Raw genomic sequence first — 112863 nt, forward strand, 5'->3', positions numbered from 1 at the left:
TTTTCATGGCCTGTGGGGTGGCGCTTTGCCTGGTCGCTTGCGCCAGCGTGTCCACCGGCCGGCTCGACAACACACCGCGTATGGCTGTCATGACGGCCTTTGAGCCCGAACTGGCCTTGCTGCTCGGCAAGCTGCAGGGGCCGGTGCAACACCAGCTGAACGGCGTGCGATTCACCACCGGCACCCTGGAAGGCCAGGCGGTGGTGTTGTTCCTGTCCGGGATCAGCATGACGAATGCCACCATGAACACGCAACTGGTGCTGGACCGTTTCAACATCAAAAGCATTGTCTTCAGCGGCATCGCCGGCGGCGTCAACCCCGGCCTGAACATCGGTGACGTGAGTGTGCCCGCGCAGTGGGGCCAGTACCTGGAAGTGGCGATGGCGCGCGAAACCTCGCCCGGCCAATTCACCCCGCCGCCGCCCATGGAGCGCCCGATGTTCCCCGCCTTCGGCATGTTGCAGCCGCGTACGGTTGAAACCCGCACGGCGGCCCAACCGGCCCTGGTGCGCAAGTTCTGGTTTGGAGCCGACGCGAGAATGCTGGACGTCGCGCGCAGGCTGCGCCAGGTTGAATTGGTCCGTTGCAAGGCCAGCCAATGCCTCACGCGCCAGCCCGTGCTGGTGGTGGGCGGCAACGGCGTGTCCGGCCAGGCCTTTGTCGATAACGCCGCCTTTCGCGAATACGCTTTCAAAACCTTCCAGGCCAATGTGCTGGACATGGAAACCGCCGCCGTCGGCATGGTCGCCTATAGCAACGGAGTACCGTATATCGCGTTTCGCTCGCTCAGCGACCTGGCGGGTGGCGGCGAAGGCCAAAACGAGATGAACACTTTTCTCAGCATCGCTGCCGACAACTCGGCGCGGGTGCTGCTGGCGTTTCTGGCGGCCTGGAAGCCCTGAGGGAAAGCACCGTCATGCTCGACTTGCTGATCAGGAACGCCACCCTGCCCGACGGACGCACCGGCATGTCGATTGCCGTACAGAACGGCAAAATCACCGCCGTCGCGCCCGGTCTGGACGCCCCGGCCCAGGAAAAAATCGATGCTGGCGGCTACCTGCTGAGCCCGCCTTTTGTGGACCCGCATTTCCACATGGACGCCACACTCAGCTACGGCCTGCCGCGTGTCAATGAAAGTGGCACCTTGCTGGAAGGCATCGCCATTTGGGGCGAGCTCAAACCCACGCTGAAGGCCGACGCCATCATCGAACGCGCCCTCACCTATTGCGACTGGGCCGTGGCCAAAGGCCTGCTGGCCATTCGCAGCCATGTGGACACCAGCGACCCCCGCCTGCTGGCCGTGGACGCCTTGCTGGAGGTCAAGAAACAGGTCGCGCCCTACATCGACCTGCAACTGGTGGCCTTCCCGCAAGACGGCGTGCTGCGTAGCCCGGGTGCTGTGGACAGCCTCAAACGCGCACTCGACAAGGGGGTGGACGTGGTCGGCGGCATCCCCCATTTCGAACGTACCATGGCTGAGGGCGCGTCCAGCGTGAAGCTGCTCTGCGAAATCGCCGCCCAGCGCGGCCTGCTGGTCGACATGCATTGCGACGAATCCGACGACCCGCAGTCGCGCCACATCGAAACGCTGGCGTTTGAGGCCCAACGCCTGGGACTGCAAGGCCGGGTTAACGGTTCGCACTGCACCTCCATGCACAGCATGGACAACTACTACGTCAGCAAGCTGCTGCCGCTGATCGCCGAGAGCGGCGTCAGTATCATCGCCAACCCGCTGATCAACATCACCTTGCAGGGCCGGCACGACAACTACCCCAAGCGCCGCGGCATGACGCGCGTGCCCGAACTGATGGCCGCCGGTATCAACGTCGCCTTCGGCCACGACTGCGTGATGGACCCCTGGTACGGCATGGGCAGCGCCGACATGCTGGAGGTAGCGCACATGGGCCTGCATGTGGCGCACATGACCAGCCAGAAAGGCATTCGCCAATGTTTTGATGCGGTGACCATCAACGCGGCCAAGGTAATGCACCTGCAGGGTTACGGCGTGGATGTGGGCTGCGATGCGAGTTTTGTGTTGCTGCAGGCGCGGGACGCTGTAGAGGCCATCCGCTTGCGGGCAAACCGCTTGAAGGTGTGGAAAAAAGGCAGGCTGCTGGCAGAGACTCCCCAGGTCGTGGCCTTGTTGAAAACGGCCGGCCGGCCAGATCGGGTCAATTTCCAGATCGCTGCGGCGGGCCCCTAGAGACAGCGATGGGTGCCCCCTGCGCCCAGGCGTTTGTGGCAAGCAACAGGAGACAGGCATGCTGACGGTCGACGGGAGAAGCATCGATTGTGTTGAATCTGGCGCAGGCCCGGCGCTTCTGTTTTTGCCTGGTTCCTATAGCACGACGGCGGCCTGGCGCCAGGTGCAGCGCCTCCTGCGCCCGGGCTACCGCGTGGTAACCAGCAGCTTGTGTGGCTACGGCGGCACGACCGACACGCGCACACAACAAGATTTCGGAATTCAGCATGAAGTTCACGTGGTGCAGGCGCTGGTCCGCCACATCGGCCAATCGGTGCATCTGGTCGGTCACTCTTTTGGCGGCACGGTAGCGCTGGCGGCGGCGCTTTCTCACACGGTCGACATTGCCAGCCTGACATTGTTTGAAGCGAACCCGATGCCCCTGATCCAGGCACACGGCGGCGGCCGGCTGTATGAAGAAACCTTGGACATGAGCCAGGCCTTCGAGGCCGCAGTCAACACTGGCGAGCATGACGCACCCGGTCGCATCATTGACTTCTGGAGCCGCCCCGGTGTTTTTGCGAGCATGCCTGAAGCCGTCAAAACCTACTGCCGTGAGACCGCCGCGGTGAATGTGCTGGACTGGCGTACAGGCTTCGCCTTCAAAGTGAACGCGTCTGATTGCTCAAGCGTGAACATCCCCGTGCTGCTGGTGCGCGGCGGCGAGGCGAACCCGGCCATGATCGCCATCACAGATAGCTTGCAGCGTAGCCTGCCCAAGGTCCGCCACGTTGCCGTAGAGGGCGCGGGCCATTTCCTCATCACCAGCCATGCGGCCCGGTGTGCTGAACTGCTTTCTTCTTTTTTGCTTGAAGTGGCTTAGGTTAACGCCGGCTTTTGGCCCGACCCCTTCAGTTCTGGACGCAGACGACGTGCGCCTGGATCTTTCCTTCAACCGGGCCGGTGCCGAATCGCTCGGCGATGGCAGCGGTGCAGGCCGACGTCGCCTGCGCCAGATTGGCGCCAGAGCGGGCCTCAATCTCATTGCGCAAGAGCGTTCCCTGGCAATAAGCCATGGCCGGTACGCGCGCCGACACCGCCCGACTACGCGCCGTCATCGTCTCGATACGTGGCGCGGAGTCAAACCCCGCAGCTGCGAGGTCGCGTGAAATCGCGTCCCGGTCGAAGTAGCCGTGTGGCGTGCGCGCCATGAACAGCGGCGGGTCCGCGGGGAATAAACCGGCAAGCACGGTTGTGACGGTATGGGCAAACTCGTTTTCCTCGATGCGATCCCAGACGTTAAACAGCAGCACGCCGCCGCGACGGAGCACGCGCCGTGCTTCGGCAAACGCGCGCGCTTTGTCCGGGAAAAACATGGCGCCGAATTGACAAACGACGATGTCGAAAATCGCGTCCTCGAAGGGTAGGCGGGCCGCGTCCGCCGCTTGCCACGTCACCGGCCTATGCGTGCCGACTGCCATGGCACGATCAAGCATAGGCTGATTCAGATCTGTCGCCACCAGGCCAACATGGCCGGGCAAGACCAGCGCCATCGCGCGGGTGACGACACCCGTGCCCGCAGCGGTCTCAAGCACACGAGACGGATCAAGAACGGCCACACGCTGCGCCAGATCGGCGGCATAAGGTTCGAAAATCAGTGGGACAAGGTGACTGTCGTAGAGCTCGGGAATCGAGCCGGCGAAGATCGCGTCAGCTGCAGGCCTATCCATGAGATGACTCCTTACGGATTTACTGCGATCTTAGGCGCGGCGGAGCAAATTGAACAGCGATCTTACGAAGGACTGCTGCGTTTAACCTCAAGTGTCCGCTAGGGGGCAGGATAGCGCCTGTAACCGGTGGTCATCATCTGAAACCATGGTTTTGAAGTAGCCCATGACAGTTTTCTGGCTAGCTCGCTCTACCGGCCATTCCGGGCTGCGCCGATTTCAATGATGACTGCCCCGCACGCGACCACAAGTGGCCTACCGGCCTCATGCGGCGCGGCTATTCAGCGTTTGACTTGAGCGGACCGCCGAAAGGCAGGCCCGCTTGAATGAACGATGGTCAGGCCTCGGCGCGTCTGGGACGAAAGATGGCGTAGTTTCCGTTCGCTTGTGCCACGAGGACTTGCGCCACGTAGAGCCGTGACTCCAGATTTGCAACGGTCTTGCCGCGGTTGACGAGTTCGGTCTTGCAGACGACCTGTCCTTGAAACACAGGTTTGAAATAGTTGATCTTGATTTCTATGGTGGCGCAAATCTCACCCTTGTCGAGCGTTGGATAAAGCGCCGCACCCATCCCTGTATCAGCCAATGCGTACAAAACGGCACCGTGCACCACTTCATGCGGATTCAAGTGTTGAGGTGCAACCACCAAGGTCAGCGTGCTTGCGCCGGCCTTGGTTTCATCGGCGTGCAAATCGATCAGTTCAGCGAAAGGATGTTTCATGGTGTTAGTTCTATTTCCAGACCAGACTATGCAATGGCGCGTGTCTGCCCTTGCCAGTAGGGCTCGCGCAAGATGCGCTTGAGTAGCTTGCCACTCGGGTTGCGTGGCAACACGTCGAGAAAGTCCACGCTTTTCGGACATTTGTAGTGCGCCAGGTTCGCGCGCATGAAGTCGATGATCTCGCGCTCACTGCTCTGCGCACCTGCACGCAGAACGACACAGGCTTTCACGGCTTCGCCCCAGCTTGTGTCTGGCACGCCAATCACGGCACCATCCGCGATATCCGGGTGGCGCATCAGCACGTTTTCAACTTCGGCTGGATAGATGTTTTCGCCCCCGGACAGGACCATGTCCTTGATACGGTCGGTGATGTAGAGATAGCCGTTCTTCAAATAACCGCCGTCGCCAGAACGGAACCAACCGCCATTGGCATTGCGGCCTTCTGGGAAAGCCATCGCCGTGGCCTCGGGATTGCGCCAGTATTCTTTCAGGTTGCGAATAGTCTCTATCCATATCTCCCCCACCTCGCCGTCAGGCAGATCCTTCAAGCTCGTCGGATCGACGATGCGCAGACAGGCGCCGCCAACCGGGCGTCCGGCCGAGCGCAACAAGCCGGGTTCCCCGGCTTCATGGTCGGCCGAGGACAGAAAAGTCGCCACGCCTGACACTTCGGTCAGCCCATAGGCCTGAACGAGCTTGCATCTGAAGACTTCGGCCGCTTCCTTCAACACCACTTCGCTGATGGGCGAGCCGGCATACGCCATCAAGCGGAGATTTTGGTAGTCGGCAAGCCGCGCGCCGGGATGTTGCAGCATGAATTGAATCATGGCGGGAACCAGCAAGGTGTGGGTAATGCCTTGAGCCGCGAAGCTTTGCAGATAGGCTGCCGGATCGAATTCCGAGTACGCCTCGGTTCGCGCCCCGGTATAAAGGGTTGCCGCCAGCACGCAGATGCCGGCCACATGAAACACCGGCAAGGGATTCCCCATCACGTGGTGGTGCTCGAACGCCCAGTCTTTTTCGATGGCCTTGGCCACAGACAACAGGCCTTCATGCGACAGCACGACGCCCTTGGGCAATCCCGTGGTACCCGAAGAATAGAGCTGCAGCGCCGCATCACTTGTATGGGCCTTCGCGGGCGTGAACCCCGTGCTGAAGCCGCTGTACCAGGCCTCAAAATCGGGTAGGCCTTCGAACGCTTGTTCGGTGCAAACCAGGGTCTTGATCCTGGGCAGGCGGGCCCTCATTGCGTTCGGAGCGAGTGCTGCGTCGACCAACAGGAAAGACGCTTCCCCGTTGTCCACGATGTATTCGAGTTCGGGAACCGTCAGTCGCCAATTCACGGGCATGCAGACTGCACCGAGCTTGCAGGCAGCCAGCAGCAGCAACATGCAATCCAGGTGATGCTTGGTCAGCGCTGCCACCCGGCTCCCCTGCCCGACGCCCATGGCGGCCAGCGCATTGGCAATCTGGTTGCTCGCGCGCTCGACATCCTTGTACGTCAGGCGTCTATCGCCTTCTGCGTAGGCAACGGCATCGGGACGAGCTTCAAGCTGCCGTCTCAGGGTATCTATCAGGGTTTGGTCTTGCACAGGTGTCTCCTTTTGTTTTATGGGCAAATGCTCGAACGCCAAGCTCACTCAGCCATCGACTTCCTTGATGGCCGGGATGGCGGCGAGTTGCTGGTTCAGTTGTTCATGAAAGCGTGGCGCGCTGAACTCAAAGGTGCCGAAGGTCAAAGCCGCATTGGCACCAGAGGACAAGCCTGCCTGGATGGACTCGGACAGTTCGTAGTCCTCTGCCAGGGCGCGGCGATAAAGATCGACGTTGGCATTCCAATAACTTTGCGCCTTGGGCCCGTCCGGCGCGACGGGCAACAAGGTGATCTCATGAACTTTCGCGACACCCGGCGAAACCAGTTCCAGCGTGCTGAGCTGGGCATGATCAGGCTGCACCAAAATTATGGTGCTTGGAAAGAAGAAATAGATCAGGTTTCCGTGCTGACGTGGCTGGAAGCCTTCAACATTTGGAGGACTGTTGCCGTCGAAACTTGACTTGACGAGATAGAGGCGCCGATTGAGACCAAACTCGTCAACGATCTGCACATTTTCGGCAAACATGTGGGCAATAGTCTTTCGATGCGCCACCTTGAAGTGGTAGGCCTCAAAAGAGCCATCCACGAGCAACTTCCAGTTTGCCGCCACCTCGTACGATCTAGGCGCGAAGGCCACCGGTGTACTCAAATCCAGCGTTTCCAGCTCGCCCATGAGCGGCCCCAGACATGCATCCACGTCGGTGTCGATCAGCTCCGGATCAGGGATGACCCATATCAGGCCCGCGCGTTCACTCGCGGCCAGCCGACGCAAGCCGGAAGATGCATGGTCGAGACATGGAAAGCCAAAGGCCTGAGGCAGACCGCGCAACGCACCGTCTGGCTTGTAGGTCCAGGCGTGATACGGGCAAACAAATGCTCTGGCCTGCTCGCCGCCGCCCAAGGGCGCAACACGCGCGCCCCGATGACGACAGACGTTGAGAAACGCATGGACCTCTCCATTGTCTTGTCGTACGAGCAAGAAGGGTGTGCCCGCGCGGTCACGTGCAAGCCAGGAGCCAGGAGCGGACAGCTCGGAACTGGCGGCGACAGGCTGTGGGAAACGTTTAAAAAGCTGCGCTTCCTGCGCGAAATTACGAGGACTCAGGTAGCGATCAACGGCCACCTCTCCAACACTCGCCTCAGGCTCCGGTCTTTCCCCGCGAACCGCGGTTAGTGCACGCTGGTACAAATCGCGAATAACTTCCTGCTTCATAAATCGTCTCGAATCAAAGTCTGAAAAAGTGTTTCTGTAATCTTCTGAATCCAGGGTTCGTCCTCTGCTAACAAAGGCTCATCCAGCTGCATTCGGTTGAAGGTCGGTCTGACAACAAGTGCATAGGCCAATGTGCCCAGCGCCTGGGTTAAAAATGCCAGGGGTGGACCGACCGGCAACAGCCCCTTGTTTTGCGCCGCCGAGAATTCCCAAATCAGTATCTTCACGAGATGGGTCAGCGGAAGCGTTTCCGCAGCGTCGACTCGCCCTACGTTGTCGATCAACTCTCTCAGGATCAATCTGACGGCTTGCGGACGGTGAATCGTCCATGTCGCCAGTGCCGCCATCAAGGCACGCAAGCGTTCCTTGGGCCCGGCGACGTCAACCAGCGCAGCCGTCACGCGCTCGACGAGCTCGCCGCCAACCCGATCAAGCACTTCAAGGTACAAAGCCGCTTTCGTCGGGTAGTGGTGAATCAAGCCAGGGTTACTTAAACCTGCAGCTCGCGCAATTGCGCTCAAGGACGCACCATGAAAGCCCTGGGCAGCGAACGCATCTTCGGCGGCGGCCAAAGCGCGCCGTCGCGATTCGGCAGAGAGGTCGTGTTTTTTAACAGAAGAAGTTGAACCGGTCATTCATCAAATAATACAGACCGATCAGTCGGTCTGTCAATATGGAATCTACGAAGAGAAAGTTTTGCGCAAAACCCTGGGTAGCGGGTCTCCGATTTTTTGTGTGCCGGGGCGGACTTGAATTTGCGAAGAGGCGACCTCCGAATTGAATGACGAAAGGCGCCAGAGAGGCCTTGCCCCAAATGCGTCACAGCAAGTCCATGCTCGGGATCAGCGGGTACATTGGGACAAATCACTCACGGGCATCTCATGGACACCACCCATCTGCATCGAATCGCCGTCGAAGCCATGCGCGCCCGAGGCTTGCTGCCAGCCTTCGAACCGCGGGCCTTGCAAGAGGCCGAGGCTGCAAGGCAGGCCGCACCAGAACGCAACGACAGCATCCGCGACCTGCGCCATCTGACCTGGTTTTCCATCGACAACGACGACACGCGCGACCTGGACCAACTGAGTGTGGCCGAGCCGCTGGCCGCTGGCAGCACGCGCCTGCTGGTGGCCGTGGCCGATGTCGATGCGAAGGTAGCGCCCGGCGGCGCGGTGGATGGCCATGCGGCCGTCAACACCACCTCCGTGTACACGGCTGCCGGCGTGTTCCCGATGCTGCCTGAGGTCTTATCGACCGACCTCACCTCGCTGCACGAAGGCCAGGAACGCCTGGCGGTGGTGGTCGACATGCAGGTCGCCGCCGACGGCACGGTGTCCGAGTCAAGCATCTACCGGGCAACGGTGTTCAACCGCGCCAAGCTCACCTACGACGCTGTCTCGGCCTGGTTGGACGGTTCGGGGCCGCCACCGCCGCAGATAGCCAGCGTGCCGGGACTGGAGGATCAGGTTCGCTTGCACGACACCTTGGCCGGCCAACTGCGGAAGTGGCGTCAGACGCGCGGCGCGCTGAACCTCAACACGGTTTCCGCCCGTCCAGTGTTTGAAGACGGGCAACTGGTGGACCTGCGCCCCGACGAGAAAAACCGGGCCAAGGACCTGATCGCCGACCTGATGATCGCGACCAATGGCGCGACGGCTCGCTTTCTGGCGGGCAAGGGCTTCCCTTCGCTGCGCCGCTTGTTGCGGGCGCCGCGCCGTTGGGACCGCCTGGTCGCACTGGCCTCTGGCCACGGCGTGCAACTGCCTGAAGCACCCGATGCGTTGGCGCTGGACCACTTCCTGAACGCGCGGCGTCTGGCCGACCCGGCCGGTTTTGCCGATCTGTCGCTGGCGGTGGTGAAGATGCTGGGCTCGGGCGAATACGCGGCCGCACCGGCTACAGCGACGGGTACCACGGGTACATTGGAATTAGGGCACTTCGGGCTCGCGGTGAACGACTATGCGCATTCCACCGCGCCCAACCGGCGCTTTCCCGACCTGGTGACGCAGCGTCTCCTGAAGGCCTCTCTTGCAGGTGCGGCACCGCCCTACTCCGCCGAACAGCTGAGCGAGATTGCCCGTCACTGCACGCTGCAGGAAGACAATGCCAGCAAGGTCGAGCGCCAGGTGCTGAAGGCCGCCGGGGCCTGGCTGTTGCAGGGGCGCATAGGCGAAGTCTTCGACGCCATCGTCACCGGTGCCGCAGCCAAAGGCACTTTCGTGCGCATCAGCAGCCCCTTGCTGGAAGGCCGGGTGGTGCGCGGTTTTGAAGGGCTGGACGTGGGCGACACGGTGCGCGTCAAGCTGGTGGCGGTGGATGCCGAAAAATGCTTCATCGACTTTGAACAGGCCTGATCGCTGCACACAGTTTTTTGGGCGGAATGTAACGCCCGGTGAACAAGCCCTTGCAGCAGGCGCTGCTGGCGCCATGTGAGCTGAACGCGGTCCGTTGGGGCCAGTCACCAAGGAGCTACCATGTTGAAACGCCTGACCCTGCTGTGGGCGGTGTTGCGCGGCGACGCGCGGCAGTTGTGGTTTGCGCTGCGCCACCCCAAGGCACCGGGCTGGCTGAAGCTGGGCACCGCGCTGCTCGTGCTGTACGTCCTCTCGCCGATTGACCTCATCCCGGATGTACTGCCGGTGATTGGCGTGGTTGATGACCTGATATTGGTGCCGCTGGCGATCCGCTGGCTGCTCAAGCGCCTGCCGCCGGATATTGCCGAGGCAGCGGCAAGTCGCCGTACCGGTTGAGGCTAAGCAACTGGCGGGTGAAACGCCCCCGCTGCTTGCGCGAAGATGGTGTACGGCCTACGCCGTGCACTGATGCGTACGGGTGTCTCCCTAATTCGTGCAGACGGTGAAGCCTTGACACACCATCAAACCAGGCACTCGACGGGTCGGTCCATCAGCGTCTGCAGCAAAGCGGCGCAATCCCGCAAGGCGATACATTGAGATGTCATGGCCAGCTGTAAAAAGCGGATGGCATACGGTGGGTCTCTATGCATGCGGGTCGAGTCAATCCACCAGCCCTGTCCAGCCATTAGCCATTTGAAGTCGACCTCTGCCAGCAGCGACATACGTTCATCGACGCAGGGTGGCGCCTCCTGGGCTTCTGTCACTCGGTTTTTTTGACCTTGCATGGTGATGGCTTCTTCATAGTTGGTCGGCATAGCCCTATAACGGCCGAGTCCCGATATGCGCAGACAACAGCAAGCGCAACAACTGTGAAATTAAGGTAAACATGACGTCTTCCCGGATGAGGGGAAGTCACTGGACTGGTTAAAAACAACCTAGGAAAAACGTTACACGTATGGGGGGACGGACTTCCGCAGTAACCCTAGGCCCGCTTCCCTTCCAGCAACTTCACCAGCGCCCACAAGACCCGGTTCGCCGGCGTCGCAATCCCCAGCGCCTCGCCGCGCTTCACGATCAGGCCATTGAGGTAGTCAATCTCGCTGCGTTTGCCACGCGCCAGGTCTTGCGCGGTCGATGAAAACTGGCTGGGCATGCTGCCGGCGAGTTTGTCCACGGCGGCATGGGCATCACCCACCACCTGCACGCCTTCGGCCTGGGCCACGGCCAGACATTCGTTGACGACGTCGCGCATCAGGTCTGTCACGCCCTCGCCTTGCACCGTTTTGCCATAAGGCAGCTGGGTGATGGCCGACACGGCGTTGTAGGCGCAATTGAGAATCAGCTTGGCCCAGAGTGCGCCGCGCACGTTGCTGGACACCTCGGTGGGCACACCGGCGGCGATCAAGGCCTGCGCGACGGCATCGCTGGTGCGGGCCGGCTCCATCACCAGTTCCCCCCGGCCGTGGTGCTTGACATGGCCGGGATCGGCCATCTCGGTGGCGACGTAGACCACGGCAGCGGCGACCGCGTGTTGCGGCAACACGCTGCGCAGGCGGTCGGCGTTGTCCACGCCGTTTTGCAGGCACACCACCAGGGCATCGGGCGCCAGGTGTGGCCGGATCAGGGCACCGGCCGCTTCGGTGTCGGTGGATTTGACGCAAAACAACACAAGCTGGGCGCCCTGCACATCGTCGGGCGCGCTGCTGGCGGCCAGGCGTACGTGTTCGTCAAAGGTGGTGGTTTCCATGTGCAGGCCGTCGCGCGCTATGGCTTGCACATGTTGGGGCCTGGCGATCAACACCACCTCGTGCCCGGCGCGGGCCAACATGCCGCCGTAATATGAACCGACGGCACCTGCGCCCATCACGGCGACTTTGAGGGGCTTGGGGAGATGGTTGGAGGTTGTCATGGGTCAACTTCAAAAGTGGCGCCTTGGGAGAGGCAAACGGCAAACGCTGAGGTCATTTTAAGAAGGCTTCTGCCGGTGTGCCCGACGGCTAGTCGGCCTTGCACCATAGCCCGGTCTCCGGGCACACCCTGGCCGGCGCACCCTTCCACCAGACTTGCTCTTCATCCAGTTGCGAGGCGGTCGCAGGGGCGATGTCGAAGGCGACGCCAAGTGCGCGCCCCACATGGGCATCTTCAATGGGCAGCTCCCAGGTCAGGAAGACCTGGGAGCAATCCAGGTCGGCCGGGAAATCGGCCCGGTCAAAGCCATTGCTGCGACGTTGAATGACGGCGTGGGGCTGGCCCGTATCGAAAATCAGCGCCGTACCCCTGGTGAGGGGGATTCGATGACCTGTCGCGGGGAAATGCACGTCCAGGCCTTTGTCCTCGCTCAGAAAGAGATTACAAAAGGCCGCACCGCCATATTGCGCACCGTCATGGTGGTAGCGCGCGCCGCGACAGGCCATGAGGGCTACGTCGCAGGCGGCCAGCACCTCGGACAAGCCCAGCGTACGTGTCCAGACGGACACCGCCTGCACGCAGTGTTTGTAATCCGGCCAGCGCACGCGCGCTCGCGCCAAAGGCAAGGCCTCGACATCCCCGGGCTCCAGGCCCAGGCGCAAGGCGATCTCCCTGTCCCAATCGGCCAGCAGCCTTGCAGGCGGCGCAGGTATGTCGACGACGCCAGATAACACCACATCACTCACGCTTCGGCTGCGGATGGCATCGCCACTCCAGAAATAGGAGGCCAGCAGCTTGTGCTCACGATGCAGTTGAGGGGCTGTGCTCATCTGGACGAGTGTAGCCAGGCGGCGCGACCCGGCTTGACATGGGGGCTGTCGCAGCGCGGTTCGAGGCGGCAGACTGCCGTGGAGCGTCGCGGGGGCGAGCCGCCCTGCTCCTGATCGCCAGCCTGTTGTGGGGCCTCTATACCCACGGGCTGCGCAAGTCTGGCGTCGCCCCCGCTGGGCTGCGTGATGCTTGTTAGCTATCCATCGCTCATTGCTCTCGTACCGCTGCTGCTGACAGACGTGCTGGACAGTCACCTCGGCCAGATCGCGCCCAAGGAGGCGCTGCTCTTCGTGTTGGTGCAAGGGCTCGGTGTGGGCGTGGCGTCCACGCTGGCTTACACGCTGGTCACCCGGCTGCTGGGCGAGCAGCCTACTTTCCTGGCGCTTTGCGGTGTGTTCCTTGTCGCGGCAGGCGTGCTTTTGTCCAGCCGGCCTGTTCGGGGATGAACGCAAGATGCAAGCACTGACTGGCCCAGTCAAACCTTAAAATTCAACCTCCAGAAAGTTGCCGATGGCAAGTGCGATCAAACGCTGCTCAGCGGGCATTCAAGGACGGCCATGAAAAAGAGCGCAACAACCCAGGGCGAACCCCCTTCCCGGCTGATCGACGCAAGGATCCAGGAGTTGAACGACTGGCGGGGCAAGACGCTTGCCCATGTCCGAGCCTTGATCAAACAAGCCAACCCTGAGGTGGTCGAGGAGTGGAAGTGGCGCGTTCCGGTCTGGTCCCATCACGGCGTCATTTGCACCGGCGAGGCCTACAAAAGCGCCGTGAAGCTGACTTTCGCCAAGGGCGCTGCGCTCAAGGACCCTGCAGGACTGTTCAACGCCAGCCTGGAAGGTAACACCAGGCGCGCCATCGATCTCCATGAAGGTGATGCAATAGATGAGGATGCCTTCAAGACCCTCATACGCGCTGCTGCAGCCCTGAACAGCGCATCGGCCCGGTAGTCGAATCCGGCGCCTCATGCGTTGACGCTTATGAAAAATGATCCCCTTCGATGCCGCGCTGGGCCACTTCAGTCCGCAACAACCGTTGAGGGCCTTGGCGAGGATTGTTCGTCACGGCAAAACGCGCAGACGACCACCAGGGAGAATGAGCGATGACCATCAAGCTCGCAGGCGACTTTGTGCTGTGGTGCGCCGTCATCAACTACGTCGTGTTGCTCGCGTGGTTTGTGGCATTCAGGTCTGCGCATGCCTGGATGTATGGACTTCACAGTCGGTGGTTTCAGATGTCGGAGGAACGCTTCGACCGCGTTCACTACGGGTGCATGGCGCTGTACAAGGTTGGCATTCTTCTTTTCAATGTTGCACCCTACCTTGCGTTGCGCATGCTGGGGAGCCATGGCAGCTAGCGGGGCGCCCCCGCCAGGTGGTGTTGTTCGTGAACGGTTCGCGATTTTTCTTTGACCGCGAGAAGGCTGAAGCGGCCATTCGTGCGACACCATTCAAGCGTCTGCTGCAGCCTGCAAGGCGTCGTTCAGCGCTGGATTAGCAAGGGCGGCAGTCGATTCAAAGCAGCCTGTCCGTTGTGAGAGAAGCGGACAGCGCGCGTCGCCCGATTCATTGCTCCTGCCAAGTCCCATTCACCAGGCCGGGCGTGTTTGCCCAAAGTGCTCAGCAAGGAAGTCGATCAGCGCCCGCACCTTGGGTGAAACATGCTTGCGAGTCGGATAGATGGCATAGATTCCCAATTCGATGGAGCGAAACTCAGGCATCAATTCAACCAGTGTGCCGGCCGCAAGGTCCTCCCCGACGAGGAATGTGGGCTGCAGGATCACACCCTGGTGCGCCAGTGCCGCAGCACGGCAAGTGTCACCGCTGTTGGTGTGCATACAAGGCTGGGTCTTCACGCTGACAGGGCCTTGCGGCCCGTCAAAATGCCACTCATCCTTGGTGGACCAGTAGCTGTAGGAGATCACTGCGTGCGCGGCCAGTTCGACCGGGTGCTGGGGTGCACCGCTTGCCTTGAGGTAGTCGGGTGACGCGCACAGCACCATGCGGGTAGTCGCCAGGCGTTTGCTGATCAGTGTTGAACTCGGCAGGGTGGCGATTCGGATGGCGACGTCGTAGCCCTCTTCGATCAGATCAACCACGCGGTCGGCCAGCGTCACATCCAGCGTGACCTTCGGATAACGCGCGCGGAACAAGCCCCACAGCGGCGCCAGATGGCGGATGCCGAAGGTCACGGGCGCGTTCACCCGCAGCAGACCACTGGCAGCGCCGCTGCGCGAAGTGATCTCCGCCTCGGCCTCGTCAACACCTGCCAGCAACTCCTTGCTGCGGGCGTAGAACACCTGGCCTTCCCCGGTCAGCGACAAGCGCCGTGTCGTGCGGTGCAGCAGCCGCACCCCGAGACGCGTTTCCAGATCGCCCACATAGCGCGATACCGCGGCTTTCGATATACCGAGCGCATCGGCCGCCTTGACGAAACTACCAGCGTCAACGACGGCGCCAAAGGTTTGCATTTCCAGGAATCTATCCATTGTGCTTATTTTAGGAACAATAAATCTAATTTATTGCAGTTTATCTCTTAAGCAATAACTTATAAAGTTCGTTTTTGCCGCTACTGATACATCACCCAAGCCAACCCAAACACTGGAGTACATCATCATGAAATTGAACACCATCGACTACGCCGCCCTGGTATTGCGCCTTGCCCTGGGCGCCATGTTCCTCAGCCATGGCCTGCTCAAACTTTTTGTTTTCACCCTGCCTGGAACGGCCGGCTTCTTCGAGTCGGTCGGATTCCCCGGCTGGACCGCCTACATCGTTGCACCTGCAGAATTGCTTGCCGGCGTGGCGCTCATCGCCGGCTTTCAGACCCGCTGGGTGGCGCTGGCCGGTGTACCCATCCTGCTGGGTTCGCTGGCGGTGCATGCCGGCAACGGCTGGGTCTTTTCCAACCCCAAAGGGGGCTGGGAATTCCCGCTCTACCTGCTTGTCACGGCGGCCGTGGTGGCGCTGCTTGGCGGTGGCCGGATCGCCGTCAGCAAACCAGCCGAGTGAGGCCGCCTGGCCAGCAGTGGCTAGGGTCTTGCGGCCACCCCTGCGGCGCCAGTTTTCCTGAATCAACCTGAAGACAGCCATGACCACAGCCCCAACCCTTTTCATCTCGCACGGTGCGCCGACCTTTGCCATCGAACCTGGGCTGCTCGGCCCCCGCTTGACAGCCCTTGGCGAGCAGTTGTCTGGTGTGACGGCCGTGCTGGTGGTGTCACCCCATTGGCAGACCCGTGACGTGCGCGTCATGACCTCGGCAGCACCTGAGACTATTCACGACTTCGGCGGTTTTCCGTCGGCGCTCTACGACTTGCAATACCCGGCAGTCGGCCACCCCCTGTACGCTGCAGAAGCGGGTCGCCTGCTGGCAGAGGCCGGATTCGTCGGCGGCATGGATGAGCGGCGCGGCCTGGATCACGGTGCCTGGGTTCCGATGCGTCACTTGCTGCCCGGCGCCGATGTGCCGATTTTTCAGGTGTCCATGCCCCACGCCCTGGATACGGCCAGTGCCTTGCAGTTCGGCCGGGCCCTGGCACCACTGCGTGAACAAGGCGTGATGATCGTGGGCTCTGGCAGCATGACGCACAACCTGTACGAGTTCCGGCAGTCCGGATCGGTTGCGGCCGACTATGCGATTGAGTTCACGCAGTGGATTCGCCAGGCAGTCACCCGCAAGGACATTGACCGGCTGATCAACTATCGACAACTCGCACCGCATGCCCAGCGCGCACATCCGACCGAGGAGCATTTCCTGCCCCTGCTGGTCGCCCTGGGAGCCCGCACCGACAGGGAGGCCATGCAAATCCTCGACGGTGGGATCAGCAACGGCGTTTTGGCCATGGAGTCCTATGCCTGGGGCCTGGCGGACGAGCGCAGCAACACGATCACACATTGACAAAGAATGTCTTCATGAACAATTCGCAAAGCACCCTCAGCCCGCTGCAGCAGAACGCAGCCTTTGAATTCGCTTTTCGTCTGCGGCAAGCCCAGCCGGCCAAACCCATGCGTTGCGTGGTGTTGCTGCATGGTGTGGGTGGCTCCGAAACCAATCTGGCTGACCTGGCCGCAGCGATCGAACCCGACACGCTGGTCGTGCTGCCGCGTGGCCCGCTGCAGTTTGCGCCTGGGCAATTTGGCTGGTTCCGGGTCAATTTCACCGCCAGCGGGCCCAGCATCGTGGCCGCCGAGGCCGAACAAAGCCGCCAGGCCTTGATCCGTTTCGTGGGGCAATTGCAGTCGGCTTACGGCATTGACCCGCAGCAGACGGTGATTGCCGGCTTCAGCCAGGGCGGCATTCTCAGCGCCAGCGTGGCACTGAGCGCCCCCGAGTGCGTGGCTGGTTTTGGCGTTCTGTCCGGCCGCATCCTGCCCGAGCTCGAACCACATCTGGCGGGCAAAGAGCGACTGGCGAAGCTGCGCGGCTTCATCGCCCATGGCGAGCACGACAGCAAGCTGCCGGTGATGTGGGCGCAACGCTCGGATCGACTGCTCGATGAATTGAGGGTGGCTCACCTGACGCGGCTCTACCCCATCGATCACGAGATCAGCGCGACCATGCAAGCCGACTTCCTGGAATGGCTCACGGGCGTTACAAAAGCGTATTGATATGGAAAACGACATCCGCCTGCGGTATGGCAAAGCAAGAACGGCTGTTCCTGATGGCACAGCCATCACGGTGCTGCATATCGGCGAAGAACAAACCGCTGCGGCCACTGGAAGCGCCTTCGAACCGGATGTGGTGCTGCTGCTTGCCATCGGGTCCAAAAAAACCGCCTCTGATTTTTTCAAACACGCGCCGCCCACGCCTGGCGAACTGGAAAACGCCATCATGGTGGTAGAGGATGAGGTGACCCGCTTGCGTTCGATAACGGCCACTGCGTCAAAGCTTGTAACGTCAGACGCAGCAATCCGGGAGATCGCGCTTGTCGCGGGTGTTCCCGGCCAGCCAGAGCTGATTCTTAGGCTTGACGCTGTGGAACGGACCTTTGACCTGCTGGCGGCGCTCACGCTCGGAAGGCCGGCTTCCAGCGCGGGAATTCCGGTCAACGCCGCATTCGCTGCAACACTTTTAATACTTCGCGAGTTCATGCATCACCTGCAGTTTGCGTCGGTCACCGTTACAAGCTGACTCGCCGGCAGAAGTTTGCTCTTTTCCAAAGCCGACACTCGATACGCAAGACCACCGAAGTAATCAGTTTCTACAGGCGTCGTGATCCATGATGGCCCCCATACGCAGTTATCCTTGGGGCATGACTTTTGAATGTTCGAGCGGATCAAAAAACACCGCAAGCAGCGCACATCGCGCGGCTATCCACCTGGCCAACGCCCCCGGTAAAACCAACACCTCGCAGTCAGGCGTCGCGGCATGACGATTTGGCAGATCGCGCTTTTTTTGGTCTGTGTGGCCCTGGCATCCTGCGCCCAGAGTCTGAGCGGTTTCGCTTTTTCACTGATCCTGCTGGGCCTGGCCGGCTTGTTTGAACTGGCGCCGCTGGCGGATCTGGCCAACGTGGCCACCGTGCTGGCCCTGGCCAATGCCCTGGTTGCCTTGCGCCGAACGGGCAAAACGTTAGACGTGCCGGCCTTTCGTGATATTTCCATAGGCAGCCTGGTCGGCATTGTGGCCGGCCTGTTGCTGCTGGGCTGGTTCAGCAGCAACGTGATCCTGGGCCTGCGCCTGCTGCTGGGCCTGACGGTGATCGCCTGCGCCATCGTGGTGCTGCTGGACACCGCGGCCTTGCGCGAGCGCTCGTCGGCCACCTCGTTTCGTCTTTATGGCGCCTTGTCGGGCCTGCTGACTGGCCTGTTTTCGACCGGCGGACCGCCCCTGGTCTACCACCTCTACCGCCAGCCGATGGCGCAAAAAAATGTGCGCGACACTCTGGTGGCCACGCTGGCGACCGGCTCCCTGCTGCGGCTGCTCATCGTGTTGCCCAGCGGCCAGTTCAGCCTCAACGCGCTGAAGTTATGCCTGCTGGCCTTGCCGCTGGTGTTCGCGCTAAGCTGGTGGCTGGAGCGGCACCCGCCCGGCTGGTCGCGGCAGGCCATGCGCAAGCTGATCAGTTTTCTGCTGTTGTTGACGGGCCTGGGGCTGATTGTTCCCGCGCTGTTACAGCTCACCACCGGCCGTTAAGGGCACACCACCATGAATTACTGGCTGATGAAATCCGAGCCCGAAGAATGCTCGGTCGACGACGCACTGGCTGCGCCCAAGGCCACCGTGCCCTGGACCGGCGTGCGCAACTACCAGGCGCGCAATTTCATGCGCGACGCCATGCGTGTGGACGACGGCGTGTTGTTTTACCACTCCAGTTGCGCGGAGCCGGGCATTGTCGGCATCGCCCGCGTGGCCTCGACCAGCCGGGTCGACCCGACACAGTTCGATCCCAAGTCGCCCTACTTCGATCCGGCCTCCAAACCCGAGGCGCCGCGCTGGCTGCTGGTGGACGTGCAAGTGCTGCGCAAAATCCCAAACCTGACCCTGCCCGCTTTGCGCGCCCGGCCCGAGTTGACCGATCTGCTGGTGCTGAAAAAAGGCAACCGCTTGTCGATCACACCTGTAGAACCCGCGCATTGGCAGGCTATTCTGGACAGTTGCCCCGAAGCGTAGTCGCTACACAATTCATAGCTTTCTGCGCCCGTTCTGCCTGGGCTGGAGCCTGTTTTTATCAAAATTTTGGCTTGGCGGGCATTTAAGCCATCAGTTTCAACCCCGGCGGCAACGCCTCGCCGAGCACGCGGCGCTCCGTGGCCTCGTCCAGTTCCACACGTTCGCGCACCAGCGCGACCCAGGCGGGCGGCGCATGCACAACCGTCAGCTTGGCCATGATTTTTTCGCGCAGCGGCAGCGGCAAATCACGCGCCCGGTCGTCGGTCACCCGGGCCAGTTGCACGGCGGCAAACGCGGCGGCTTCCAGGCGTTTCCAGTCCAGCGCCAACAAGGCCTCCACCCACGACGCGGCGACCTCGGCCGGCACCACGTCGTGTGTGCTGCCATGAACCGGCTGGCGTGCGCCTATGCGGCCCAGCGCCCACAGGCTCAAGCTGTCGTTGGCCAACTCGGATTCGCTGCGGGCTTTTTTCGATGCAAGAGCCTTGGACACGCGGCCCAGCAACCAGCTGCCGATTTCGGTTTTGTAGGCCTGCGGAATCCGCTCCAGCGCGGCGCCCAGGCGCAACATGTCGGCGCTGCTGCCGGGCACCGGTTTGGCGGCCAGCGGCTCATCGTCACCTTTTCCCTCACCCTTCTCGTTGATCTGCAGGTTGAAGGCAAAGTCATCCAACAGGCGCAACTGCTCGGGCGCGGCCAAGCCGCCGGCCACACGCCGCCATAAGGTCCACCATTCGGTGCCCACTTGTTTGTCATTTGTGTGCTGGGTGCCCAGCGCATGTTGCGGCCAGAGCTGCTGCACACGCCACTCGTCCAGCACATCGCCAAAACCCGGGCGCAGGCAAAAACCCGCGAGGTTGAGCCAGGCGCGTTCATGCGCTGCGCTGCGGCGGCGCCCGCGGCCTCGCTGCCACAAGGCGTCATACAACTGGCGCAACACCGGCGTGGTCCACAAGGCTCGGTCGCCTAACAGGCGCTCAAGCTGCAAGCGCAACTGCGTCACGTCCTTGGGACTGACGGCTTGTTTGTTGGTGCCGAAGATGCGGTCAATCTGGCTGATGGCTTCGGCCATACGGGCGGCGGCGCGCTTGTCTTCGGGTGAGGCCGTTTCGTCGGCAAGGGCCTTGCCGTGTCGCAAGTCAAATTCGAGTCGCCAGCGCTGACTCGGGTCGGCGACGCTGACGCAATGCATCTCCAGCGTACCAACTTCGGTCAGTGAGGTTGCCAGTTGCACTGCGATCTCTTGCCGGCCGGTGTGGACTGGGTCAGGGGCCGCCGTGTTGCTGGGCGCTTGCAGCACCATCACGATGGGCGGCAGGCGCACAAACTGATCGTCGTCCAAAACCACCAGCTCGCCGGCTTGTGCCGGGGCCTGGTGGGCATTGCTGATCGCGCTGAACAACTGAAAACGCACCGGCTGGCCGACTCGCAGCGCAAAACTTCGACCATTGAGCAACACCTCCCGGCCAGGCTCGCTGCCGCGTGGCAGCAGGCAAATACCTTGGGCTTTGGCTTTTGCATCCTTGGTGTCGTCGAGCTGCAAAAAATAACTACGTGCCGAACCACCGCCAATTTTGGGCGCCAGTCCTTGCTGCGCCAGCGCATAAGCCACGGCGCCGCGCGCCACGGCCAGGTCAGGGTTGTCGTTGTGCAGCAGGCGCAGCGGCGCGCCGCGCCAGGCGGCCAGGGTGTCGGTGAGGCGCTGTACCAGCACCTCGGCGCGAAACACGCCGCCATTGAGCAGCAGCGCATCAGGCATGGCCGCGTCGTGCTGGCGCAAAAAATCGGCCAGATGGCGCGTGATGGCCGCGTCGCGCGCATAAGGCAGGCCAAAGGCCACCAGGCCGCTGCGTGCCTGCCGGGCTTGCGCCTGGTCGCTCACCTGCGGGAAAAAACCATCAACGATGAGATGTTCCACTTCATCGCGCGTCAAGGTCAGGGAGCGGCTGCCGCCTACCAGTTTCGATCCGCCGCCCAGCAAGGTGACCGTGGTTTGCGCGGGCGCATCAGCGGCCAGCAACAACTCCTTGGCGGCGCGGCAACGGTCCATGAGTTGCGCCAGGCGGCTGGCGGACAGGGGCTGCGGCGACGCTACATCACCGGCCAAACGTACTTCGGCGGCGTGGGCCAGCGCCAGGTCCATGTTGTCGCCGCCCAGCATCAGGTGCTTGCCCACGCCGATGCGGCTGAGCTTCGGCTGGCCGTCCACCAACTCGACCTGAATCAGGCTCAGGTCGGTGGTGCCGCCGCCCACGTCGCAGACCAGCACCAGCCGGGTGCCGGCGAGTTCATCGGCGAGGCGATCGCGGTGGCGCAACAGCCAGTCGTAAAACACCGCTTGGGGTTCTTCGAGCAGGCGCACCTTGGGCAGGCCCGCCTGTTGCGCGGCTGCCAGCGTCAGCGCACGTGCGCCTTCGTCAAAAGACGCTGGCACGGTGAGCACCAGGTCCTGCTGCTCCAGCGGCTGCTGCGGAAAACGCGTGTTCCAGGCGGCACGCACATGGCGCAAATAACTCGCACTGGCCTCGACCGGCGAGACCTTGGCCACCTCGTCGGGCGCGCCCCAGGGCAGGATGGGGGCCTGCCGGTCCACCGCGGCATGTGAGAGCCAGCTTTTGGCGCTGGCCACCAGCCGCCCTGGCACTTGCGCGCCGAGTTGGCGCGCCCATTGGCCCATCACCACTGTCGCCTGGCCGGCTTCAGCCCCTGCCGGCCAAGGCAGTTGCAAGCTACTCTGCGCCAGTTCGCCAGGACCAGCGTGGTATCGCAGCGAAGGCAGCAGCGGCATGGCCGCGACTTCACCCGGGGCAACCAACTGCTCAATGTGAAAAAGTTGGACCGCGTCCGGCTGGCCTTGGGCGGCAAGTTTGGCGTAGGCCACCACCGTGTGGGTAGTGCCCAGATCTATGCCGACGATGTACTGGCGCATCAGGGCTGTGTGTCAGATTTGCACGTCAGGCATTGCCGCGCACGTCGAACTCGACCTTCCAGCGCTCGCCGCCCTGGCTGGCCACGGCGATCAGTTCCAGGGTGCCGGTTTCGGTGGCGATGGCGCGCAGGCGGACCTGCACGACCTCGCCGTTTTGTCGGCCTTCGGCGGGCAAGGTGGCCTGGATGTCGCCGAGTTCCTGTAGCTCATCGGGCTGCCAGGCTTCGAGCAAGGTGCCGGGCTGGTCCTGGCGGCGCACCGACGAGCCCATCAGGCGCAGATGCACCGGCTCACCGACGACCAGGCCAAATTCCTGCGTCAACAGCTCGGCTTCTGTGCCTTCTTCCATGCCGAAAGGGGCGATACACAGCGCTTGCAGGGGCGGCTCAAAACCGGGGATGGCCGGCATGGCCGACTCGATGCCCACGTAATAGGCACGCGCCGTGCCGCCGCGAATCCGCACGCCTTCGCCGCGCCGCACATAACCGTAATAGGCCGCGCCACGCGCCACCGCCAGGTCCATGTCGGCGCCGGTCAAGGCTCGCGCCGGCGCACCCTGCTCCGCCGCCAGCCAGCTGTTGAGCGTGGCCAAGGTGCGATCGGTCAGCACGTCGGACTTGAAAACGCCGCCGTTAAAAAGCACGGCTGTCGGGTGCAGAAAGCTGGCCGAGGCATCCACCTTGCCGGCAAACCCTTGCAGTTCGGCCGTGGCACCGGCCTGGCGGCCCAACAGCGCGGCCAGGTGCCGCGTCACACCCGCGTCTTGCACGTAGGGCAAACCAAGCTGCGTCAGGCCGCTGCGGGTGCGTATGACGGGCCGGGCCGATGCATCCACCTGCGGAAAGAAACCTTCGAGGATGGTGCTCTGCACCTCATCCTGCGTCAGCTCGGTGCGGATGGAGCCGCCAATGAGTTTGGAGCCGCGGCTGGGCACCACCAGCGGCTGCGTCGCCAGGCTGGCATCGCCGAGCAGGTTTTCCTTGGCGCTGCGGCAGGCATAGGTCAAGGCGCGCATCTGCCAGGGGTCGAGCTGTTTGCCCTCGGCCGCCAGCTTGCGCGCCACCACATGTGCCAGGGTCAGGTCCATGTTGTCGCCGCCCAGCAAAATGTGGTCGCCCACGGCCACGCGGTGCAGCTCCAGTTGGCCGTCTTTTTCGAGCACGGCGATCAACGAAAAGTCGCTGGTGCCGCCGCCCAGATCGATCACCAGAATGATGTCGCCGGGTTTGACGTCCTTGCGCCACTGGCCGCCGCTGTTCTGGATCCAGTTGTAAAGCGCGGCCTGCGGCTCTTCGAGCAGGCTCAGCGAACTGTAGCCGGCCGCACGTGCGGCCTCGGCCGTCAGTTCGCGGGCAGCCGGGTCAAAGGAGGCGGGAATCGTGACCGTCACGTCCTGCTGGTCAAACGGCGCCTCGGGGTGGGCGTGGTCCCAGGCCTGGCGCAGATGGCGCAGGTAACGCGTGGACGCTTCGAGTGGCGAGATACGCGCCACTTCCGGTGGCGCATCGGCCGGCAGGATGGCGGCACGCCTGTCCACGCCGGGGTGGCAAAGCCAACTTTTGGCGCTGGACACCAGGCGAATCGGCGTCAAGGCGCCGCGCGCGCGGGCCATCTCGCCAACGGCAAAATCCTGGCCGCTGGACCAAGGCAGGCTCAGGTCGCCTTCGGCCAGTTCGCTGGCATGCGGCAGGTACAAAAACGAGGGCAGCAGCGGCAGGTTTTCCACGCTGCCGGGTGCGGTGAGTTGGGGAATAGCCAGCACGCCGTGCCGGGTCTTTTCTCCCTCACTCGCGCTCAGGTCCACATAGGCCAGCGCGCAATGCGTGGTGCCCAGATCTATGCCTATGGAAAAACGCGCGTCGGGTCGCAGGCTTGCCTCGCTCACAGTTCCACCTCGGCTTGCGCCAGCACGGTGGCGTCATGGCCCTCGGCCAGTTTCGGCAGGCGTGTCTCGGTGGCGCGCCAGCCGCGGTGGCTGAGTGCGCCCTGGAACGGCGCCTGGCCAACCACGTTGCCGGTCAGACGAATCGCGCGAGCGTCAAAGCCGGCCGCCAAGGTGATGCGGCTGCCTTCTTCTTCGGCGCGCACAGGCGCCAGCGTGAAATGTTCACGCAGCACCTTGGCGCAGCCTTCATGCACGACACGCGCGGCGCCGCCAATCTCGGCGTCCGAATAGCTGCTCAGGTTTTCCTGCGTGAAGTCGATCAGGCGCGCGTCGCGCTGCAGCAGGGCCAGCAGTTGCAGGGCTGCGTCGGACGAGGCTTCTTTCAACGGCGCGGGTGTGGGTGCGGGAGCCGGCGCGGGGACTGGCGAAGGCACCGGGGTTTCAGGCTGGCTCAGCCCCAGCACACGGCTGGCAAACACCGGGTTGCCGAGAATGCTGAAAAAAGCGCCGAAAGCAAGCGGCAGGCGTTTGAAAAACGACGGGGGCGTGGATGAAGGCATCAAGGGCTCCTGAATGCGCCGGCTGGCAAACAGCCGGGCAAAACAAATAAGGTTGGGGCGTGGTTTTGAAAAGCCGGCCAGGGAACAGGCTACGCGACGGGCGCTACGGCCTCCCCGCAGCTAAAACCTGCGGCAAAGCGCTATTGTCCATAGAAAAATATGCCCCAAACCGGCCTGGGGGCAATTCTTCAAGCCAAAAAGACCTCCAACCCAAACCCATCAAGCGCAAGCAGCTATTAAATTCATAGCGAAAGTGGCCGTAAAAAGTCCCGTTAGCCAAACGACAGGCGGGATAATCCTCCGCAGCCCACGAAAGACCCGCATGACCGAACCGACCATCACCTGCCCGAGCTGCAGGACAGAAATCAAACTCACCGAATCGCTGGCCGCGCCGCTGCTGGCCTCGACCCGCCAGCAGTTCGAGGCGCAACTCGCGCGCAAGGACAGCGACATCGCCCAGCGCGAAGCCGCGATGCGCGACAAGGAAAAACTGCTGAGCGAGGCCAAACGTGACCTGGAAACGCAGGTGGCCGACCAGGTCGCCAGCCAGTTGAAAACCGAACGCACCCGTGTGGCGGCGGAAGAAGCCAAAAAAGCCAAGGCCGCCTCCGCCGACGAGCTGGACGCCAAGGCGCGCGAGCTGGCCGAGTTGCAGGACGTGCTCAAGGTGCGTGACGCCAAGCTGCTGGAGGCGCAGAAAGCCCAGGCCGAGCTGATCAAGAAGCAGCGCGAACTTGACGACGAAAAACGCGAACTGGACCTGACGATTGAAAAACGTGTGCAGACCGGTTTGAATGAAGTGCGCAGCCTAGCCAGGCGCGAGGCCGAAGACGGCATGAAGCTGCGTGTGGCCGAAAAAGACCAGACCATTGCCTCGATGCAGCAAAAGATCGAGGAGCTCAAGCAGAAAGCCGAACAGGGCTCGCAGCAACTGCAGGGCGAAGTGCAGGAAATGGAGCTGGAAAACCTGTTGCGCGGCAAGTTTCCGTTTGACTTGATCGAGCCCGTGCCCAAGGGCGAGTTCGGCGGCGACGCGTTGCAGCGCGTCAACAGCCAGAGCGGCACGCCTTGCGGCACCATCCTGTGGGAGTCCAAACGCACACGCAACTGGAGCGACGGCTGGCTGCCCAAGCTGCGTGACGACCAGCGCACGGCCAAGGCCGAGGTCTGCGTACTGGTCAGCCAGGTGTTGCCCAAAGGCGTGGAGTCGTTTGACCTGGTCGACGGCGTGTGGATCGCATCACCGCGCGTGGCCATTCCCGTCGCCCTCATGCTGCGCCAGGGTCTGCTGCAGATCAGCCAGACCCGCGCCCTGTCGGACGGCCTGCAGACCAAAACGGAAATGGTCTACCAGTACCTGACCGGCCCGCGTTTCCGCCAGCGGGTGGAAGCCATTGTCGAAGCCTTTTCGTCCATGCAGGACGACCTGGACAAGGAGCGCAAGGTCATCACCAAGCAGTGGGCCAAACGCCAGGCGCAGATCGAAAGCGTGATGAACTCCACCGTCGGCATGTATGGCGACCTGCAAGGTATTGCCGGTCAGTCGCTGCAGGAGATTGAAGGGCTGGGGCTGAGCGCGCTCGACAGTCCGCGCGGAACGCAGCAGTTGCTGTGAGCCCGCCGCGCAGATCTCGCTACGAATTCAATAGCTATCAGCTGCTGCGCTTAAAAGGCTGGAGGCTAATTTGACTGATATTTTCAGGCTGAGGGCATGGGCTGGCGCCGATGACGCGCAAAAAAGCTCCACATCATCAGCGTGGCATCGGGGCCCTCAGCGGCGCTGAACGCCACGCTGGCATCGCCGCCGCTCCAGGCGTGGCCCAGCGTGTCCACCTCGCACAGCACCAGCTGCGGCTTGCGGCCGGCGTAATAGGTCGCGGTCTGGTAGGCCGGCCGCAAGCGGCCCGAGGGGCGCGCCGGAAAGCGGCGCTGCACCGGCTCGGCGCGCGTGATGGCAGCCGCGTTGATGATGCGGAACTGCTGCATCAGTTGCTGCGCATTGATGCGGCGGACCACCTTGTCCTGATCGCCGTGGATCAGGATCACCGGCATGCCGGCCTTGCTGGCCAGCAGCGGCTGCGTGTCGGCAAAGGCCTGGGCCGAGTCGCTGTGGTGGGCGCCAGAGCCATGCTGCATCGCTCGGTAAGCGCTCATGGCCGAGTCGGTGGTGCCGAACACCGGCGCCGAGTGCAGGCCCACGGCGGCGATCAGCCCGGGATGGCGCAGCGCCACGAGATTGGCCAGCGCGGCACCGGCCGACAGCCCGGCCATGTAGGTGCGCGTGGTGTCCAGACTGTAACGCTGCTGCACGTGCGCGATCATGTCCGCCACCAGCCGCACGTCGCCCTGCCCTTGCTGCGTGGCGCGTTTGTACCAGTGCCAGCAGCGGTGCGCATCGGCCGCGGCCGACTGCTGCGGGTACAGCACCGCAAAGCCCTTGCGCTCGGCCAGGGCGTTCATCCGGGTGGCCGTGGCAAAGTCGCTGGCGGTCTGCTGGCAGCCGTGCAGCATCACCACCAGCGGCAGCGGCGTGGCCAATGCATGGGCGGCGCCTGACGGCAGGTAAAGCCAGTACAACATCCGTCGCGCCGAGGCCACCTGGCTGGCACCCGGCCAGGAAAACCAGGTTTTGCGCCAGACGCCGGGGACGGCCGCTGGGATGAGGCTTGGGCTGGCTGGCCGCTGGACCGGTCTGGCCGCGCGCGCCTTTCTGACCTTGACGGGCTTAAGCACTTTTGCGGACGAAGGGCGCCGCGCCGCCGGGGCGCGGACGGCGGGCGGCAGCAGGCTCTTGAACAGGCGGCGGCCCTGCGCCTGCTGAGCCTTGCCCAGACGCCGCAGGTTCTTGAGCCAGAGGCTGCTCAGGCTTCGGGGCATGGGCTGGGTCTCACAGTCAGGGCGCGCGTGGTCATTCCGGCGGCGCCGCGGTCAGAGCTACAGGGCGATACTTCCTCTCGTGAATTTATAAGCACAGATTCATTTTGCTGCATTGCAGCAAAAACATCCACGACTTCGGGCTTATCCCTGCCATCGCCCGCCCCGGGGCCTTTGATGCGTGTCAATGTCGGTACCGGCCCCAGCCGTTACGATGGAGGCTGTGGCGCCCCTGGCGCCGTCTTTTTCCACCTTGCCATGTCCGACTACCTCACCGCCGCCCTCTATAAATTCGTCTTACTTCCCGACTTTGCCGACCTGCAAGCCCCGCTGCAGGCTTTTTGTGAAGCGCAGGACGTGCGTGGCACCTTGCTGTTGGCCGACGAAGGCATCAATGGCACGATTGCCGGCCCCGAAGCCGGTGTGCGGGCGGTGCTGGCGCATTTGCGCAGCGATCCGCGCCTGGCCGAACTCGCGCACAAGGAGTCCTGGGCGCACAAACTGCCGTTTTACCGCATGAAGGTGCGCCTCAAACGCGAAATCGTCACCCTGGGCGTGCCTGGCATCAACCCGAACGAGATGGCCGGCGAGTATGTGAAGCCAGAGGACTGGAACGCGCTGATCGCCGACCCCGACGTTGTGGTGGTCGATACCCGCAATAACTACGAATTCGGCATCGGCACGTTTGAGGGCGCGCTCAACCCCCAGACCAAAAGCTTCTCGGAACTGCCCGGCTGGGTTGAAAAAGAGTCTGCCCCGGGCGGTGTTCTGGCGGCCCGGGACGGCAAAAAGCCCAAGGTGGCCATGTTTTGCACAGGCGGCATACGCTGCGAAAAATCCACCGCCTTCATGCGCACCCAGGGTTTTGACGAGGTCTACCACCTGGAAGGCGGCATCCTCAAGTACCTGGAAACCGTGCCTGAAACCGACAGCCTGTGGCAAGGCGAGTGTTTTGTCTTCGACGAACGTGTCTCGGTGGTGCATGGCCTGGCCACCGGCAGCTACGACTCGTGCCGCGCCTGCCGCGACCCGATCAGCGAGGCCGACAAAGCCTCACCGCTGTACGTGGCCGGCGTGAGCTGCCCGGCCTGCCACGACAAAAAAACCGAGGAACAAAAACGCGGCTTCATTGAGCGCCAGCGCCAGGTCGACTACGCCAACCGGCGCCGCCAGCCGCATATCGGCGCCAAGATGCCGTCGTCGACCGCCGAGGACCCGGAAGGCTCCTGATGGGCGCCCTGCCCGTCCTTTACTCGTTTCGCCGCTGCCCGTATGCCATGCGTGCGCGGCTGGCGCTCAGCGTCAGCGGCCAAGAGATCGAGCATCGGGAAATTGTGCTGCGCGACAAACCGGCCGCCATGCTGGCCGCCTCGCCCAAAGGCACCGTGCCCGTGCTGGTGTTGCTAGACGGCCGCGTGCTCGATGAAAGCTTGGACATCATGCGCTGGGCGCTGCAGCAACACGACCCCGAAGGCTGGCTGACAGCCGACAGCACCATCGTGGATGCGCTGATCGCCGCCAACGACGGCCCGTTCAAACGCAGCCTGGACCGCTACAAATACCCGAACCGCTACGCCGGCGAACAGCCAGGCGACGAGTTGGCCTTTGCCAACGCTCAGCGCAGCAGCGCCGCGGCCTGGCTGATGGAGTTGGACGCCTTGCTTGGCAGTAACGACTGCTTGTGCGGCCACAGCGCCAGCCTGGCCGACATGGCCATCCTGCCTTTTGTGCGCCAGTTTGCGCATACCGACCCGACCTGGTTCGCAGCCCAAGCCTGGCCGCGCTTGCAGGGCTGGCTGGGGGGCTTTGAAGGCAGCGCGCTTTACGCCGGCGTCATGGACAAACACCCGGCCTGGCAGCCAGCTGCCTGAAGCTACAGGCGCTATCAAAGCCATAGCTGCTTGCGACCGTGCCGTCTGGGCTAGAGGTCATTTTGATGCTTAAAGTGGTTATCTCCCAGCTTCTTTTGCTTGCTTGTCATGCATCGAATCGGCCTTCTGCCCAATAAACATGGGCGCAAGCAGCTATGAAAGGTATAGCAACTGCATCCGCTGAAAATCATGGATCACCATTCCCGTCGGAGCTGAGCACTTCGCTGCTGTTGGCCACCGAATATCGACTTGGGAGAAGAATCAAAGTCTCCTTGGGGTCGATAGCTGCCGTCCACAGCACTGGTCATGTCCGCCAGCGGTGTTCATTAAGCTAGCACTCACGGGTCACGAATGAGTAGATTTCGCGCCTGCCAGGTAACCGATAATTGGCTGATTAGACAAGGCCCGATTCGAGTGTTTGGATCGGGCTTATTTTTTGGATGGAACCATGACGAGCATCACTGAAGACTTGCGCTTTGTAGGCATTGACGACGAAGGCTATGCGCAGGCGGTAGCTACTGCCAAGGCCTTCAAGTATGGCGATGACGAATCTGGCTTCGCTTTCACGGGCAAGGCAACGCTGATGTTTCAGCGCGAAAAAGAAGATTGGGCCCATGGCTCATTCAGCAGCACGCCCCTCATTAACTTTGTTGATCCGATGCAGGGGGCACCGGAAGCACAAGACCCACAAGACTACGAGTTTCTGCGTGCAGTCAGCGACCGCGTGACCTTCATGCACGTTCCATCACAGTGCAAAGACATGCAGGTCGATGACGTTTGGGGCATCGACTGCGAGTTCCTGATGTTTGCAATGCCGCACCCGCAGGAAGAAGGTGCGACGGCCTGGCTGCTCATCCCTGGACCAGACGGCCGAGCCATCTCTTCCAGGCAGACCGTGCAGGACTACCAATTTGCAGAATTGAAACGCGCAGCAACAGAGCTGGGTCTGCAAGGCTCCGAAGAGTCAAAGCGGCACTGATCCATCAAGGGCACCCAGATCCCTTGCCGGGTGATTGGTAAGCAATGTGCTTTTTGAAATACCCAATCCTATGGGATGGCAGCTTCGGGCCCTTTGCCGCCGGTCAGCCGCTGGCGAAGCGGTCAGCCACGAAGTTTGGCAGTCGGCCAAGAGCTGTCCCTCGCGGGCACAGCGTCTGGGACTGCTTCAGGGTTGAACCGAGTCGTACGCTGGTCGGCTTTAAGATGACTCGATTAAGGGGGATAAAACCTTGACTCTAGAAGTTGTTCAAGTTCGCCTAGACAAGTTAATTGCCGCGGAAACGCCAAAAGTGGCAATGCTCACAGGCGACTGGGGTTCCGGCAAGACATACCAATGGAAGCAGGCACTCCACAGAGCGGCCAAGAATGGAGTTCGTCCACGGTACGCCTACGTCTCGCTGTTCGGCCTCACTTCACTGGCAGAGGTGCGAAAGCGCATTGCGGAGGAAGTTATCTCTGCGGTAAGGCTTCCAGACCGGAGTACCGTGGGAGAGGTGGTCGAACGCGAGGCCATTGGCTTGAAGCCGATGCAGATCATAAAACTGCTGCCCGTGATTCCCTACCTAGGGAAGCTTGAATCGCTAGCCCAAGAGCTTTCGTTTGCGGCAGTGCGAAACGCGGTCATTTGTATCGATGACCTTGAACGCGCGCCCCCTTCACTACGCAACGCTGATGTTTTGGGGCTCGCTTCGTTTCTAAAGGAGGAAAGGAATTGCCGTGTTCTCCTAATTTCCAATCAGAAGAAGTTGAGCGGTGACGCCAAGGACGAGTTGGCCACATACCTCGAGAAGGTAGTTGACGAAACAGTGGACTTCGCACCGACCCCTGAAGAGGCATGTGTCGTTGCGCTTGGAGTCGCGCCTACTGAGGTCGGCAAAATCTTGACGGAGAGGCTCGTCCGTCTTGGAGTTTCGAACATTCGCGTGATCGGTCGGCTCGGGACGCACGCCGAAGACCTGGCAAAGATAGTAAGGGGGCTTCACCCGAACGTACTTAGCGACCTGGTCAACACTCTGGCACTCTTCGGAGTTGCGCACTTCATTCCTCAGAATGATTTTCCCACCGCCGAATATTTACTCGGATACGGCACCACCGGCTGGGAAAAGTATTTCAACAAGGAAAAGAGGGAGGAGGAGCAGACTGAGCAGGAGAAACGTGAGGCTAGCTGGGACAAGGTCATTGCAGGTTACGGGTACGAAATAACGAGCCCACTCGACAGGGAAATCTACGCAGGCATCATCTCGGGATTTTTTCGCGATGATGCAATTCGAAGCCTCTCCGAGGAGTTGTCGCAGCAGATCGAGGTAGGAGGGCGGACAGAAGCATTCAACGATGCAATCCATCGCTTTTGGTGGGGCGTCGATGACAGCAGAGCAGCGTTCGGGCAGTTGTTGGACACAACCAATGCCGCGCTCGGCCTAATTAGTGCATCAGAGCTTCACTCTGTATACGAAGTGCTGCTTGAACTTGAGGGGATAGATGCTGCGACGAAGCTCCTAAATCAGTTCATTGCCGCGAACCAAAATCGCCGAGGTGCTTTGACACCGAGCAAAGATTTTGGCGAAAAGTACGACGCTACCTTTACGGCTGCGCTTGACGCGGAGGTCACGCGTCACAAAGAGCCTGTCGACCTTGAGAAGACGCTTGATTCGATCGAATTCAACAGAGGTTGGAATCCCATGGACCTCACCAAGATAGCGGAAGCGAACTTCGACGCCATCGTGCCAGTGCTTACCGGCGCTAAGGACAACAGGGTGTTCGCGCGCAGACTGACGACGCTCCTCAAGTTTGGTGAGAGGGGGGGCACTGAGGAGGAAAAGAACGTGCGTGAGAAGACAATCGCGTGGCTGAAAGAATTCGCCGCTACCGATCCTATTTCAGCCCTCCGCGTGAGGCGCTTCCTTCCCTCCGACCTACCCCCATCGCCAGCACTGGCGGCGGCTCACCCGGTCCTTGAGTGCGGCGCTCTGCCTGAATAGGAACTTGCGTGACTGCAAGTTGGGGAAGCCGATGAAAGCCAAAAGCGGCAGAGCGGTCACCGGATTCAACAGATCGAATGACAGCACCGGGTCGAGAGCGGCACCGAGCGGCCGCTATCTGGCAGCCACATCGACCGGCCGGATTTGGCCGTATTCGGCCCTAGCGTTCGACATTCCCCAGCAGCCATTCGGCGGCGATCGGTCGCCGCATTTGGCAGGGAAATGTGTCTTGAAGCCTGGTCAATGATGGCCGGCACAAGTGCTCAAGGGCACCCCAGGACCCAAGCAAGCGCCACCAGTTGATCCGAAAAGCCTTGCCGCCTAGACTTGCATTCCTTGACGCGCTTCCCATTCGAGGTGTTCCATGACCTTTCAGGCTTACATCGACAACATCCAGGCCAAGACCGGCAAGTCCCCCGCCGACTTCAAAAAGATGGCCAACCAGAAAGGCTTCAGCGTCAAAGGCAAGCTCAAGCCCGACGTGAAAGCCGGCCAGGTCGTGGCGTGGCTGAAAGAGGACTTAGCGTTGGGTCACGGCCATGCGATGGCGATCGTGGCTGTGCTCAAAGGCAGCCAGGGTGGGCGAGAGGCGCAGCGAGCCTGAATGACTGGAGGGCGCGATGTCGCCCTCCTCGCTTGCCGGACAATCAGGGCATGAACCCCCTGCCCACGTCACAAACTCACACTATCCGCATCGCCGCCGCACTTTTGTCCCGGGACGATGGGCGCACCTTGCTGGTCCGCAAACGGGGCACCCAGGCCTTCATGCAGCCGGGTGGAAAAATTGAGCCCGGCGAGGAGCCCGTTGCGGCCCTGGTGCGCGAGTTGTATGAAGAGTTGGGTCTGGTGATTGCACCGTCGCGGCCGGCTTACCTGGGCTGCTTCGTCGCACCTGCGGCCAATGAGCCGGGCTGGATGGTTGAGGCCGAGATTTTTCACCTGCATATCGCCGAGGCGGTGATGCCCGCCGCCGAGATCGAGGAGATTGTTTGGGTGGACCCACTGTCCAAGATTGAGTTACCGCTGGCGCCGCTGACCCAGGCGCATGTGTTGCCGCTTTACGCAGGCTTGGCGTCCATATCAGAGAATTTTTAAGGATTTTAGGCCTCTAGCCCTTATAGAGCCTTTGCAACATGCTATCAATAACGTAGCGAAAGTACGCCTTGCCGGTGGATGCATCGGGGCCATCGTTTCCGCGTCCTTGTACAGCGCGCCCTACCCTACCCTCCGGGCAGGCGCGCCGCACCGGGTCTGGCACCTGGCCAGACCTCGGGGTCAGTTCTTCTTGGGCAGCGTGTAGGCCACCACGTAGTCGCCGCGGTCTGGCGACTGCCGGCTTCCGCCTGCGGCAACCACCACAAACTGGCGACCGCTGGCCGGCGAGACATAAGTCATCGGTGTGGCTTGGGCGCCGACGGGCAGGCGGCCTTTCCACAACTCCTTGCCGGTGTGCACGTCATTGGCGCGCAGGTAGTAGTCCTGCGTGCCGGCGTAGAACACCAGGCCGGAAGCGGTCGTCATCGGGCCGCCCAGCGTGGGCATGCCCAGCGGAATGGGCAAGCCAGCCTTGATGCCTGCGGCCACAACGGTGTCCTGGATCGTGCCGAGGGGACGTTGCCACACCAGTTGGCGCGTCTTCAGGTCGATGGCCGACAGCGTGCCCCAGGGCGGCGCGTGGCAAGGCAAACCCAGCGGCGACAGGAAGGCGCGCTGCGTGATGGCGTAAGGCGTGCCTTTTTGCGGGGCCAGGCCCACACCATGGCCGAGCGTGACCTGCTTGTTATCCACCTTTTCTTGCGGAATCAGCTGCACCAGTTGTGGCATGCGGATGTCGTTGACGATCAGGTAGCCGTTGTCCTCGTTGATGGAGGCGCTGCCCCAGTTCATGCCGCCGTAATAACCGGGGTAGATCAGGCTGGGCGTGGTCGTGGGTGGCGTGAACTCACCGTCGTAACGCAACTTGCGAAATTCAATCCGGCAGGCCAGCTGGTCGAAGAAAGTCGCGCCCCACATCTTGGCTTCGGACAGCGGCTCGGCGCCAATCGCCGGCATGCCCACCGAGTAGGGCTGCGTGGGAGCCGTCCAGTCGCCGGCCTGGCCGGCTTGCGGAACCGGTTTTTCCTGCACTTCGGCGATAGGTTTGCCGTCGCGGCGATCGAGCATGAAGGTCTGGCCGCGTTTGGTGAGCTGAACCAGGGCCGGTATGGTGCCGCCCTTGCCGTCCGGAACGTCATACAGCGCGGGCTGCGCGGGCACGTCGTAGTCCCAGATGTCGTGGTGCACGGTCTGGAATTTCCAGCGTTCCTTGCCTGTGGCAACATCCACCGCGACGACGGATGAGGAATAAGCCTCCGATGCCTTGGAGCGCTGGGCGCCCCAGAAGTCGGGTGGGTTGTTGCCGGTGGGCAGGTAGATCAGGCCGAGCTTGTCGTCGAACGCTGGGGTCGACCAGACGTTGGGCGTGCTGCGGGTGTAGGACTCGCCTGCGGGCGGGAGCTTGGTGATGTTCGGGTTGCCCAGGTCCCAGGCCCAGACCAGCTCGCCGGTGTCGGCACTGAAGGCGCGCACGGCACCCGAGGGTTCGTCAATCTCGCGGCCGTCAAAGACCCAGCCGCCGACCACGATCATGTTGCGCACGACCGTGGGTGCCGACGTCTGGAAGTAGTACATCGGCTTGACCAAGCCCATGCCGGCCTTCAGGTCGACCGTGCCTTTGTTGCCAAAACTTTCGCATGGCAGGCCGGTCTTGGCGTCGAGCTGGATCAGGCGGGCGTCAACCGTGGTCATCACAATGCGCTGGGCGCACACGGCATTGGGCGCGGCCGGCAGCGCGGGTGCGGGCGTAGCCGGAGCGGCCGGGGTCACGCTGGTGGCGGAAGCTGTCAACGCAGCGGCTGCTGCAGCAGGTTCGTAATAACCAACGCCGCGGCAGCGGTTCCATATCTTGGCATCCGCTTTGGGGTCGAATTTCCAGCGCTGCGCACCGGTATCGGCATCGAGCGCGAACACCTGGTTGCGCGGCGTGCAGACATAAACGGCATCGCCGATCTGCGTGGGCGTGTTCTGGTTTTCCGATCCCGGGCCGGCCATCTCGCCGGTGCGGAAGGTCCAGGCGACCTGCAACTGCTTGACGTTTTCTTTGGTGATCTGGTCAAAGGGCGCGAAACGTGTACCGGCCGGCGTGCGGCCGTAATACTGCCAGCGGGAGTCCGCTGGCGCGCCCGCCGCGGCAGCCGTCTTGGCCGTCGGCTCCGGCGTTGCGCCAGCTTCAATCACGCCATGCGGCACAAACATCGCCGCACCGCCAGCCACCAGCACCAGGGCCACCAGGGCCGCCAAGGCACGGGCCGGGGCGCGCAAGCGACCTTGTGTCAGCGCGGGCACCAGCAGCAGCGCGACGAAACCCAGCACCAACACCGGGGCCAGACGCGGCACCAGTTGCCAAAAAGTAAAGCCGACTTCCCACAGCGACCACAGCACGGTCGCGACGAACAGCGCGCCGTAAACCCAGGCACCGGCCTCACGCCGGCGGGCGAACAACACGCCCGACACCACGAAGGCGATACCCGCCAGCAGGTAGTACCAGGAGCCGCCTAAGGTGGCCAGCTGCACACCGCCTAGGGCCAGTGCCAGGCCGATCAGCGCCAGCAGGATACCGAAAACCAGCAAGCCCCAGCGGGCCGCGCCAGGCGGTGAAGGGTTGGGTGAACTTGTCAGTGACATGACTCAAATCTCCTCTTTCTTGACGATACAAAAATAATGCCCCTGCTCACCTCAAGCCGCCGGATGACGGCTTGTACAGGGGGCGGCTTTTTAAAAATGGTAGGCGGCGCTGACACCCAGGCCCCAGTTGCGACCCGGCGCGCTTTCGTAATAGCGGCCATTGCTCTCGTTGACGATCACCGAGCCGGCATAACGCCGGTTGAATACGTTGTCCACACGTGCGAAGGTGCTGATTTCCCAGCGCTGCAGCCGAAGCAGGTAGCCGGCATGCAAGGCTACGAGGGTGGCGCTCGCCGCTGATTCGGAATTGAGGTCGTTGACCGGGATGGCGCCCACATAACGGGCCTGTACACCGGCGCGCCAGCCCGTGGGAGGCGCCCAGTCCAGCGAGGCCTGGGCCACCTGCCGTGCGATGCCGGGAATACGGTTGCCGGCTGCAACGGCGCCGGCCGCCGTGCAGGGCGTGGCGCAAAAGCCGTCCTGGTACGTCGCGTCCAGCCAGGTGTAGGCAGCCTGAGCGCGCCAGTGACGCGCCAGGCTGGTGTTCCAGCCCAGCTCCAGGCCGTTGCGGCGCGTGCGGCCGGCGTTCCGGAAGGTCGAGCGGCCGCCACTGTCGGTGTCGGTGACGATCTCGTCATCGGTGCGTGTCTGGAACAGCGCCGCCGTCAACAGGCCGCCGGCCACACGTTGTTTGGCACCCACTTCGACACTGGTGTTCACCGAAGGCTGCAGCGCAAAATTCAGGCCCGACAGGCCGCCGCTGCGGTAGGACAGTTCGTTGAAGGTCGGCGTCTCGAAACCACGTCCCAGGGTGGCGTACAGGTTCAGCGCCGGGTTGGCCTCGTAACGCAGGGCCGCCATCGGCAGGGCTTTCCTGTAGTTTGCCGCCCCGCTGTCGTTGCCGTTGGCGCCCACAATGTAGTGGTCATCCGAGGTGAAACGCACCGTGCTGTAGCGCAGGCCGGCCTCCAGCGTCCAACGTTCGGCCATCCGCCAGGTGGCCTGCAGGTAAGGGTCCAGATTCGCCACCCGGTTGGTTTCATCGCGGCGCAGCGCACCCAGCACGCCGAGTTGCTGCGCGGCGCCTGTGCCGGTGAAGTTCTGGAAGCCCTGGCGCTGCTCGCGCAGCGTGTCGTAGTTCACCCCGCCCACCAGGGTCAGCGGCCGTCCGGCCAACAACAGGCGCGAGGTCCAGCGTACGTCCAGGCCGCCGTACTCGCGGCCCAGTGAGATCACACCACCGGCCTGGGTGGCGCTGGCCTGGGCCGCTGGAGGAATGGCCTGAAACTGCGTCGTGTCGCGGGTGCCGTAATACAGCATCAGCCGCAAACTATTGTCCGCGTCTACATGGCGCTCGTAGACCAGGCCGCCCTGCGTCTGGTCCACGGTTTTACGGGTGTTGTACTGCTGGGCGAGCGCCGCGCCGCGCGGGTTGTCCGCCAGTTGCGCCGCCGTCAGGCCCAACGGGTCCTGCGCGCTGAGGCGGACGCTGTTGAGCACCAGGGTGAGCGAACTGTCGTCGGAGAGCCGGATGCCCAGACGCGCATTCGTCAGGTTCTTGCTGGTCTCGCTGTGGTCGCGCCAGCCATCGGTGGTGAAGCCGCTGGTGCTGAGGACATAGTCGATACCGCTGTCCGTGGCGCCGCTGGCCTTGAGTCCGTAGCGGCGAAGCCCGTTGCTGCCAGTCGCGACACTGGTGCTGATGGTGGGCGGGCCTTCGCCCTCCTCGCTGAAAACCTGTACCACCCCGCCCGAGGAATTGCCGTACAGCGCCGAGAACGGCCCACGCAGCACTTCCACCCGGCCGGCCGAAGCGATGTCGATATTCGAGCTTTGACCCTGGCCGTCAGGCATGGTGGCGGGAATGCCGTCGACATACAGGCGCACACCGCGAATCCCGAAGGTGGAGCGCGCGCCGAAACCGCGCACGGACAGCTGCAAGTCCTGCGCATAGTTCTGCCGGTTCTGCACCAGCAGCCCGGGAACACCGCCCAGGCTCTCCGACAGGTTGACCTGCAATTGCCCCTGGCGCATGTCCTCCCCTGCCACCACGTCGACGGATGCAGGCACCTCGAAGGGTGGCGCTTCGGTGCGTGTGCTGGTGACGATCTGCGGCTTGAGGCTGGGGATGGTGTCGCCCGGCTCAGCGGGCTGCGCCATGCCGCCTTCGACGAACACGCCTGCCAGCACCAGCACCAGGTACTGCCGTGACAAGCGCATCACGTCGTCGCGCCTTGCGCGCCGCGTGCCAATGCCGCATCGACTTGGCCGAAGACCGCCAGGCAGGTGTTCAGGTCCGCGGCGGGAATACCGTCGAAACTTCGCTGCGACAAATCAGCCAGTACGTCCTCGATGCGAAGGCTTAGCGCACGACCAGCCGCCGTCAGGTGCAGTGTCTTGGCGCGCCTGTCGGTTGGATCCGCGCGCCGCTCAATAAACCCGGCCGCCTCCACGCGGTCCAGGTTGCGCACCAGCGAAGGCCCTTCGATGCCCAACAACTCTGCCAGTTCAATCTGGCGCAGGCCGTCCCGCCGCCCAACCACCAGCACCGGCCAAGCCATGACTTCCGACAGCCCACAACTTTTCAGCGCCAGGTCCGCCTGGCGCCGGTAGCTGCGTGCCAGCAGGCTGGCCGCAATGATGACTTGTTGACCTAAATCAGAGGGATACGACATTGTCCAAATCGATAAGCATGCTTATAAGTAGGAGGCTACCTATTTGGGTGCTATTTTGCACTGTAAACGGAGCCAGAATAAAAGCCACAGCCTTTCTCCAGCGGGAAATCTAAAAAATACCGGAGACTGGATATCTACAAAGCTCTATGGCAGCTCAGGCGCGATCATCTCCGCATAGTCATACAGCGCGCCCAGAATCGCTTCGCCACGTTCGTCGGACTCCTCCTGCAAGGTGTCGATCTCGGCCAGGTAGGTATCCACATTCCGCGCCCCACCCTCGCCATCCAGCAGGCGCGCGGCGCGATGCAACTCCCAACGCTCGGCCTCGTCGGGCGTGAGGGTGTCTGGAAAATTGCGTGCGCGGTAACGAAACAGCAACTCTTCCAGCCGGTCGTCGTCAAACCCGGTGCGGCTATGCGCCATCTCGGCAGCGGGCAACTCGCGCAACTGATTCAGGCGGCGGCGGTCGGCATTGCCGATGAAGCCGCCGTACAGGTCCTCGTCCACATCCGGCAGCGCTTCCTGGGGGCGCTGAAACACCTCGGGCCATAGCGCGCTCATGTCGGGCAGGCTGGCGGCTTTTTCGGCATTTTCCAGCGCGGCGGCCAGGTCTATGCCCCATTTGGCCGCCATCTGCGGCGTCAGGGTTTGCAACTGGCGCACCACCATGGGCGACTTGTTCAGGTGCACGGACTTGATGGGCAGGCGGCTGACACCTTCAGGCAGCTCGGCCGACTTGGTGAACAGGCGCTGGCGCAAGGTGGCCACGTCCAGCAGCGGCAACTCGCTGGGGTCGTGGGCCAGGTCCCAGGCCAGGATTTCGTTTTTGTTGTTCGGGTGCGTAGCCAGCGGAAACATCACGGCCAGGCAACCACGCTCGGCCGGGAACATGCCCGACACATGTAAAAACGGCCGCGCCGTTTGCAGACTGGCAGGCAGGCCTAACTCGACCGCCACGCGATCTTTTTTGTGCAGGCTCAGGCAAAACTCAAACAGCTTGGGCTGCGCCGTGCGAATCAGCCGCGCCAGTGCAATCGTGGCGCGCACGTCGGACAAGGCGTCGTGCGCGGCTTCATGCAACAAGCCGTTGGCGCGCGCCAGGTCTTCGAGCTTGAAGCTGGGTTTGCCGTCTTCCCGGGTCGGCCAGACGATGCCTTCGGGCCGCAAGGCATACGCCATACGCACCACGTCGAGCAGATCCCAGCGGCCGCAGTCGTTTTGCCACTCGCGTGCATAGGGGTCGATCAGGTTGCGCCAGAACATGAAACGCGTCACCTCGTCGTCGAAGCGAATGGTGTTGTAGCCCACACCTATGGTGCCGGGCTGGGCCAGCAAGTGTTCAATCTGCGCGGCAAAGTCATGCTCGGGCACACCGCGCTCCAGACACCGCTGCGGCGTGATGCCTGTGATCAGGCAGGAAGCCGGGTCGGGCAAATAGTCTCTGGCGGGCTGGCAATAAATCATCAGCGGCTCGCCGATCTCGTTCAGTTCGGCATCGGTGCGAATACCGGCAAACTGCGCCGGCCGGTCACGGCGCGGGCTGAGGCCGAAAGTTTCGTAGTCGTGCCAGAGAAACGTATGGGGGGGCATGGCAGAACCTCAAAGCAAGGGGGAAAAAAGGCGGGCCGTGGCGTCGCCCAGGCGCTGAAGAAAAGGCTGGTGGCGACGGCCCAAAACCCGCCCAGAACGCCGCAGATCGGTCTCGAATTGCTTGGCCAGCGGCTCGGCCAGGGCCGGACCGTACACCACCGCCATGACTTCAAAGTTGAGGCGAAAGCTGCGGTTGTCGAAATTGGCCGTACCAATCATGGCGCAGTTCTCGTCAATCAGCAGGGTCTTGGAGTGCAACATGCGCTCGCGGTATTCCCACACTTTGACGCCGGCCGCAATCAGCTCGTCGAAATACGAACGGGCAGCCGCGCTGACCACGCGGCTGTCGCTGCGCCTGGGCACCAGCACCTGCACATCGACCCCACGCAAGGCGGCGCTGGTCAGCGCCATCATGGCGGCTTCGCTGGGCACAAAATATGGCGTGGTCAACCAGGCGCGCTGGGTCGAAGCGGTGATGGCATCGACCTGGAAGCGGTGAATCGCCTCGACCGTGCTGTCGGGGCCACTGGTGACAATCTGCATGGCAATCGGGCCCGGCGGCGACTGGGGCAAGAAGCGCTGCAGGACCGCGTCCTCGGTGACCGGCAACACCCCACCGGCATAACGCCAGTCCTCGATAAACACGGTCTGGAGCCAGCGCACCGCCGCCCCCTCAAAACGCAGGTGCACGTCGTGGTAGGCGTCCGGTCGCTGGCGGACGTCTTCCTCGTCCGTGATGTTGACGCCACCGGTAAAACCCACCTTACCGTCACACACCACGATTTTGCGGTGAGTGCGGTAGTTCAGCACAGGGCGCAGCCGCCGACCGATACGCGTGTCATGAAACAGCGCCACCTCGGCACCGGCCGCCAGCAGCGGTGCCAGAAAACGCCGGCCCGCGCCCTTGGAGCCAAGCGCGTCAATCAGCAAACGCACCGTCACACCTTGCTCGGCTTTGGTGATTAGCAGGTTGCGCAGCGCCGTGCCGATGTGGTCGGGCTCGAAGATGTAGTACTCCAGGTGCACGTGGTCACGGGCCTGGTTTATCGCCGTAAAAATCGCGTCGAAAGTGGCCGCGCCGCCCGACAGAAACTGCACCGCCGTGGCGCTGGACACCGGCAGGCGCGAGGCGGCCATGCCCAGGGCCGCGAGTTGCTGCAGCGCGACCGGTGCGTTGTTCGGTGTTTTGGCGAGTAGCGCCATGTCGTTGCCGGCATAGACGCTGGCCCGGTGCCGCAGGCGCTTGAGACGCTGTTTTTTCAGACGCTGCGGGCCTAAAAAGTAATAAATGAGAAAGCCGGCATAAGGCAGCAAGGCCATGGACAAGATCCAGCCCAGGGTGGACACCGGTGCGCGTTTTTGCAGCACGATCCAAACGGAAAGTACGGCGATATAGGCGCTCCATGCCAGCGACAGGCCGGTGATCCATTCCGCGTCGAGCTGGGGCATCACCATGGCGAGACGGTCACAGGGTTGGAAGGTTCATGAAGCATAGGGATGCGGCAAAGTGTAGAGCAAGGCTGCGCCCATGAAAAAAGCCGGTAGCGATGTGCTACCGGCTTGGGGATGCTGACGCGCCGCCATGGCAACGCGAGACGCCGAGAATTAACCCGTCGCGGCTTCTTCAGCCTCGGGCTTGGCTTTGCCTTCTTTTTTCGGCAGCGGCTGGATATCCAGCACCACTTCGCCGGTTTCCACGCCTTTTTCGTCGGTGCTGACCTTCATGTCCACCGTCAGGCGGCCACCGTCGATCAGGCGGCCAAACAGCAACTCGTCGGCCAGCGCACGGCGAATCGTGTCCTGGATCAGACGCTGCATCGGACGCGCGCCCATCAGCGGATCGAAACCCTTCTTGCCCAGGTATTTACGCAGGGTGTCGGTGAAGGTGACATCGACCTTTTTCTCGGCCAGTTGCGTTTCGAGCTGCAGCAGGAACTTGTCGACCACACGCAGGATGACGGTTTCGTCCAGCGCCTTGAAGCTCACCACCGCGTCGAGGCGGTTGCGGAACTCGGGTGTGAACAGGCGTTTGATGTCCGCCATCTCGTCGCCCGCTTCGCGGACCTGGGTGAAACCCATCACCGCCTTGTTCATGGTCTCGGCGCCGGCATTGGTCGTCATGACAATGATCACGTTGCGGAAATCGGCCTTGCGCCCGTTGTTGTCCGTCAGGGTGCCATGGTCCATGACCTGCAGCAAGACATTGAAGATGTCCGGGTGGGCTTTTTCGATCTCGTCGAGCAGCAGCACGCAATGCGGCTTCTTCGTCACGGCTTCGGTCAACAAACCACCTTGGTCGAAACCGACATAACCCGGGGGCGCACCAATCAGGCGGCTCACGGCATGGCGCTCCATGTACTCCGACATGTCGAAGCGGATCAGCTCTATGCCCATGATGTAGGCCAGCTGTTTAGCCGCTTCCGTTTTGCCGACGCCCGTGGGGCCGGAGAACAGGAAGGAGCCAATCGGCTTGTCGTCGCGACCCAGACCCGAGCGCGCCATCTTGACCGCGGAAGCCAGCACGTCGAGTGCCTTGTCCTGGCCAAACACCACACTTTTCAGGTCACGCTCCAGCGTTTTCAGCTTGCCGCGGTCGTCGTTGGACACGTTGGCGGGCGGAATACGCGCGATTTTGGCCACAATCTCCTCGACCTCGGTCTTGGTGATGGTTTTCTTGCGCTTGTTGGCCGGCAGGATACGCTGGGCCGCGCCGGCCTCGTCGATCACGTCAATCGCCTTGTCGGGCAAATGGCGATCGTTGATGTATTTGGCGCTGAGTTCAGCCGCCGCCTGCAGGGCCGCCACGGCGTATTTGACGCTGTGGTGCTCTTCAAAGCGCGACTTCAGACCTTTGAGAATTTCGACGGTTTCTTGCACCGTCGGCTCGACCACATCCACCTTCTGGAAACGACGCGACAGGGCCGCATCTTTCTCGAAAATGCCACGGTATTCGGTGAAGGTGGTGGCACCGATACATTTGAGCTGGCCCGAACTGAGTGCGGGTTTGAGCAGGTTGGACGCGTCCAGGGTGCCGCCCGAGGCCGCACCGGCACCGATCAGGGTGTGGATCTCGTCAATGAATAAAATGCCATTGGGCTTGTCTTTCAGCGACTTGAGCACACCTTTGAGGCGTTGCTCGAAATCACCGCGGTACTTGGTACCGGCCAGCAAGGCGCCCATGTCGAGCGAATACACCTGCGCTTCAGCCAGGATGTCCGGCACGTCTTTTTGCGTGATGCGCCAAGCCAGGCCCTCGGCAATCGCGGTTTTACCCACACCGGCTTCCCCGACCAGCAGTGGGTTGTTTTTGCGGCGGCGGCACAAAATCTGGATCACCCGCTCGACTTCGTACTGGCGACCGATCAGCGGATCAATCTTGCCTTCCTTGGCGAGCTGGTTCAGGTTTTGGGTGTATTGCTCCAGTGGCGAGGCTTTTTCGTTCTTCTCGCCGCCTTCTTCGTTCTCGGAAGCGCTCTCGCCCGCCTTGGTAGGCTCGGGGGGATCGCTCTTTTTGATGCCGTGCGCGATGAAGTTCACCACGTCGAGGCGCGTCACGCCCTGCTGGTGCAGGTAATACACGGCGTGCGAGTCTTTTTCGCCAAAAATGGCGACCAGCACATTGGCGCCGGTGACTTCCTTCTTGCCGTTGCCGGTGGACTGCACATGCATGATGGCGCGCTGGATCACACGCTGAAAGCCCAGCGTGGGTTGCGTGTCGACATCGTCGCTGCCAGCCACTTGCGGCGTGTTGTCCTTGATGAAGTTGGCCAGCGACTTGCGCAGGTCATCGATATTGGCAGAACAGGCGCGCAGCACTTCGGCGGCGCTGGGGTTGTCCAGCAAAGCGAGCAGCAGGTGTTCCACGGTGATGAACTCGTGGCGTTGCTGCCTGGCCTCGACAAAGGCCATGTGCAAGCTGACTTCTAATTCCTGGGCAATCATTGCTTTTCCTTTCGGCTTGCTGCTTGGGTATCTGAGGGCGTAATTTGATAACTCTTCATGTCGATATGGGCCGTTTTTGCCATTATTCAATGGGCTCGCACACACACTGCAGCGGATGGCCATTTTTTCGTGCGGCTTCCGTGACCTGGTCGACCTTGGTGGACGCCACATCCTTGGAAAACACGCCACACACCCCTTTGCCGTCCAGGTGGATTTTCAACATGATTTGTGTCGCTGTTTCGCGGTCCTTGCTGAAAAACTCCTGAATCACCTCGACGACAAATTCCATCGGCGTGTAATCGTCATTGAGCAGCACCACTTGGTACATCTGCGGTGGTTTGGTCTTGAGCGGACGTCGCTCAAGCACGACCGAATCCCCACCGTTGGCATCGTCCGGCTTGAAGACCGGTGCCTTGGGCGGTGCGGGAGATTTGGGAGCTTGGGTTGCCATGGAATTCATTCTAGCCATCGAAGTTGTTCAATGCGACTGACAGGGAAATTGGTGGCGGTAACGCGACATTCAAGCGCGCGCCAGGGGTTTGTGCAGCGGGTTGGCCAAAATCCATGAAAAAACCGCCCCGGCCTGCGCCTGGGGCGGTTCTGCAGCCATTTTCCGCCTGATGACCAGCAAAAATAGCGCTTGCTGACGCAACAGGCAGAAAGCTTACATGTGGTCGATCATGACCTGGCCGAAACCGGAGCAGCTGACCTGGGTGGCGCCCTCCATGAGGCGTGCAAAGTCATAGGTGACTTTCTTGGACGCAATGGATTTCTCCATCGAGCTGATGATCAGATCGGCCGCTTCCGTCCAGCCCATGTGGCGCAACATCATTTCGGCCGACAGAATTTCGGAACCGGGGTTCACGTAGTCCTTGCCAGCGTATTTGGGCGCCGTGCCGTGGGTGGCTTCAAAACAGGCCACGGTGTCGGACAGGTTGGCGCCAGGCGCAATGCCGATACCGCCGACCTGGGCCGCCAGCGCGTCGGAGATGTAGTCGCCATTGAGGTTCAAGGTCGCGACCACGGAGTATTCGGCCGGTCGCAACAGGATTTGCTGCAGGAAGGCGTCGGCGATGCTGTCCTTGATGATGATGTCTTTGCCGGTTTTCGGGTTCTTCAGCTTGCACCACGGGCCGTCGTCGATCAGCTCGGCACCGAATTCCTTTTGCGCCAGGGCGTAAGCCCAGTCACGAAAGCCCCCTTCGGTGAACTTCATGATGTTGCCCTTGTGCACAATGGTCACGCTGGGCTTGTTATTGTCGATGGCGTACTGGATCGCCTTGCGCACCAGGCGTTCTGTTCCTTCGCTGGAGACCGGCTTGATGCCGATACCGGACGTATTCGGGAAACGAATCTTCTTGACGCCCATTTCATCCTGCAGGAACTTGATGAGTTTTTTGACCTTGTCGCTGCCGGATTCGAACTCGATGCCCGCGTAGATGTCTTCCGAGTTTTCGCGGAAAATGACCATATTGGTCTTTTCTGGCTCTTTCAGGGGAGACGGAACGCCCTTGAAATACTGGATGGGACGCAGGCAAACATAGAGGTCCAGCTCCTGGCGCATTGCCACGTTCAGGCTGCGGATACCGCCGCCTACAGGTGTTGTCAGCGGACCCTTGATGGACACCACATAGTCGCGCACGGCGTGCAGGGTTTCTTCCGGAAGCCAGACGTCGGGGCCATACACCTTGGTCGATTTTTCGCCGGCATAGACTTCCATCCAATGGATCTTTTTCTTGCCGCCGTAGGCTTTGGCCACCGCCGCGTCCACCACCTTGAGCATGACCGGGGTGATGTCCGCGCCCGTGCCGTCACCTTCAATAAAGGGAATGACCGGCTCGTCCGGAACATTCAGTGAGTTGTCGGCGTTGACGGTGATTTTCTGCCCTTGGGCAGGCACCTTGATATGCTGGTACATGTAGACAAGTCTCCGGTAAGCGCTTGACATCGCAATGACAACTACGAGGCGCGGTTTAGGTGCTAACCCGCAAATTTTAGTCCCAAACCAAAGTTTGAAACTTTTAGCAGCCCCGGTGTCAACCGTTTCCAAACGGGCCTCGTTACGGAAGGGTCCCCGAAAAGTTCGGGGTCGTTTCACACAACGTCACTTACAGGAAACTCTCATGAACAAAGTCCTCGCTGCCCTGATCGCTGGTCTCTTCGCCGCTGGTGCTTTTGCACAAGCAGCCGCTCCTGCCGCCGCACCTGCTGCCCCAGCCGCCGCTGCCGCACCGGCTGCTGCCCCAGCCGCCAAAGTTGACGCCAAGGCCGAGAAAGCCGCCGCTGCCAAGGCCGCTAAAGAAGAAAAGGCTGCAAAAGCCAAAGCCGCCAAGGAAGAAAAGGCCGCCAAGGCCAAAGCTGCAAAAGAAGAAAAAGCTGCAAAAGCCAAGGCCGCCAAAGAAGCCAAAGCCACCAAAAAAACTGAAGCCGCCAAGTAAATCCCGGCGCTTTTCGCAAAATGCCCGCTCTCAGCGGGCATTTTTCATGGCCGTCGTTTATGCTAATGATCTGCCCAATTTCTGGTGACCCCATGCCCTCCACTTACGATTCCAGCCAGCCGCGCCGGCGCGCCATGGCCATCGCGCTCTCCTGTCTCGCACTGGCCGCCAGCTGTGCGTTTGCGCAAGACGCGCCCCAGATGAACCTGCCACGCGTCAAACTCTCCGCCGGCATGCACCTGATCGACGCACAAGTCGCCCTGACCCCCGAGCACCGCGCCACCGGCCTGATGTTCCGCCGCGAGATGCCGCAGCACGAAGGCATGTTGTTCGTCTTCGAGCAGCCGGCCGACCAGTGTTTCTGGATGAAAAACACCCTGCTTCCGCTGACCGCCGCCTTTGTGGCCAACGACGGCACCATCGTCAACCTGGTCGACATGAAGCCCCAGACCACCGATTCGCATTGTTCGGCCCAACCCGTGCGTTATGTGCTGGAGATGAACCAGGGCTGGTTTGCCAAACGCGGCATCAAGGCGGGAAGCAAACTGGGCGGCCAGCCGTTTGAAGGCCGCAACTAAATTGGCGTGACGCCAGGCAGCGCGCGGCATCCAAACGCGGACAGGCCAGAAAAAAGGCGATCCGGGCTGCCGTCCGGATCGCCTTTCAAGCACCTGCCTGCAGGTCGCCTGGATCGCTGAGCTGGCTTAGGCCTTGAAAGACGCCAGGGTTGCGTTCAAGGTTTTGCTGGGACGCATCACAGCCTCCAGCTTGGCCAGATCGGGCTGGTAATAACCACCGATGTCCACGGGTTTTCCCTGTACGGCCTGGAGTTCTGCCACGATGGCCTGCTCGTTGGCCGTCAGTTGTTGCGCCAGTGGTGCGAACTGGGCGGCCAGTTCCGGGACCTCGGTTTGCGCAGCCAAGGCCTGCGCCCAATACATGGCCAGATAAAACTGGCTGCCGCGGTTGTCCAGCTGACCGGTCTTAGGCGACGGATTCTTGTTGTTCTCCAACAGCTTGCCGGTGGCCGCGTCCAGCGTCTTGGCAACGATCTTGGCCTTGGCGTTACCGGTCTTTAACCCCAAATCTTCCAGCGACACGGCCAGTGCCAGGAATTCGCCCAGCGAGTCCCAGCGCAGGTGGTTTTCTTCGACCAGTTGTTGAACGTGTTTGGGCGCGGAGCCGCCAGCACCGGTTTCATACATGCCACCACCGGCCATCAGGGGCACGATGGACAACATCTTGGCGCTGGTGCCCAGCTCCATGATGGGGAACAGGTCGGTCAGGTAGTCGCGCAGGATATTGCCCGTCACCGAGATGGTGTCCTGGCCGCGGATGACGCGCTCCAGCGTGTAACGCATGGCCCGCACCTGCGACATGATCTGGATGTCCAGGCCTTTGGTGTCGTGATCTTTCAGGTAGGTTTCCACCTTCTTGATCATCTCGGCTTCGTGCGGGCGGTAGGGGTCCAGCCAGAACACGGCGGGCATGCCGGAGTTGCGGGCACGCGTGACGGCCAGCTTGACCCAGTCGCGGATAGGCGCATCCTTGACCTGGCACATGCGCCAGATGTCGCCAGCTTCCACGTTCTGCGACAGCAGCACTTCGCCGGTGGCGAGGTCGACGATGTTGGCCACGCCACCTTCCGTCACCTCGAAAGTCTTGTCATGCGAGCCGTATTCCTCGGCCTGCTGCGCCATCAGTCCCACGTTGGGCACCGTGCCCATGGTCACCGGGTCAAAATTGCCGTTGGTCTTGCAGAAGTTGATGACTTCCTGGTAGATGCGGGCGAAGGTGCTCTCGGGGATGACCGCCTTGGTGTCCTGCGGCTTGCCGTTGGCGTCCCACATCTTGCCACCGATGCGGATCATGGCCGGCATCGACGCATCGACGATCACGTCGTTGGGCGCGTGCAGGTTGGAGATGCCCTTGGCCGAATCGACCATGGCCAGCGAAGGACGGTGCTCATGGCAGGCATGCAGGTCACGGATGATTTCTTCTTTTTTGGACGTGGGCAGCGTCTCGATCTTGTCGTACAGGTTCACCATGCCGTTGTTGACGTTCACACCCAGTTCGTCAAACAGCTTGCCGTGTTTTTCGAAAGCCTCCTTGTAGAAGATGCGCACCGCGTGGCCGAACACGATGGGGTGCGAGACCTTCATCATCGTGGCCTTGACGTGCAAGGACAACATCACACCGGTCTTGCGCGCATCTTCGAACTGCATTTCATAGAAATCGCACAGCGCCTTCTTGCTCATGAACATACTGTCGATGATTTCGCCAGCCAGCAAAGACACCTTGGCCTTCAGAACGACCGCCTGGCCATTCTTGGTCTGCAGCTCCATCTTCACATCACGCGCCTTGTCCAACGTCAGCGACTTTTCACCGTGGTAGAAGTCGCCCTTCGTCATGTGGGCCACGTGTGAACGCGAGGCCATGCTCCACTCACCCATGCTGTGCGGGTTCTTGCGGGCGTAGTTCTTGACGGCAGCCGGTGCGCGGCGGTCCGAGTTGCCTTCACGCAGGACCGGGTTCACGGCGCTGCCCAGGCACTTGGAATAACGCTGGCGAATGGCTTTTTCTTCGTCGGTCTTCGGGTCTTCCGGGAAATCAGGTACGGCATAACCCTTGCCTTGCAGTTCCTTGATCGCGCTGATCAACTGGTGCACCGAAGCGCTGATGTTGGGGAGCTTGATGATGTTGGTGTCCGGCAACAAGGTCAGACGGCCCAGCTCGGCCAAATGGTTGGGCACCCGTTGGGCTTCGGCCAGGTATTCCGGAAACTCGCCCAGAATGCGGCCCGCCACCGAAATATCGCTGGTCTCGACATGGATGCCTGCGGGCGCTGTAAACGTGCGGACGATGGGCAAAAAGGCACTGGTCGCCAGCAGCGGGGCCTCGTCGGTCAGCGTGTAGATGATGGTGGGTTGCTCGGTACTCATCGCTTATCTCCAGAAATTGATACGGGAATGCCACCGTCTGTGTCACAGGCCGGTAGTAATAGTCGGATGCCGTCTGATTTTGCTTTAGGGGTCAGACCCACTCGGCATTTTATGCAATGCAATTTTGCAATGCGAAATTTCAGGCGTTTGAACGCAACTATTTTTCACTCCGACGAAAAAAGCGCTCGCCGAGACGTCAAAAGGACCGCCTCTGCGCTTGGTCTGAGCAGATTTTTTAGCGAAGGTCTTCCCTGCTCCCGGCGGCCTATTCGGGCCCCACGGATGGTCAAAAAAAGAAAAGGGCTCGAAGATCCATCTTCGAGCCCTTTTTATTCAAGCTGTGTGCATCACCTGCAAGCCAAATTCAAAACACACTTGTTTTGTCCAAGGCCTGCTTCACAGGAAACACTGGGAGCCGAACGACGATCAGGCGAAGTTCTTGGCCGCGAAGTCCCAGTTCACCAGCTTGTCGAGGAAGGTTTCGACAAACTTTGGACGCATGTTGCGGTAGTCGATGTAATAAGCGTGTTCCCACACGTCCACGGTCATCAGCGCCTTGTCGGCGGTGGTCAGCGGCGTGCCGGCGGGGCCGGTGTTAACGATGTCCACGGAACCGTCGGTCTTTTTCACCAGCCAAGTCCAGCCCGAACCGAAGTTGCCGACAGCCGACTTGACGAAGGCTTCCTTGAACGCTGCGTAGGAACCGAACTTGGCGTTGATGGCCGTTGCCAGCGCGCCAGATGGCTCACCACCGCCCGCGGGCTTCATGCAGCTCCAGAAGAAGGTGTGGTTCCAGATCTGTGCTGCATTGTTGTACACGCCGCCGCTTGACTTCTTGACGATCTCTTCGAGTGTCATGGCCTCGAACTCCGTGCCTTTTTGCAGGTTGTTCAGGTTGACCACATACGCATTGTGGTGCTTGCCATGGTGGTATTCGAACGCTTCCTGGCTGTAATGAGGCGCCAGTGCGTCAATGGCGTAAGGCAGCGGGGGCAGTGTGTGTTCCATGTTTTCCTCGTGTGGTGTTGTGTTGATAAAACCGACTGTCAGGGCGCATTGTAAAAACTAAATCAGTCGCGGTGCAGAAACTGTCAAATCGACCTCGCCGTCGGCAAGGGTTGCGCGCAAGGCCTGGCCGGGCCGGGTCGCTGCGGCGCTGCTGATGGCCTGGCCCTGCATATCGGCCAGCCAGGCGTAACCGCGCTGCAGCACATGGTGGGGGTCCAGCGGCGCCAGGCGCAGCTGCGCACGCTCCAGCCGGCGCTGCTGTTGTTGCAGGGATTGCGCCAGTGCTTGCGGAAACGCTAGGCTCAGAGCCTGCAGCTGATTTTTTTCGTGCTGGAGGCCAGACTGCAACGCGTGGCGCAGACGCTGGGCCTGGCCGGCAAGCCGGGCCTGCTGGCGCGTGACCAGATGCGAGGGACGGCTGACGCGGGATGCGGCCCAGTCCAGCCGCTGGTTGTGGGCCTGCAGTTGGCGCTCCACGCCGTCTTGCAACCTTCCCTGGGCTCGCTCCAGCGCGCCCAGCCAGACCTGCTGCGGCTGGGCACACAACTCGGCGGCGGCGGTGGGTGTGGGAGCACGCAGATCGGCGCAAAAATCAGCAATCGTGAAGTCGGTCTCGTGGCCAACCCCACACACCACGGGCATGGGTGCGGCCACCAGCAATCGCGCCAGTTGCTCGTCGTTGAAGGCCCAGAGGTCTTCCATGGCGCCGCCGCCACGCACCAGCAACAAAACGTCCACCTCGGCACGTTCATAGGCCTTGCGCAAAGCCTGGCGTAACTCTTCGGGCGCCTGTGCGCCCTGCACGCTGGCCGGGTAAATCACCACGGGAATATGCGGCGCGCGGCGTTGCAGGGCCGTCACCACGTCATGCAGGGCCGCCGCACCCAGCGAGGTCACCACCCCGATGGCTTTGGGCAGCAGCGGCAAAGCCCGCTTGCGGCCGGCATCAAACAGGCCTTCGGCTTCGAGTTTGGCCTTGAGCTGAAGAAACTGCTCGAACAGATTGCCCTGCCCGGCCTGTTGCATGGATTCGACAATCAGTTGTAACTCGCCGCGCGGCTCGTAGACGCCGAGCCGGCCACGCACCTCGACCAGTTGCCCGTCACGCGGCGAAAAATCCAGTAGGCCGGCGGCGCGTCTGAACATGGCACAGCGAATCTGGCCCTGGGCGTCTTTCAGCGAAAAATAACAATGGCCGCTGGCCGCCCGTGAAAAGCCGCTGACTTCGCCCTGCACCGCCACCGGGTTGAAACGCGCCTCCAGGCTGTCGGCGATCGCACGCAGCAGCGAACCAACAGGCCAGATACGCACACCCGGCGCGGCCCTTGGCGGCTCGCTCGAGGACTCAAACACAGGCTATTCCCTTGATTTCATGCGGGTAATACTCCACAGAAGCCCATGCGGACGGGCTTAGGCCTTTGGTTTGCAGAAGAAGGTCTGATGTATACGTGTAAGCCATTGATTTTGAATAACTTTATTCTGCTCAAATTTTCATCGTTCTGTCACAAAGGCCCATGGGCGCGGCCTCGCGGCGTATCGCCGGGTACTTGCTCACAAAGTTATCCACAAGTTCTGTGGGTTAAGTCCTACGCCTTGGCGGCATTCAAACAAATCAAGGACTGGCCGCGCGAGCCCGATTCAGCGGGATCGGGTGGGCCATAATCCACAGCAATTATCTGCTGGGAGATTTGCCTTGTTTTCGATCATACAAGCCGCAGGCTGGCCAATTTGGCCCTTGGTTGCCTGCTCCATCCTGGCGCTGGCGCTGGTTATCGAGCGTTTTACCAGCCTCAAGACCGCCAGGATTGCACCGCCCAAATTGCTGGATGAAGCCATCACGGTGTCCCGCAGCGCCGTGCCGGCCCCAGACGTGGTGACCCACCTGGAACACAACTCCCTGCTCGGCCAGGTGCTGGCCAGCGGTTTTCGGGCGCTCAACGCCAATCCGCGCATCAGTGAAGACGACCTGCGCTCCACCCTGGAAGGTGCCGGCCGGCGCGCCGCCCACACGTTGGAGCGTTATCTGGCAGCCCTGGCCACGATTGCCTCGGCCGCACCATTGCTGGGCCTGCTGGGCACCGTCATCGGCATGATCGAGATTTTTGGCTCGCAGGCGGGTGGCGGCGGTGTGGCGAACGCTGCCGGCGGCAATCCAGCGCAGCTGGCGCAGGGTATTTCCATCGCGCTCTACAACACGGCGTTTGGCCTGATTGTGGCCATTCCTTCGCTGATTTTCTGGCGCTACTTCCGGGCGCGCGTCGATGGCTATTTGCTCACGATGGAAATTGCGGCTGAGCGTTTTGTGCGTCACCTCAATACGCTGCGCAAATCATGAGGTTCCGCGGACCTTCGCGGGATGAACCCGAGATCAACCTGATCCCCTTCATCGACGTGTTGCTGGTCGTGCTGATTTTCCTGATGTTGTCGACCACCTACAGCAAGTTCACCGAACTGCAGATCAAACTACCGGTGGCCGATGCCGAGCAGCAGCGCGACTACCCCAAGGAAGTGATCGTGGCCGTCAGCAGTGATGGCCGTTACATGGTCAGCAAAATCCCGGTCAACGGGCGCAGCATCGAGGCGCTCAGCGCCGCCCTGATGGCCGCCGCCAAGGCCGGCAAGGACAGCGTGGTGGTCATCAGCGCCGATGCCAGCGCCACGCACCAGTCGGTGATCACCGTGATGGAAGCGGCCAGGCGCAGCGGCCTGAGCCAGATCACCTTTGCCACCCAGAGCGCGGCCCAGGCCGGCGCCAAATAAACGTGAAGCGGCTGTTGCTGCAGGCCTGGCTGCGCCGCGGCGCCCTCGCCTGGCTGCTCTGGCCACTGGCCCAATTGTTTGGCTTGCTGGTGCGCTTGCGCCGTTTTTTGTACCAGGCCGGCCTCTTCAAATCCGAGCGTATGCCCGTGCCTGTGGTCGTGGTGGGCAACGTGGTGGCTGGCGGCGCCGGCAAAACACCGGCGGTGATTGCCCTGGTGCAACACCTGCAGGCTGCTGGCTGGCAAGCCGGCGTGGTTTCGCGCGGCTACGGCCGCAGCGGGCAAGCATGCCTGGAAGTTTTGCCGTCCACCCCACCCGAAGCCTCCGGTGACGAACCCGCCCTGATCCGACGAGCGACGGGTGCGCCTGTGTTTGTCGCGGCGCGGCGCATCGATGCGGTGCGCGCCCTGCTCGCGGCGCACCCGGCCACCCAGGTGGTGGTTTGCGACGACGGCTTGCAACATTACGCCTTGCAGCGCGACATCGAAATTGCGGTGTTTGACGAACGTGGCGCCGGCAATGGCTGGCTGCTGCCAGCCGGTCCGCTGCGTGAGCCCTGGCCGGCGCGCTTGTATCGCAGCGCGCGCGCAGGCGGACGCGGTGTCGATCTGGTGCTGCACACCGGGGCCCGCGCCGCTTTCGACGGTTTTAGCTCGACCCGCCGCCTGGCCGACCACGCGCTGCGCGCCGATGGCAGCCGTGTGCCGCTCAGCGATTTGGCTGGCCAGCCCTTGCTGGCGCTGGCCGGCATCGCCAAACCTGAAGCCTTTTTTGACATGTTGCGCGCCCGCGGCCTGCAACTGGCGGAAACCCGGGCGCTACCTGATCACTATAATTTTGATAGCTATCCACGCCCATCCGATAAGGGCTACACCTTGATTTGCACCGAAAAAGATGCGATCAAGCTGTTCCCCAGGCAGGCCAATGTGCTGGCCGTGCCTCTGGAGTTCTCCCCAGAGCCGGCCTTTTTTACCGCCTTCGACGCCTTGCTGCTGCCCCTGCTTTCTCCATTACCATTCCCCCATGGACACCAAACTGCTTGAACTGCTGGTCTGCCCCGTGACCAAAGGCCCACTCGTGTATGACCGCGAAAAACAGGAACTGATCTCCCGCAGCGCGCGGCTGGCTTACCCGATTCGCGACGGCTTGCCCGTGATGCTGGAAAACGAGGCCCGCACCCTCACCGACGAGGAACTCGGCCTGTGATGCTGCAGCTCTCGATCAAGGCATGAGTTTCACCGTCCTCATCCCTGCCCGCCTCGCGTCCACCCGCCTGCCCGACAAACCGCTGGCGGACATCGCCGGTGTGCCCATGGTCGTGCGTGTGGCTCAACGCGCTTTGCAAAGCGGCGCCGCCCGCGTCGTGGTGGCAGCCGACAGCCCGGCCATCCTGGACGCCTGTGAGTCTTTTAACGTCGCCGCCGTGTTGACCCGACCCGACCACCCCAGCGGCAGCGACCGGTTGGCCGAGGCCTGCGATCTGCTGGGCCTGGGCGACGAGGAGCAGGTGATCAATGTCCAGGGGGATGAGCCCCTGATAGACCCGGCGCTGATCAACGCCGTGGCCGGCCTGCTGGCGCAACGCAGCGATTGCGCCATGAGCACCGCCGCCCACGCCATCGCCACAATGGAAGACCTGCTGAACCCGAACATCGTCAAGGTGGTGCTGGATGCGCGCCAGACGGCGCTGTATTTCAGCCGCGCCCCGATTCCCGCGGCCCGCGATTTTGCCGGTCAGGCCTGGTGGGCCTCAGGCAGCAGCTTGCCACCGCCCTTGCGCCACGTGGGTATTTACGGCTACCGCGTCGGTTTTCTGCGGCAGTTCCCCACCCTGCCGCAAGCACCGCTGGAGCAACTCGAGCAACTCGAACAACTGCGCGCCCTCTGGCATGGCCATCACATTGCGGTGCATATCGCGACCCAGGCGCCCGGCGCCGGTGTCGACACGCCCGAGGATCTGGCGCGCGTGCGTGCGCTGTTTGTGTAAGCAAGCTGCGGGGAGGCGCATGCTATCCTCAAGCTCAAAGCCATTTATTTGAAAGCGGGCGCCCGGTTCCGGGCCACCCGCTCATGGCCATCTTTATAAAAATCCGAGGACATTCATGAGACTGATTTTGTTGGGCGCACCAGGCGCGGGCAAAGGAACACAAGCCACCTTCATCTGCCAGAAATACGGCATTCCCCAGATTTCCACCGGCGACATGTTGCGCGCCGCCGTCAAGGCCGGCACACCGCTGGGCGTGGAAGCCAAAAAAGTCATGGATGCCGGTGGCCTGGTCAGCGACGACTTGATCATCAACCTGGTGAAAGAACGCATCGCCCAGCCCGACTGCGATCAGGGCTTTTTGTTCGACGGTTTTCCGCGCACCATTCCGCAAGCCGATGCCATGAAGGCCGCCGGCGTGAAGCTTGATTACGTGCTGGAGATTGATGTGCCGTTTGAAGCCATCATCGAACGCATGAGCGGCCGCCGCTCGCACCCCGCCTCGGGCCGTACCTACCACGTCAAGTTCAACCCGCCCAAGGTTGAAGGCCAGGACGACGTCACCGGCGAGCCACTGATCCAGCGCGAAGACGACAAGGAAGAAACCGTGCGCAAACGACTCGAGGTCTACAGCGCGCAAACCCGTCCGCTGGTCGAGTATTACTCGAGCTGGGCCAAGGCTGCGCCCGATGCGGCACCCCAGTACCGTGCCATCAGCGGCATGGGCGGCGTGGATGAAATCACGGCCCGGGCCTTCGCAGCCTTGTCGACCTGAGACCGCACTGTCTCCATCAAAAAGGCCGTCGACTGACGGCCTTTTTTCATGAGCGTTAGCCCAGCAAGGACAAGATCAGCGCCACCCGGGCCTTGACCGGACTCAGGCCTTGTGAATCCGGGATGGCCTCACCCGGCTTGGGCAAGACCCGGCCCTCCAGGCAGCGCGTGGCGCGCAGCACCGGAATGCCCGCCGCCTGCGCCTGGTGCAAAGCCGCTTCCAGGGCATGGTGCAAGGTGCCGTTGCCGGTACCTGCCACCACCAGGCCTTGCACCCCGCTGGCCAGCAGCGCCTGGACCACCGCGGCGCTGGCGCCCGCGTAATTCATCACGATCTCGACACGTGGCCAGGCCGCGTCATTCGGCAGCGTCGCTATGCTTTCAATAGCTGCTTGCGCATGATCCACGGGGGTTAGAGGCCAATTTCTCATCAAACGTAAGCGCCCCTCCTCGACATAGCCCAGCGGCCCGGCATCCCCGGATCTGAAGGCGTCGAGCCGGTACGGGTGCACCTTCTGCACATCCAGCGCGCTGTGAATCACACCCGCACACACGGCCAGCACGCCGCGCGCGCCAGGGTGTGCCGCCACCGCCACGGCATCAACCAGGTTTTGCGGGCCGTCCGGCACCAGCGCCGTGGCCGGGCGCATGGCGCAGGTCAAGACCACCGGCTTGGCGGGATGGAGCAAGGCCTGCAGAAAATAGGCGGTTTCTTCCAGCGTGTCGGTGCCGTGTGTGATGACGATGCCTTGCACCTCGGGCTGCGCCAGCCAGTGGTTGACGCGGCCGGCCAGATCGCGCCACACGGAAAAAGACATGTCCTTGCTGTCAATCTGGGCCACCTGTTCGGTCCGCAGCTCGAAAGGACTGCCTGCCAGCGCCGGGATGGCTGCGACCAGTTGTTCGATGCCCAGCTGCGCGGCGGTGTAACCCGTGTGATCCGCGGCCGTGGTCGCCGTGCCGGCAATCGTGCCGCCCGTGCCCAGGATCACCATCTTTTTAGTCGTCAAAACAGCAGACACTTGCATTCCTTTAAAAACTGGATAAAAATACAGCTACTGGATATTAAAACAGCCCTCAACGGTTCTCAACGTTTGATCCCCTGGTTTGATCCACTGCCTACCCCAAGGAGCCATCGCCATGAGCAGCCTCGCAGATTTTTCGGAAACGCCCAAACTCACCGCACGCCAGCAGCAAATCCTGGAGCTGATCCAGAGCGCCATTGCTCGCACCGGTGCGCCACCCACACGCGCCGAAATCGCCAACGAGCTGGGCTTCAAATCCGCCAACGCCGCCGAAGAACATCTGCAGGCCCTGGCCCGCAAAGGGGTGATCGAGCTGGTCAGCGGCACCTCGCGCGGTATACGTTTACGCAGCGACACCTTGCGCTCCATCCACGAGTCCCGCATCAAACAGTTTTCCCTGCCCTTGCAAAGCCTGGCCCAACTCGTCCTGCCGCTGGTGGGACGGGTTGCCGCTGGCAGCCCCATTCTCGCGCAAGAGCATGTGGACCGTACCTACCATTTCGAAAGTAGCCTCTTCCAGAGCAAGCCCGATTACCTGCTCAAGGTGCGCGGCATGAGCATGCGGGATGCCGGCATCATGGACGGCGACCTGCTGGCCGTGCAGCAAACCAAAGAAGCCAAAAATGGGCAAATCGTGGTGGCCCGCCTCGGTGATGAAGTCACCGTCAAGCGCTTTCGCCGCACTAAAAACCTGATCGAGTTGCTGCCCGAAAACCCTGATTTCAAAACCATCGTGGTGGAGCCCGGCGAGCCCTTCGAACTGGAAGGCCTGGCCGTTGGCCTGATTCGAAACACCATGCTGGTCTAGTCCACGCCTAGGCGTCATGCCGGACGGCCCTGCTCCACGGACCGTCCACCTCATTTCCGCGCGACAGGTGGCGGGCGTTTGGCCAAGTCGATTGGCCAACACCCTGGTGCTGCGGATGGTTTGTTCCTGTAATCCTGCCTGTGTAAACCTCTAACTTTAGGAGTTCTCATGGGAATCGCCAGTTTTTCACGTTCATCGCGGCTGTCGGCCTTGTTCGCCCCTTTCCAGGCATTGGCCGCCTTCTGGGTGCCTGCGCCGCCGGCTACGTTGTCGCCTGTGTTTGCCCCGGTCCCCGCGTTGCGGCGTTGTTCCTCGGGTCATACGCAGTCCGCTATCAAAAATATAGCTGGTAGCGTTCATCCTTCAATGGCTACCGGCCAAAAACCTTGCCAAACCGTGGCTAAAACCACGTCCCCGCGCCGCCTGAAAATTGTGCGCGAGCTGGACGCCGGCATCCATCCGGCCTGCGCTGGGCGCATGGTGATTTCAGGTCGCATGGCGGATGTTTGCGCCGAGCTGGACCGCATGGCCCAACGAGAAGCTGCCGCGCAAGCTGCCTGAGCAAACACCAGGAAAACTTTTGCCGCAAGGCGTGGCGCAGAAGGCCTCTCGCCCATGCGTTCAACCGCCTGCCTTCTGGTTTTTCCGGTTGCGTTCAGGTACATCTTGCTGGCGCGCCGCCTCGTAGCGGTAAAACTTGCAGGCACAATATCGGCATGAATATTGTGATCCTTGACGACTACCAGGACGCGGTGCGCAAACTCTCCTGTGCCGCCAAACTCGATGCTTACCAGGCCAAGGTCTACACCAACACCGTCAAAGGCATAGGCCAGCTTTCCGTACGACTCAAAGACGCCGATGTGGTTGTGCTGACCCGCGAGCGAACCCATCTGCATCGCCAACTGATCGAAAAATTGCCCAAGCTCAAGATGATTGCGCAAACCGGACGTTTGGGCAGCCATGTGGATGTCGGCGCCTGCACCGAACGCGGTATCGTTGTGTCCGAAGGTGGCGGCTCGCCCACGGCGCCGGCCGAGCTGACCTGGGCGTTGATCATGGCCGCCATGCGACGCATTCCGCACTATGTGTCGCACCTCAAACATGGTGCCTGGCAACAAGCCGGCCTGAAAAACGCCTCCATGCCACCCAACTTCGGCATAGGTTCTGTGCTCAAGGGCAAGGTCCTGGGCATCTGGAGCTACGGCAAGATCGGCCAGATTGTGGCCGGTTATGGCCGGGCTTTTGGCATGCGGGTGCTGGTCTGGGGCAGCCAGGCTTCGCGCGCCCGGGCCTTGGCCGATGGTTTTGAAGTGGCATCGTCTAAAAACGAGTTTTTCCAGGAAAGCGATGTCTTGAGCCTGCACCTGCGTCTGCAGGATGACACGCGTGGTGTGGTCACCCTCGACGACTTGTCGCGCATGAAGCCCTCTTCCGTGCTGGTCAACACCTCACGCGCCGAACTGATTGAAACTGATGCGCTGATCGCCGGCCTGAACCGCGGGCGCCCCGGTATGGCTGCGGTGGATGTGTTCGAGTCCGAGCCCATTTTGCAAGGCCACGCCCTGCTACGCCTGGAAAACTGCATCTGCACGCCACACATCGGTTACGTGGAGCAGGAAAGCTACGAGATGTATTTCGGCGCTGCTTTTGACAACGTGATCAACTTCATTAAGGGGACGCCGACCAACATCGTCAACCCCGGCGCCTTGCAGGTTCGCCGCTAACCAGCGCCCAAGCGCTGCTGGCTGGGACGGCCACTGGCATTTGCCGAAATAGTCCTCAGGCCTTGGCGTCCGGCTTGGCCGAGAAGGCCGGTGGCTGCACGCTGATCGCTTCAAAATCGATCAGGTGGCCATCGGAGTTGCCCGGCTGCACCGGCACAAACTCAGGCGGCAACACGGCCGAGGGCGGCGTCCTCCTGTCGGCCAGCGTATTCAAGTCGATGTCCAGCCCAAGACGCCGCACGCCTTTGGGCGGGGCCGGCTCGACAGGCGAGGCACTGACGGGGAACGTTGTCGCCTTGGCTAGGCTCTGACCTTCCACGCCAGTGGCCGGGTTCACCGAAGGCGACGCGAGCGGCAAATCGAAGTCCAGCAAACTCCCAGCCACAGGCGCATCCACCTCGACGATTTCCCGGGCAATGCCGTACAGAAGTAAAAGCTCGCGGTAGGCCTCGATATCAAACGCAGTCGCGCCCTGCCCGCCCGGCTCACGGAAAAGCAAGCTTTCCATCACCGTCAACACGCTGGAGTCAGGCCAAACGGCCTCGATCTGCGACATGGCGTCCGGGTAAGACGCTAGTCCAGCGCCGACCGCCGAGTAGGATTCAAACGGCGGAATATTTGCATTAAACAGTTGCTCGAACTCGACCCGCAAGGCTTGGTAATCCTCTTCACGCTTGAGCTTGTGATACAGATGGAGCAGGTCCAGATGAATCAGCGCACTGGAATGGACATCGTCACCGAGGTGCTCGCGCAAGACCGCGATGGCCTGTTCATGCTGGCCCAAAGTAACAAAAAACTCGGCTTGATGTTGAACGTCGAAAAGTTCCTCGGCTTTCGCGGCGCGCGGCCTGTGGGGCATGCTCAATGCAAAATCCAACTGATCACGCCGGGATAAAGGCGGCATCGTGAAACGCGATGCCGGGGCGCCGGCCCGCGCATATCCACGAGAAGCGGGATCCGGCGTGGCCGCCTTGGCTTGTTCGCCAGGGGGCGGCGAAGGCAATATGTCGGAGCCTGTGTGCACGCCATAGTCAGCGCTGAGGGCGCCTGCTTCGCTGCCCAGCCAGTGGCTGTCTTGCATTTTTTTTCTGTGCCACCAGGGCGGCGCAGCGGCCTCCACCGTCTTGGCGAGCGGCCGGCGCCGCCAAAAATAAGCGCCAGCGGCGATCAACAAAACCAGGGCGGTCATCAAGCTATACACCAGACTATTCGCGTAGCGTTCACCCTGGGCTTTTTGCAGCTCGGCCCTGAACTCGGCCAGCGCAGCCTGGTTCTTCCGGGTTTCGGCCTGCAGACTGCGCAGGTCCGCGTCCATCGCACTGATTTTTCCGGCGTCCCGGAGAACGTCCTGCGGCTGCGCCGTCAGCACTTTCCACATGGCCGCCGCCAGCAGGCGTTGCTCTTCGTTGTCTGTCGGCAGGCTCAAGAGTTCATGTGTGGCCTTGAGTTGCGGGGAGGTGTCCACACGCAAGTCCAAGGGTTCCAGCTTGAGTCGAGGCCGGCTTTTCGGCTCTGGCCGGGACCGAGCGGCTGGGGTTTCCCGTGCCACCGATGGCCGGGCAAGGACCTCTCCCGTGCCGGACTGGCGAGGCACAGAGCGCACCGGTTCGCGCGCGGCCTCTGATTTTGCCGCAGCCTGCACACCGGCCGATGGCACGGCCAAGGGCACAGCCCCGGTCGAAGGCAAAGGCTCGGACACCAGATCGGCCAACAAGACATAACGCCGTTCCGTGCGCTGCACACAACCCGCCCGCACATACAGCGTCACGACGGGTTCGTCCACCAGCTTGGCAGCGCGAATGCGGATCAACGCGGCCGTCCCAGGCCCGGTTTTTTCGACCGTGGTCTGGATGCGGGACTTCTCGACCCGCTCGTCGGCGTAAAAAACGTCAGCTTCCAGGCAAATATCCGGATTGTCTGACGTGTTCAACACCGTCTGGACGGATATATCCAGCGTACGCCCCAGCAAGGCCGCGCCGCTGCTGCGACCCAGAGAAACAGCCATGCTGCTCGATGCCGCACAAGTCAGCACGACTGCCAGAAGAAACCACCGGGTGTTCAAACGTTGCTATCTCACAAAATTATTTTTTACATTCTGACACATCGACCAGCGCAGCCATGACAGCATTTGTAAAGCTCGCTTTCCGGTGCACGCGTGCCTGAGCGCCCGGTGTTGGGGGCCGCGGTCACCGCCAGATAAGTGCTTGCAATCCATGGCCAGACGCCGATCCAAGCGCGGCGAAGACCGGTGTTGGCACCTGTGCCGATTTGGACTTAACGCCGCCCTGGGGCTGCGTGATAATACTTTTCCATGAAACCACTCTATACAACGGTCGGCATTGTTGGCACCGGCGCCATGGGTCGCGGCATTGCCCAACTCGCCGCGCAGGCGGGCAGCCTGGTCAAGCTGTTTGACACTCAAATTGACGCCACCGGCAAAGCCCGCGAGGCACTGGGCACCCAGTGGGACAAACTGGTCGATAAGGGCCGGCTCGACGCGGAGCAGGCGGCTGACTACAAGGCCCGCCTGCTGCTGGCGGGCACGCTGGAAGAACTGGCCGACTGCGACCTCGTTGTCGAAGCGGTGGTTGAACGGTTGGACGTCAAAAAGTCACTGTTCTCAGCGCTCGAAAACATTGTTTCGCAGCAAGCCATTCTGGCCAGCAACACGTCTTCGTTGTCCGTCACGGCGATTGCCGCTGGCTTGAATCAGCCAGGGCGTTTCGCCGGTTATCACTTCTTCAATCCCGTCCCGTTGATGAAGGTGGTGGAAGTGATCGCTGGCCTGAAAACCGAGCCCGCCACCTGCGAGATGCTGGCGGCTTATGCGCGGCAAATGGGCCACACCCCGGTGCAGGCCCAGGACACGCCGGGTTTTATCGTCAACCACGCCGGGCGCGGTTACGGCACCGAAGCCCTGCGTATCGTCGGCGAAGGTGTGGCCGATTTCGCCACCATAGACCGCATCCTGAAAGACCAGGTCGGCTTCAAGCTGGGCCCGTTCGAGCTCATGGACTTGACCGCCCTGGATGTGTCGCATCCTGTGATGGAGTCGGTCTACCACCAGTATTACGACGAGCCGCGTTACCGCCCCAGCGTGATCACCGCGCAGCGCCTGGCTGGCGGCCTGCTGGGCCGAAAAACCGGCGAAGGTTTTTACCGTTACCAGGACGGCGTGGCGCAAGTCGCCGCCGAGCCGGCGACGCCGACGGTCAGCGAGATGCCGGCGGTCTGGGTTTCGCCGCGGGCGGCCCGCCGTTCCGAGTTGTTGCAGCTTCTCAAAAACCTGGGCGCCAACATCGAAACAGGGGCCTCACCGTCGATGAACGCGCTGGTGCTGGTCGCCCCGCTGGGTTTTGACATCACCACGGTGGCCGTGGTGGAGCGCCTGGACCCCGCGCGCACCATCGGCATTGACATGTTGATCGACGACGCCGAGACCAAACGCCGCGTGCTGGCCACCAACCCGGCCACCCGCAGCGACATGCGCGACGCCGCACACGCCTTGTTTGCCCGCGACGGCAAGGCCGTCAGTGTGATCCGCGACAGCGGCGGTTTTGTCACGCAGCGCGTGGTCGCCACCATCGTCAACATCGCCAGCGACATCTGCCAGCAAGGCATCTGCAGCCCACAAGACCTGGAAACCGCGGTGACCCTGGGCCTGGGTTATCCCCTGGGCCCCTTGGCCATGGGCAACCGTTATGGTCCCACCAACATCCTGGAAGTGCTGTTCAACATGCAAACCGTTTATGGTGATCCACGTTACCGCCCTTCCCCGTGGCTGCGCCGCCGCGGCGCCATTGGTTTGAGCCTGATGCACGAGGAAGAATGAAACACCCCCGTCGGATGCTCACTTCGTGTAGCACCTTCCCCCCTCTAGGGGGCGACGCCTGCGGCCTGGCAAAGCCAGTTCCGCGGCGTCCGCTTGCAGTGGGGTCGCGAGTTGCGGGCTTCATGGCCGGCTCAACACCTCGAAAGAACTGACATGACTTGCTCCTTGAAAAGCACCAGCGACGGCAGCACCCTGGTGCTGACCCTGAGCAACCCCGAGTTCAAAAATGCGCTGGGTCCTGAAATTTATGCCGCCGGTGTGGAAGCCCTGAATGCCGCCGAGAACAACCCGGACATCCGCAGCGTGGTGATCACCGGCGAAGGCCCGACCTTTTGCGCCGGTGGCAACCTGCAGCGCCTGCTGGGCAACCGGCAGCAACCGGCCGAGGTACAGGCCCAAAGCATAGACAGCCTGCACAGCTGGATAGACTCGATACGCACCTTTCCCAAACCCGTGATTGCCGCGGTCGAAGGTGCGGCCGCAGGCGCCGGTTTTTCGCTGGCACTGGCCTGCGACTTCCTGGTCGCGGCGGACAACGCGATTTTTGTGATGGCTTACAGCAGCGTGGCGCTGTCCCCCGATGGCGGTGGCAGCTGGGCCTTGAGCCGCGCCTTGCCGCGCGCCCTGGTCACTGAACTGTTAATGTGTGGTGAACGCATAGGCACAGCGCGCTTGCATGCCTTCGGTCTGGTCAACCGCAGCGCCCCGGCAGGCAACGCACTCAACGAAGCCCTGAAACTGGCCGACATGCTCAATGCACGTGCACCCAATGCCCTGGCCAGCATCAAGGAACTGGTCAACGAGGCACCGACCAACACCTTGAGCCAGCAACTGGACGCCGAACGCGCGCATTTTGTGCGCAACCTGCACCACCGCAACGGTGGCGAAGGCATCACCGCGTTTCTCGAGAAACGCCCGCCGCTCTACAGCTGAGACGGAAGGGGCCGCAACACTGCGGCCTCGTGCGAGTGAGTTGCCCCGGGACACCGAGGCGACAGATGGGAACATCCCAAGCCGTCGCTGGCGCGACAATAGCCTTCTTCTGAGTCACACAAAAGACAGGTTATGGACGATCCCATTCTTACGATAGACGAAAGAGAAGCCATCAACGGTGGCCGCTGGTTTTCATCCCTATCACCCTCACTCAGGCACGACATACTTCGATGCGCTTTTGTTCAACGTTTCAAAGATGGCGCATTGATCTGCGCTCGCGGCGATCCACCGGAGCAATGGATTGCCTGTGCCAAGGGTGCGGTACGTGTGAGTTCGACCTCGATCTCGGGCAAACAAATCACCCTGACTTATGTGGAGCCCGGCATCTGGTTCGGCGATGTGGCGATCTTCGACGGCGACAGGCGCACACACGATGCCTACGCACACGGCGAAACCACCATCCTGTGTGTGGCCAAAGCCGACTTCAAGAAAATCCTGGCCTCGCATGTCGAGTTGTACGAAGCCATGCTGCGCCTGCATGCGCGCCGCATCCGTCAGCTCTACGGCCTGGTGGAAGACCTCAACACCTTGCCATTGCGGGCGCGGCTGGCCAAGCAGTTGTTACACCTGGTGCGCAGCTACGGCGTCAGCAGCCTGAGCGACGGACGCGAAGTACGCATCGGTCTGCAACTGGCGCAGGAAGAATTGGCGCAGTTGCTGGGCGCCTCGCGTCAGCGCGTGAACCAGGAGCTCAAGGCCATGGAGCGCGAGGACGCCATCCGTATCGAGCCGGGCGGCCTGGTGGTGCGCAACCGCGAAACATTGCTGCGAATTTCTGAAGCCGACCTGGAAAAATAAGCATGAGCAACTTTGAGCATTTCCTGGGCACCCGCGCGGTCTCGGGCCAGCATCTGTTTGATACCGAGGCCCTGAGTGCCTACCTGGCCAAAAACCTGCCCGGTTTTCAGGGCCCGCTGACGGTGGAAATGTTCAAGGGTGGTCAGTCCAACCCGACCTACAAGCTGATCACGCCGGCACGCGCCTACGTGATGCGGGCCAAGCCCGGGCCGGTGGCCAAACTTTTGCCCTCGGCGCACGCGGTTGAACGCGAGTTCAAGGTCATGACCGGCCTGCAGGGCACCGACGTGCCTGTGGCCAAGATGTATTGCCTGTGTGAAGACGAAGCCGTGATTGGCCGCGCCTTTTATGTGATGGAGTTTGTCGAAGGCCGGGTGCTCTGGGACCAGGCCCTGCCCGACATGACGCCTGCTCAGCGCGGCGAAATTTACCGCGAGATGAACCGCGTGATCGCGGCCTTGCACAAGCTCAAGTTTGCCGAGCGCGGCCTGGCCGACTACGGCAAACCCGGCAATTATTTCGAGCGACAGATCGGCCGCTGGAGCAAACAATATGTCGCCTCCATCACTGAAGCCATTCCCGAAATGGATGCCTTGATGGCCTGGTTGCCCGCCAACATTCCGGCCAGTGCACGCGATGCATCCATGGTCTCCATCGTGCATGGCGACTTCCGGCTCGACAACCTGATGTTCCACCCGACCGAGCCGCGTGTGTTAGCCGTGCTGGACTGGGAACTCTCGACCCTGGGTCATCCGCTGGCCGACTTCAGCTACCACTGCATGGCGTGGCATATTCCGCCCGGCGCTTTTCGCGGCATAGGCGGGCTTGATGTGGCCAGCCTGGGTATTCCGGAAGAAGCCGACTACATCCGCCTGTATTGCGACCGCACCGGGTTTGCCAGCCCGGAGCTGATCAAGGCCGACTGGAACTTTTACCTGGCCTACAACCTGTTTCGCCTTGCCGCGATTTTGCAAGGCATCGCCAAACGGGTCGAAGCCGGCACCGCAGCCAGCGCCCAGGCCGTCAGTTCGGCCAAAGGCGCGCCCGTGCTGGCCCGCATGGCCTGGGACTTCGCCCAAAAAAGCCAAAAGCAACACATCTGAGCAGCCCCCCTTTAACGACGCCCCACCCCAGGAGATATTGATGGACTTCAGCTACACCCCCAAGGTACAGGACATGCAGGCCCGCTTGCTGGCTTTCATGGACCAACATGTTTACCCGAACGAGGCGCGTTTCTTCCGGGAAATTGCCGAAAACCGCGCCAAGGGCAACGCCTGGATTCCCACCACCATCATTGAAGAGCTCAAACCCAAGGCCCGCGCAGCCGGTTTGTGGAATCTGTTTTTGCCACATTCGCCGCGTGCACCCGAAGGTTTGTCGAACCTGGAATACGCGCCGCTGTGCGAAATCATGGGGCGTGTGCCTTTTGCGCCGGAAATTTTCAACTGTTCGGCGCCCGACACCGGCAACATGGAAACCATCGCCCGTTACGGCTCCGAAGCCAACAAGGACCGCTGGCTCGAGCCTTTGCTCAAGGGAGAGATCCGTTCCGCCTTCCTGATGACCGAGCCCGAAGTCGCCTCATCGGACGCAACCAACATCCAGTGCAGCATCGTCCGTGACGGCGACGACTACGTGCTCAACGGCCTGAAATGGTGGTCGTCCGGCGCCGGTGACCCACGTTGCGCCATCTACATCGTCATGGGCAAAACCAACCCCGACGCCGGCCGCCATGAACAGCAGTCCATGATTCTGGTGCCGGCCAACACGCCGGGCATCACCGTGATCCGCCCCTTGACGGTGTTCGGTTACGACGACGCGCCACACGGCCACATGGAAGTGCGCCTGACCAATGTGCGTGTGCCGGTTGGCAACATGTTGCTGGGTGAAGGCCGCGGCTTTGAAATTGCCCAGGGCCGCCTTGGCCCCGGACGTATCCACCACTGCATGCGCAGCATCGGCATTGCCGAGCGTGCCCTGGAGTTGATGTGCAAACGCCTGAACACCCGTGTGGCCTTTGGCAAACCGGTGGCGCGCCAGTCGGTCTGGCACGAACGTATTGCCGATGCGCGCTGCATGATCGACCAGGCGCGTCTGCTGACGCTCAAGGCCGCCTACATGATGGACACCGTGGGCAACAAGGTCGCCAAGGCCGAAATTGCCATGATCAAGGTGGTGGCGCCCAACATGGCCTGCCAGATCATTGACTGGGCGATCCAGGCCCACGGCGGCGGCGGCGTGTCGGACGATTTCCCGCTGGCTTATGCCTACGCGCACCAGCGCACCTTGCGCCTGGCCGATGGCCCGGACGAAGTGCACCGCGCCTCGCTGGCCAAGCTGGAGCTGGCCAAACACCTGTTGATGCCCGGTGAAGTCGACATGCCGGTGACCCGCGGCGGTTGAGCCTGCGCGCCCACCGGGCGCTTTCAGCCACTATAAAAAGAGTAGCTGGTTGCACCCGTCCCGCCTGGGCTACAGCCTCTTTTTTCTTAAATTACAGAGGAATATCGGTCGTCAGGCCGGCCAGCGCGGCATCACAGGCGCTGGTGTAAATGATGGCCGCGTGTTGCAAGGTCGCCATGTCAGCCGGGCTGTATTGCATACGCAAATAAGCCTTGCCGCGCAGCAGCATCAGGAAAAAAGGCGTCTGCGCATCGGGGCCAGGCACAGGCCACTGCAACAGCAACTCGGCCAGGTTGCGGTCCAGCCAGGCCGTCGCATGGTCGCGTTGGTCTGCCAGCACCGCGTAACGCTCCCAGAACTCGGGCGCCAGGCTGCCCCAGCCCACTTCGGGGTACATCGCCAGCCAGCGCATTTCTTCGGGCAAGCGGGGATCGGCCGTGGTTTGTACGCGGTCGGTGTACACCGCATCAGCGCGTTTTTCCAGCGATTCCTTGAGCGGTCGGTTCATGATCAGCACCGCCACCTCCGGGTTGAGGCGCAAGTCCGCCCGGGCGCGCAAACTCCTGATCCTCGATGTAGTCGCGCGACGGCGGCCCGCTTTCCAGCTTCCAGGCCTTGTCACGGACTTTCCCCGTGAGCACAAAACCCGCTGTGCCGCCCGGGCTGGCGTAGCCAAACCCTTGCGTGTTGGCCCATTCCGACAGCGGCGACGCGGCCTCGGGAAGCTCCGCTTCCAGAGCGTCTGGTTCGCTTCGTACAAAGACCTTTTTCAAGCGTTCAAACATGATTCCGGCTTTTCTCTTAACGTGCAGCGACGATCATAGTTCCAAAGGTTTTCGCCATGTTTCAAGTTTATTCCTGGCCCACACCCAACGGCCACAAGGTCCACGTCATGCTCGAAGAGTGCGGCTTTCGCCTGGGGCGCGACTGGGAAGTGCTGCCCATCAATATAGGCGCGGGCGACCAGTTCCAGCCCGACTTCCTGGCGATCAGCCCGAACAACAAGATTCCAGCGCTGGTGGACCCTGACGGTCCCGACGGCAAACCATCGCCTTGTTTGAATCCGGCGCCATCCTGCTCTACCTGGCCGGCAAAACCGGCAAATTTTTGCCCAAAACCGATCGCCTGAAATTCCAGGTCTCGCAGTGGCTGATGTTCCAGATGGGCGGTGTCGGTCCCATGTTGGGTCAGGCGCATCACTTTCGTATGTACGCGCCCGAGAAAATCGGCTACGCCATAGACCGTTATTTCAACGAAGCCAAACGCCTGTACGGCGTGATGGACAAACAACTGGCCAGCAGCAAATTCATCGCCTGCAACCAGTACACGATTGCCGACATCGCCATCTTCCCCTGCCTGCGCAGCTGGGAAAACCAGGGCATCAACTGGGCCGATTACCCCCACTTGAAAAAATGGTTTGATCTGGTGGGTGCCCGTCCGGCGGTACAACGCGGCGTCAAGGTGCTGGCCGAGCTGCGCAAACCGGTGCGCAGCGACGCGGAGCGCGAGGTTCTGTTTGGCAAGACGCAGTACCAGAAACGCTGAAATTCAAAGAAAACAAGCCTCTAGCCCAAGAAGAGCGGACGTAACTAGCTCTTTAATTGATAGCAAAAAAAACAAGACCATCCGTCTACGTGCCGTCTGACGAAAACGGTGCAGCTTGAATCTTGATGAATAGATGCTGTAAATAGTCTATAGACAGCGCTCAAGTGGTCAAAGTTCGCGCTATAATAATTGACTAGTCGGAGTGTGGCGCAGTCTGGTAGCGCACCTGGTTTGGGACCAGGGGGTCCAAGGTTCGAATCCTTGTACTCCGACCATTGAATCCATTTAAAAAAGCTCACTCTGTGGGCTTTTTTTATATCTGTCCGTAGCTCAGTTGGATAGAGCATCAGCCTTCTAAGCTGAGGGTCGGGGGTTCGATCCCCTCCGGACAGGCCAGGCAACCGTGTCACGCGCAGGGTTTCTGCCGATCAAAACACTCTTTCTGTCCACGACCTTCGTCCAAGGCGCTTTTGCGCCTTACGCCGCAAGCGCGACCAAACCTATCTGCCTGAAAAACCTTCGTGATAAGCCCCGCAAAGCGCTTCACAATCGGAGGCACAAATTCAACAGGAGACCTCTATGGCCGTGAAGATTGTCAGACTGGGCACCACCAGAAGCAAAGATGAAGGTTTGCGCATAGGCACGGTGCGGCGTCCGCCGCGCGGTGTGCCCAAGACCGAATTCGCCTCGCAGGACTGGTATGACGTCTGGTACCCGAACCTTGCGCCCAGCGCGGAAACCATGAAGCTGGGCCAGGCCGTGGAGTCCGACAAGGACTGGGCGACCTTCAGCAAAAAATACCGCAGCGAGATGAACGAGGCCGACGCCAGCCGCAACCTGGACCTGCTGGCCGCCCTGTCCCATCACGCCAATTTCACCATGGGTTGCTATTGCGAAAACGAAGCGCGCTGCCATCGCTCGCTGTTGCGTGACCTGCTCAAAGAACGCGGCGCCCTGATCGGCTGAAGCATCAAAAAAGCCCCGAAGCGGAGACCGCATTCGGGGCTTGTTACATCAGGCCTGCGCCCGAAGCTTTTGGATCAGAGTTTCACGTATTCGTAGTCAAGCACGTTGGCATTGATGCCTCGGTCCGGCGGTGCGATCCAGCCGGCCATCTTGCCGGGCTCGGTGACCCGGTGCATCAGGCTGTGGATGAAGGTTTTGTCTTCATCGGTGGGCAGCCAGGCGTCTTTTTTCGCTTCAAATTCAGCCGCGCTGATCGGATGGCCTTGCGGGTCGGTATGGGCACCAGCCCAGGCGCCGACGCTGCGGCGAAAACGGGTGTTCGGCAGGTTCAGCTCAAAGTCGACACCGGCGCGTTTGATGCCCATGTTCCAGCGTGTCACGCCGACATTGCAATCCTTCACGTATTCCAGGCGCGTGATTTCGTTCATGCCGTTGCGGGTGGAGATGGTTTCGTTCTTCAAGCCGCCCTTCCCGTCCGGCACCTGGATAATCATCTCGCTGTCGACTTCGACGTGGTCGGCAAACTTGGCTTCATCGGGCCGGCCCTTGATGCCGTTGCTGAAGTAGTTGGCGGCATTGGATGAAGCCTCGGAGCCGAACAAGTCCAGCGAGGAGGTGAACCAGAAGTTCATGAATTTCTGGATGGTCGGCAGGTCGATCACACCGGCTTTGCGCAGGGTGTCCACGTTGTCGGTGTCCAGCTCTTTCATCACTTCCAGCGTGCGTTTGATGACACGGCCGATGCCGGTTTCGCCCACAAACATGTGGTGCGCTTCTTCGGTCAGCATAAAACGCGTGGTCCGTGCCAGCGGGTCAAAAGCGCTTTCGGCAAAACTCTTGAGCTGGAACTTGCCGTCACGGTCCGTGAAGTAAGTGAACATGAAAAAGCTCAGCCAGTTGTCCATGGGTTCGTTGAAGGTGCCCAGGATGCGCGGCTTGTCGGCGTCGCCGCTGTGGCGTGTGAGGAGCTCTTCGGCTTCTTCGCGGCCATCGCGGCCGAAGTGGGCGTGCAGCAAATAAACCATGGCCCAGAGGTGGCGGCCTTCCTCGACGTTGACCTGGAACAGGTTGCGCAAGTCATACAGCGAAGGCGCAGTGTGGCCCAGCAAGCGCTGCTGCTCGACCGAAGCCGGCTCGGTGTCACCCTGGGTCACGATCAGGCGGCGAAAAGCGCTACGGTATTCGCCCGGCACTTCCTGCCAGACGTCCTGGCCCATGTGGTCACCAAAACCGATCTTGCGGTTTTCTTCCTTGTCGGCGAGGAAAATGCCCCAGCGGTAATCAGGCATGGGCGTGTAGCCATAGCTGGCCCAGCCGGAGGCATCCACACCCACAGCGGTGCGCAAGTAAACCTCTTTGGCATTGAAATCGCTCGGCCCCATTTCGTCCCACCAGCTCATGAAGGCCGGTTGCCAGTGCTCAAGCGCACGTTGCAACTGGCGGTTTTCGCCGAGGTTGACGTTGTTGGGAATCAGGGCTTGAAGGTCGATGCTGCTCATGGTGTTTCCTTTTTCTGGGTTTGTCATTGCGGACTTGATCCGCAATCCATGTCACACAGCCCAATGGCTAGCGAGGCGTGGATGCCGGATTGAGTCCGGCATGACGGGAAAATACTATTTAGATGCGCTTCCAGTCGAATTTCGCTTTTTTGCCTGTGCCGAAAAGTTTCAGCGCACCGTCTTCACCGACCGCATTCGGCCGGATGAAAATCCAGTTCTGCCAGGCCGAGAGGCGGCCAAATACACGCGTCTCCATGGTCTCTTTGCCCGGGAAACGCAGCGAGGCTTCCATGCCGGTCATGGCGTCGGGCGACATGGAGGCACGCTCTTCCAGCATGATGCGAATCTCGTCGGCCCAGTCGATGTCGTCCGGCGTCAAGGTCACCAGGCCCAGTTCCAGGGCCTGGTCGGCGCGCAGCTTGCTGTCGCCGAGTTTTTCGAGCTGGCTGATGGTCGTGGCATCTTCGTAAAAACGGGTCTGCAACCGTGTCAAACCATTGACGGCCGGGAACCAGCCGAAGTTGGCGGGGCTCAGTTGCAGCGCAGGCGCAGCATCGGGCGAATCCGGCAGGTCCAGCATGTAGATGCGGTCGCAGGCCAGGGCCAGCTCATAAAAGGTACCGGCAAAACACGAGCCGCCATCCACCAGCGCGATCAGCGAGCGGCTGGTCACATCGATGCGGGCCAGCGTGCGGCGCAGCGCGCCCGTGGTTTCCTTGACCAGCCAATGGTCTTTGAGCTTGGCCAACACCTCGTCCATGCGAATCACCTGTCCGGCATCGCCTTGCGTACGGATCACCCAGGTGCCGACTTCGAGTTCATTGGTGCGCAGGTTCAGGATGGCGTCGTCGAGTTCGCGCTGCAGCTTGAGCGGGTACCAGTTGGCGCCGGCGGCTTCAATCGCTTCGGGTGTGGACTCAATTGCGGCAGCCGGCGCTTTGACCGTGATGGTGGCGATACGTGTGGCGCGATCCACCTGGGCATCGACCACGCTGTAGTGGTAGCCGGTATCGTCAATCAGCGCTTTCAAAGGCGTGAGTTCAATGCCTTTTGAGGCTGCAGCCCTGGTGGACTGGACGCGAAGCGCTTCGATTTCAGTAGCAAGCAAGGCGCCGAACTGTTGCGGCTTGGCGTAGGCGTCAATCAGTTTCCAGTCTTTGGCGCGGTCGGCACGCACACCTTCGCTGGTGGTGCAGAAAATGTCGGCCAGGTCGCGCCGTACCTTGCGTTTGTCGGTCACGCGGGTCAGGCCGCCGGTGCCAGGCAAGACACCCAGCAGTGGTACTTCCGGCAGGCTCACGGTGCTGGAGCGATCGTCGACCATGACGATGCGGTCGCAGGCCAGGGCCAGCTCATAACCGCCGCCGGCGCAGGCGCCGGTCACCGCGGCAATGGCTTTCAGGCCGTCGTGGCGCGAGGAGTCCTCCAGGCCGTTGCGGGTTTCGTTGGTGAATTTGCAGAAGTTGACCTTCCACCCGTGGGTGGACAAACCCAGCATGTAGATGTTGGCGCCCGAACACCAGATTTTTTCCTTACCGGATTCAAACACCACCACCTTGACGGCCGGGTGCTCAAAACGGACGCGGTTGATGGCGTCATGCAGCTCGATGTCCACCCCCAGGTCGTAGCTGTTGAGCTTGAGTTTGTAGCCGGGCTTGATGCCACCGTCTTCGTTGATGTCGAGTTTGAGGCGCGCGACATCGCCTTCGACGGTGAGCGTCCAGTGCTGGTACTTGGTCGGATGGGTGGCAAAACTCACGAGCTCGCGCTCCTGGCCTTCTATCACCTGTTTGAATAACAGCGGTTCAGTCATGGCGTTCATGGGGGTCTCCTGTGGGTATCAGTTGCTGGTCGCCTGGGGCACCGACCGTTTCAGGTCGGTCAGGCTCTGTTTAAGCGTGCGTGCCGCGGTGTCCACCACAGCATCGGCGCGTGCGTACAAGGCCTCGCGGCTGGCGAGGATGCGGCGCAAGTCTTCCATGGCTTCATTGGTCGCACCACGCGTGGTGTCGAAGGGCCGCATGTCGCCCTGCGCGACCACACGGGCCATGTGTTCTTCCGGGCTGGCTTTGAGCCAGACGCAATAAAAGCGACTTTGCAACAAGTCAAAGGTTTCGCGCTCGCTGACAATGCTGCCACCGGTGGTCATGACCACGCCGTCGGCATGGTCCTCGGCGATGCGGAACAGCGCGCGGCGCTCGTAGCGGCGGTAACCGGCCTGCCCGTGCAGCAACAAAATTTCGTTCATGCTGGTGCCGGCTTCGCGTTCGATCTCGCGGTCCAGCTCGACAAAAGGCACGCCGCGTTCGGTTGCCAGTTGCAGGCCCAGTGTCGATTTGCCGGCACCACGCAGACCGATCAGGGCGATGCGCCGCTCACGGCCCAGCGCTTCGCTCAGGCCGAAGGCACCGCCCAGCAAGGTATAGGCCTGGTCCAGCTGGCTGTCGTCCAGCCGGCCCAGCAGGCCGTGAACCCGGGCCAGCGCCGGACGCGGCGCATCCTGCAGCAGTTCAAGAATGGAGATGTTCAGGGCGCGGGCGGCCGCTTCCAGCGAGTTGATGGAGACATTGCCCTTGCCACTCTCCACGTCGGCCAGAAAACGCTCGCTCAGGCCCGAATCGGCGGCCAGCTGCTTGCGTGTCATGCCGCGACGGGCGCGCCAGGCACGTACCCGGCCGCCCAGCTCGGTCAGCGTTGCTTTTGCTTCCATTTCAGATATGACTTGCATCGGACACCACTTTTTTTGAAAAGTACTTGCGCTCTAACTGGATTGCAGTATACTTCACATCAATTCAATGTCAAGCAGTTTATTGCATCTTTTTTTGGAGATCCTTGATGAAACTCAAAATCCTGGTGGGTACCATGACCAGCACCGCTGACTATGTGGCACAGGCAATCCAGATGGATTGTGCCGATCTGGTCGATGATATTGAGGTGCAGCTGATGGACGGTTTGAACATTAGCGTCTTTGATGCACCGGCCGACGAAGATGCTGTATATCTCATTTGTACATCCACCTACGGCCAGGGCGATGTGCCCGACAATGCCCGCGCCTTGTACGACTCGCTGGACAGCCAGCCCAAGTTTCTGGGCCATGTACGTTACGGCGTGATCGCGCTGGGTGACCGCACTTACCAGCAGACCTTTGCCTTTGGCGGCAAAAAGTTCGACGAACGCCTGCAAGGCCTGGGCGCCCAGCGTATCGGCGAGATCTGGATTCACGATGCCAGCGCAGGCACCCTGCCCGAAACCGAAGGCGCCGCCTGGTGCCGCGAGTGGCTGGCCCTGGCTCTGGCCAGTTCTGCCAGCGCCGAAGCCACCACCTGACTTTTCACATAAAAATACTGCTCCAGCCCTTGCGCAGCGGGCGCAAGCAGCTATAAAAACGAGAGCATCTGGAGACCCCATGAATCTCAGCCGCGCCGATCATTCCATCAGCCCTCCTTTTGTCGACATTCCGCGCGACTACAACGCGGCCCATGATCTGCTGTCCCGCAATGCTAGCCGCAGCGACAAGATCGCGTTTATCGACGCCGTCAGTGGCGCCACGCTGACCTATGGTGAGCTGACCGAGCAATCGCACCGTTTTGCCAATGCCTTGCGTGCCCAGGGTTTTGCCCCCGAAAGCCGCATCCTGCTGGCCATGCTGGACACACCCGAATGGCCGGTGGCCTTCCTGGGCTGCATCCTGGCCGGTGTGGTGCCGGTGGCGGCCAACACCTTGCTGACCAGCAAGGATTTCGACTTCATGCTGCGCGACTCGCGCGCCCAGGGCCTGATCGTGTCCCAGGCCTTGTTGCCGGCTTTCGAGCCGCTGATGGGGCAGATTCCAACACTGCGCAGCGTGATCGTCGCCGGCGTCGAAAATTCAGCCGCCCATACCACGCTAGCCCAGATGCTGCGGGCGCAAGCAGCGACCCAAACCGTCGCAGATACCTGCGCCGACGACGCCTGTTTCTGGCTCTACTCCAGCGGCTCCACGGGCGCGCCCAAAGGCACGGTGCATTTGCACAGCCACCTGGTACAAACCGCCGAGCTCTATGGCCGCGGCGTGTTGGGCATCCAGGAATCTGACGTGGTTTACTCCGCGGCCAAGCTGTTTTTTGCCTATGGCCTGGGCAACGGCCTGACCTTTCCCATGAGTGTGGGCGCCACGGCCATCCTGCTGCCCGCGCGGCCGACACCGGCCGATGTGTTTGGCCTCTTGAAAAAATACCAGCCGACTATTTTTTACGGCGTGCCCACCTTGTACGCGGCCTTGCTGGCCGACCCGGCGCGTCCGCAACAGTCGGAACTCAAGCTGCGGGTCTGCACCAGCGCCGGCGAGGCCCTGCCCGCAGAGATCGGCAAAAAATGGACGGCACACTACGGCTGCGACATCCTCGACGGCATAGGCTCGACCGAAATGCTGCATATCTTCCTGAGCAACCGCCCCGGTGAGGTGCGTTACGGCAGCACCGGCAAGGCCGTGCCCGGCTATGCACTGCGCATCGTCGGCGACGACGGACGCGAATGCGGTGTGGGTGAGATCGGCGAGTTGCAGATCAGCGGCCCCAGCGCGGCACTGATGTACTGGAACAGCCGTGCCAAAACCAAGGCCACCTTTGCCGGCGAATGGACGCGCAGCGGCGACAAATACACGGTTGATGCCGACGGTTTTTACACCTACAGCGGCCGCAGCGACGACATGCTCAAGGTTGGCGGCATTTATGTCTCGCCTTTTGAAGTCGAAGCCTGCCTGATGACGCACCCGGCCGTTCTGGAAGTTGCCGTGATCGGTCTGGCGGACAGCGATGGCCTGATCAAACCCAAAGCCTGCGTGGTGCTCAAGGCCGGGCAAAACGCCTCGGTCGACGAACTCAAGGTGCATGTGAAGCAGCAACTGGCGCCCTACAAGTACCCGCGCTGGATTGAGTTTGTGTCCGAACTGCCGAAAACCGCCACCGGCAAGATACAACGCTTCAAATTGCGTCAGACGCAGGATTGAGCCAAAAACCTGGCAGAGAAATTGCTTTAAATATAAACAATTTAATCTTCAATCTCGGGTTTTTCACTAGGGTGTTTTCACCCGGCCACCGTTAGTATTCAGGGATTGCAGCGCTTTCATATTTCGCCTCAACCAGGAGTTTTTCCATGACCTCACGCCTTCCTTCACGCCGTTTGATCCTGAGCCAAAGTGCTGCCGTCATCGGTGCGGCATCCACCGGCTTGTTGCTTCCGCAAATCGTGCGGGCGCAGTCGAACAAGGTGCGTGTGGGTTTCATGCTGCCTTACACCGGCACGTTTGCGCAGCTCGGCGTCGCCATCGAAAACGGCTTTCGCATGGCCATCAATGAGCAAGGCGGCAAGCTGGGCGGCCGCGAGATTGAATACTTCAAGGTGGACGATGAGTCCGAGCCTTCCAAAGGCATCGAAAACGCCAACAAGCTGGTGCAGCGCGACAAGGTCGACGTGTTGATCGGCACCGTGCACTCGGGCGTGCAGATGGGCATCCAGAAAGTCGCCCGCGACTCCGGCGTGCTGAGCCTGATCCCCAACGCCGGCGTACACGCCGCCACCCGCGGCCTGTGTGCACCCAATGTCTTCCGCACCTCCTTCAGCAACTCCCAGCCGACCCTCGCGTTGGGCAAGGCCATGATGGACAAGGGCTTGAAGAAAACTGTCTGGATCACCTGGAAATATGCAGCTGGCGACGAGGCCTTCGAAGGTTTCAAGGAAAGCTACACCAAGGCCGGCGGCACCATCATCAAGGAACTGGGCCTGCCCTTCCCCAACGTCGAGTTCCAGGCCTTGCTGACCGAAATCGCCGCGCTCAAACCTGACGCCGTGGCCTGCTTCTTCGCCGGCGGCGGCGCGGCCAAGTTCATCCGCGACTACGCCGCGGCTGGCCTGAAGGACAAAATTCCGCTCTACGGCTCCGGCTTCCTCACGGAGGGTGTGCTGGAAGCTGCCGGCCCCGCCGCCGAAGGCATCATCACCACGATGCACTATGCCGACTCGCTGGACACACCACGCAACAACCAGTTCCGCCTGGCCTACGCCAAAGCCTACCGCTCGCAGCCCGACGTGTACGCCGTGCAGGGCTACGACACCGGCTTGCTGCTGGTTCAGGGTGCCAACGCCGTCAAAGGTGATTTGTCGAACAAGCCCACGCTGTACAAGGCCATGGAAGGCGCGACCATCGACAGCCCACGCGGCAAATGGACCATGAGCAAGGCGCACAACCCGGTGCAGGACATCTACCTGCGCCGCGTTGAAAAAGGCGACAACAAGGTGATCGGCGTGGCGGCGAAAGCGCTGGCCGACTCCGGCGCCGGCTGCAAGATGGGCTAATTTGTTGCACCCTGCAGACATGGGAGGTTCTCGGACCTCCCATTTTTTTGCTGCAGACCTTGCGTGCCTGTCTGACACCGCGTTTATCTTTTCTCCCGAACCCACAACGCCTCGATGGATCTAGCCAACTTTCTCATTCAGCTGCTCAACAGCGTGCAATACGGCCTGCTGCTGTTCATGCTGGCCGCCGGCCTGACGCTGATCTTCGGCATCATGGGCGTGGTCAACCTGGCGCACGGCAGCTTTTACATGCTGGGTGCTTACCTGGCCTGGTCACTCAGCGCCTATTTCGGCAGCCTGACCCTGGCCATCCTGGGCGGGGCCGTGCTGTCGGCGATTTTCGGGCTGGCGCTGGAGTGGCTGCTGTTTCGCCACTTCTACCAGCGCGACCACCTTGACCAGGTCTTGCTGACCTTCGGCCTGATCTACATCTTTGAAGAGTTGCGCTCCATCCTCTGGGGCGACGACGTGCATGGCGTGCCGATTCCGGAGCTGCTCAGCGCATCGATTCCGCTGACAGAAAACCTCTCCTACCCGGTCTACCGCCTGTTCATGTCCGGCGTCTGCCTGGCGCTGGCGGTGGGCCTGTATCTGCTGATTTCAAAAACCCGACTCGGCATGAAAATCCGTGCCGGCGCCTTCAACCGCGAGATGGCCGGCGCCCTGGGCATCAACATCAAGCTGATCCACGCCGTGGTGTTTGCGCTCGGCGTCAGCCTGGCAGCCGTGGCCGGCATGATCGCCGCGCCGATTGCCAGCGTCTACCCCAACATGGGTTCGCAAGTGCTCATCATGTGTTTTGTGGTGGTGGTGATTGGCGGCATCGGTTCGGTGCGCGGCGCCATGATCGCGGCCCTGCTGGTCGGTCTGGTCGATACCTTTGGCAAAGTGCTGCTGCCCTCCGTGGCGGGCATGCTGGTCTATATGTTGATGGCGGCCGTGCTTTTATGGAAGCCTGAAGGTTTGTTCAAACAATGAGCACGATGAAAGCCAATCTCGAAATCCTGCCGCGCGGCGTGCAGGTCACCCTGGTGCTGGGCCTGATCGCCCTGCTGGCCTTTCCTTTTGCCGGCACCGACTTCTACACCCAGATGGTCACGCGCATGATGATCATGGCCATCTTTGCGATGAGCCTGGATCTGCTGTTGGGCGTCACCGGCCTGGTGTCGCTGGGCCATGCGGCCTACTTCGGCCTGGCCGGTTATGCGCTGGCCTTTCTGATGCCGCAAGGCGAAGCGGTCAGTCTGTGGTGGACCTTGCCGCTGGCGGTGCTGGCCTCCGGGCTGGCGGCGCTGATCATTGGTTTCTTTGTCGTGCGTACCCACGGCATTTATTTCATCATGGTCACCATGGCGTTTGCGCAGATGGTGTTTTTCCTGTTTTTCGACAACAAGATCCTGGGCGGCTCCGATGGGCTGTACGTCAACTTCAAGCCCAGCATCGCGCTGTTCGGCTGGACACCGTTTGTCTGGTGGGACCTGGACAACAAGCTCACGCTGTATTACTTCACGCTGGCCGTGCTGCTGCTGGTATATGCCTTCTTGCGCCGCTTGCTGTGGAGCCCGTTCGGGCGCGCACTGGCCGGCATACGTATCAATGAACACCGTATGCGCGCCATGGGTTTCGGCACCTTCCGCTACAAACTCACAGCCTTCACCCTGGCCGGCGCGCTGGCCGGTCTGGCCGGTTATCTGTGGGGTACACAAACCGGCTACATCAACCCTGAACTCATGGGTTTTCACATGAGTGCACACGGCATCATGATGGTCATCCTGGGCGGTATGGGCAACTTTGCCGGTGCCATCGTTGGTGCGTTTGCCTTTGAGTACCTGCTGCATGTGTTCAAGGATTTGCCGCAAGTCGGCAATGTCAACCTCGGCAAACACTGGCAGTTGTGGATGGGTTTGTTCATCGTGCTGCTGGTGACGTTTGCGCCGCGCGGCATCCTCGGCTTGGTCGAGCGTTTTGGCAAGCGCCGGGGAGCGGGCAATGAGTGAAGTCCTTCTCTCTGCAAAGAACCTGACCAAACGTTTTGGCGGGCTGGCGGCAGTCAATGATGTGTCCGTGGACTTGAAGCGCAACCACATCCACGCCGTCATCGGTCCCAACGGCGCCGGCAAGTCCACGCTGACCAACCTGCTGTCCGGCGATTTGCCGCCAAGCTCGGGCTCGGTCAAACTCGGTGGCCAGGACGTCACCGGCTGGACCCCCGAGAAAATCTCGCGCCAGGGCCTGGGCCGGAGTTACCAAAAGACCAATATCTTTTTGCCCTTCACAGTGTGGGACAACGTCCGCCTGGCCGCGCAGTCGCGCCAGCCGCATGCCGCGCGCTGGCTCAGTCGCGCTACTGATTTTGTAGCTATCAACGCCCGTGCGACAAGAGCTCTCGAGCTTTCCGGTCTTGAAAACCGGAAGAATGCCATCGCCGGCACCACCAGCCACGGCGAGCAGCGCCAGCTTGAAATCGCAATGACGCTGGCAACCGGGCCGCAGGTGCTGCTGCTCGACGAACCGCTCGCCGGCATGGGCGTGGCCGAGGCCGAACGCATGGTCGCCCTGCTGCTGACGCTCAAGGCCGAACACGGCATCCTGCTGGTCGAGCACGACATGGACGCGGTGTTCACGCTGGCCGACCAGTTGACCGTCATGGTCAACGGCCAGGTCATCGCCAGCGGCACCCCCGCCCAAATTCGCGCCGACGCGGGCGTGCAGGCGGCCTACCTGGGCGAGGAACAGTGATGCCCCCACGCTTGTCACTTCGTGCACTACGCTGCCCCCCGAGGGGGCTGGCCTTGCTTGGGGCGGCCCGGCGCTGCGGCCGGCTGGAGACCTTATGAGCACGCTACTGATCGACGCAAAAAACCTCCACACCTATTACGGCGCCAGCCACATCCTGCGCGGCATCAATTTTTCCGTGGCGCGCGGCGAAACCATAGGGTTGATGGGCCGCAACGGCATGGGCAAAAGCACCTTGCTCAAAAGCATCATGGGCCTGGTCAAGCCGCGCTCCGGCAGCTTGGACATCATCGGCAAACCCATGTTGGGCCGGGCGCCGTATGAAATTTCGAAACTGGGCATTGCCTACGTGCCCGAAGGCCGTGGCATCTTCGGCAACCTCAGCGTGGTCGAAAACCTGAAGATGGCGGCGCGCGCCGGCACCCGTGGCCAGCGCGACTGGACTTACGACAGGGTGCTGGAGACGTTTCCACGCCTGAAAGAACGCCTGGGCCATGGCGGCCAGCAGCTCAGTGGTGGCGAGCAGCAGATGCTGACCATAGGCCGTGCGTTGATGACCAATCCCGATGTGCTGATCCTCGACGAAGCCACCGAAGGCCTGGCGCCGCTGATTGCGCGAGATATCTGGCGCATTTGCGGCGTGATCCGTGAAAGCGGCATCAGCAGCGTGATCGTCGACAAGAATTGGAAACACGTCACCCAGATCACCGACCGCAACATCATCCTGGTCAAGGGTGAAGTCGTCTTTGAAGGCAGCTCGGCCGAGTTACATGCGCGGCCCGAGTTGTTGACGCAATACCTGGGCGTCTAAACCCGGCTAACTCAACACACCGGCTGCACTGCGGCGCTGCTGCACAAAAGGCGGCAAGCCCTGCAGCAGTCGCCGGCCGTAACCGGTGTTCACCAGCCGCCGGTCGTAGCAATACACAAAGGCGCGGTCGGTTTCCGTACGGATGGCCCGTCCGGCCCATTGCGCCAACCGGATGGCCGTGGCCGGCACCACCAGTTCATTGAAGGGATCACGCCCCACGGAACGCAGCCACTCGGCACGCGCTTCGCCCACCGGATCGTCCGGTGGCGCAAACGGCAGCTTGGCAATAAACACGGACTCGCACAGCTGGCCCGGCAAATCCAGGCCTTCGCCAAAAGACTGCATGCCAAAAATCACCGAGGCCTGACCCGCTGCCACACGCTCACGATGGCGCCTGAGCAACACAGGACGTGGCAACTCCCCCTGCACCAAGACCTGCTCGCGCAAGCCACCATCCAAAGCCTCAACGGCCTGGCGCATCTGCTCGCGCGAGGTGAACAGGCACAAGGCGCCGTGTACCACCTGGGCCAGGTCCCCCAGCAAAGCCTGCACCATTTCGGCCGTGAAAGTATCGGCCTGCTTGGGATCGGCCCGGGTTTCCACCGTGACGAAACGTCCCTGGCTGGCATAGTCGAATGGGCTGGCGACTTCCAGCGCGCTCACGGCCGGATCGTTGTGCAGGCCGGACTCGCGCAGGTAAAAATCAAACTGCCCGCAGCTCGTGAGGGTGGCGGAGGTCACCACGGCCGAACGCACACGTGACCAGAAGTTGTGACGCAAGGTGCTACCCGGGAGGATAGGGCTGGCGTGCGCCTTGATGATCACCAGGCCACTGTCCATGCCGCCCTCGCCCATCTCGAAGGTGAACCATTTGGCCACGGGCGCGTTCTCCTGCTCGCCCTCGCCCTCGCCCTCGCCCTCGCCCTCGCTTTCGCGCAGCAGCAGCTGGGTGGTGGCATGCACCTGCTCCAGCCGCGGCGAGAGCATGCCCAACTGCGCGTACAGGGTGGACAGCCGGCGTGCCTCGCCGGGATCGTCCCGCATGGCCGCGCGCAAGGCTTTCGCGATGGTGTTGAGCACGGCCAGAAAACTTTCGGCCTGCACATCCACCAGGCGCAGCGGTTCGTCCAGCTCGGGGGGCAGGCTGCCGCGCGGCAGGCGTGCCCGCACCGGCCCGTGTTTGCCCCGCGCGTCCTTGAAGGCCTGGCCGTAGAGGTCCATCACCAACCGGCTGATGTCCAGCAGGCCCTGGCGCAGTTGCGCGGCAAACCGGGGCACGTCCGCGGCTTCGGAGACGGTCATGAGTCCGCCTATGCGGCGCGCCCGCGTCGCCAGCGTGTCCAGCCAGGTGCTGCGGCTCAAATCCATGGATGCGGAAAACTGGTCCAGCGCAACGGCCGGCAGGTGATGGGCTTCATCCAGCACCAGCAGGCAGTTGTCCAGATCGGGCAACAGCCGCGAACCCAGCGAAGACATCAGCAAATCGTGGTTGGCCACAATCACTTGCGCACCCACCAGCTCCTTGCGTTTGTCGTAATAGGTGCACTGGCCGTACACCGGACAATGTTTGCCGGTGCATGAACTGGACTCGGCGGCCACCGATGACCAGAAGTCGGCCTCGGGCGGCTGGGCCAGGTTGTCGCGGTCGCCGTCCCAGGCGCCATTGGCGAGGTCGCGCACCAGCACGGCATAAAAGCTGCTGCGGGCCTCGGTCACATGTTGCGGCGCGGCAGCGGCCAAGTCGTCGGCAAACAGGTCGTCGTCTCCGCCCTCCTCCGCCGTGCCGGCCTGGCGCGACAGCTTGAGCTTGCAGACATAACGCCCCCGCCCTTTGGCCAGGCCGAACAGGAAGGGCTGCGGCAGCATGGCCGCCAGCGCCGGCAAGTCCTTGCTCACCAACTGCTCCTGCAACGCCACCGTGGCGGTGGAGATCAACACCCGGGTGTTGCGCGCCAGGGCCGCCGCGATGGCGGGCGCGCAATAGGCCAGCGACTTGCCGACACCCGTGCCGGCCTGGATGACGGCAATCGCACGCACGGGCTCGTCGCCGTCGTCTTCGGTTTTGCCCAGCGTGGCGGCGCCAAAGGTCTGCGCCACCTTTTCGGCCATCAAGCGCTGGCCGGGCCTGTCCCGAAAGGTATCGGACGCGCCCACCGCGTGGTCGAAGGCGGCAAGCGCCAACCGGGAAATCTCGTCAGGAAGCATGGATAGGGAGGAAAAAGCCGCGATCGCGGCATGAGATTGGAAAACATCCTGCGCACCGGCGTACACCGGGCCCGGATATGAAAAATTCAAAGAAGTGGCCGCAACTCGCGTGCCGCATCCAGCAACAGCGGCAGCAGATCGCGCTGCATGGCTTGCGCCGTCAGACGCTGCGGCGAAGCCACCACGTTGAGCGCCGCCACCGTCTTGCCCTGCATGTTGCGCAGCGGGACAGCCAGCGCATGCACGCCCAGCTCGTGCTCCTCCACCGCCAGGCTGAAGTCGTCCGCCCTGACCTGCTCGATCGCGGCGCGAAATTGTTTGAGGTCTATGGTGGTGCGGGTGGTCAGGCGCGGCAGCAGACGGCCCTTGAGCCATTGCGTGAAAGCAGTTTTGGGCTGGGCCGCCAGCAACACGCGTCCGGTCGACGTGGCATGGGCCGGCAGCCGGGCGCCCAGGTGCAGGCCGTAGGCCAGCACCCGCACGGCACCGGCGGAGGAGTTTTTCCACTCGTAGCCGCTGCGCCCGACAATCACCACCTCATCCCCGTCCAGCACACCGGCTGAAAACGACTCCTGGGTCTGCGCCGCCAGCCGGTTCAGGGTCGGCTGGATGGCGCGCGGCAAACGCGCCGACGCCAGATAACTGCCCGAAAATCGCAACACCTTTGGCGCCAGCCAGAAGTAGCTGCCGTCGGTTTCAAGGTAACCCAGGTGCGCCAGGGTCAGCAGGTGCCGGCGCGCGGCCGCGCGGGTGATGCCGGCACGTTCCGCGGCCAAGGTTGCATTCAGGCGCTGACGCTGGGTGTCAAAACTTTCCAGCACGGCCATGCCTTTGGCCATGCCTTCAATCATGTCGGCCTTGGCAATGGGTTTGTTCGTCTGCAGTTCGCCGGAGGTCCGGGCGGAGGGTGTGCGTGGTGTGGATGGGGCGCTCATTGCGCGATCATCGCACAATTGCCCCGCACATCGTGCAAAGCCCGACCCCGGCCGCTGCAAGCATCTAGCCACCGGCCAGTCCAACGCATACGCTTGAATCTCGACAAAATTTCAACGTGATCAGCGGAGACAGACATGCGTGTACAAGTGGCAATTGTGGGTGGTGGACCGGCCGGACATTTGCTGGGCCAACTGCTTTACAAGGCGGGGATTGATGCGGTGGTGCTGGAGCAACGCAGCCAGGACTATGTGCTCGGTCGCATCCGCGCCGGCGTGCTGGAACAAGGCACGGCCGATCTGCTCGATGAAGTCGGTGTCGGTGCGCGCCTGCACCGCGAAGGCCTGGTGCACGGCGGTGTGGCCCTGGGTTTTGGCGGTGCGCACCACCGCATTGACCTGCACAAACTCACCGGCAAAAACGTCACGGTCTACGGCCAGACCGAAGTCACCAAAGACCTGATGGAGGCCAGGGCCGCCGCCGGCCTCACCACCATTTATGAAGCTGAAAACGTCACCCTGCACGACTTCGACACGCCGCAGCCCAAGGTGCGTTACACCAAGAACGGCGCCACGCATGAAGTGCTGTGCGACTTCATCGCCGGCTGCGACGGTTACCACGGTGTCAGCCGCGCCAGCGTGCCGGCCGACGCGTTGCGCACCTTCGAGAAGGTCTATCCTTTCGGTTGGCTGGGTGTGTTGTCGGAAACGCCGCCAGTGTCGGAAGAACTGATTTACGCCAACCACGAACGCGGCTTTGCCTTGTGCAGCATGCGCAGCCACACCCGCAGCCGTTATTACGTGCAGTGTTCGCTCGATGACAAGGTGGAAAATTGGAGCGATACCGCTTTCTGGGACGAGTTACGCCGCCGCCTCGCCCCCGAAGTGGCTGAAACCCTGGTCACCGGCCCATCGATTGAAAAAAGCATTGCGCCGCTGCGCAGTTTTGTGGCCGAACCCATGCGTTTTGGTCGCCTGTTCCTGGCCGGCGACGCGGCCCACATCGTGCCGCCCACAGGCGCCAAGGGCCTGAACCTGGCGGTCAGCGATGTTCGTTACCTGTCCCGCGCGTTCGCCGAGTTTTACGGCGGCAGCGAAGCCGGCATCAACAACTACTCCGATACCTGTTTGCGCCGGGTCTGGAAGGCGGTGCGTTTCTCGTGGTGGTTCACCTCGTTGATGCACAAATTCCCCGACGACACCGGCTTCGGCCCGAAAATCCAGGCGGCCGAACTGGACTACCTGATCCATTCAGAAGCCGGCTCGACAGCGCTGGCGGAAAACTATGTGGGCTTGCCCTATTGAGTTGCGGCGGCCGGTTGACTTGTCATTGCGGGCTTGACCCGCCATCCATGCTGGCGCACAGAGACTGTGGGTTGATGCGGCATGGATCCCGGATTCCCGGATCAAGTCCGGGACAGGTTCAGTCCGGGATGACAAACCTCACGCGCCGCGATCTGCCTCATGAACCAGCAAGTCCCCCGGCTGGCAATCCAGAAATTCGCAAATTTTGAGCAAGGTGTCAAAACGCACACCCTTGACCTTGCCTTGCTTGAGCAAAGACATGTTGGCTTCGGTGATGCCGACATACGCCGCCAAATCTTTGGACCTGGCCTTGCGCTGCGCAAGCATCACGTCGAGTTTGACGACGATGGACACGGGCGTTGGGATTTAAACGAACTGCGCGTTTTCTTCGGCCAGCGCCACGGCCTTGGCCATCACGGCGGCGATCTGCCACACCATGCCGGCAAACAGCAGGGTCAGCAACTCGTTGCTGCCCAGGGCCATCGCCAGTGAACGTTCGCCACCCGGTGCACTGGCCGTCAGCACCACGCTGATCAGCAAGGACATAAGCAAACCTGTCACCACCGAAGCAAATATGCCGGCAGCAAAACCGCGCAGGCAACGCACGGTGCGCACGCTGAAATATTCCGCCTGCGAGAAGCCTGCAAAGCAGCGCATCGCACACACCAGGCCGTAAGACGCGCAACACACGGGCAGCATGCCCAGCGCCACGGCGAGGCAGCGTTGCAGCAAGGTCACGTCCAGCGTGGCGACCTGCAACAGCGACAAGGTCACGCCGGAGCGCAGCAGCAAACTCTCGGTCGACAGGGTCACCAGTTGGTAGAACACGGCCAGCGGCAGGCTCACCGCCAGCAGGGAGCAGGCCCAGGCAAAGACGCTGCTCATGCGCTGCACTTCGGGGCCCGACAAAGCCGCAGCCGTCAATCTGTTCTTCATGGAAACACCCCTTTCTGGAGGGTTGGAGTATCTCGCAATAATTATCTTAAAACAATAATTATTTTCTGTTTTATATTTATTTTTTCAAATTACTAAGGAATCCAGGCCAGACACCTAGCGGACTCGCCAGTGCCTGGCTGGCTGAAAAAGTCTGTTAAGGTCAATGGCCGCTGCCCGTCCTCCCTCCTCTTACCGACGACCACCGATGACCTCTACCGCTGCATTCAAACCGCTCCAAGGTGTACGTATCCTGAGCCTGGCGCTCAACCTGCCCGGCCCTGCCGCGCTGATGCGTTGCCGGCAGATGGGCGCCACTTGTATCAAGCTGGAGCCGCCGCCGCACAAGGACGCCCCGCCAGGCGCCTCGGGCGACCCCATGGGCCAATACAACCCGGCGGCCTATGCCGCGCTGCACGAAGGCGTGCGTGTGAGCGTGGCCGACCTGAAGACCGACGAGGGCCAGCAAACCCTGCACCGCGCGCTGAGCAAAACCGATGTCTTACTCACCTCTTTTCGCCCTTCCGCACTGGTCAAGCTGGGCTTGAGCTGGCCGGCGCTGCACCACCGTTATCCGGCGTTGAGTCAGGTCGCCATCGTTGGCGCGCCCGGTGAAGCGGGTGAAGAACCCGGCCACGACCTGACCTACATGGCCGACAACGACCTGGTGACCGGGCTGGCGCTACCGCCCACCCTGTATGCCGACATGGGCGGCTCGGTGATGGCCAGCGAAGCGGTGTTGCAAGCCGTGATCCACCAGCGCCAGCCGTATGCGGGCACGGGAGACCCGCATCCGCAAGGCGTGTTTCTGGAGGTGGCCCTGTCCAGCGCCGCCCGCTACCTGGGCCTGCCCCGCGCCTGGGGCCTGACCACACCCGGCGGCGCCGTCGGCGGCGGTCATGCCGGCTACCGCGTTTATCCCTGCCAGGACGGCCGCGTCGCCGTGGCCGCGCTGGAGCCGCATTTTGCGGCCAGCCTGTGCGCCGCGGCCGGCGTCGAGCTGTCCTCCCTGAAAGCCATGTTTGCCCCCGCCACCCACCAGGCCATCGCCGCCTTTTTGTTGACGCAAACCCGCCGGCAACTCGACCAATTGGCGGTGAACAAAGACATTCCGCTGCACACACTGGCCGAGGCCTAAGCGTTTGGGCCTTGCCTTTCTCAACTGGGCGGATCCTTCCTCCCGCGTCCGTTCTCGGGGCGGCGTGACAAGCCCGACAGGCCAGCGCCCCTCACCCTCACGACAGAAAAATCAAGCCATGAGAAAACAGGGAAGCATCGTGCGCTGGGATGCGGCGCGCGGATTCGGCTTCATTCGCAGCCCAGCGAGCAGCGCCGATATTTTTGTTCACACACGCGATTGCCGCGGCCTCGCGCTGCAGGAAGGCATGACCGTGAGTTTTGAGGAAATCCACGTCGGGGGCAAAGGGCCGCGTGCAACAGCCGTGCAATCGGCAATACACGCGCCGCGTGCGGGCGCGCCACCGATTGAGCGGCGCAGCCGCAACACCCCCGTCGCCCAGCAACGCGCATCGCGGCGTCCAGCCGCGCCGGCCACGGCCACGCCTATCCTGCCCGCCCTGCTGCTGATGCTCGCGTGGGCCGGACTGATCGCCTGGGGCATCTGGAGCCGACGCTTGCCGATGGCGACACCGTTGATCGCCCTGCTGCTGAACTTGGCGACCTTTTTTGTTTACTGGCTCGACAAGTACGCGGCGCAAAAAGGCCAGTGGCGCACCGCCGAAAACACGCTGCACCTGTTCAGCCTGCTGGGCGGCTGGCCGGGCGCCTGGTTCGCCCAGCAGGTCCTTCGGCACAAGTCGAGCAAGGCGTCTTTCCGTGCGGCCTACCGGGCCACCGTGGGGCTGCATGGCCTCGCCTTGACGGGCTGGCTGTTTCGTGAACACCTGCCGAACCTGTCTAAATTGCTACCAAATTTATAGCTGCCTGCGCCCACCTCTCAAGGGCTAGAGACTTATTTAACTCAAAATCCAGAGAAGAACCCGGCTGGGGCTCAACGCGCTGAGGGCTAAGGCGCAGGCACAATACACGGCAATTGACACAGACAGGGAGAAAAATGCGCTTGCAAACAACGGTGCTTGGCGCCGGGGTCATTCAGGGCCTGATTTTCTGGTGGTTGTGGCACGCCCTCAAACTCGGGCATTGGCCAGCCACCGAGCCGCTTGCGTACACGGCCCTTTTGTACGCCGCCTTCGCCGTGCCACTGGTGATCTATTGCCTGCAAGGCATAGCCCGTTTTCCGGCATGGCTGCGGCGTGCCGCGGCGCTGGCCTACCTTGTGGTGTACGCTGCGCTGGGTGCTTATGCGGCCTGGGCGTCGGGTGCGACCGGCCGCCAAACCGGCCTCGAACCCGCCAACGTACTGGCCGCCCTTGTTCTGGGTTTTGTCAGCCTGAGTTTGCTCTGCGGTTTTGACGTGGCGCTACGCCGCTGGAACTACGCCAGGCTCTTCAACTACACATGGCGCAATGGCATCCTGCTGGTGACCGCCGCAGCCATGACCGGTGCCGCCTGGCTGGTGCTGTTTGCCGGCGCCAGCCTGATGGCGCTGATCGGGGTCAAGCAGATCAAGGACCTCATCACCGAGCCGGCCTTTATCTTTCCGGTGACCAGCCTGGTGTTTGCCGCCGCTTTTTCACTCGGGCTGGCCCGCGCCGCCATGGCCGAGTCGATACGCCGATTCTGGCTCTCGATTTCGTCGTGGCTGTTGCCTCTGGTTCTGTTTTTTGGCGTGTTGTGGGCGGCGGCTGTGCCCTTCACCGGGCTTGATCCCTTGTTCAAGACCAAAAGCGCAGCGCTCATCATGCTGTGGTTTGCCGCGCTGGCAGTGAAGTTTTCCAACTGCGCCTACCAGGACGGTGAGATTTCATCGCCTTACCCGCCCTGGCTTGCCCGCGCCACACAAGCGGCCTGGTTAAGCTTGTTGCCCGTGGTCGCCATCGCCTGGTGGGCCCTTGGTTTGCGTGTAGCGCAGCATGGCCTGTCGGAGCAGCGCCTTTGGGCGGGGCTGGTAGCCGCCATCGCAGCCATTTATGCCGTGGGTTACGCCTTGTCGTGGCTGAAGGCAGAGCGCTGGATTGCCAGCATCGCCCGGACCAACATCGTCGCGGCCATCGTTTTATGCCTGGGCTTGCTGGCCTTCCTGACGCCTCTGGCCGACATCCAGCGGCTCGCGGTGTCCTTTCATGTCCGGCATGTGACGGCCGCCCATGGTGCGATCGAGCCCGACTGGAACTACCTGCGCTGGCGCTCGGGCCGGTTTGGCCGCGAAGCACTGCAAGGCATCGCCGCAAGCACGGACGGCCCCACCGATGGCAAGTGGCAGAAACAGGCGACGAGCATGCTGGCGCAAACCCGCCCCTTCGAGACTGCACCGACGGTGGTGAGCGAAGCCTACGTTCAGGAAAAGCTGCGCGTGTTTCCCAGGCAGCAGATGCTGCCGGCGTCATTCCTCAAACATGTGCAGGCATCGAAACAGGACTGGATGTTCAGCAAATGCCTGGAAGCCAGCGCCAGCTGTGTCGTCTGGCTGGGTGACTTGAATAACGATGGTCAGAACGAACTCCTGCTGTTCAATTCCGAGCGGCAGATGCATGGCACGGTGTTTACACAGTCCAACGACACGTGGAAACAGGCAGGCAACTTCTCCTCCCGAGGATCGGATGGCAAGTTCGACAGTGCCAGGCTGGAAGATGCCCACATTGCCCAACCCGACTGGAGCGATCTGGTGGTGGACGGAAAACGCCTCCGGCTCCAGCTGAATCAGCAATAAGCACCAAATAAGCCTCCAGCCCTTGCCCCACGGGCGCAAGCAGCTCCCAAAACAATAGCGACTTCGAGGTGAGGCAACGGGCCCTGGCCGCGCTAAAACTCAACCAGGCTGAAATTGCCCTTGGCTACGCCGCAGTCCGGGCAACTCCAGCTGTCCGGAACCTCGGCCCAAGGCGTGCCGGCGGCGATGCCATCCTCAGGCCGGCTGGTGGCTTCGTCGTAGACAAAGCCGCAGACGAGACAAATCCAGGTCGTCAGGTCATTGCGGCTCTATGCCCAGGTCGCGAATACGCTTGGTGATGATGTCGAACTCGGCCTTGTAGTTGGCCTGAGCCTGTTCAGGCGTGCTCACCTGCATCTCGAAGCCGCGGTCTACGAGCTGGTTGCGCACCTCCGCGCTGTTGGCAATCGCGCGGATTTCCGTGGCCAGCCGCTGCACGATGGGCGCCGGCGTCTTGACCGGCACCAGGACCGCCATCCAGACGCTGGTGTCGTACAGCGGGTCTGTGAAGCCCAGCTCACGCAGCGTGGGCACGTTGGGCAAGGCGCTGGAGCGCTCTCGGCCCATCATCGCGAGCGGCACAATCTTGCCCGCGGCGACCTGCTGCTTGGCCGTCGCCACGCTGGTCAGGCCAATGCTGACGGTGTGGCCCATCAGGTCCTGCACCACCGGCCCTTCGCCGCGCTGCGGCACATGCACCATCTGCGCCTTCAGGTTCCGGTTCAGCGCCTCGCCAGCCAGGTGACCCAGGCCGCCTATACCCCAGGAGCCGTAGCTGAACTTGGCGGCCGGCACGGCCAGCTTGCGGAAGTCCTCGAAGTTCTTCACACCCAGCTCGGTGTTGGCTGAAATCAGCGCCGGGCTGCGCAGGATTTGCGCCACAAAGGCCAGGTCTTTTTGGGGGTCATAAGGCAGTGTCTTGAACAGCGCCACGTTGTTCACCAGCGGATCATTGATGGTGAACAAAACGGTATAACCATCCGGTTCCGCCTTGGCCACGTCGGCCACGCCAATGGCGCCGGCTGCGCCTGATTTGTTGTCCACCAGCACAGGCTGGCCCCATCGCCTGGACAAACGTTCACCGATCAACCGGGCCACAAAATCGGTGGCACCGCCCGCCGGGTAAGGTACAACGAGGCGAATCGGCTTGCTGGGGTAGGCCTGCCCCGCGCCTGCCGCCGGGACTTGTGCCAGGGCCACGCCGGCGGCACCTGCAAACAAGGCGGCCAAGGCAATTTTCTTCAGGGTCCGGGCGATAAAAATACGACGCATGTTTTGTCTCCTGGGGTTTGTTATTTGAAAGCGTTCTGGAAAAGTCAGGCTGCGGCCGCTTCATCGGCCACACGCTGCGCCAGCAGGCGGCGAAACTGCATCAGGGCCGAGTCCATGGCCAGCGGCAGCATGGGTGCGCCGGGTTTGAGCAGCATGTTGCGGTGCTGGGCGGTGATCATGTCGCGGTCTTCGTTGAAGGCGGCGATCAGGCTGGCGAAGATACCCTCGGTCACCGAGGTATCGCCCTGGTCGGCCGGATGTGACTGCTGGAAGAAGTAATGCGTGCTGGTCTCGGTCTCCGGCGTCAGGGTCTGGCAGCTGTGCAGGCGCACGGCATTGCGCATGTCGTCGGGGGCGTCCGTCACCGGCCGGCCGCCGGAATGCATCAGCAGCGTGCCAGGCAACTGGAACTCGTAGATGAACCAGCGGTCCACCGCCGAATCAAAGTTGCGCATCTTGCGGTAATACGGCGGCGGCGGCACGTTGGCGACACGGCGTGTGACCTTGATGCCCTGCTGACCGGGGCCGTCTATCTTCTCGATGGTCGGGGTGGCCTGGGCAATGGCCGTGCTGCCGCCCAGCGTTTTTTCGTGCACATAACTCAGGTGCGAAAAATCCAGCAGGTTGTCGCAGATCAGCAGGTAAGGCGTGTCGTAATGCATGTAACCAGGCTGGTGCACCCAGCCCGGATGGTCGCAGGAGAAGTTGTCCGGCAACAGCGCGCGATCGGCCTTGGCCGGCTCGCCCATCCAGACAAAAACCCAGCGGTTGTGCGAGACCACCGGGTAAGTCTTGACCCGCGCCTTTTCCGGCACGATGGGAATACCGGGCGCGTCCACGCAGCGGCCTGTGGCATCGAACTTCAGTCCGTGGTAGCCGCAGCGCACGCAGTCCCCTTCCCTGCGCCCCTTGGACAGCGGTGCCAGGCGGTGGCAGCAGCGATCCTCCATCGCGGCGAGCGCTCCGCTTTCGGTACGCAGCACCAGGATGGGCTCATTGAGCACGGTGCGGGTGAACAGCTCGCCCGACGCGGCAGCGGGAATGTCGTGATCCCAGGCGATCACGTACCAACAGTTTCGTAGCCACATGTTTTTTGTCTCCTGCGGGTTCTTGGACCCGGGTTGATACAGGAGTCATGGTGCAGGGGGCCGCGCAGGCGCTTGTCCCCCTCATGGGGGACAAGTAGGGTTTTTCGGTCGGCCGGAAAGCCCGGGGCTGTTTTAGCGAACCAGCGCGGCCAACTGCAGGCGGCTCGCCGTGATGCCACGACCGGCGAACTTGGCGTAGGCACGTTTACGCAGCGTGATCACCGTGGAAGGCGCCACGCCCAGCTCGGCCGCGATGCCGTCCGCGCTGATGCCGCAGGCAATATGCGCGCAAACGGCCAGCTCACGCGGGGACAACTCGGGTGCTTTGCGGCGGAGGATGATCTCGGCCGTGGCGATGCGTGACGCCAGCGCCTGTCCTTCGGCTTGCACCGGTCCGCTGCGCAATACACCCCTGTGGGTTTGCCTGAGCAGCGGCGCCACGCCCAGCAGCCGCTGGATTTCGCAAGGCTGGAACGGGCCTTGTGTATTGTCGCGGTACAGGTTGATGGCGTAGGCCGAACCCGGCGTTGGTGAGTAGAAAAAACTCAGGCGGTCGGCCAGGTTGGCACGGTCGTAGATGTCGATGCGCCAGGAGTCCACAAGAATGTCATCGGCACTGAAATGCAGGGCCGTGACCGGCGTCGAGGCACTGTGGCTGCGGTTCAGGTGCTGGGCAATCTGGGTGCCTTGGTCTACGCGCCAGAAGTGTTTGCGGTAGCGCGAGAAGCAGTCGGCCGTGACTTGGCTCAGTTGCCGGTTGCTGGCATGGCCTTCCACCAGCGCAGGGGCGGCCACACCGCCCTGGTTGACGTACTCGACCAGGGACAGGTAATCCACCGGCATCATGGCGTTTAAAAAATCCAGCATCTTGGCCGCGGGCTCGTCGTTGTGCGGAGCGTCCAGCAACAGGGCCACCGAGCTTGCAGGCAGCGCCTGAGAGCTTGATGCAGCGTCGATATGCCATGTTTCCAACATGGCCGGATGATAGGACTTTTAGGCGCCTGCCGTTACCGCGTAAACACTGGTTTCACATCCTCAGGCGCAGCGCCGTCGAGCCAGCAACAACATCGCCGTCCCGAGCAACAAAGCGCCCACACCTTGTCGCGCGCTCAGGGGTTCAGCCAACCACCACGCGGCTGCCAGGGCCGCCACCAACGGCTCAATCAGCGTACCCACCACGGTCGCCGTCGGTGACAGGCGGCGCGCGCCCCAGGCAAAAGCCAGGTAGGCGATCGAGGCGGTGGCCACGCCGGTGTACGCCACCTGCAGCCAGGCGGTGCTGCCCTGCGGCCAGCTCAAGCCTTGTGTACTGGCCAGGACCAGCATCAGCAGCGCCGCTACCGCCATGCTCCAGGCCGAGGCGCTGACCGCCGGCACATGCGCCGGCATGCGGGCGTTGCCCAGCACCACCAGCGAATACAAGGCCGCCGAGGCGAACGACCACAACAGGCCGGCCACGTAGTCGGGCGGCAAGGCCAGGGCCTGTGTTGGGACCACGATCAAGGCGACACCCAGCAGCGCCAGCGTCAAGGCCGCGAGCAGTCGACCATTGGCGCGTTCATACCCACGCAGCACCGACAGCAGCGCCACCACCACCGGCGCGCAGCAAATCGAAATGACGGTGGGCAAGGCCGCGCCTATGTAGCTAACCCCCATGAACCAGCAAGTGACGTTCATGGCCATGGCCAGGCCTGTACCCACAATCAGCGCCCGCTCGCGCCAGGGCAAATGCCGCCAACGGCCGGTGGCGGGTGTCCTCGTACGTTGCCGACAATGCCACCACCAGAGCAGCGGCAAGCCCAGCGCAAACCGCGCCAGCGACAGACTGAACGGCGTCATGCCGCCGGCCATCACAGCTTGGGCGACCAGCGCGCCCACTCCCCACAAGACGCCCGCAAGCAGGACGCCACCCCAGGCCAGAGCGGCCGATGTTCGGGTATTCATACAAATATCTCCCTCCGTGTGCCTGCCGCAAGGCTGTGTTGCCAGAAGAAAGAAAAGGCAGGCAGGCGCGTCAACTCATGGCTGCACGCTGATGTTCTTCATCCGTAGAAGAACAGGCGCAGCCGCATGGCGCAGCCCGGCATCAAGCCGGGTGCATTACAGAGCGACGGATGGAGGGGAAAGCTGGAGATGCATGGCAGCATCATAACCAGGGCCACAAGCATGCGGGCTTGGTTCAAACCGTTGGCCGCGCAGAGCGCTGGTGTCGTGGCAAGCATCAGCAGGCGAATGCGGACTTGCTCGATGGCGTATGCGGCCCAGGTCTTGTCCCGGTTTACGGTTCGCTGCCGGGCGTATCATGACTTTTACGTGTCTAAACAATGACTCATTGCGGGTTCGCGGGTCATCAATCGCAGAGTATTGAGGGAATCGTTTGTTGCCAATACGCCAAGATCGCAAAATCAGTTTCATCGGCGGGATCATCCTGCTGGTGGCCACTCTGGCGGCAGGTATTTCCGTCTACGTCGTGATGCAGCGACAAGCAGAGACCGCACTCAGCAGAAACCTTCAGGCATCACTGCAGAGCAATGTACGTTTGCTTGAAGACCAGATCAATCGGGCACTGACCGACACGCGGACAGTGACTAACCGTCCTTACCTGATTCAAAACCTGCAATTGCTTGAATCGGAGTCAGACAATGCCAAAGCACCGGTCGAGCTACAGCGGATCGCCAGTTCATTTCTGCTGAGCGGCTTTATAGGCTTGTCTGTTTACGATGTCCGTGGCAATGAAGTGGCGCATGCAGGGCTTTTCTCCAAGAACCATGGCCAGCGCGTTACCCTGAAAACAAAAGATCGCGCATCCTTGTTGTGGGACGGGAAATTCACCATGCAGACAAGCATGGACGTGCTCGATCAACAGGGGCGACGCATCGGTACTGTCGTGACCGAAATCAACTTTCCGATACTGACATACATCTTTGAGGATGCCGTGTCAGTGGGGCGAACCGCCGCATTTGCCGTTTGCGTGCCATTGGAAGGCGACCCCAATCATATGGACTGTTTTCTGGGAACGAATTCCAGAATAGAGTTCATGCGTGTTGTTCGGACAATCGAGGGGAAACCATTGCCGATGAATGACGCCCTGAACGGGGGCACCGGCGTCATCTTGAGCAAGGATTACCGGCTGGAGCAGGTGGTCGCAGCCTATAGGCCCCTGAGTTCGCTCGGGTTCGGCGCGGTGTTGAAGATCGACGAGGCAGAACTCTATTCCCCAATCATCGAGCAGTTGAAGTTCATCGCGCCGCTGCTATTGGCGCTAGTGGCAACCGGCATGTTGCTGCTGAATTTTCTGGTGACACCGCTGCTGCGCAAGTTGGTCCGCTCGGAGCAGGCCGCACGTGATGCGAATGTCCTGGTGCACAACAGCGAAACGCAGTTGCGCGAGATCACCGACGCGGTGCCGGCCTGGATCACCTACGTTGATGCCGACCAGCGCTTTCGCTTTCATAACAAGGCCTTCGGAGAATCCCTCGATCTGCCGTACGAGCAGATCAAGGGAAAAACCTTGCACGAAGTCCTTGGGGACGAACTCTACGAAACAGTGCGCTTGCGGGTAAAAGAAGTGCTGTCGGGGTACCCGGTGGTTTACGAGCGCACCCAGAAAACCGCGCGCCGCGGCCTCCGGGACTATGTCGTCAGCTACTTTCCGCGTTATGGCGATGACAAAGAGGGCCGGGTCCTCGGATTTTATGCACTGGGCACGGACATCACCGAACTCAAGCGCATTGACCGCATGAAAAGTGAATTCGTCTCCACAGTCAGCCACGAGCTTCGCACGCCGCTCACGTCCATACGCGGTTCGCTCGGCCTGATCGCCGGCGGTGTCGCCGGCCAGCTCCCGGAGGCCGTCAAGACGCTGGTGGGTATTGCCAAGACCAACTGCGAGCGTTTGATCCGTCTGATCAACGACATCCTTGACATCGAGAAAATTGAGTCGGGCAAGATGAAACTGGACCTGCAGGCCGTGGATCTCAAACTCTTGCTGGCGCAGGCGCTGGTGGCCAACGAAGGTTTTGGCGCCGCGCACAAGGTAGGCTTGAGCCTGCATTTCCCCGACGACAAGGTGCAGGTCCACGTGGACAGCGACCGCTTGATGCAGGTCATCACTAACCTGCTGTCCAATGCCATCAAGTTCTCACCATTCGGCGGGACGGTGGAAGTTCATGTGTCACTGCCGGGCACCAAGGTGCGGATCGAAGTGCGTGATCACGGGCCGGGTATCCCTCTGGAATTTCGCAAGCGCATCTTCCAGAAATTTTCCCAGGCGGATTCATCCGATACGCGCCAGAAAGGCGGCACCGGGTTGGGCCTGAACATTTCACAAGCCATCGTCGAGCGCCTGGGCGGCAGCATTGGTTTTCAAACCGAAGTGGGTGCAGGCAGTACTTTTTTTATTGAATTGCCCCAATGGAAAGGCTTGCCGGCTGCGGCCGTCCCCGCCACAGCACATGCCGCGGTCCGACCCCGGGTCCTCATCTGCGAAGACGACCACGACATCGCCCGCCTGATCTGCATGATGTTGGACAAAGGCGGTTTTGACGCCGACATGGTCTACAGCGCAGCGCAGGCGCAGGCTTATCTGGCGCAAACCCCCTATGCCGCAATAACGGTGGACCTGAAATTGCCCGACCAGGATGGCATCACACTGATTCGTACGCTGCGCCGGCAGGAAAGCACACGCGACCTGCCCATCGTCGTGGTCTCTGCCAAAGCCGGCAAAAAAGAGATGCAGGCCAACAACCAGACGCTGTCCGTGTCGGGCTGGCTGGAAAAGCCGATCGACGAAAATCTGCTCATCCTGAGCCTGCGGCGCGCCATCAACGGCATGGCCGAGGGCAAGCCCAGAATTTTGCATGTCGAGGACGACCTGGATATACAACGCATCGCCGAGGCCATTGCGCAGGACTTCGCGATCTTTGAATTTGCGGCCACCCTGCAAGATGCACGCGCCCGCCTGCAAGCCCGGCGCTTTGCCCTGGTCCTTCTCGACCTCGCATTAGCAGAAGGCTCGGGTTGGGATTTACTGGCCGACATCGAGGCACTGGCCCCACCGCCGCCCGTGGTGGTTTTTTCGGCCACAGAGATCGATTGGGTCCAGAGCGCACGCGTCGACGCCGTGTTGGTGAAGGCGCAAACTTCCAACGACGAACTGCAACACACCTTGAGGCGCGTGCTCAAGGAAAGTCGCTCACTCGACCGGCCGCTGGAATGAGCCTGCTGATCAGGCGCCCAGCTCGGCCAGCCTGATTTTGAGCGCCGCATTCTCCGCGCTGAGTTCGGCAATGGTTTGTTTGAGCCGCGCAATCACACCTTCGGGCGTGTCAGGCTCGGTGCGTGCCACCGCTTTGGCGGCGCGCACCTGCCGCGCGGCCTGCTGCAGTTCTTTTCTGCCGCCGGCCACGGCCGCCACTTGTTCTTCCACCGGCAGCGACGCCACGGTGGCGGCTGCGTTGATGGAAATCGTGCCGGACTTCACCGCCGCCACCAGTTCGGGCGCTGCCGACTTCTGGATCTTTTCGATCTGACTGATGGTGTTGCTGCTGACACGCGCCGCCTTGGCCATGGCTTCGCGCGACAAACCAGACTCGGGCGCAAGCGCGGCGGCTGCCGTCATGGAAGGCTCGGGGCTGTTGCCTTCGTCCCACGGTGGTGAGGCATCGGCGGGCGCGGCGCTAATTTCTGGCGCGGATGGTTCGCGTGCGGCCAGGATGTCTTTTTTACGCAGGGCCAACACGCCACGCTGATAGTCCGATACGCTGCGACGGCCCAGGTGCTGGTCAATCATCCACAGGTGAACGTCGTCCAGTGACTTGAACTGGCTGTGCTGCACGGTGTTAAACGGAATGCCGTGTTGGGTACAGATGCCGTAACGGTTGTGCCCGTCCACCAGCACGTCGCCCCACAGCACCAGGGCATCGCGGCAGCCTTCACTCAGCAAGCTGCGCTCCAGGGCCTGGTGTTCGTCGGGGGTCAGCGGATCGATGTAGGCAAGTAAGTCTTCGTTGACCGTGATATTCATGATTGGCTAATTTATTGAGCAGGTATGTGTGAAACAAGCTTCTCCCGCCGTGCGCTGGGTGCAAGGCTGTGTCGCCAATAAAAAGAGGGTCAACGCAGGAACAAACGCCGTGTTGCAGGCAACGCTGGCACATTCGGCAGCAAGCCGGGACAGGGCCGCGTGACGGTAGCGGGAGAAAGCTGGGCCTGCATCATAGCCAAGTTCACCCCCGGCCGCAGCGGCCTGGGCTTAACTCAGGCTGAGTTGTTCAGCTTGTTCTGAGGGCCACCTGTCGTCAAGCGGCGCCAAAATCGCTACCAAATTGATAGCTTTTTGCGCCTGCTGGATAAGGGCTACAAGCCTATTTTCCTTAAGCAATCCGTCAAACACCTGATTCCGACCGGCCCGCACGCCGAGACAAAGCTCCGCTGGCCAGCGCCACACCGCAAGCAACCAGGGCACTGGCCACCAAGATGCCGGCCCCCAGCGGTTCATCAAGCAACCAGGCGGCGCCCAGGGCCGTGGTCAAAGGCACAAGCGCGCTGGACAACGACGCACTGGCCGCGCCCAGCCGGGCGATGGCGATCATGTAGGTCACCAGGCCCAGCAGGCCTGCCGCCACCCCCTGTCCCAACGCCTGCCAGGCCACCTCGGTCCACGGCGCGCTCAGAAGCCGCGGCGCGCCCCAGACCAGTAGCAGCGGCAAGAGCAGCAAACAGGACCAGGTATTGATCACCGCGGCGCCTTGCCAGGGCGTGAGGCCGCTGCGGCGGAAGGCCAACGTGTACAAGGCCCAGACCCCGGCGGCCAGGACAAACAACAGGTCGCCGCGCCAGGTCAGCGCCAAACCGTCCACGCTGCCCGCGCCAAACACCGCCATGCCGGCCACCAGCAACAACAAGCCGGCCAGGCGCGGGCCGCTGATGGGCTCGCCATGCAGCCGCCAGGCGCCCAGCGCCGTGAACAGCGGCACGCTGCCGGCCATGAACACTCCCATGTGGCTGGCCGGGGCCCACTGTGCACCGGCCAAGGCCAGCAGGCCAAACGGCAGGCCACCGCCCAGCACCAACACGGCGAGCCGACGACGCGGCAAACCGTGCGGCAACAAACCGGTTTTGAAAAGCAGCGGTAACAACACCAGCGCGGGCACGCCGTAACGCAACACGGCCAGCTCCAGTGGCCCCAGCGAGGTCGTCACGCCGTGGCGTGAGGCAATTTGCCAGCCGCTGCCAATCAGGGCTGCGGCCAGCGCGGCCAACAGGCCGAGGACGAGGTTGCGGTTCATGCCGCCAGTCTGGCGCTGCGGGCCAGCGGCGGCTATCAGATTCCTGCGCTTGTGAGTTCGCGTCTGACCTGGGCCGGCGTCACGCCCAGTTCGCTCAGAAAGGCCGTTCCCAAATGGCTCTGGCTGCTGTAACCCAGTTCATGCGCCAGCGCGGCGAGATCACGCTCGCCCTCTTCCAGGCGCTGCAGCGCCGTGGCCAGGCGCAGGCGCTGGCGGTAACCGTGCAAGCTCAGGCCGGTGTGGCGCCGGAAGCTACGTGCCAGGTGGAACAGCGAACAACAAGCCGCATCCGCCACCTCGTGCAAGGTCCAGGGCGCGGCGCCCATCTCCGCTGTGCGCGCCACCATGAAACGCTGAGCCCGCTGCACGGCGGCGGCCGATCGCCCTTGCCCGCGCGCGGCAGGTGCGGCCTGCTGCAACATGGTTTGCAGCAAGGCCTGCGTGGACGCGCCACTGGGGTGGCCCAGCGCCAGCGCGCGCCAATGCCGCCGCAGTTGCCACAAGGCGCGTGGTGTCAATACCCAGGCGGCTGGCGGCGGCAGTGTCTGGTCGGCACCAGTCGGCGCACTCACCACGATGCTGGCACGCGCCGCATCGACACAGGCTTTCATTTGGTAGCGCTGACCGGAGGGCAGGCACACGGCGGTCAAACCGTCGAGCAGGATGGTTTGTTCATCCGTACGAAACTCGGTGGCGCCGCTGGCCGGCAAGACCAGGCGCTGGGTCGCCACTTCGTAGCTGGGGCTCCACTGCGCGTACGGGGCTTGCAGCTCCACACGCTCCACCGTCAGGGTGGCCGTGTGTTGCAGCAAGGTACGGTGTTGGGGCATGCCTGACTATAAAACGCGGCGCGCCGGTCAGCCAGTACAAGCGCAGTCGCTATTGAATTCATAGCTGCTTGCGACAGCCAGGCAAGGGCCGGAGGCATTATCAACTCTCCTGCAAGCGGCAGCCCTCATCTGTAGTAGTTGTACCAGTTGCTTTTATAATTTTCGTCAAAGTTCTGTTTTGAATCAAACTGCACTGCAAAACCGTCTTCTGAGATGTAGCCGAATTCGTCGTATTGCTTCAATATCTTGAAGTATTGGTGTGCATACGCCTCCCTCTTGCCTGCTACGGCATACGCTTTGGCCTGGGCATCGGTGTAGAACATAAACGTCGGGTGGGCAAAGAATCTCGAAATAGTCCAAAGGTCCGGATTCGCGATACGAAGCTTCAACGCTTCGATTTCTTGATCCGGGATTTTGCTATCCGCGTCCTGGCGGGCAATTGGCGAAAATGCCGAAAAAACCACGAAGAGTCCTTCTACGTCGTATCGATGAACTGACTGGCGGGTAATCATTCCCATGAAGCGCAACGCTATTGCCCGCTGTTTCTCATGGTCGAAGTTGAACCCGTCTCTAAATGATTCAGAGTCTTTTTGGTGTTCGAGGACCACTTGAAGTCGAGGGGCGTGAAGCTCGTTGCATGGGTCGTAAATGACGTTCAAAACAGTTACCGCCCATTTGTCACCGATCCAAGCAGCCAACTCGTCAAAAGGGGCCACAAGCTGCGCGATACCCCGCTTGATCTGTCTGGTTGCTTTGTACTCTGCATCAGAGGAAGTTATCAACGGTCATACTCCATTCGCACCACGGGGGGCCAAGGGGCTGCGCGCTTTTGTGCAGTCCCTGAAATTGGGGTCAGGATAGATTTGCATGAGACGTCCCTCCTGATCGTACAAGACCAAAGATCTCGATGTCCCTGAACCGGTGGACTCATTCAGGTCGTTGGTAGCCACATACGCATACAGGGGCGCGCGCACGTCTAAGCGAAGAAAACCATCGACGTCTGCATGGCGCTGCACAGACATGGCAGGCCGGGTTTGCGCGGGCGAACCGCGCCACGAGCTCAGCGCGCCTTGCGAATGAAAGATTTGCCAGCGGGCTTGCCCGAGCCATTGTCGCGTGGCGGCAGGCCGGTGTGCTGGGTCAGTATCCGCCCTTTGACGGGTGTTGTCGGCTTCACTGCCACCGTCGTCGAGTTCTTCTTGCGCGCACTCACGTAGCCACCGTCGGTCAGCGGCTGGAAGGTCGGGATCAAATGGTGCTTGCCATTGCCGATCAGATCGGCGCGGCCCATGGCTTTCAGGGCTTCGCGCAGCAGTGGCCAGTTGTTGGCATCGTGGTAGCGCAAAAAGGCCTTGTGCAGGCGGCGGCGTTTGTCGCCGCGCACGATGTCCACCGTCTCGCTCTCGCGCGTGATCTTGCGCAGCGGGTTTTTGTTGGTGTGGTACATCGTCGTGGCCGTGGCCATGGGTGACGGGTAAAAGGTCTGCACCTGGTCGGCGCGAAAACCGTTTTTCTTCAGCCAGATCGCCAGGTTCATCATGTCTTCGTCGCTGGTGCCGGGGTGGGCGGCGATGAAGTAGGGAATCAAAAACTGCTTCTTGCCGGCTTCGAGCGTGTACTTCTCGAACATCTGCTTGAACTTGTCATAGCTGCCGATGCCGGGTTTCATCATCTTGGTCAGCGGGCCCTGCTCGGTGTGTTCGGGCGCAATCTTCAGGTAACCGCCGACGTGGTGCGTGACCAGCTCTTTCACGTATTCGGGTGACTGCACGGCCAGGTCGTAACGCAGGCCGGAGCTGATCAGGATTTTCTTCACACCCTTGAGCGCCCGCGCGCGGCGGTACATCTTGATCAGCGGGTTGTGGTCGGTGTTCAGATTCGAGCAAATGCCCGGGTAGACACAACTTGGCTTGCGGCAGGCGGCCTCGATCTCGGGCGACTTGCAGCCGATGCGGTACATATTGGCGGTCGGGCCGCCCAGGTCGGAAATCGCGCCGGTAAACCCTTTGACGGTGTCGCGGATGGCTTCGATCTCGCGGATGACCGAATCTTCGGAGCGGCTCTGGATGATGCGGCCTTCATGCTCGGTGATGGAGCAGAAGGTGCAGCCGCCGAAACAGCCGCGCATGATGTTGACGCTGAAACGGATCATTTCCCAGGCCGGGATTTTGGTCGCGCCGTCGTGGCTGCCGGCTTCGTCCTGGTAGGCCGGGTGCGGCGAACGCGCATACGGCAGATCGAACACGTAGTCCATCTCGGCCGTGGTCAGCGGAATCGGCGGTGGTGTGATCCACACGTCGCGCGCGGTCACACCTTCGCCGTGGGCCTGCACCAGCGCGCGGGCGTTGCCGGGGTTGGTTTCGAGGTGCAACACGCGGTTGGCGTGGGCATACAAGACGGCGTCGCTTTTGACCTGCTCGTAAGACGGCAGGCGGATCACCGACTTGTCGCGCGGCGGCACCTTGATCTTGCCCTGCATGTGGGACAAGCTGGGGTTGGGCACAAAGGTCAGCGGCTTGATGGCCGGGTTGGCTTGCGGCATTTTGCTCAGCACCGGCGAGCCGGCCGACTCGGCCTTGACAGCGACTTCGGCGGCCTCGTCTTCGCGGGCGCAAGTGGCGCCCTGCTCTTTGGCCTGTTCCGAAATCATCAGATACGGGTTGACATGCGCTTCGACCCGGCCCGGCGCGTCCACATTGGTGGAGTCGATCTCGAACCAGCCCTGGGCGGTTTCGTCGCCGCTGCGACGGATAAAAGCCGTACCGCGGATGTCGGTCATGGTGGCCACCGGCTCTTTGGCCGCCAGGCGGTGGGCAATTTCGACAATCGCACGTTCGGCGTTGCCGTAAAGCAGCAAATCACACTTGGCGTCGATCACGACAGAGCGGCGCACCTTGTCGGACCAGTAGTCGTAATGCGCAATGCGGCGCAAAGAACCTTCGATGCCGCCCAGGATGATGGGCACGTCTTTATACGCTTCGCGGCAGCGCTGCGAATACACCAGCGCGGCGCGGTCGGGTCGTTTACCGCCTATGTCGCCGGGGGTGTAGGCGTCGTCACTGCGGATTTTGCGGTCCGCCGTGTAGCGGTTGATCATGGAGTCCATGTTGCCGGCGGTCACGCCGAAAAACAGGTTGGGTTTGCCCAGCGCCTTGAAAGGATCGGCGCTTTGCCAGTCGGGCTGCGCAATGATGCCGACGCGAAAACCCTGGGCTTCCAGCATGCGGCCTATGACCGCCATGCCAAAGCTGGGGTGGTCCACGTAGGCGTCGCCGGTGACCACGATGATGTCGCAGCTGTCCCAGCCCAACACGTCCATCTCGGCACGGCTCATCGGCAAAAACTTGGACGTGCCGAAGCGGCTTGCCCAGTACTTGCGGTAGCTGGTCAGCGGTTTGGCGGCGCGCGTAAAGAAGGAGACGTCAACGGGGGCGTTCATGGGGCGATCTGTAAAAACCGCCGGAAGGCACCTAGTGGCGCAGCCTGCGATTTGGGGATAACCCGCGATTTTAAGGTTTTAATGTCGTCAGCGCACCTTTAAGGGCTATACGAGGGGCAGGTTGGCCAGATTTTCAGCTATAAATTGGCCTTAAAGGCCGATTTATAAATGAAATAAGCCTCTAGCCCAGGTGTATCTTGCGCAGGCAGCTATTAATTAAATAGCAAGCCAACATCCCCAAAGCGGCCGGCCTTTGTTCGCCAAAGGTCGGCCAAGTCTTTAGCCGCGCGCCGCCAGCACCTGGCCGCGGCAGTCGCCAAAACCTATGCGCCTGAAACCGCTGCGCTCGCAGTGGCCGCGAATGATGATGGCGTCGCCGTCCTGCAAAAAGGTGCGGGTTTCGCCATTGGCCAGCGTCAGCGGGCTTTTACCGCCCGCTGTGAGCTCCAGCAGGGAGCCGGCCTGTTCCGGCTTGGGGCCGGACTGCGTGCCGGACCCCAGCAGGTCGCCGGGCTGCAGGTTGCAGCCGTTGACGGTGTGGTGCGTGAGCATTTGTGCGACCGTCCAGTAGGCATCGCGGTAGCTCGACTGCGACAGGCGCTGCGGCGCCAGACCGGCGTCCCGCATGGCCTGGGTCTCTATCAGCACTTCCAGTTCAACATCCAGCCCGCCCTGCTTACGGTTGCTGGCCGAATCCAGGTAAGGCAGCGGCTGCGGATCGGTCTCGGGGCGTTCAAAAGAAGCTCGGAATGGCGCCAGCGCTTCCATGGTCACGATCCAGGGCGAAATCGTGCTGGCGAAGTTTTTCGCCAGAAACGGGCCCAGCGGCTGGTATTCCCAGGCCTGCACATCGCGTGCCGACCAGTCATTGAGCAGCACCAGGCCAAAGGCGTGGTCTTCGGCACGGTCTATGGCGATGGGCTCGCCCAGCGCATTGCCCTGCCCCACCAGCAGGCCCAGCTCCAGCTCATAGTCCAGCCGCTGGCTGGGGCGCAACTGCGGCATTTCCTCGTTCGGGCCTTTGGTCTGGCCCAGCGGGCGGGGAAAGGTCTGGCCGCTCACACCAATCGAGGAGGCCCGGCCGTGGTAGCCGATAGGCACCCATTTGTAATTGGGCATCAGGGGCTGGTCCGGACGGAATAACTTGCCGACCGTGGTGGCGTGGTGGATGCCGGTGTAGAAATCGGTGTAGTCGCCGATGCGGCAAGGCACGGCGTATTCCGCCGCCGCCTGCGGCAGCAGGCAGGGCTGCAGCGCGGCCTGTTGGCTGCTGCCTGCGCACAGTGCTTGCGACAGCGCCTGGCGCAGGGCAACCCGGGCGGCACGGCCCTGGGCCATGAAGGCGTTGAGCTCGCCGCGCTCGCAGCCATCGAGCCTGGCCGCCACATCGGCGGGCAGGACGCCGGCTGCGCGCGCGGCCAGCAGGTCCACAATCAGCTCGCCAATCGCCACGCCGGGGCGAAACGCCTCCTGGCTGCCGGCGCGGCGGAACACGCCCAGCGGCAGGTTCTGGATGGGGAAATCGCTGTCAGATGTGTTGGCTGATTCGACCCACGAATTGAGCGCGGCATCGTGGGTGAAGTCGAGGGGGGCGAGGGGGGCGAGGGTTGGGCTCATCATGGTGTTTCTTTGAAGTTGTCTTTCAGGCCTTGCCAGCAATTGGCATAAGCCGCATCCAGCGCCCCGCCCTGCATGGCGTAAGCGGTGGGTACGAAGGTGTAGCGGCTCTCAAACATGAAGGCCAGCGTGTTGTCCAGTTTGTGCGGCGCCAGTTCGGCGTTGCTGGCTTTTTCAAAGGCTTCGGTGTCGGGGCCGTGCGGCACCATGCAGTTGTGCAGCGAGGCGCCACCGGGTTTGAAACCTTCGGGCTTGGCGTCGTACTGGCCGTACACCAGACCCATGAACTCGCTCATGAGGTTGCGGTGGTACCAGGGCGGACGGAAGGTGTTTTCGGCCACCATCCAGCGCGGCGGGAAAATCACGAAGTCGCAGTTGGCCGTGCCGGGCGTGTCCGAGGGCGAGGTCAGCACCGTGAAAATCGACGGGTCCGGATGGTCGTAGCTGATCGAGCCTATCGTCATGAAATGGGCGGTGTTGTACTTGTAGGGCACCAGGTTGCCATGCCAGGCCACCACGTTGAAAGGCGTGTGGGCCTGGCTCGCGGTCCAGAAGTGGCCGCCAAATTTCTTGACGATTTTGTAGGCGCCTGCGACCGCCTCAAACGCCGCCGTGGGGGCCAGAAAGTCGCGCGCATTGGCCAGGCCGTTGGAGCCAATCGGGCCCAACTCGGGCAGGCGAAAAGCCGCGCCGTAGTTTTCACACACGTAGCCACGCGACGGGCCATCGGGCAAGGCCACGCTAAAGGCCATGCCGCGCGGGATCACGGCGATCTCGCCCGGGGCGACGTCCAGCAGGCCCAGCTCGGTTGTCAACAATAAGCGGCCCTGCTGCGGCACCAGCAGCATTTCGCCGTCGGCATTGACGAAGGCGCGCTGCGCCATGGAGCGGCTGGCCAGGTAGACATGGGCAGCGATGCCGGTTTGCCCGTGGGCGTCGCCGTTGGCGGCCACGGTGCGCATGCCGTCGACAAAATCCAGCGCCTGGTCCGGAATCTCAAACGGCGCCCAGCGCAGCGGATCGGGCGGTACCGCCACGCCGCCGGCGGCGCCCGTGGTCCAGCCGGCTTGTACATAAGGCTGATAGCCGCTGGTCACGACCGAGGGCTGGCGGCGGTACAACCAGGTGCGGCGATTTTCGACACGCGGCGCGGTAAAGGCGGTGCCGGAGATCAGCTCGGTGTACAAATCATGCGGCGCGCGTTGCGGGCTGTTGCGCCCCTCGGGCAAGGCGCCGGCGACGGCTTCGCTGACAAATTCGTTACCAAAACCAGACTGGTAACGCAAAGTGGCTGTGTTCATCAAATCGCTCCCAGGGTGAAATTCATTCGTCGTCACTGGCTTGTGCTTGTGCTTGTGCTTGTGCTTGTGCTTGTGCTTGTGCTTGTGCTTGTGCAATCAGGCGGTCAAACAGGATGCTGAGCTGTTCCCGCTCGGCGGCACTCAGCACGCCAAAAATCTCGTGGTTGCGCCTGTCCACCACGGCCATGGCACGGCGCCAGGTTGCATCGCCCTCGGCCGTGAGGGTCAGCACCACGCCGCGCCCGTCGGTCGGGCTGGCGGCCTTGCGCACCAGCCCTTGGTCCACCAGCGACTGGGCGGCACGGCTGGCCTGGCCTTTGTTCAGGTTGGCTTTTTGCGCCAGATCATTGACGGACAAGGGCGCAAAAGAGCCGACTGCCGTGAGGCAGCGGCCATCGCTCATGGACAACCCGGCCCCGGCCACATAGGCACGCTGACTTTCAAGGTCGGTCAGCTTGTGCAGCAAATGCAGGCGGTAGGTCAGGGTCCGGTCGAGCTTGAACATGATCAGTCCAGTTTGATACCGCTGTCGCGAATCACCTGCGCCCATTTTTCCCGCTCGGCCTTGGCATAGCTGCCCATCTGCGCCGGCGTGCTGGGCGTGGGCTCCAGACCCAGGACCTGGAAACGCGCTTTCACGGAGGTGGAGTTCAGGGCATCCACCAGCGCCTTGTTCAGCTTGACGATCACGTCGGCAGGCGTTCCGGCCGGTGCGGCCAGACCCTGCCAGGCATAGGCTTCAAAACCCTTGAGGCCTTGTTCGTTCAGCGTGGGAATGGTTTCAAAATTTTTCACACGCTGGGGGCTGGCAATACCGATGGCCCGCAAGCGCCCGGCGTTGATGAAGCCCATACCGCTGGCCGTATCGACAAACATGAAGGGCAACTGGCCGCCCGCCACGTCCTGCACCGCAGGCGCCGCCCCCCGGTAAGGCACATGCACCAGGTTCAGACCGGTCTTGCCGCGAAACAGTTCGGTGGCCAGATGGTGCGGACTACCTGCACCCGGTGTGGCGTAGCTCACGCCGGATTTCTGGGTTTTGGACCAAGCCATGAATTCAGCCAGGTTCTTCACGGGAATGGCCGGGTTGACCACCAGAATCATCGGGAAACGGGCCAGCAGCCCGATGGGTGCCAGGTCTTTTTCGGCGCTGTAGCTGAGCTTGGCGTAGAGCGCCGGATTCGCTGCCAGTGTGGCAGTGTCACCGGTCAGAATCGTGTAGCCGTCAGGCTTGGCATGGGCCACATAGTCGGCGCCAATGTTGGTGGCAGCCCCTGGCTTGTTGTTGATGATGATAGGTTGGCCCAAGGCCTGGCCCATGGCCTCGGTCAGCGAACGCGCCACCACGTCGGAGCCACCGCCCGCGGGGTAAGGCACCACCCATTCGATCGGTTTGAGCGGATAGTTTTGCGCCGAAGCCGCGGTCGCAGCAAAAGCCAGTAGTGCCAGCGACTGGCGGATAAGAGAGGAAAGGCTTTGCATGGTGTCTCCAGGTGATAAGTGTTGCGTGTAAAAAGCAGGTAACTTCAGTCGGTTCAATCAGCTAAATCAGCTAGCTCAGGTATTGGCCAGCCGTTCGGCCTGGGCAATCAGCACCAGCGCCTGGTCGGCATCCGTTTGCCGCATCAGCAGCGCCAAAGAAAGTGTGGCCAGAAACAACGGCGCTTTGGCTTCACCGACGCGGGCCGTGGCTTGTGCCAGCGCGGTATAGGTTTGGTCGAGTTGGGGTTCGGTCATAGGGGTCTCCTGGAGCGTCAAGGGGCGACGGAGTGAATGGCTAGGCCGCGCAGGGCTGGCCGGTCAAAGATTTGAGCGCGGCCTGCACGTCGGCGGCGCGGCCTTCACGCCAGCGTCCCATCACATAACCGTCAGGCCGCACCAGGTACAAGGTGCCCTCCTCCGCGTCATAACGATCGTGCGCCTGGCCAGGTTCGTCAATCAGCGTGCGGGCATCGGCTTGCCCCTGGCGGGCAATGCAGATCACCTGGAGCGCTGCGGGACCGGCGACCTCCGGTGTGGCCAAGGCCTGCAGCGCCGCCGGCAGGCCGGGCTGCTTGGCAAAATACAGCAGCACAAACTCACCGCCAAACTGGGAAGTCAAGTGCACCTCGCCATGGCTGGCGCGCAGTTTGGCCTCAGGCGCAGGCATGCCGGCACGCGCGTCGGCCTTGAAGCCGGCCTCTTGCGTGAACAGGTTTAGCGGCGAATTCAGGTACTCGACCGGGGTGGACTGGCGCGGGTTGACCAGCGAACTCACGGCCGGGTTTTCGGTGCACAGGCGCAGCGCGGCCTCGCGCAGCAGCTTGAAGCCGTAGTCGGGCGGCGCCATGAATTCGGTGCTCTTGGCACCGTAGGCGATGTTCTCGCGTGTGGCCTGCACACGTTCGCTGGAGTAGCTGTCGAGCAGCGAATCGGCCGCCCGTCCCTGCTGCACCAGCGCCAGCTTCCAGGCCAGGTTGCCGGCGTCGTCCAGGCCGGAATTAAGCCCGCGCACGCCAAAAATCGGCACCAGGTGGCCGGCATCACCGGCAAACAACACGCGGCCGTGGCGGTAGCTGGGCAAGGTCAGGCATTTGGCGTTGTAGATGGAAATCCACAGCGACTCCCAGGGCTCGTTCTCGCCAATCATGGACAAATGGCTTTGCACGCGCGGCAACACGTTCTCGGGCTTCACCGCCTCCACCGGGTCTTCGTCATCGCGGATCTGGTAGTCAATACGCCAGACATCGTCGGGCTGGCGATGCATCAGGATGGTGGAGCCGGGGTTGGACGGCGGGTCAAACCAGGCCAGGCGCTCCACCGCGCGTTTGGTTTTTTGCACCACGTCCACGATCACGTATTTGCCTTCGTATTGCGTGCCTTCCAGCTGCAAGCCTAGTTGCTCGCGCACGGTGCTACGGCCGCCGTCGCAGGCCACCACCCAATCGGCCTGCACGGTGTGCATGCCGTCGGCTGCCTCGATATCCACTTGCGCGCCCTCTGCCTGCGGACGTACCGCGATCACCTTGCTGGACCAGCGCACATCGACCAGGCCGCCTTGTGCCATGGCCGCCTTGTGCGCAAACTCCTCAGCGTAAAACTGCTGGATGTTGACCATGGGCGCGTAGCGCTGCGTCGGTTCGCTGGGCATCTGGAAATGCAACACTTCGCGGTCGCGAAAGTAGCTGCGTCCACCGACCCAGGACAGGCCTTTGTCGACCAGCGGCTGGTCGGCGCCCACCCAGCTCAGGATTTCCTGCGAGCGGCGCGACATGCAGATGGCGCGGCTGCCGGCGCAGTAGCCGTCGTCGGCTTCAATCACCAGGCTGGCGATGCCGTAGCGCGCCAGCAAGGCCGCCAGGGTCATTCCAACAGGACCGCCGCCGGCGATCAGCACAGGAACGTGGTCCGGAAATGGGGAAACAGTGGAAGTCATGAGCACCCGCTTATTTAGTTGCGGACACAACTATAAAACAACTTGGTTGCAAACGCAACCAGATCACATCCATCTCGAGTTGGAACACCTGGCTCGTCCTTGGCTATGATGATTTTCATCAAAAAAAACCAGGAGACAAAATCATGCCCACCTTCAGCACCCTGCGTATCGACAAGGATGCCGCCCACCCCCGCATCGCCCGCCTGCTGCTCAACCGGCCGGAGCGGCTCAACGCCATCAACGATGCGATGCCGCGCGAAATCCGCGCCGCAATAGATTGGGCGGCGGCCGAGGACGAGGTCCACGTGATCATTGTGGAAGGCGCGGGCAAAGGTTTTTGTGGTGGTTACGACCTCAACCACTTTGGCGAAGGCAACATCGATCACCCCTGCCAGCAGGAGAAGTTTCCCTGGGACCCGATGGTCGACTACGCCTACATGAAACGCAACACCGAAGACTTCATGAGCCTGTGGCGCAGTCCCAAACCGACGATTGCCAAAGTCCATGGTTACGCTGCCGCCGGCGGCAGCGACATTGCGCTGTGTTGCGATTTGCTGGTGATGGCCGATGACGCACGTATAGGTTACATGCCGACCCGCGTCTGGGGCTGCCCGACCACGGCGATGTGGACTTACCGCCTGGGCGCGACCCGCGCCAAACAACTGATGTTTACCGGCGACACCATAGACGGCAAAAAAGCCGCCGACTGGGGCCTGGCGAATGAAAGTGTGCCCTTCGACCAACTGGAGGCGGCGACGTTGAAACTCGCGCAGCGTATCGCCGGCGTGCCGCGCTCACACCTGGCCATGCACAAGATGGTGGTCAACCAGGTCATGCTGACCATGGGCCTGGAACAAACACAAATGATGGCCACCGTGTTTGACGGCATCACCCGCCACAACCCGGAAGGCTTGTGGTTTCGCCGTTATGCCCAGACCGAAGGTTTCAAGGCCGCCGTGCAGTGGCGCGACAGCGGCGAGCCGATCCCCGAAGGCGACGAGGCGCGCGAGAAAATCCAGCAGTTGTCCGCGGGCCGGCCCTAGACCAGTTAAAGCAACTTATTTAGTTTTCAGGATCGCGCGGGCGGCCGCCATGTCGCGGTCATAAAGAGCCTTGGCATCGCGTCGGCAAGCGCTGCGCTCGGCCGCTGCCATGGCCGCACATTCGGCCAGATAAACCTTGTAGCCGCCGCCGGCTTCGTTGATGGCGGTGCGGTATTTCTGCTGCTGCGTGGTGTCGGGAAAGGTCCCACGTTCGATCAGCTTATCCTCCATCGCCACTGGCTGGGCCAGGGCGGCAGAGCCGGCGACAGCCAGCACGGCGGAAATAAACAAGGTGGAGCATTTGATTGACATGGTGAAATCCTTGGTGACGGGCCCATTCCGCGCAATGGCGCGGAGATGCGGGCAAACAGCGTGTGGATGGTTAAGACTCAGCTTAAGTGCCGCGGCCGGATACCTGCGTCGGCTTGCAGGCACTGTGGGTGTAGGACGTGAAACCCGACCGGCGCGCCCATAAAAAAAGCCGGACAGCTCAGCCCGGCTTTTTTGTGCCCGCAGGCGGCGCTTCAAAAAATCAGTTGCGTACCGTCATCTGCCCGCGAATCTCGCCGCCTGGGAACTGTGCCGTGTGAACATTGGCATACCACTTGCCAGCCATCAGGTCTGCGACCTGGGCCGCCGTCAAGGTCGCCTGGCCGGACTGCGGGCTGGTCACCGGACTGGCAAACGGCACGACGACGCCGGCATTCGCGCCCACCGGGGCCGGGCCATGAAAGTGGGCGGCTGTGGCCGGTCCGCTCAGGCCCGCATACGTCAGTTGCCAGCGCAGCAAGTTGGTGTCCTTGTCCAGCATCGCATCCACCTGGCCGCTGGCGTTGCTGGTGTTCGCCGGCACCTC

The 112863-nt window shown here is 61.9% G+C and carries 104 protein-coding genes, 2 tRNA genes and 1 pseudogene (2 of these 107 running past the window's edge); 54 read left to right on the forward strand and 53 right to left on the reverse strand.

Annotation, left to right across the window (positions count from 1 at the left end; genetic code table 11):
- The 3 genes in view from R6254_RS03395 to R6254_RS03405 are tightly spaced (at most 58 nt apart) and all read left to right on the forward strand, a layout consistent with a single transcriptional unit that may run on beyond the window.
- On the forward strand, nt 1–902 hold the 3' portion of the coding sequence (locus R6254_RS03395; protein WP_412103098.1) for a 5'-methylthioadenosine/S-adenosylhomocysteine nucleosidase. 37 nt of this gene lie to the left of the window's left edge; 902 of the gene's 939 nt are visible here — the last part of the coding sequence; the start codon falls outside the window, past its left edge; its stop codon occupies nt 900–902.
- A 14-nt stretch (nt 903–916) separates the two neighbouring features.
- Nucleotides 917–2203 (forward strand): amidohydrolase family protein, encoded by a 1287-nt coding sequence (locus R6254_RS03400; protein ID WP_318404428.1) that lies wholly within the window; start codon nt 917–919, stop codon nt 2201–2203.
- A gap of 58 nt (nt 2204–2261) precedes the next feature.
- Nucleotides 2262–3065 (forward strand): alpha/beta fold hydrolase, encoded by an 804-nt coding sequence (locus R6254_RS03405; protein WP_318404430.1) that lies wholly within the window; start codon nt 2262–2264, stop codon nt 3063–3065.
- A 28-nt stretch (nt 3066–3093) separates the two neighbouring features.
- Here the strand turns inward: R6254_RS03405 and R6254_RS03410 are convergent, their stop codons facing one another.
- From R6254_RS03410 to R6254_RS03430, 5 genes are all read right to left on the reverse strand, one after another.
- Nucleotides 3094–3912 (reverse strand): class I SAM-dependent methyltransferase, encoded by an 819-nt coding sequence (locus R6254_RS03410; protein ID WP_318404432.1) that lies wholly within the window; start codon nt 3910–3912, stop codon nt 3094–3096.
- A gap of 334 nt (nt 3913–4246) precedes the next feature.
- Complete coding sequence (locus tag R6254_RS03415; protein ID WP_318404434.1) at nt 4247–4630, reverse strand: PaaI family thioesterase; 384 nt, start codon at nt 4628–4630, stop codon at nt 4247–4249.
- Nucleotides 4631–4656: 26 nt separating this feature from the next.
- On the reverse strand, nt 4657–6222 hold the full coding sequence (locus R6254_RS03420; protein WP_318404436.1) for an AMP-binding protein: 1566 nt from the start codon (nt 6220–6222) through the stop codon (nt 4657–4659).
- 48 nt (nt 6223–6270) lie between these two features.
- Nucleotides 6271–7437, reverse strand: a complete 1167-nt coding sequence (locus R6254_RS03425; RefSeq protein ID WP_318404438.1) for an aromatic ring-hydroxylating oxygenase subunit alpha — start codon at nt 7435–7437, stop codon at nt 6271–6273.
- Entirely contained in the window at nt 7434–8072 is a 639-nt protein-coding gene (locus R6254_RS03430) for a TetR/AcrR family transcriptional regulator (protein WP_318404439.1), read from the reverse strand. Before R6254_RS03430 ends, R6254_RS03425 begins: the two co-directional genes overlap by 4 nt.
- Nucleotides 8073–8318: 246 nt before the next feature.
- Between R6254_RS03430 and R6254_RS03435 the strand changes: the two genes are divergently transcribed.
- Both R6254_RS03435 and R6254_RS03440 read left to right on the forward strand, forming a co-directional pair.
- Complete coding sequence (locus R6254_RS03435) at nt 8319–9788, forward strand: RNB domain-containing ribonuclease (protein ID WP_318404441.1); 1470 nt, start codon at nt 8319–8321, stop codon at nt 9786–9788.
- A gap of 120 nt (nt 9789–9908) precedes the next feature.
- A complete protein-coding gene (locus R6254_RS03440; RefSeq protein WP_318404443.1) occupies nt 9909–10184 on the forward strand; it encodes a YkvA family protein in 276 nt (91 codons plus the stop codon).
- Between the two features lie 125 nt (nt 10185–10309).
- Here the strand turns inward: R6254_RS03440 and R6254_RS03445 are convergent, their stop codons facing one another.
- The 3 genes from R6254_RS03445 to R6254_RS03455 form a co-directional block, all read right to left on the reverse strand.
- The gene (locus R6254_RS03445; protein WP_318404445.1) at nt 10310–10573 is read right to left on the reverse strand and encodes a hypothetical protein; all 264 of its coding nucleotides are present in this window, start codon (nt 10571–10573) and stop codon (nt 10310–10312) included.
- 197 nt (nt 10574–10770) lie between these two features.
- Nucleotides 10771–11697 carry a ketopantoate reductase family protein gene (locus tag R6254_RS03450; protein ID WP_318404447.1) on the reverse strand — a complete coding sequence of 309 codons (927 nt, stop codon included), beginning with the start codon at nt 11695–11697 and terminating at the stop codon, nt 10771–10773.
- 88 nt (nt 11698–11785) lie between these two features.
- A complete protein-coding gene (locus R6254_RS03455) occupies nt 11786–12526 on the reverse strand; it encodes a hypothetical protein (RefSeq protein WP_318404449.1) in 741 nt (246 codons plus the stop codon).
- 186 nt (nt 12527–12712) lie between these two features.
- On the opposite strand from R6254_RS03455, the gene R6254_RS03460 reads away from it, so the two are divergent.
- From R6254_RS03460 to R6254_RS03470, 3 genes are all read left to right on the forward strand, one after another.
- Nucleotides 12713–12973 carry a hypothetical protein gene (locus tag R6254_RS03460; RefSeq protein WP_318404451.1) on the forward strand — a complete coding sequence of 87 codons (261 nt, stop codon included), beginning with the start codon at nt 12713–12715 and terminating at the stop codon, nt 12971–12973.
- Between the two features lie 111 nt (nt 12974–13084).
- Nucleotides 13085–13477, forward strand: coding sequence for a DUF1801 domain-containing protein (locus R6254_RS03465; RefSeq protein ID WP_318404453.1), 393 nt, complete (start codon nt 13085–13087; stop codon nt 13475–13477).
- A 152-nt stretch (nt 13478–13629) separates the two neighbouring features.
- The gene (locus tag R6254_RS03470) at nt 13630–13884 is read left to right on the forward strand and encodes a DUF6868 family protein (RefSeq protein WP_318404455.1); all 255 of its coding nucleotides are present in this window, start codon (nt 13630–13632) and stop codon (nt 13882–13884) included.
- Nucleotides 13885–14115: 231 nt separating this feature from the next.
- Here R6254_RS03470 and R6254_RS03475 read toward each other — a convergent pair whose 3' ends face one another.
- Nucleotides 14116–15015, reverse strand: coding sequence for a LysR family transcriptional regulator (locus R6254_RS03475; RefSeq protein WP_318404456.1), 900 nt, complete (start codon nt 15013–15015; stop codon nt 14116–14118).
- 127 nt (nt 15016–15142) lie between these two features.
- On the opposite strand from R6254_RS03475, the gene R6254_RS03480 reads away from it, so the two are divergent.
- From R6254_RS03480 to R6254_RS03505, 6 genes are all read left to right on the forward strand, one after another.
- The gene (locus R6254_RS03480; RefSeq protein WP_318404458.1) at nt 15143–15538 is read left to right on the forward strand and encodes a DoxX family protein; all 396 of its coding nucleotides are present in this window, start codon (nt 15143–15145) and stop codon (nt 15536–15538) included.
- A 79-nt stretch (nt 15539–15617) separates the two neighbouring features.
- Nucleotides 15618–16427 carry a DODA-type extradiol aromatic ring-opening family dioxygenase gene (locus R6254_RS03485; protein ID WP_318404460.1) on the forward strand — a complete coding sequence of 270 codons (810 nt, stop codon included), beginning with the start codon at nt 15618–15620 and terminating at the stop codon, nt 16425–16427.
- Between the two features lie 14 nt (nt 16428–16441).
- Complete coding sequence (locus R6254_RS03490) at nt 16442–17137, forward strand: alpha/beta hydrolase (protein WP_318404462.1); 696 nt, start codon at nt 16442–16444, stop codon at nt 17135–17137.
- A gap of 1 nt (nt 17138) precedes the next feature.
- Nucleotides 17139–17660, forward strand: a complete 522-nt coding sequence (locus tag R6254_RS03495; protein WP_318404464.1) for a hypothetical protein — start codon at nt 17139–17141, stop codon at nt 17658–17660.
- A gap of 237 nt (nt 17661–17897) precedes the next feature.
- Nucleotides 17898–18665, forward strand: a complete 768-nt coding sequence (locus R6254_RS03500; protein ID WP_318404465.1) for a TSUP family transporter — start codon at nt 17898–17900, stop codon at nt 18663–18665.
- Nucleotides 18666–18677: 12 nt separating this feature from the next.
- Complete coding sequence (locus R6254_RS03505) at nt 18678–19142, forward strand: EVE domain-containing protein (protein ID WP_318404466.1); 465 nt, start codon at nt 18678–18680, stop codon at nt 19140–19142.
- Between the two features lie 82 nt (nt 19143–19224).
- On the opposite strand, the gene R6254_RS03510 is transcribed toward R6254_RS03505, so the two are convergent.
- Genes R6254_RS03510 through R6254_RS03520 form a run of 3 tightly spaced genes read right to left on the reverse strand, consistent with a single transcriptional unit; the run spans nt 19225 to nt 24516 of the window.
- The gene (locus tag R6254_RS03510) at nt 19225–22071 is read right to left on the reverse strand and encodes an Hsp70 family protein (protein WP_318404468.1); all 2847 of its coding nucleotides are present in this window, start codon (nt 22069–22071) and stop codon (nt 19225–19227) included.
- Between the two features lie 25 nt (nt 22072–22096).
- Nucleotides 22097–23956 (reverse strand): Hsp70 family protein, encoded by a 1860-nt coding sequence (locus R6254_RS03515; RefSeq protein ID WP_318404469.1) that lies wholly within the window; start codon nt 23954–23956, stop codon nt 22097–22099.
- Nucleotides 23953–24516, reverse strand: coding sequence for a DUF2760 domain-containing protein (locus R6254_RS03520; protein ID WP_318404470.1), 564 nt, complete (start codon nt 24514–24516; stop codon nt 23953–23955). Before R6254_RS03520 ends, R6254_RS03515 begins: the two co-directional genes overlap by 4 nt.
- A 322-nt stretch (nt 24517–24838) precedes the next feature.
- On the opposite strand from R6254_RS03520, the gene R6254_RS03525 reads away from it, so the two are divergent.
- Complete coding sequence (locus tag R6254_RS03525; RefSeq protein WP_318404472.1) at nt 24839–26131, forward strand: DUF2130 domain-containing protein; 1293 nt, start codon at nt 24839–24841, stop codon at nt 26129–26131.
- An 83-nt stretch (nt 26132–26214) separates the two neighbouring features.
- Here the strand turns inward: R6254_RS03525 and R6254_RS03530 are convergent, their stop codons facing one another.
- Nucleotides 26215–27393, reverse strand: a complete 1179-nt coding sequence (locus tag R6254_RS03530) for an extracellular catalytic domain type 1 short-chain-length polyhydroxyalkanoate depolymerase (RefSeq protein ID WP_318404474.1) — start codon at nt 27391–27393, stop codon at nt 26215–26217.
- A gap of 255 nt (nt 27394–27648) precedes the next feature.
- Here R6254_RS03530 and trhO point away from each other — a divergent pair, with 255 nt between their 5' ends.
- The 6 genes from trhO (at nt 27649) to R6254_RS03560 (ending at nt 33334) form a co-directional block, all read left to right on the forward strand.
- Nucleotides 27649–28620, forward strand: coding sequence for an oxygen-dependent tRNA uridine(34) hydroxylase TrhO (gene trhO, locus R6254_RS03535; protein ID WP_318404475.1), 972 nt, complete (start codon nt 27649–27651; stop codon nt 28618–28620).
- Entirely contained in the window at nt 28620–29261 is a 642-nt protein-coding gene (locus R6254_RS03540) for a glutathione S-transferase (RefSeq protein WP_318404476.1), read from the forward strand. The genes trhO and R6254_RS03540 overlap by 1 nt, the downstream gene beginning before the upstream one ends.
- 448 nt (nt 29262–29709) lie before the next feature.
- Nucleotides 29710–30240, forward strand: a complete 531-nt coding sequence (locus tag R6254_RS03545) for a hypothetical protein (RefSeq protein WP_318404478.1) — start codon at nt 29710–29712, stop codon at nt 30238–30240.
- A gap of 250 nt (nt 30241–30490) precedes the next feature.
- Nucleotides 30491–32239: a hypothetical protein gene (locus R6254_RS03550; protein WP_318404480.1), complete on the forward strand. Its 1749-nt coding sequence runs from the start codon at nt 30491–30493 to the stop codon at nt 32237–32239.
- Between the two features lie 364 nt (nt 32240–32603).
- A complete protein-coding gene (locus tag R6254_RS03555; protein WP_318404482.1) occupies nt 32604–32843 on the forward strand; it encodes a DUF4287 domain-containing protein in 240 nt (79 codons plus the stop codon).
- Nucleotides 32844–32893: 50 nt separating this feature from the next.
- Nucleotides 32894–33334 (forward strand): NUDIX hydrolase, encoded by a 441-nt coding sequence (locus R6254_RS03560; protein WP_318404483.1) that lies wholly within the window; start codon nt 32894–32896, stop codon nt 33332–33334.
- Between the two features lie 180 nt (nt 33335–33514).
- Here R6254_RS03560 and R6254_RS03565 read toward each other — a convergent pair whose 3' ends face one another.
- From R6254_RS03565 to icd, 8 genes are all read right to left on the reverse strand, one after another.
- The gene (locus tag R6254_RS03565; RefSeq protein ID WP_318404485.1) at nt 33515–35962 is read right to left on the reverse strand and encodes a membrane-bound PQQ-dependent dehydrogenase, glucose/quinate/shikimate family; all 2448 of its coding nucleotides are present in this window, start codon (nt 35960–35962) and stop codon (nt 33515–33517) included.
- Nucleotides 35963–36052: 90 nt separating this feature from the next.
- Entirely contained in the window at nt 36053–38122 is a 2070-nt protein-coding gene (locus R6254_RS03570; RefSeq protein WP_318405196.1) for a TonB-dependent receptor, read from the reverse strand.
- A 59-nt stretch (nt 38123–38181) separates the two neighbouring features.
- Nucleotides 38182–38637: a MarR family winged helix-turn-helix transcriptional regulator gene (locus R6254_RS03575; protein WP_318404487.1), complete on the reverse strand. Its 456-nt coding sequence runs from the start codon at nt 38635–38637 to the stop codon at nt 38182–38184.
- 144 nt (nt 38638–38781) lie between these two features.
- Complete coding sequence (sbcB, locus tag R6254_RS03580; protein ID WP_318404489.1) at nt 38782–40227, reverse strand: exodeoxyribonuclease I; 1446 nt, start codon at nt 40225–40227, stop codon at nt 38782–38784.
- 9 nt (nt 40228–40236) lie between these two features.
- On the reverse strand, nt 40237–41682 hold the full coding sequence (cls, locus tag R6254_RS03585) for a cardiolipin synthase (RefSeq protein ID WP_318404490.1): 1446 nt from the start codon (nt 41680–41682) through the stop codon (nt 40237–40239).
- A gap of 150 nt (nt 41683–41832) precedes the next feature.
- A complete protein-coding gene (clpA, locus tag R6254_RS03590; protein WP_318404492.1) occupies nt 41833–44169 on the reverse strand; it encodes an ATP-dependent Clp protease ATP-binding subunit ClpA in 2337 nt (778 codons plus the stop codon).
- 82 nt (nt 44170–44251) lie between these two features.
- The gene (gene clpS, locus R6254_RS03595) at nt 44252–44620 is read right to left on the reverse strand and encodes an ATP-dependent Clp protease adapter ClpS (RefSeq protein WP_318404493.1); all 369 of its coding nucleotides are present in this window, start codon (nt 44618–44620) and stop codon (nt 44252–44254) included.
- Nucleotides 44621–44833: 213 nt separating this feature from the next.
- Nucleotides 44834–46087 (reverse strand): NADP-dependent isocitrate dehydrogenase, encoded by a 1254-nt coding sequence (gene icd / locus R6254_RS03600; RefSeq protein ID WP_318404495.1) that lies wholly within the window; start codon nt 46085–46087, stop codon nt 44834–44836.
- A 115-nt stretch (nt 46088–46202) separates the two neighbouring features.
- Here icd and R6254_RS03605 point away from each other — a divergent pair, with 115 nt between their 5' ends.
- Both R6254_RS03605 and R6254_RS03610 read left to right on the forward strand, forming a co-directional pair.
- Nucleotides 46203–46607: a hypothetical protein gene (locus R6254_RS03605; protein ID WP_318404497.1), complete on the forward strand. Its 405-nt coding sequence runs from the start codon at nt 46203–46205 to the stop codon at nt 46605–46607.
- Nucleotides 46608–46699: 92 nt separating this feature from the next.
- On the forward strand, nt 46700–47185 hold the full coding sequence (locus tag R6254_RS03610) for a DUF192 domain-containing protein (protein ID WP_412103099.1): 486 nt from the start codon (nt 46700–46702) through the stop codon (nt 47183–47185).
- Nucleotides 47186–47311: 126 nt separating this feature from the next.
- Here the strand turns inward: R6254_RS03610 and R6254_RS03615 are convergent, their stop codons facing one another.
- From R6254_RS03615 to xseA, 3 genes are all read right to left on the reverse strand, one after another.
- Nucleotides 47312–49549, reverse strand: coding sequence for an NADP-dependent isocitrate dehydrogenase (locus R6254_RS03615; RefSeq protein ID WP_318404499.1), 2238 nt, complete (start codon nt 49547–49549; stop codon nt 47312–47314).
- Nucleotides 49550–49975: 426 nt separating this feature from the next.
- A complete protein-coding gene (locus tag R6254_RS03620) occupies nt 49976–50557 on the reverse strand; it encodes a Fe-Mn family superoxide dismutase (RefSeq protein ID WP_318404500.1) in 582 nt (193 codons plus the stop codon).
- 57 nt (nt 50558–50614) lie between these two features.
- Nucleotides 50615–51910, reverse strand: a complete 1296-nt coding sequence (gene xseA, locus R6254_RS03625; protein ID WP_318404502.1) for an exodeoxyribonuclease VII large subunit — start codon at nt 51908–51910, stop codon at nt 50615–50617.
- A gap of 340 nt (nt 51911–52250) precedes the next feature.
- Here xseA and R6254_RS03630 point away from each other — a divergent pair, with 340 nt between their 5' ends.
- The 6 genes from R6254_RS03630 to adk all read left to right on the forward strand — a co-directional run bounded on the left by R6254_RS03630 (nt 52251) and on the right by adk (nt 56076).
- Complete coding sequence (locus tag R6254_RS03630; protein WP_318404503.1) at nt 52251–52892, forward strand: MotA/TolQ/ExbB proton channel family protein; 642 nt, start codon at nt 52251–52253, stop codon at nt 52890–52892.
- The gene (locus R6254_RS03635; protein ID WP_318404505.1) at nt 52889–53317 is read left to right on the forward strand and encodes an ExbD/TolR family protein; all 429 of its coding nucleotides are present in this window, start codon (nt 52889–52891) and stop codon (nt 53315–53317) included. Before R6254_RS03630 ends, R6254_RS03635 begins: the two co-directional genes overlap by 4 nt.
- A gap of 2 nt (nt 53318–53319) precedes the next feature.
- On the forward strand, nt 53320–54360 hold the full coding sequence (gene lpxK, locus R6254_RS03640) for a tetraacyldisaccharide 4'-kinase (protein ID WP_318404507.1): 1041 nt from the start codon (nt 53320–53322) through the stop codon (nt 54358–54360).
- On the forward strand, nt 54341–54523 hold the full coding sequence (locus R6254_RS03645) for a Trm112 family protein (RefSeq protein WP_318404508.1): 183 nt from the start codon (nt 54341–54343) through the stop codon (nt 54521–54523). Before lpxK ends, R6254_RS03645 begins: the two co-directional genes overlap by 20 nt.
- A gap of 22 nt (nt 54524–54545) precedes the next feature.
- Nucleotides 54546–55304, forward strand: coding sequence for a 3-deoxy-manno-octulosonate cytidylyltransferase (gene kdsB / locus R6254_RS03650; protein ID WP_318404510.1), 759 nt, complete (start codon nt 54546–54548; stop codon nt 55302–55304).
- Between the two features lie 115 nt (nt 55305–55419).
- Entirely contained in the window at nt 55420–56076 is a 657-nt protein-coding gene (gene adk / locus R6254_RS03655) for an adenylate kinase (RefSeq protein WP_318404511.1), read from the forward strand.
- Between the two features lie 55 nt (nt 56077–56131).
- Here adk and R6254_RS03660 read toward each other — a convergent pair whose 3' ends face one another.
- Nucleotides 56132–57103: an asparaginase gene (locus R6254_RS03660; RefSeq protein ID WP_318404512.1), complete on the reverse strand. Its 972-nt coding sequence runs from the start codon at nt 57101–57103 to the stop codon at nt 56132–56134.
- 112 nt (nt 57104–57215) lie between these two features.
- Here R6254_RS03660 and lexA point away from each other — a divergent pair, with 112 nt between their 5' ends.
- The 3 genes from lexA (at nt 57216) to R6254_RS03675 (ending at nt 59632) form a co-directional block, all read left to right on the forward strand.
- The gene (gene lexA / locus R6254_RS03665) at nt 57216–57908 is read left to right on the forward strand and encodes a transcriptional repressor LexA (RefSeq protein ID WP_318404514.1); all 693 of its coding nucleotides are present in this window, start codon (nt 57216–57218) and stop codon (nt 57906–57908) included.
- A gap of 366 nt (nt 57909–58274) precedes the next feature.
- Nucleotides 58275–58469: a hypothetical protein gene (locus tag R6254_RS03670; RefSeq protein ID WP_318404515.1), complete on the forward strand. Its 195-nt coding sequence runs from the start codon at nt 58275–58277 to the stop codon at nt 58467–58469.
- Between the two features lie 155 nt (nt 58470–58624).
- Nucleotides 58625–59632 carry a D-2-hydroxyacid dehydrogenase family protein gene (locus R6254_RS03675; protein ID WP_318404517.1) on the forward strand — a complete coding sequence of 336 codons (1008 nt, stop codon included), beginning with the start codon at nt 58625–58627 and terminating at the stop codon, nt 59630–59632.
- 55 nt (nt 59633–59687) lie between these two features.
- On the opposite strand, the gene R6254_RS03680 is transcribed toward R6254_RS03675, so the two are convergent.
- A complete protein-coding gene (locus R6254_RS03680) occupies nt 59688–61637 on the reverse strand; it encodes a type IV pilus assembly protein FimV (protein WP_318404518.1) in 1950 nt (649 codons plus the stop codon).
- Nucleotides 61638–61943: 306 nt separating this feature from the next.
- Here R6254_RS03680 and R6254_RS03685 point away from each other — a divergent pair, with 306 nt between their 5' ends.
- From R6254_RS03685 to R6254_RS03705, 5 genes are all read left to right on the forward strand, one after another.
- The gene (locus R6254_RS03685; RefSeq protein WP_318404519.1) at nt 61944–63464 is read left to right on the forward strand and encodes a 3-hydroxyacyl-CoA dehydrogenase; all 1521 of its coding nucleotides are present in this window, start codon (nt 61944–61946) and stop codon (nt 63462–63464) included.
- Nucleotides 63465–63617: 153 nt separating this feature from the next.
- A complete protein-coding gene (locus tag R6254_RS03690; protein WP_318404521.1) occupies nt 63618–64397 on the forward strand; it encodes an oxepin-CoA hydrolase, alternative type in 780 nt (259 codons plus the stop codon).
- A 132-nt stretch (nt 64398–64529) separates the two neighbouring features.
- Nucleotides 64530–65255, forward strand: a complete 726-nt coding sequence (locus R6254_RS03695; protein ID WP_318404522.1) for a Crp/Fnr family transcriptional regulator — start codon at nt 64530–64532, stop codon at nt 65253–65255.
- Between the two features lie 2 nt (nt 65256–65257).
- Nucleotides 65258–66358 carry a phosphotransferase gene (locus R6254_RS03700; RefSeq protein WP_318404524.1) on the forward strand — a complete coding sequence of 367 codons (1101 nt, stop codon included), beginning with the start codon at nt 65258–65260 and terminating at the stop codon, nt 66356–66358.
- Nucleotides 66359–66398: 40 nt separating this feature from the next.
- Entirely contained in the window at nt 66399–67658 is a 1260-nt protein-coding gene (locus tag R6254_RS03705) for an acyl-CoA dehydrogenase family protein (RefSeq protein ID WP_318404526.1), read from the forward strand.
- 91 nt (nt 67659–67749) lie between these two features.
- Here R6254_RS03705 and R6254_RS03710 read toward each other — a convergent pair whose 3' ends face one another.
- Complete coding sequence (locus R6254_RS03710; RefSeq protein WP_318404527.1) at nt 67750–68166, reverse strand: hypothetical protein; 417 nt, start codon at nt 68164–68166, stop codon at nt 67750–67752.
- A complete protein-coding gene (locus R6254_RS03715; RefSeq protein ID WP_318404529.1) occupies nt 68126–68443 on the reverse strand; it encodes a hypothetical protein in 318 nt (105 codons plus the stop codon). The genes R6254_RS03710 and R6254_RS03715 overlap by 41 nt, the downstream gene beginning before the upstream one ends.
- A 56-nt stretch (nt 68444–68499) precedes the next feature.
- On the opposite strand from R6254_RS03715, the pseudogene R6254_RS03720 reads away from it, so the two are divergent.
- The 4 genes and pseudogenes from R6254_RS03720 (at nt 68500) to R6254_RS03735 (ending at nt 70169) form a co-directional block, all read left to right on the forward strand.
- Nucleotides 68500–69203, forward strand: a pseudogene (locus R6254_RS03720) (glutathione binding-like protein).
- A gap of 198 nt (nt 69204–69401) precedes the next feature.
- Nucleotides 69402–69478: transfer RNA gene (locus R6254_RS03725), tRNA-Pro, on the forward strand.
- A 44-nt stretch (nt 69479–69522) separates the two neighbouring features.
- A tRNA-Arg gene (locus R6254_RS03730) sits at nt 69523–69599 on the forward strand.
- Between the two features lie 183 nt (nt 69600–69782).
- Entirely contained in the window at nt 69783–70169 is a 387-nt protein-coding gene (locus R6254_RS03735) for a DUF488 domain-containing protein (RefSeq protein ID WP_318404531.1), read from the forward strand.
- 74 nt (nt 70170–70243) lie between these two features.
- On the opposite strand, the gene boxB is transcribed toward R6254_RS03735, so the two are convergent.
- From boxB to R6254_RS03750, 3 genes are all read right to left on the reverse strand, one after another.
- Entirely contained in the window at nt 70244–71668 is a 1425-nt protein-coding gene (gene boxB / locus R6254_RS03740) for a benzoyl-CoA 2,3-epoxidase subunit BoxB (RefSeq protein WP_318404532.1), read from the reverse strand.
- A gap of 118 nt (nt 71669–71786) precedes the next feature.
- Nucleotides 71787–73481: a 2,3-epoxybenzoyl-CoA dihydrolase gene (gene boxC, locus R6254_RS03745; RefSeq protein ID WP_412103111.1), complete on the reverse strand. Its 1695-nt coding sequence runs from the start codon at nt 73479–73481 to the stop codon at nt 71787–71789.
- A 27-nt stretch (nt 73482–73508) separates the two neighbouring features.
- Entirely contained in the window at nt 73509–74378 is an 870-nt protein-coding gene (locus tag R6254_RS03750; protein WP_318404535.1) for a helix-turn-helix transcriptional regulator, read from the reverse strand.
- A 125-nt stretch (nt 74379–74503) separates the two neighbouring features.
- Between R6254_RS03750 and R6254_RS03755 the strand changes: the two genes are divergently transcribed.
- From R6254_RS03755 to R6254_RS03785, 7 genes are all read left to right on the forward strand, one after another.
- Entirely contained in the window at nt 74504–74995 is a 492-nt protein-coding gene (locus R6254_RS03755) for a flavodoxin domain-containing protein (protein WP_318404537.1), read from the forward strand.
- A 79-nt stretch (nt 74996–75074) separates the two neighbouring features.
- Nucleotides 75075–76655 (forward strand): benzoate-CoA ligase family protein, encoded by a 1581-nt coding sequence (locus R6254_RS03760; protein ID WP_318404539.1) that lies wholly within the window; start codon nt 75075–75077, stop codon nt 76653–76655.
- Nucleotides 76656–76801: 146 nt separating this feature from the next.
- A complete protein-coding gene (locus R6254_RS03765) occupies nt 76802–78001 on the forward strand; it encodes an ABC transporter substrate-binding protein (RefSeq protein ID WP_318404540.1) in 1200 nt (399 codons plus the stop codon).
- 114 nt (nt 78002–78115) lie between these two features.
- Nucleotides 78116–78979: a branched-chain amino acid ABC transporter permease gene (locus R6254_RS03770; RefSeq protein ID WP_318404541.1), complete on the forward strand. Its 864-nt coding sequence runs from the start codon at nt 78116–78118 to the stop codon at nt 78977–78979.
- Nucleotides 78976–79998, forward strand: a complete 1023-nt coding sequence (locus tag R6254_RS03775) for a branched-chain amino acid ABC transporter permease (RefSeq protein ID WP_318404542.1) — start codon at nt 78976–78978, stop codon at nt 79996–79998. The genes R6254_RS03770 and R6254_RS03775 overlap by 4 nt, the downstream gene beginning before the upstream one ends.
- Nucleotides 79991–80740, forward strand: a complete 750-nt coding sequence (locus R6254_RS03780; RefSeq protein WP_318404543.1) for an ABC transporter ATP-binding protein — start codon at nt 79991–79993, stop codon at nt 80738–80740. Before R6254_RS03775 ends, R6254_RS03780 begins: the two co-directional genes overlap by 8 nt.
- Before the next feature lie 94 nt (nt 80741–80834).
- A complete protein-coding gene (locus R6254_RS03785) occupies nt 80835–81548 on the forward strand; it encodes an ABC transporter ATP-binding protein (RefSeq protein WP_318404544.1) in 714 nt (237 codons plus the stop codon).
- Between the two features lie 6 nt (nt 81549–81554).
- On the opposite strand, the gene dinG is transcribed toward R6254_RS03785, so the two are convergent.
- Both dinG and R6254_RS03795 read right to left on the reverse strand, forming a co-directional pair.
- Nucleotides 81555–83753 carry an ATP-dependent DNA helicase DinG gene (dinG, locus tag R6254_RS03790; RefSeq protein ID WP_318404545.1) on the reverse strand — a complete coding sequence of 733 codons (2199 nt, stop codon included), beginning with the start codon at nt 83751–83753 and terminating at the stop codon, nt 81555–81557.
- An 86-nt stretch (nt 83754–83839) separates the two neighbouring features.
- Entirely contained in the window at nt 83840–84604 is a 765-nt protein-coding gene (locus R6254_RS03795) for an IclR family transcriptional regulator domain-containing protein (protein ID WP_318405198.1), read from the reverse strand.
- 219 nt (nt 84605–84823) lie between these two features.
- On the opposite strand from R6254_RS03795, the gene pobA reads away from it, so the two are divergent.
- Entirely contained in the window at nt 84824–85990 is a 1167-nt protein-coding gene (gene pobA, locus R6254_RS03800) for a 4-hydroxybenzoate 3-monooxygenase (RefSeq protein WP_318404546.1), read from the forward strand.
- A gap of 138 nt (nt 85991–86128) precedes the next feature.
- Here pobA and R6254_RS03805 read toward each other — a convergent pair whose 3' ends face one another.
- Complete coding sequence (locus R6254_RS03805) at nt 86129–86344, reverse strand: helix-turn-helix domain-containing protein (RefSeq protein ID WP_318404548.1); 216 nt, start codon at nt 86342–86344, stop codon at nt 86129–86131.
- A gap of 12 nt (nt 86345–86356) precedes the next feature.
- On the reverse strand, nt 86357–86926 hold the full coding sequence (locus R6254_RS03810; protein WP_318404550.1) for a DUF2975 domain-containing protein: 570 nt from the start codon (nt 86924–86926) through the stop codon (nt 86357–86359).
- Between the two features lie 205 nt (nt 86927–87131).
- On the opposite strand from R6254_RS03810, the gene R6254_RS03815 reads away from it, so the two are divergent.
- The 3 genes from R6254_RS03815 (at nt 87132) to R6254_RS03825 (ending at nt 90713) form a co-directional block, all read left to right on the forward strand.
- On the forward strand, nt 87132–88061 hold the full coding sequence (locus R6254_RS03815; protein ID WP_318404552.1) for a CoA transferase: 930 nt from the start codon (nt 87132–87134) through the stop codon (nt 88059–88061).
- A 118-nt stretch (nt 88062–88179) separates the two neighbouring features.
- Nucleotides 88180–88863, forward strand: a complete 684-nt coding sequence (locus tag R6254_RS03820; RefSeq protein ID WP_318404553.1) for a cold shock and DUF1294 domain-containing protein — start codon at nt 88180–88182, stop codon at nt 88861–88863.
- Between the two features lie 134 nt (nt 88864–88997).
- Nucleotides 88998–90713 carry a hypothetical protein gene (locus tag R6254_RS03825; RefSeq protein ID WP_318404555.1) on the forward strand — a complete coding sequence of 572 codons (1716 nt, stop codon included), beginning with the start codon at nt 88998–89000 and terminating at the stop codon, nt 90711–90713.
- A 92-nt stretch (nt 90714–90805) separates the two neighbouring features.
- Here R6254_RS03825 and R6254_RS03830 read toward each other — a convergent pair whose 3' ends face one another.
- From R6254_RS03830 to R6254_RS03850, 5 genes are all read right to left on the reverse strand, one after another.
- Entirely contained in the window at nt 90806–90970 is a 165-nt protein-coding gene (locus tag R6254_RS03830) for a rubredoxin (protein ID WP_318405200.1), read from the reverse strand.
- Nucleotide 90971: 1 nt separating this feature from the next.
- Nucleotides 90972–91985, reverse strand: coding sequence for a Bug family tripartite tricarboxylate transporter substrate binding protein (locus R6254_RS03835; RefSeq protein WP_318404556.1), 1014 nt, complete (start codon nt 91983–91985; stop codon nt 90972–90974).
- A gap of 44 nt (nt 91986–92029) precedes the next feature.
- Nucleotides 92030–93073: an aromatic ring-hydroxylating dioxygenase subunit alpha gene (locus tag R6254_RS03840; protein WP_318404558.1), complete on the reverse strand. Its 1044-nt coding sequence runs from the start codon at nt 93071–93073 to the stop codon at nt 92030–92032.
- 132 nt (nt 93074–93205) lie between these two features.
- Entirely contained in the window at nt 93206–94048 is an 843-nt protein-coding gene (locus R6254_RS03845) for a LuxR C-terminal-related transcriptional regulator (RefSeq protein WP_318404559.1), read from the reverse strand.
- A gap of 60 nt (nt 94049–94108) precedes the next feature.
- On the reverse strand, nt 94109–95017 hold the full coding sequence (locus R6254_RS03850; RefSeq protein WP_318404560.1) for a DMT family transporter: 909 nt from the start codon (nt 95015–95017) through the stop codon (nt 94109–94111).
- Nucleotides 95018–95453: 436 nt separating this feature from the next.
- Here R6254_RS03850 and R6254_RS03855 point away from each other — a divergent pair, with 436 nt between their 5' ends.
- The gene (locus R6254_RS03855; protein WP_318404562.1) at nt 95454–98291 is read left to right on the forward strand and encodes an ATP-binding protein; all 2838 of its coding nucleotides are present in this window, start codon (nt 95454–95456) and stop codon (nt 98289–98291) included.
- Nucleotides 98292–98300: 9 nt separating this feature from the next.
- On the opposite strand, the gene R6254_RS03860 is transcribed toward R6254_RS03855, so the two are convergent.
- The 11 genes from R6254_RS03860 to R6254_RS03910 all read right to left on the reverse strand — a co-directional run bounded on the left by R6254_RS03860 (nt 98301) and on the right by R6254_RS03910 (nt 110964).
- Nucleotides 98301–99098 (reverse strand): ParB N-terminal domain-containing protein, encoded by a 798-nt coding sequence (locus tag R6254_RS03860; RefSeq protein WP_318404564.1) that lies wholly within the window; start codon nt 99096–99098, stop codon nt 98301–98303.
- Between the two features lie 361 nt (nt 99099–99459).
- The gene (locus R6254_RS03865; protein ID WP_318404565.1) at nt 99460–100362 is read right to left on the reverse strand and encodes a DMT family transporter; all 903 of its coding nucleotides are present in this window, start codon (nt 100360–100362) and stop codon (nt 99460–99462) included.
- Nucleotides 100363–100397: 35 nt separating this feature from the next.
- The gene (locus tag R6254_RS03870) at nt 100398–101192 is read right to left on the reverse strand and encodes a helix-turn-helix transcriptional regulator (RefSeq protein ID WP_318404566.1); all 795 of its coding nucleotides are present in this window, start codon (nt 101190–101192) and stop codon (nt 100398–100400) included.
- Nucleotides 101193–101317: 125 nt separating this feature from the next.
- Complete coding sequence (locus R6254_RS03875) at nt 101318–101974, reverse strand: hypothetical protein (RefSeq protein WP_318404568.1); 657 nt, start codon at nt 101972–101974, stop codon at nt 101318–101320.
- 278 nt (nt 101975–102252) lie between these two features.
- Nucleotides 102253–104631 (reverse strand): YgiQ family radical SAM protein, encoded by a 2379-nt coding sequence (locus R6254_RS03880; protein WP_318404570.1) that lies wholly within the window; start codon nt 104629–104631, stop codon nt 102253–102255.
- Between the two features lie 279 nt (nt 104632–104910).
- Nucleotides 104911–106248 (reverse strand): fumarylacetoacetase, encoded by a 1338-nt coding sequence (gene fahA, locus R6254_RS03885; protein ID WP_318405201.1) that lies wholly within the window; start codon nt 106246–106248, stop codon nt 104911–104913.
- Nucleotides 106248–107549, reverse strand: coding sequence for a homogentisate 1,2-dioxygenase (gene hmgA, locus R6254_RS03890; protein WP_318404572.1), 1302 nt, complete (start codon nt 107547–107549; stop codon nt 106248–106250). The genes fahA and hmgA overlap by 1 nt, the downstream gene beginning before the upstream one ends.
- Nucleotides 107550–107571: 22 nt before the next feature.
- Entirely contained in the window at nt 107572–108054 is a 483-nt protein-coding gene (locus R6254_RS03895; RefSeq protein ID WP_318404574.1) for a MarR family winged helix-turn-helix transcriptional regulator, read from the reverse strand.
- Between the two features lie 2 nt (nt 108055–108056).
- A complete protein-coding gene (locus R6254_RS03900; RefSeq protein ID WP_318404576.1) occupies nt 108057–109031 on the reverse strand; it encodes a Bug family tripartite tricarboxylate transporter substrate binding protein in 975 nt (324 codons plus the stop codon).
- Nucleotides 109032–109106: 75 nt separating this feature from the next.
- Nucleotides 109107–109286: a hypothetical protein gene (locus R6254_RS03905; protein ID WP_318404578.1), complete on the reverse strand. Its 180-nt coding sequence runs from the start codon at nt 109284–109286 to the stop codon at nt 109107–109109.
- A gap of 40 nt (nt 109287–109326) precedes the next feature.
- On the reverse strand, nt 109327–110964 hold the full coding sequence (locus R6254_RS03910) for an FAD-dependent oxidoreductase (RefSeq protein ID WP_318404580.1): 1638 nt from the start codon (nt 110962–110964) through the stop codon (nt 109327–109329).
- Nucleotides 110965–111107: 143 nt separating this feature from the next.
- Here R6254_RS03910 and R6254_RS03915 point away from each other — a divergent pair, with 143 nt between their 5' ends.
- Nucleotides 111108–112007 (forward strand): crotonase/enoyl-CoA hydratase family protein, encoded by a 900-nt coding sequence (locus R6254_RS03915; RefSeq protein ID WP_318404582.1) that lies wholly within the window; start codon nt 111108–111110, stop codon nt 112005–112007.
- 15 nt (nt 112008–112022) lie between these two features.
- Here R6254_RS03915 and R6254_RS03920 read toward each other — a convergent pair whose 3' ends face one another.
- The gene (locus R6254_RS03920; RefSeq protein WP_318404584.1) at nt 112023–112319 is read right to left on the reverse strand and encodes a hypothetical protein; all 297 of its coding nucleotides are present in this window, start codon (nt 112317–112319) and stop codon (nt 112023–112025) included.
- 220 nt (nt 112320–112539) lie between these two features.
- Nucleotides 112540–112863: the 3' portion of a CHRD domain-containing protein gene (locus tag R6254_RS03925; RefSeq protein ID WP_318405202.1), read on the reverse strand. It continues 132 nt past the right edge of the window; 324 of the gene's 456 nt are visible here — the last part of the coding sequence; its start codon lies off the right edge, out of view; its stop codon occupies nt 112540–112542.

The sequence above is a fragment of the Polaromonas potterensis genome (genome assembly GCF_033446725.1).
Taxonomy (GTDB): domain Bacteria; phylum Pseudomonadota; class Gammaproteobacteria; order Burkholderiales; family Burkholderiaceae_C; genus Polaromonas.

Bases quoted from the DNA above. Each gene is read 5' to 3' on its own strand.
- R6254_RS03430 (WP_318404439.1), bottom strand. From the start codon at position 8,072: ATGACCGGTTCAACTTCTTCTGTTAAAAAACACGACCTCTCTGCCGAA.
- R6254_RS03525 (WP_318404472.1), top strand. From the start codon at position 24,839: ATGACCGAACCGACCATCACCTGCCCGAGCTGCAGGACAGAAATCAAA.
- R6254_RS03610 (WP_412103099.1), top strand. From the start codon at position 46,700: ATGCCCTCCACTTACGATTCCAGCCAGCCGCGCCGGCGCGCCATGGCC.
- R6254_RS03510 (WP_318404468.1), bottom strand. From the start codon at position 22,071: ATGCGCCAGTACATCGTCGGCATAGATCTGGGCACTACCCACACGGTG.
- R6254_RS03905 (WP_318404578.1), bottom strand. From the start codon at position 109,286: ATGACCGAACCCCAACTCGACCAAACCTATACCGCGCTGGCACAAGCC.
- R6254_RS03480 (WP_318404458.1), top strand. From the start codon at position 15,143: ATGAAATTGAACACCATCGACTACGCCGCCCTGGTATTGCGCCTTGCC.
- R6254_RS03840 (WP_318404558.1), bottom strand. From the start codon at position 93,073: ATGTGGCTACGAAACTGTTGGTACGTGATCGCCTGGGATCACGACATT.
- R6254_RS03770 (WP_318404541.1), top strand. From the start codon at position 78,116: ATGGATCTAGCCAACTTTCTCATTCAGCTGCTCAACAGCGTGCAATAC.
- R6254_RS03870 (WP_318404566.1), bottom strand. From the start codon at position 101,192: ATGCCCCAACACCGTACCTTGCTGCAACACACGGCCACCCTGACGGTG.
- R6254_RS03895 (WP_318404574.1), bottom strand. From the start codon at position 108,054: ATGTTCAAGCTCGACCGGACCCTGACCTACCGCCTGCATTTGCTGCAC.
- R6254_RS03575 (WP_318404487.1), bottom strand. From the start codon at position 38,637: ATGTCGTATCCCTCTGATTTAGGTCAACAAGTCATCATTGCGGCCAGC.
- R6254_RS03485 (WP_318404460.1), top strand. From the start codon at position 15,618: ATGACCACAGCCCCAACCCTTTTCATCTCGCACGGTGCGCCGACCTTT.
- R6254_RS03415 (WP_318404434.1), bottom strand. From the start codon at position 4,630: ATGAAACATCCTTTCGCTGAACTGATCGATTTGCACGCCGATGAAACC.
- R6254_RS03775 (WP_318404542.1), top strand. From the start codon at position 78,976: ATGAGCACGATGAAAGCCAATCTCGAAATCCTGCCGCGCGGCGTGCAG.
- R6254_RS03825 (WP_318404555.1), top strand. From the start codon at position 88,998: ATGCGCTTGCAAACAACGGTGCTTGGCGCCGGGGTCATTCAGGGCCTG.
- R6254_RS03715 (WP_318404529.1), bottom strand. From the start codon at position 68,443: ATGTTTGAACGCTTGAAAAAGGTCTTTGTACGAAGCGAACCAGACGCT.
- cls (WP_318404490.1), bottom strand. From the start codon at position 41,682: ATGGTGATGCCCCAGCTCGACGCGGAATGGATCACCGGCCTGTCGCTG.
- hmgA (WP_318404572.1), bottom strand. From the start codon at position 107,549: ATGAACACAGCCACTTTGCGTTACCAGTCTGGTTTTGGTAACGAATTT.
- R6254_RS03710 (WP_318404527.1), bottom strand. From the start codon at position 68,166: ATGAACCGACCGCTCAAGGAATCGCTGGAAAAACGCGCTGATGCGGTG.
- R6254_RS03615 (WP_318404499.1), bottom strand. From the start codon at position 49,549: ATGAGTACCGAGCAACCCACCATCATCTACACGCTGACCGACGAGGCC.
- R6254_RS03490 (WP_318404462.1), top strand. From the start codon at position 16,442: ATGAACAATTCGCAAAGCACCCTCAGCCCGCTGCAGCAGAACGCAGCC.
- fahA (WP_318405201.1), bottom strand. From the start codon at position 106,248: ATGAGCCCAACCCTCGCCCCCCTCGCCCCCCTCGACTTCACCCACGAT.
- R6254_RS03505 (WP_318404466.1), top strand. From the start codon at position 18,678: ATGAATTACTGGCTGATGAAATCCGAGCCCGAAGAATGCTCGGTCGAC.
- R6254_RS03900 (WP_318404576.1), bottom strand. From the start codon at position 109,031: ATGCAAAGCCTTTCCTCTCTTATCCGCCAGTCGCTGGCACTACTGGCT.
- R6254_RS03545 (WP_318404478.1), top strand. From the start codon at position 29,710: ATGACGAGCATCACTGAAGACTTGCGCTTTGTAGGCATTGACGACGAA.
- boxC (WP_412103111.1), bottom strand. From the start codon at position 73,481: ATGACTGAACCGCTGTTATTCAAACAGGTGATAGAAGGCCAGGAGCGC.
- R6254_RS03705 (WP_318404526.1), top strand. From the start codon at position 66,399: ATGGACTTCAGCTACACCCCCAAGGTACAGGACATGCAGGCCCGCTTG.
- R6254_RS03410 (WP_318404432.1), bottom strand. From the start codon at position 3,912: ATGGATAGGCCTGCAGCTGACGCGATCTTCGCCGGCTCGATTCCCGAG.
- R6254_RS03785 (WP_318404544.1), top strand. From the start codon at position 80,835: ATGAGCACGCTACTGATCGACGCAAAAAACCTCCACACCTATTACGGC.
- boxB (WP_318404532.1), bottom strand. From the start codon at position 71,668: ATGAGCAGCATCGACCTTCAAGCCCTGATTCCCAACAACGTCAACCTC.
- icd (WP_318404495.1), bottom strand. From the start codon at position 46,087: ATGTACCAGCATATCAAGGTGCCTGCCCAAGGGCAGAAAATCACCGTC.
- R6254_RS03620 (WP_318404500.1), bottom strand. From the start codon at position 50,557: ATGGAACACACACTGCCCCCGCTGCCTTACGCCATTGACGCACTGGCG.
- R6254_RS03735 (WP_318404531.1), top strand. From the start codon at position 69,783: ATGGCCGTGAAGATTGTCAGACTGGGCACCACCAGAAGCAAAGATGAA.
- R6254_RS03675 (WP_318404517.1), top strand. From the start codon at position 58,625: ATGAATATTGTGATCCTTGACGACTACCAGGACGCGGTGCGCAAACTC.
- R6254_RS03495 (WP_318404464.1), top strand. From the start codon at position 17,139: ATGGAAAACGACATCCGCCTGCGGTATGGCAAAGCAAGAACGGCTGTT.
- R6254_RS03810 (WP_318404550.1), bottom strand. From the start codon at position 86,926: ATGAAGAACAGATTGACGGCTGCGGCTTTGTCGGGCCCCGAAGTGCAG.
- R6254_RS03670 (WP_318404515.1), top strand. From the start codon at position 58,275: ATGGCTACCGGCCAAAAACCTTGCCAAACCGTGGCTAAAACCACGTCC.
- R6254_RS03915 (WP_318404582.1), top strand. From the start codon at position 111,108: ATGCCCACCTTCAGCACCCTGCGTATCGACAAGGATGCCGCCCACCCC.
- R6254_RS03835 (WP_318404556.1), bottom strand. From the start codon at position 91,985: ATGCGTCGTATTTTTATCGCCCGGACCCTGAAGAAAATTGCCTTGGCC.
- R6254_RS03475 (WP_318404456.1), bottom strand. From the start codon at position 15,015: ATGGATAGATTCCTGGAAATGCAAACCTTTGGCGCCGTCGTTGACGCT.
- R6254_RS03530 (WP_318404474.1), bottom strand. From the start codon at position 27,393: ATGCCCCGAAGCCTGAGCAGCCTCTGGCTCAAGAACCTGCGGCGTCTG.
- R6254_RS03560 (WP_318404483.1), top strand. From the start codon at position 32,894: ATGAACCCCCTGCCCACGTCACAAACTCACACTATCCGCATCGCCGCC.
- R6254_RS03820 (WP_318404553.1), top strand. From the start codon at position 88,180: ATGAGAAAACAGGGAAGCATCGTGCGCTGGGATGCGGCGCGCGGATTC.
- R6254_RS03815 (WP_318404552.1), top strand. From the start codon at position 87,132: ATGACCTCTACCGCTGCATTCAAACCGCTCCAAGGTGTACGTATCCTG.
- lexA (WP_318404514.1), top strand. From the start codon at position 57,216: ATGAGCAGCCTCGCAGATTTTTCGGAAACGCCCAAACTCACCGCACGC.
- clpS (WP_318404493.1), bottom strand. From the start codon at position 44,620: ATGGCAACCCAAGCTCCCAAATCTCCCGCACCGCCCAAGGCACCGGTC.
- R6254_RS03570 (WP_318405196.1), bottom strand. From the start codon at position 38,122: ATGGCGCAGCCCGCTGAGCCGGGCGACACCATCCCCAGCCTCAAGCCG.
- adk (WP_318404511.1), top strand. From the start codon at position 55,420: ATGAGACTGATTTTGTTGGGCGCACCAGGCGCGGGCAAAGGAACACAA.
- kdsB (WP_318404510.1), top strand. From the start codon at position 54,546: ATGAGTTTCACCGTCCTCATCCCTGCCCGCCTCGCGTCCACCCGCCTG.
- R6254_RS03645 (WP_318404508.1), top strand. From the start codon at position 54,341: ATGGACACCAAACTGCTTGAACTGCTGGTCTGCCCCGTGACCAAAGGC.
- clpA (WP_318404492.1), bottom strand. From the start codon at position 44,169: ATGATTGCCCAGGAATTAGAAGTCAGCTTGCACATGGCCTTTGTCGAG.
- R6254_RS03760 (WP_318404539.1), top strand. From the start codon at position 75,075: ATGAATCTCAGCCGCGCCGATCATTCCATCAGCCCTCCTTTTGTCGAC.
- R6254_RS03685 (WP_318404519.1), top strand. From the start codon at position 61,944: ATGAAACCACTCTATACAACGGTCGGCATTGTTGGCACCGGCGCCATG.
- R6254_RS03880 (WP_318404570.1), bottom strand. From the start codon at position 104,631: ATGAACGCCCCCGTTGACGTCTCCTTCTTTACGCGCGCCGCCAAACCG.
- R6254_RS03750 (WP_318404535.1), bottom strand. From the start codon at position 74,378: ATGGAAGCAAAAGCAACGCTGACCGAGCTGGGCGGCCGGGTACGTGCC.
- R6254_RS03690 (WP_318404521.1), top strand. From the start codon at position 63,618: ATGACTTGCTCCTTGAAAAGCACCAGCGACGGCAGCACCCTGGTGCTG.
- R6254_RS03540 (WP_318404476.1), top strand. From the start codon at position 28,620: ATGGGCGCCCTGCCCGTCCTTTACTCGTTTCGCCGCTGCCCGTATGCC.
- R6254_RS03635 (WP_318404505.1), top strand. From the start codon at position 52,889: ATGAGGTTCCGCGGACCTTCGCGGGATGAACCCGAGATCAACCTGATC.
- R6254_RS03865 (WP_318404565.1), bottom strand. From the start codon at position 100,362: ATGAACCGCAACCTCGTCCTCGGCCTGTTGGCCGCGCTGGCCGCAGCC.
- R6254_RS03660 (WP_318404512.1), bottom strand. From the start codon at position 57,103: ATGCAAGTGTCTGCTGTTTTGACGACTAAAAAGATGGTGATCCTGGGC.
- R6254_RS03400 (WP_318404428.1), top strand. From the start codon at position 917: ATGCTCGACTTGCTGATCAGGAACGCCACCCTGCCCGACGGACGCACC.
- pobA (WP_318404546.1), top strand. From the start codon at position 84,824: ATGCGTGTACAAGTGGCAATTGTGGGTGGTGGACCGGCCGGACATTTG.
- R6254_RS03680 (WP_318404518.1), bottom strand. From the start codon at position 61,637: ATGGCTGTTTCTCTGGGTCGCAGCAGCGGCGCGGCCTTGCTGGGGCGT.
- dinG (WP_318404545.1), bottom strand. From the start codon at position 83,753: ATGCTTCCTGACGAGATTTCCCGGTTGGCGCTTGCCGCCTTCGACCAC.
- R6254_RS03795 (WP_318405198.1), bottom strand. From the start codon at position 84,604: ATGATTGAAGGCATGGCCAAAGGCATGGCCGTGCTGGAAAGTTTTGAC.
- R6254_RS03405 (WP_318404430.1), top strand. From the start codon at position 2,262: ATGCTGACGGTCGACGGGAGAAGCATCGATTGTGTTGAATCTGGCGCA.
- R6254_RS03460 (WP_318404451.1), top strand. From the start codon at position 12,713: ATGCTTGTTAGCTATCCATCGCTCATTGCTCTCGTACCGCTGCTGCTG.
- R6254_RS03920 (WP_318404584.1), bottom strand. From the start codon at position 112,319: ATGTCAATCAAATGCTCCACCTTGTTTATTTCCGCCGTGCTGGCTGTC.
- R6254_RS03850 (WP_318404560.1), bottom strand. From the start codon at position 95,017: ATGAATACCCGAACATCGGCCGCTCTGGCCTGGGGTGGCGTCCTGCTT.
- R6254_RS03695 (WP_318404522.1), top strand. From the start codon at position 64,530: ATGGACGATCCCATTCTTACGATAGACGAAAGAGAAGCCATCAACGGT.
- sbcB (WP_318404489.1), bottom strand. From the start codon at position 40,227: ATGCCCCCCCATACGTTTCTCTGGCACGACTACGAAACTTTCGGCCTC.
- R6254_RS03780 (WP_318404543.1), top strand. From the start codon at position 79,991: ATGAGTGAAGTCCTTCTCTCTGCAAAGAACCTGACCAAACGTTTTGGC.
- R6254_RS03440 (WP_318404443.1), top strand. From the start codon at position 9,909: ATGTTGAAACGCCTGACCCTGCTGTGGGCGGTGTTGCGCGGCGACGCG.
- R6254_RS03700 (WP_318404524.1), top strand. From the start codon at position 65,258: ATGAGCAACTTTGAGCATTTCCTGGGCACCCGCGCGGTCTCGGGCCAG.
- R6254_RS03565 (WP_318404485.1), bottom strand. From the start codon at position 35,962: ATGTCACTGACAAGTTCACCCAACCCTTCACCGCCTGGCGCGGCCCGC.
- R6254_RS03520 (WP_318404470.1), bottom strand. From the start codon at position 24,516: ATGCCTTCATCCACGCCCCCGTCGTTTTTCAAACGCCTGCCGCTTGCT.
- trhO (WP_318404475.1), top strand. From the start codon at position 27,649: ATGTCCGACTACCTCACCGCCGCCCTCTATAAATTCGTCTTACTTCCC.
- R6254_RS03445 (WP_318404445.1), bottom strand. From the start codon at position 10,573: ATGCAAGGTCAAAAAAACCGAGTGACAGAAGCCCAGGAGGCGCCACCC.
- R6254_RS03860 (WP_318404564.1), bottom strand. From the start codon at position 99,098: ATGAATATCACGGTCAACGAAGACTTACTTGCCTACATCGATCCGCTG.
- R6254_RS03465 (WP_318404453.1), top strand. From the start codon at position 13,085: ATGAAAAAGAGCGCAACAACCCAGGGCGAACCCCCTTCCCGGCTGATC.
- R6254_RS03555 (WP_318404482.1), top strand. From the start codon at position 32,604: ATGACCTTTCAGGCTTACATCGACAACATCCAGGCCAAGACCGGCAAG.
- R6254_RS03470 (WP_318404455.1), top strand. From the start codon at position 13,630: ATGACCATCAAGCTCGCAGGCGACTTTGTGCTGTGGTGCGCCGTCATC.
- R6254_RS03765 (WP_318404540.1), top strand. From the start codon at position 76,802: ATGACCTCACGCCTTCCTTCACGCCGTTTGATCCTGAGCCAAAGTGCT.
- R6254_RS03425 (WP_318404438.1), bottom strand. From the start codon at position 7,437: ATGAAGCAGGAAGTTATTCGCGATTTGTACCAGCGTGCACTAACCGCG.
- R6254_RS03845 (WP_318404559.1), bottom strand. From the start codon at position 94,048: ATGTTGGAAACATGGCATATCGACGCTGCATCAAGCTCTCAGGCGCTG.
- R6254_RS03455 (WP_318404449.1), bottom strand. From the start codon at position 12,526: ATGAGCACAGCCCCTCAACTGCATCGTGAGCACAAGCTGCTGGCCTCC.
- R6254_RS03500 (WP_318404465.1), top strand. From the start codon at position 17,898: ATGACGATTTGGCAGATCGCGCTTTTTTTGGTCTGTGTGGCCCTGGCA.
- R6254_RS03435 (WP_318404441.1), top strand. From the start codon at position 8,319: ATGGACACCACCCATCTGCATCGAATCGCCGTCGAAGCCATGCGCGCC.
- R6254_RS03755 (WP_318404537.1), top strand. From the start codon at position 74,504: ATGAAACTCAAAATCCTGGTGGGTACCATGACCAGCACCGCTGACTAT.
- R6254_RS03450 (WP_318404447.1), bottom strand. From the start codon at position 11,697: ATGACAACCTCCAACCATCTCCCCAAGCCCCTCAAAGTCGCCGTGATG.
- R6254_RS03910 (WP_318404580.1), bottom strand. From the start codon at position 110,964: ATGACTTCCACTGTTTCCCCATTTCCGGACCACGTTCCTGTGCTGATC.